Below are 83,591 nucleotides of genomic sequence, written 5' to 3' on the forward strand. Positions count from 1 at the left end.
GCGCGAAAGGGCCGAACCGCCGCGAAAGGGCCGGGTCAGGCCGACGCAGCCACCTGTGTCGGGCGCTTGACCTGCGGCTGCGAAGCGTTGGCCGCAGCGCCTTCCTCGATCGCCTGCTGAATCGCCTTGCGACGACGCTCTTCGCTGCGGCGGCTGAAGTACCAGACAAAGAAGGTCACCAGCGACACCGACAGCAGGATCAGGCTGGCCACGGCGTTGATCTCCGGCTTCACGCCCAGGCGCACTGCCGAGAACACCTCCATCGGCAAGGTGGTCGAGCCCGGGCCGGACACGAAGCTGGCCAGCACCAGGTCGTCCAGCGACAGCGCGAACGACATCATGCCGCCTGCTGCCAGCGATGGCGCGATCATCGGGATGGTGATCAGGAAGAACACCTTCCACGGCTTGGCACCCAGGTCCATCGCCGCTTCTTCGATCGACAGGTCCAGCTCACGCAGGCGTGCCGACACCACTACCGCCACATACGCTGCACAGAACGTGGTGTGGGCAATCCAGATGGTGACGATGCCGCGCTCCTGGGGCCAGCCGATCATCTGCGCCATGGCCACAAACAGCAGCAACAGCGACAGACCGGTGATCACTTCAGGCATTACCAGCGGCGCAGTGACCAGGCCACCGAACAGCGTGCGGCCCTTGAAGCGGGTGACCCGGGTCAGCACAAAGGCCGCCAGGGTACCCAGCGCCACCGCTGCCACCGCCGTGTAGCAGGCGATTTCCAGCGAGCGCATCACCGAACCCATCAGCTGGGTGTTGTCGAGCAGGCCGACGTACCACTTGATCGACCAGCCCCCCCACACCGTCACCAGCTTGGAGGCGTTGAACGAGTAGATCACCAGGATCAGCATCGGCAGGTAGATGAACAGCAAGCCAAGCACCAGCATCAGCTTGGAGAAACTGAAGCGTTTCATGCGCGGCCCTCCATTTCTTTGGCCTGGCTGCGGTTGAACAGCAGGATCGGCACGATCAGGATCGCCAGCATCACTACCGCCAGCGCAGAAGCTACCGGCCAGTCACGGTTGTTGAAGAACTCTTGCCACAGCACCTTGCCGATCATCAGGGTTTCCGGGCCGCCGAGCAGTTCTGGGATCACGAACTCGCCCACCACCGGGATGAACACCAGCATGCAGCCGGCGATGATGCCGTTCTTCGACAGCGGAACGGTAATCTTCCAGAAGCTGTTGAAAGTGCTCGAGCCCAGGTCGGATGCAGCCTCGAGCAGGCTCGGGTCATGCTTCACCAGGTTGGCGAACAGCGGCAGGATCATGAACGGCAGGTACGAATAGACCACGCCGATGTACACCGCCAGGTTGGTGTTGAGGATCTGCAGCGGCTGGTCGATCAACCCGGTCCACATCAGGAAGCCGTTGAGCAGGCCGTTGTTGCTCAGGATACCCATCCAGGCATAGACGCGGATCAGGATCGCGGTCCATGTCGGCATCATGATCAACAGCAGCAGGACGGTCTGGGTTTCCTTCTTGGCGTTGGCAATGGCGTAGGCCATCGGGAAGCCGATCAGCAGGCACAGCAGGGTGCTGAAGAAAGCCATCTTCAACGAGCCCAGGTAAGCCGAGAGGTACAGCTCATCCTCGGTCAACAAGCCATAGTTGGCCAGGTTGAGCACCAACTGGATCTTGTCTTCGACGTAGCTGTAGATCTCGGTATACGGCGGGATCGCCACATCGGCTTCGGCGAAGCTGATCTTCAGCACGATGAAGAACGGCAGCATGAAGAACAGGAACAGCCAGATGAACGGCACGCCGATCACCACGTGCCGCCCCCGCGGGGTGAGGCGCTGGAAGGCTCGCTTGAGCTTGCGCAGTTTCATGACCGCAGTACCACGCCGCTGTCGTCTTCCCACCACACGTACACTTCATCGCCCCAGGTCGGGCGGGTACCCTGGCGCTCGGCGTTGGCGACGAACGACTGCACAACCTTGCCGCTCGGCAACTCCACGTAGAACACCGAGTGGCCACCCAGGTAGGCGATGTCATGCACCTTGCCGCGCGACCAGTTGTGCTCGAAATCCGGCTGCTTGGTGGTTACCAGCAGCTTTTCCGGGCGCAGGGCGTAGGTGATGTGCTTGTCTTCCACCGAGGTGGTGATGCCATGGCCCACGTAGATCTTGCGCTCAAGCTCCGGGCTGGCAATGATCGCGTAGCCTTCGGCATCATCGACCACATCACCTTCGAAGAGGTTGACGTTACCGATGAACTCGCACACCAGGCGGCTGGTCGGCGTTTCGTAAATGTCCACGGGCGAGCCGATCTGGGCAATCCAGCCCAGGTGCATGATGGCAATGCGCTGGGCCATGGTCATGGCCTCTTCCTGGTCGTGGGTCACCATCACGCAGGTCACGCCCACCCGCTCGATGATCTCCACCAGTTCCAGCTGCATCTGCGAACGCAGTTTCTTGTCCAGCGCCCCCATCGGCTCGTCGAGCAGCAGCAGCTTGGGGCGCTTGGCCAGCGAGCGGGCCAGGGCCACACGCTGACGCTGGCCACCGGATAACTGGTGCGGCTTGCGCTTGGCGTACTGGGTCATGTGCACCAGCTTGAGCATCTCCTCCACGCGGGCATCGATCTCGGCCTTGGGCATCTTGTCCTGCTGCAGGCCAAAGGCGATGTTCTGCGCCACGGTCATGTGCGGGAACAGCGCATAAGACTGGAACATCATGTTGATCGGCCGCTCGTAGGGCGGCATGTCGGTGATGTCGACGCCATCGAGGAAGATTCGCCCTTCGGTCGGGCGCTCGAAGCCGGCCAGCATGCGCAGCAAGGTCGATTTGCCAGAACCGGAGCCACCCAGCAGGGCAAAGATCTCGCCTTTGCGGATTTCCAGCGACACATCGTCTACGGCGATGGTTTCGTCGAATTTTTTCGTGACCCGGTCGATCTTGACCAGCACCTGCTTGGGTTGCTGGCCACCCTCGAGGGCTTTCTTATAGGCACCGGAGGCAACTGCCATGAGTGAAACTCCCAACAAGATTTGTGTGCCCGCCCCTGCTTTGCGGCGGGCCTGGATTGTTACTTGCCCGACTTGACCTTGGTCCAGCTGCGGGTCATCAAACGTTGCACCTTGGGTGGCAACTCACTGTTGACGAACATCTTGTCCAGCACTTCCTGCGGTGGGTATACCGCGGCGTCAGTCCTCACGGCCTGGTCCATCAGGTCGCCAGCCTTGGGGTTCGGGTTGGCGTAACCGACGTAATCACTGACCTGGGCGATAACCTCAGGTTTCAGCAAATAGTTGATGAAGGCGTGGGCCTCTTTGACGTTCTTGGCATCCTTGGGGATCGCCAGCACGTCGAACCAGAGGTTGCCGCCTTCCTTGGGAATGGCATAGGCCAGGTTCACACCCTTCTTCGCTTCTTCAGCGCGGGCCTTGGCCTGGAACACATCTCCGGAGAAGCCTGCCGCGACGCAGATGTCGCCGTTGGCCAGGTCGGTGATGTACTTGGACGAGTGGAAGTAGGTCACGTACGGGCGCACGGCCAGCAGCTTCTGCTCCGCTTTTGCATAATCCTTGGGGTCGGTGCTGTTGGGGTTGAGCCCCATGTAGTTGAGTACCGCCGGCAGCATTTCGTCCGCCGAGTCGAGGAAGGCCACGCCGCACTTGGAGAGCTTCTTCATGTTCTCGGGTTCGAACAGCACGGCCCAGGAGTCGATGGTGTCCACGCCCAGCGCGGCCTTCACCTTGTCGACGTTGTAACCGATGCCGTTGGTGCCCCACAGGTAAGGCACGGCGTACTGGTTGCCCGGGTCGTTCTTTTCCAGGCGCTTCATCAACCCAGGGTCCAGGTTGGAATAATTGGGCAGCAGGTTCTTGTCGAGCTTCTGGAACGCGCCCGCCTTGATCTGCTTGCCGAGGAAATGGTTGGACGGCACCACCACGTCATAGCCGGTATTACCGGCCAGCAGCTTGCCTTCCAGGGTTTCGTTGGAATCGAACACGTCCTGCACGGGCTTGATGCCCGTTGCTTTCTCGAAATCCGCGAGTGTGGTCGGGCCGATATAGTCGGACCAGTTGTAGAAGTGCACCGTAGGCGCCGCTTGGACGCTGCATGCCAGCGTCAGGCCCGCACCAGCCATCAAGGCCTTGCGGTATACAGAAATAGACAAGTGGGTGCTCCTCACAATCAGTGCCTGGGTCGCGACAATGCTGCCGCACACGCAAAACCGGCGCGCAACTTACCTTCGCAGCTTCGATGCCGCAATCAACAATTGCCTTTCACTGGCTCTGGGCCGGTAAAGCCCGGCCCAGAGGTGTCGCATAGGGCTTATTTGCCCGATTTGATCTTGGTCCAGCTGCGGGTGATTACACGCTGCACAGAAGCGTCAGGCGCAGCGATCGCGTACAGCTGCTTCTTCACTTCGGCAGGCGGGTAGATGCTCGGGTCACCGCTGATGTCTTTGTTCACGAGCGCAGTGGCAGCCTGGTTGCCGTTCGGGAAGCGCACGGCGTTGGTGATCTCGGCCATGATTTCCGGCTGCATCAGGAAGTCCATGAACTGATAGGCGGCGTCTTTATGCTCGGCATCTTTGGGGATGGCGACCATGTCATAGAAGGTACCGGCGCCTTCTTTCGGAATGACGTAGTCCACTTTCACCTTGTCGCCAGCTTCGTGGGCGCGGGCCTTGGACTGCTCCAGGTCACCCGAGTAACCGACCGCCACGCAGATGTTGCCGTTGGCCATGTCGCCGATGTACTTGGACGAGTGGAAGTAGGTGATCGAAGGACGAATCTTGAGGAACAGGTCCTCGGCGGCCTTCAGGTCTTCTTTTTTGGTGCTGTTGCTCGGCAGGCCCAGGTAGTGCAGCGCGGCCGGGATCATTTCGGTCGGTGCATCGAGGAAGCTCACACCGCAGCTTTTGAGCTTGGCGATGTTCTCAGGCTTGAACACCACGTCCCACGAGTCGATCTTGTCCACGCCCAGCGCGGCCTTGACCTTCTCCGGGTTGTAGCCGATGCCGATCGAGCCCCACATGTACGGGAAGGCGTGCTTGTTGTCCTTGTCGCTGGCATCGCCAACGGCTTTGAGCAGGTCGGGGTCGAGGTTCTTCCAGTTCGGCAGCTTGGAACGGTCCAGCTCCTCGTAAACACCCGCCTTGATCTGCTTGGCCAGGAAGTTGTTGGACGGCACCACGATGTCGTAGCCCGACTTGCCTGCCAGCAGCTTGGCTTCGAGGGTTTCGTTGCTGTCGAAGACGTCGTACTTGACCTTGATACCGGTCTGCTTCTCGAACTTGGCGATGGTGTCCGGCGCGATGTAGTCCGACCAGTTGTAGACGTTCAACACCTTGTCTTCAGCCTGAACAGCGGAGGCCATGGCACCCATAAGGGCGGCGGCCAGCAACGTCTTGCCCATTTTCTTCATGCGTAATGCTCCAGAATTTTTGTTTAGCCTTCCGTTCAGCAGCCAGGACCCACGGTGCAGAGCGCGCGGCGACTGAAACAGTCGCTAGTCTGGCAAGTTACAAGGCCCTGTATCAAGGAAAGCAGGGCGTTGTAACGACTTAATGTCACATCGCTAGCCTAGCAGGTGCTCAGTTGATCGCCTGGAGCGTCAGGTCCAGGCATTTGCGCGCCTTTTCCACCAGCTCGTCGATCTCCGCATGGCTGATCACCAGCGGCGGCGCGATGATCATGGTGTCACCCACCGCGCGCATGATCAGGCCATTTTCGAAGCAGAAGTTACGGCAGATCATGCCCACACCCTTGCCCTCGTAACGGCTGCGGGTGGCCTTGTCCTTGACCAGCTCGATCGCGCCGAGCATGCCAAGGCCACGGACTTCACCCACCAGCGGGTGGTCCTGCAGCTCACGCAAACGCTTTTGCAAATACGGTGCCGCTTCAGTGCGCGCCTTCTCGACAATTTTCTCGTCGCGCAGGATGCGCAGGTTTTCCAGGCCCACCGCGGCCGCGACCGGATGACCCGAATAGGTGAAACCGTGGTTGAAGTCACCGCCTTCGCTGATGACCTTGGCCACTTTGTCACGCACGATCACACCGCCCATGGGGATGTAACCGGAGGTCAGGCCCTTGGCGATGGTCATAAGGTCGGGCTTGAGGTCGTAATAGTCAGAGCCGAACCATTCGCCGGTACGGCCGAAACCGCAGATGACTTCGTCGGCAACGAACAGGATGTCGTACTTGGCAAGAATCTCCTTCACCTTCGGCCAATAGGTTTCTGGCGGGATGATCACGCCGCCTGCGCCCTGGATAGGCTCGGCGATGAAGGCGGCGACGTTGTCTTCGCCCACTTCGAGGATTTTCTTCTCCAGCTGCTCGGCCGCCCAGACACCGAACGCATCCGGGGTCATGTCACCGCCTTCGCCGAACCAGTACGGCTGCGGGATGTGCACGATGCCCGGGATCGGCAGGCCGCCCTGCTCGTGCATGCCGCTCATGCCGCCCAGGCAAGCACCGGCGAAGGTGGAGCCGTGATAGCCGTTGATACGGCCGATGATGGTCTGCTTGTGCGGTTTGCCCTTCAGCGCCCAGTAGTGACGCACCATGCGCAGCACGGTGTCGTTGCCTTCTGAGCCGGAGCCGGTGAAGAACACATGGGTCATGCCTTCGGGCGCCACATCGGTGATCGCCTTGGCCAGTTCCAGCGCAGGCGGGTGAGCAGTCTGGAAGAACAGGTTGTAGTACGGCAGCTCGCGCATCTGCTTTTGTGCCGCCTGCACCAGCTCTTCACGGCCGTAACCGACCGCCACGCACCACAGGCCCGCCATGCCGTCGAGGATCTTGTGCCCCTCGCTGTCCCACAAATGCACGCCCTGGGCCTTGGTGATAATGCGCGGCCCCTTCTCCTTCAGCTGCTTGTAGTCACTGAAAGGTGCGAGATGGTGCTCCCCGCTCAGGGTTTGCCATTCACGGGTTTGCGGGTTGTTGACGCTCATGTGCTTCTCCGTTGTTCGACAGCCGCGCTCCAGCGGCCCCAGGGTTTATCAGACAGCGAACAGCAGGAACTCACGCTCCCAGGAACTGATGACGCGTTTGAAGTTCTCGTGCTCGGCGCGCTTGGTGGCGACGTAGCCGGTAATGAATTTCTTGCCCAGGTACTGCACCAACGCACGGCTGTTTTCCATGCGCTCCAGGGCATCTTCGATGGTCAGCGGCAGGCGCAGGTTGCGGCGTTCGTAGCCACGGCCCTGCACCGGCGCGCTGGCATCGATGCCTTCGACCATGCCGATGTAGCCACACAGCAGGCTGGCGGCAATGGCCAGGTAAGGGTTGGCGTCAGCGCCCGGCAGGCGGTTCTCGACCCGGCGGCTTTGCGGGCCGGCATCCGGTACGCGCAGGCCGACAGTGCGGTTTTCTTCGCCCCACTCCACGTTCACCGGCGCCGACGTGTCGGGCAGGAAGCGGCGGAACGAGTTGACGTTGGGGGCGAACAGCGGCAGCGCCTCGGGGATGAACTTCTGCAAGCCACCAATGTGGTTGAGGAACAGCTCGCTCATGCTGCCGTCTTCATTGCTGAAGATGTTCTTGCCAGTGGCCAGGTCGACCACGCTCTGGTGCAGGTGCATGGCACTGCCCGGCTCGCCGGTCATGGGCTTGGCCATGAAGGTGGCGGCCACGTTGTGCTTGAGTGCAGCCTCGCGCATGGTGCGCTTGAACACCAGGATCTGGTCGGCCAGGTGCAGGGCGTTGCCGTGACGGAAGTTGATTTCCATCTGCGCCGTGCCGTCTTCGTGAATCAGCGTGTCCAGGTCCAGCTGCTGCAGTTCGCACCAGTCGTACACGTCTTCGAACAGCGGGTCGAATTCGTTGGCGGCTTCGATCGAGAACGACTGGCGGCCGGTTTCCGGGCGGCCCGAACGGCCTACCGGGGGCTGCAACGGGAAGTCCGGGTCTTCGCTGCGCTTGGTCAGGTAGAACTCCATCTCGGGCGCGACAATCGGCTGCCAGCCCTTGTCGGCGTAGAGCTTGAGGACTTTCTTCAACACGTTGCGCGGCGACAGTTCGACCGGGTTGCCCTTCTTGTCGTAGGTGTCGTGGATCACCTGCGCTGTCGGCTCGATGGCCCACGGCACCAGGAACACGGCGTTCTCGTCGGGGCGGCAGATCATGTCGATGTCGGCCGGGTCGAGCAGTTCGTAATAGATGTCGTCGTCGACGTAGTCGCCAGTCACGGTCTGCAGCAGCACGCTCTCGGGCAGGCGCATGCCTTTTTCAGCGATGAATTTGTTGGTGGGCGAAATCTTGCCGCGCGTGATGCCGGTCAGGTCACTGATCATGCATTCGACTTCGGTGATCTTGTGCTCTTTCAACCAATCGGTGAGCTGGTCGAGGTTGTTACTCATAAATACCTCAGGAGGTAAGGTGGGCCGCACGTTGATTCTGGATGGAGTAGATTGCTAAAGCAAAAACCCCCGCGCAGCGCCGCAGTGGATACACTGAAAACAAGTGTGTCCATAATGAGTTGGAAGGGCAGGAAGACGAAGTGAAAGGCGGCAAGCCGCTTCGAGGCCAGGACCGTAGACGCCAAACGTCAATTATTGCGGCCAGGGCGACCACGCCATTGACGAAGCTTGCAAAAACGACAGAGGTACCCGTTGGCACTGCGCAGGCAGTGCTTTCAGGTCGCGGCAAGCGGACCATGTGACCCTCGTATTATTGTGTTCTGGGTTGTGACCGAGCTTAGCCTTGTTCATTTTTTTACACAACACCCGCGTAAAAAATAAAAGACGGCACGCTTGAGATACCCCTTTGCAGGTGAAATAGCGGATAATGGCACGCCCCGATTTGCAGCAAATCTGCCGTAGATGTGCCATTTCAGGGCATCATGGGGTTGGCTTGACATCAGTATGGCTTTTCGATTGACTGGTCCTGCAAGCCCCCCTTGATTGATATTTTTAACAACAAAGGTGTTGCATCATGTCGGTACCCCCGCGTGCCGTTCAGCTTAACGAAGCGAACGCGTTCCTTAAGGAACATCCTGAGGTTCTCTACGTTGACCTTCTGATTGCAGATATGAATGGTGTGGTGCGCGGCAAGCGCATTGAGCGCACCAGCCTCCACAAGGTTTACGAGAAAGGCATCAACCTGCCGGCCTCCCTCTTCGCCCTGGACATCAACGGTTCCACCGTCGAAAGTACCGGGCTTGGCCTGGACATTGGCGATGCTGACCGCATCTGCTACCCGATCCCCGACACGCTCTGTAACGAGCCGTGGCAAAAGCGCCCCACTGCCCAACTGCTGATGACCATGCACGAGATCGAAGGCGAGCCGTTCTTCGCCGACCCTCGTGAAGTGCTGCGTCAGGTGGTGAGCAAGTTCGACGAGATGGGCCTCACCATTTGCGCTGCATTCGAACTGGAGTTCTACCTGATCGACCAGGAGAACGTGAACGGCCGCCCGCAGCCGCCGCGCTCGCCAATTTCGGGCAAACGCCCGCAGTCGACCCAGGTGTACCTGATCGACGACCTCGACGAATATGCCGACTGCCTGCAGGACATCCTCGAAGGCGCGAAAGAACAAGGCATCCCGGCCGACGCCATCGTCAAGGAAAGCGCCCCGGCGCAGTTCGAAGTCAACCTGCACCACGTCCCCGACCCGCTCAAGGCCTGTGACTACGCAGTACTGCTCAAGCGGTTGATCAAGAACATTGCGTACGACCATGAAATGGATACCACCTTCATGGCCAAGCCCTACCCGGGCCAGGCAGGCAACGGCCTGCATGTACACATTTCCGTGCTGGACAAAGATGGCCACAACATCTTCACCAGCGAGGATCCCGAGCAGAACGCCGCGCTACGTCACGCTGTCGGCGGTGTGCTCGAGACCCTGCCCGCGTCCATGGCGTTCCTTTGCCCGAACGTCAACTCGTACCGCCGCTTTGGCGCGCAGTTCTATGTTCCGAACGCGCCAAGCTGGGGCCTGGACAACCGCACCGTAGCGCTGCGGGTGCCAACAGGCTCGGCAGATGCCGTGCGCCTCGAGCACCGGGTCGCCGGCGCCGACGCCAACCCGTACCTGATGATGGCGGCCGTGCTGGCAGGCGTGCACCACGGCCTGACCAACAAGATCGAGCCGGGCAAGCCAATCGAAGGCAACTCGTACGAGCAGCTGGAGCAGAGCCTGCCGAACAACCTGCGCGATGCCTTGCGCGAGCTGGACGACAGCGAGATCCTCAACAAGTACATCGATCCGAAGTACATCGACATCTTCGTCGCGTGCAAGGAAAGCGAGCTGGAGGAGTTCGAGCACTCGATCTCCGACCTCGAGTACAACTGGTACCTGCATACCGTGTAAACAAAAACGCCGCCCCTCAAGGGCGGCGTTCTTGTTTGAGACCGGTGTCGCCCGCTTCCGCAGGTAAGCCACAAGCTTCAGCACTGGAGATTACCCTGTGGGAGCGGGCTTGTCCCGCGAAGAGGCCGGTACAGGCTTAAAGCGGTTTCTCGAAAATCTTCGAATTGCGCTGGTAGTTGTACAGCGAAGCCCGCGCCGATGGCAGCCGCTCCACACCGCTGGGTGCAAAACCGCGCTCACGGAACCAGTGCGCCGTACGCGTCGTCAGCACAAACAGGGTATTCAACCCCATCTGCCGCGCCCGGCTCTCGATGCGCTCCAGCAACTCATCCCCGCGCCCGCCGTGGCGGTATTCCGGGTTCACCGCCAGGCACGCCAGCTCTCCTGCTTCGGATTCGGCAATCGGGTACAACGCCGCACAGGCGATGATCATGCCCTCGCGCTCGACCACGCTGAACTGCTCGATCTCCCGCTCCAGCACTTCACGCGAGCGGCGCACCAGAATGCCCTGCTCTTCCAGCGGGCTGATCAGTTCCAGCAAGCCGCCCACATCCTCGATGGTTGCCTCGCGCACCACTTCGAACTGCTCCTGCGACACGAGCGTACCGCCACCACCCCGGGTGAACAGTTCGGTCAGCAGTGCGCCGTCCTCGGCATAACTGACAATGTGGCTGCGCGCCACGCCGCCCTTGCAGGCCTCGGCGGCGGCGTCCAGCAGTTCGCCCTGGTAGTCGCTGCCCAGACGCTGCAGGTGCGGGGCAACCTGCTGCGGGCGCAGTTCCCGCACCAGCTTGCCGTCGGCGTCCAGCAGGCCCGGCTCGGCGCCGAACAGCAGCAACTTGTCGGCCCCCAGTTCGATGGCGGCACGGGTGGCCACATCTTCACAGGCCAGGTTGAAGATTTCGCCGGTGGGCGAGTAGCCCAGCGGCGACAACAGCACGATGGAGCGCTCGTCGAGCAGGCGGCTGATGCCCTTGCGGTCGACCCGGCGCACTTCACCGGTGTGGTGGTAGTCCACCCCTTCGAGCACGCCGATCGGCCGTGCGGTAACCAGGTTGCCAGACGCCACCCGCAGGCGCGAGCCTTGCATCGGCGACGCGGCGATGTCCATCGACAGGCGTGCCTCGATGGCCAGGCGCAGGGCGCCAACGGCATCGATCACGCAGTCCAGGGTGGCGGCATCGGTGATACGCAGGCCATGGTGGTAGTGCGGGGTCAGCCCGCGCTCGGCCAATCGGCTTTCGATCTGCGGGCGCGAGCCATGCACCAGCACCAGGCGCACGCCAAGGCTGTGCAGCAACACCAGGTCGTGGACGATGTTGCCGAAATTAGGGTGTTCCACCCCATCGCCGGGGAGCATGACCACGAAGGTGCAGTCGCGATGGGCATTGATGTACGGGGAGGCATGACGCAGCCAGTTGACGTAGTCGGGCATGACAGGGCCTGTGGATAAGTGGACGGAGAACGGCGATACAAGGGGCGTTCAAGATCATCGTCGGAACAGGCTTGCGGTCACGCGCGGTCTCCTCTAGGCAGGAACGAATCAACTCGATTGACGTTTAGTGCAGGCAATAGTGCCGGATCAGGTCACGCAATAGACGCACGGTAGGCTCGATTCGTGACATTTCAAGGTATTCGCCGGGCTGGTGGGCACAGGCGATGTCGCCAGGGCCCAGCACGATGGTCTGGCAGCCCAGCTGCTGAAGATAAGGCGCTTCGGTGCCAAACGCCACCGCTTCGGCGCGATGGCCCGTCAGGCGTTCCGCCACTTGCACCAGCTCGGCATCGGCAGCCTGCTCGAACGGCGGCACCTCCGGGAACAGCGGTGCATAGTCGATGCGCACATCATGGCGCTCGGCCACGGGCACCAGCTTCTCGCGTATGGCTGCGCGCAGTTGCTCCACATCCATGCCCGGCAGCGGCCGCAGGTCGAATTCGAGCGCACACTGGCCGCAGATGCGGTTGGGGTTGTCGCCGCCGTGGATGCAGCCGAAGTTCAGGGTCGGGGTCGGCACGGTGAACTGCGGGTTGCGGTAGGTTTGCTGCCATTGCTGGCGCAAGCCCATCAGCTCGGCCATCACCGCGTGCATGGCCTCCAGGGCGCTGCGGCCCAGGCTTGGGTCCGACGAATGGCCGCTGCGCCCGAGGATGTCGATGCGGTCCATGAGAATGCCCTTGTGCATGCGGATCGGCCGCAGCCCGGTAGGCTCGCCGATGACCGCAGCACGGCCCAGGGGCTGGCCGGCCTCAGCCAGGGCGCGGGCACCGGACATGGAGCTTTCTTCGTCGCAGGTGGCGAGGATCAGCAGTGGCTGCTTGAAGTCGTGCTCCAACAGCGGGATGACGGCTTCGATGACCAAGGCGAAAAAGCCCTTCATGTCACAGCTGCCCAGGCCGACCCAGCGGCCATCGACCTCGGTCAGCTTCAGCGGGTCGCTGGCCCACAGTTGTTCGTCATAGGGGACGGTATCGCTGTGCCCGGCCAGCACCAGGCCACCCGGGCCGCTGCCGCGGCTGGCCAGCAGGTTGAACTTGCCCGCAGTGACCTGCTGGATGTCGCATTTGAACCCCAGGTCGCCCAGCCACCCCGCCAGCAGGTCGATCACGTGGCGGTTGGACTGGTCCAGCGCAGGTTGGGTGCAACTGACCGAAGGCGCGGCGATCAAGGCGGCAAACTGGTCTTTCAGCGTCGGCAACGGCATGCACATACTCCTCGGAAGCGTTGCCCATCATAGGACTATCCGCTGTCTGGAATAAACCGTTGGTGGCTGACTGCTGTAGACTCTCCGCCAACCACGCCCCTCTTTCGAGTCTGTGATGCACAAAGAAACCGAACTGAAGCTCCGCGCCAGCCGCGAGACCCTTGCCGCCCTGCGCGAGCACCCTCTGCTGAAAAAGCGCAACAAGTCCGGCTGGCAGACCCGTGAACTGCTCAACCAGTACTTCGACACCCCCGAGCGTGAGCTGTCCGCCGCCCGTGTCGCCCTGCGCCTGCGCCGCGATGGCGATGCCGTCATCCAGACCCTCAAATGCCGCGGCACCAGCGTGGCCGGCCTGTCCGAGCGCAACGAGTACGAATGGAACCTGGACAAGGTCAAGCTCGACCTGAAGAAGCTGGACGCCACCTGCTGGCCCGAGCAACTGGCAGACCTGGACAAGAAAACCATCAAGCCGCTGTTCACTACCGACTTCAGCCGTGAATACGCCGAAATCGCCTGGGGCCGTGGCAAGAGCAAAGTGGTGATCGAAGCCGCGCTGGACCAGGGCTTCGTGATCGCCGGCAAGCGCAAGGAAGAGATCTGCGAGCTGGAGCTGGAACTGCGCGAAGGTGACCCGCAAGCACTGCTGGAGCTTGCCGCCGAGCTGGCCGCCAGCCTGCCGCTGATGCCCTGCGACATCAGCAAGGCCGAGCGTGGCTACCGCCTGCTGGAGCCGGACAGCTACGAGTTGGGCCTGCCGCACAGCGAGCTGGACGCCGAGATGGCCCTGGACGACGCTTACGCCGCATTGGCCTGGCAACTGCTGGGCAGCAGCCAGCGCCTGGCCGAGCAGTACCGCCACAACGGCCACTGGCGCCTGCTGCAGGACTGGGTCGAGTGCCTGAGCGAGCTGCGCGCCCTCACCGCCAGCCTTGGCCAGGCCGCGCCACGCGCGAGCACCCGTGACCTGCGCAGCAGCCTCGACGCCCTGCTGGAAGACTGGCGCCCGCTGGTGCAGGCCGGCAACGATGACGAAGACATCCGCCGCGCTGCCCCCGAGCAGTTCGCCGAAGAACTGGAAGACGTGCGCTGGGGCCAGTTCTCGCTGGAAACCTCGCGCTGGCTGCTGGCCCGTTCCTGGACCGTGGAGCGCAAAGGCCGTGGCGAACGCCAGGGCAAGGCGCAGCTGGCCAGCTGGCTGGCACACCTGCTGGGCGAAGAAGGCCGTGCGTTGAAGCTGCCGCTGTACACCCAGCGCCCAGAAGACCTGGCCGAGCAGCTGCCACGTATCGAGCAACTGCTGGCCTGGCTACACCATGCTCGCCAGGTGCTGGAAGCGCCGCAGATGGACCGCCTGTATGGCGACCTGAAGAAGCTGCACGAGCTGGCCGAACTGCCAATCAGTGATGAAGTGCTGGACGCACGTATCGAACAGGCTCGGGCAGTGGATCAGAGTCGCGGCTGGAAGCACCTGATCAAGGCTTGATACCGCGTCGCCATTTCGCGGCGGTTCGGCGCCGCGAATGGCCTCACCGCGACAGCGGCAGGCTGGTGGTGGACTTGATCTCGGACAGCGCCACAATAGAGTTCACTTCCTGGATACCCGGCACGTTCGACAGTTTTTCGAAGAAGAACCGTTCGTAGGCCTCGATATCCGACGTGACGATGCGCAGTAGAAAGTCCACTGCCCCCATCAGCACATAACACTCCAGCACCTCCGGAAACCCGCGGATCGCCTCGGTAAACTCGGTGAAGTTGGAGCGCCCGTGAGCATTGAGCTTCACCTCGGCGAAAATTTGCGTGTTCAGGCCGACTTTCTTGCGGTCCAGCAAGGTCACCTGCCCGCGAATCACCCCCTCTTCCTTCAAGCGCTGTATGCGCCGCCAGCACGGCGATTGCGACAGCCCCACGCGCTCGGCGATCTGCGCGCTGGACAGCGAAGCGTCCTCTTGCAGCAGTTCGAGAATGCGGCGGTCGTAGGCGTCCAGCTCACTATGCATTGTTCAATCTCCTGATTGGCATTATCTGAATTGATCAATTCATCAAATAGGCAAAATGATCAAATGATAGCGAAAAAATGCCGCGCCTGACGTGCAAGAATTTCTCCCACATTCGCGGAGACCAGCATGAACGCACAGCCCCGTACCGACGCCTGGGCCGCCAGCAACGCCCACAGCACCGTGCACTACCGCCTGCAAGCAGATGCCGAGCCCGACAGCCTGTGCCGCGTGCTCAACCTGTTTGCCCTGCAGTTCCTGACCCCGCACAGCGTGCACGTCAGCCAGCAGGATGACTGGCTGGACATCGAAGTCGGCATTGGCGGCCTGAGCTGGCACCGGGCCGAGGTTATTGCGCAGAAACTGCGTAACCTGGTGTGTGTGGGTGAAGTGAGCCTGACCAACATGCACCGGGTGGAGCTGGCGGTTGTATGAATATTTGCGGCGCTATCGCCGGCACAGAAATAGCAAATTCCTGAAACCCTTCACCTCCGATGCTCTTCCGCCGCCCGGCTAGCCTTGATCAGCACTTCCCCATCAGGCACGGACGCCAACCATGCACACCCCCGACAACCTGGAACTCGATCTGAAGCGCGTGCTTCAGGCCCTGCTCACCGATCAGTACCTACACGCCAACGACACCCTGCAAGTACTCGAACACGCCGCCGCACAGCCCGCCGGCCACCCGCTGGAACACATCGCCGCCTGCTGCCTGGAAGACCGCCGGCAACCAGGCCGGCTGCTGGACGTGGACTACCTCTGCCAATGGCTGGCCGGCAAGGTCGGTCAGCCCTACCTGCGTATCGACCCCCTGCAACTCGACCTGCCGCAAGTCGCCGGCCTGGTGTCCCCTGCTTTTGCCCAGCGCCACGGCATCCTCATCGTCGCCGACGACCCCTCCGGCATCACCGTCGCCAGCGCCCAGCCCTACCAGAACGACTGGCAGGCAGACCTGGCCCGCAGCCTGGGTCGGCCGATCCGCCGCGTGCTGGCCAGCCCCACACAAATCCGCCAGTCAGGGCAGTCGTTTCACCACTTGGCCCAGTCGGTAAAGGGCGCGCAGCACCAGCAATCGTCCAGCCTGGGCGACCTCGAACAGTGGCTGGAACTGGGCATGCGCCAGACCGAAGCCAGCGCAGACGACGCACACATCGTGCATATCGTCGACTGGCTGCTGCAATACGCCATTGAGCAGCGCGCCAGCGATATCCACCTGGAGCCACGACGCGACCAGGGCCAGTTGCGCTACCGCATCGATGGCCTGCTGCACACCGTGTATGCCTTCCCCGCCGGGGTCACCCTGGCGCTGGTCAGCCGCCTGAAACACCTTGGCCGCATGGACGTAGCAGAAAAGCGTCGGCCCCAGGACGGCCGCCTGCAAAGCCGGCTACCGGGTGGTGGTGAAGTGGAACTACGGCTGTCGACGCTGCCGACCCCGTTCGGCGAAAAGCTGGTACTGCGCGTGTTCGACCCACACCAACTGCACGAGGGCTTCGACCACCTCGGCCTGGAGGGGCCGCAGCTGGCTCAGTGGCAAAGCCTGCTGCGCCAGCGCCAGGGCATCATCCTGGTCACCGGCCCCACCGGTTCCGGCAAGACCAGCACGTTGTACACCAGCCTCACACTGCTGGCCACGCCGCAGGTAAACGTGTGCACCATCGAAGACCCGATCGAACGCCTGGAACCGGCCTTCAACCAGCTACAGGTGCAGCCCGCGCTGGACCTGGGTTTTGCCAGCGCCGTGCGGGCCATGCTGCGCCAGGACCCGGACATCATCATGATCGGCGAAATCCGCGACCGCGAAACGGCCCTGGTGGCGGTACAGGCGGCCCTGACCGGGCACCTGGTCCTGTCGACCCTGCATACCAACGATGCCTGCGCGGCAATCACGCGCCTGCAAGAGCTGGGTGTGGCCGACTACCTGATCAAGGCCACACTGGTCGGGGTCATGGCCCAGCGCCTGGTGCGTACGTTGTGCCCGGACTGTGGAGCGAATCCTTCAGACACCTGCCGGACCTGCCGAGGCACCGGTTTTCATGGGCGCACGGGGTTGTTCGAACTGCTGCAGCCCAGTGAGAGCCTGCGTGCTTTGATTGGCCCGAACACCGATCTGGCCCATTTACGGCGTCAGGCGCTGGCCGATGGCCTGGTTGACCTGCGCCGTTGCGGCGAGGCCAAAGTGGCTAGCGGGCAGACCCGTACCGAGGAAGTACTGCGTGTCTGCAACTGACGAAAAGTCCTTCGTATTCAAGGAACTTGCCCTGGCAGAAAAGATCCAATCGCGCATCTTTAACCCTCACCCTTCGAGGTGTTTCAACATGCGTCTCAAAACCGCCATCGCTGCCGCTGCCTTGCTTTCGCTGCCCATTGGCTCGGCCATGGCCGATACCTTCTGGCGTAACGTGATGACTTCCGGTGCAACCACTGGATCGAGCTACCTGACCTCGCGGGATCACAAACTGGTAGTAGCCGCGCAGGATGACGCCAGCAGCTTCGTCGCCAGCGAAGGCGCAATCCGCGGGCCGTTCCTGGAAGCGGCCATGCGCCAGGCACGGGCAGAGCACCCAGGGATGCAAGCTTCCGACATGGAGCTGGCCAATGCCATCCTGGCCAAGAATGCAGTAGCCGAGTAACCGCGTCGCCTGCTTCGCGGGCCTGCCCGCTCCCACAGGGACCGCACAAGGCTGAATCTGGTGCAATTCCTGTGGGAGCGGGCAAGCCCGCGAAAAACCCAGCACTAATCTCAGCGGTAAGCCTCCACCGGCACACACGCGCAGAACAGGTTTCTGTCCCCATACACGTTGTCCACCCGGTTCACCGCCGGCCAGTACTTGTGCTGGCGCACGTGCGCACTGGGTGCCACCGCCTGCTCCAGGCTATACGGCCTGTCCCACACCCCCAGTACATCAGCCAGGGTATGCGGCGCATGCTTGAGGGGGTTGTTCTCCGCCGGCCAGTTGCCGTCCTGCACCTCGCCAATCTCTGCACGAATCGCCAGCATCGCCTCGACAAACCGGTCCAGCTCGGCTTTGGACTCACTTTCGGTCGGCTCCACCATCAGCGTGCCCGGCACCGGGAATGACATGGTCGGGGCGTGGAAACCATAGTCCATCAAACGCTTGGCCACGTCCTCCTCGCTGATGCCCGTCTGTGCTTTCAACGGCCGCAAGTCGAAGATGCACTCATGCGCCACCCGCTGGTTGCGCCCGCGGTAGAGCACCGGGAAGGCGCCGCCCAACTGGCTGGCCAGGTAGTTGGCCGACAGGATTGCCACCTCGCTGGCATCGGCCAGCTGCGGCCCCATCATGGCAATGTACATCCAGCTGATCGGCAGGATGCTCGCGCTGCCCCAGGGTGCGGCGCTGACCGCGCTGTTGTTCGGGTCCAGGCCGGGCACAGGTCCCACCGGGTGGCTGGCAACGAACGGCGTGAGGTGCGCGCGGATGCCAATCGGCCCCATGCCCGGGCCACCACCGCCGTGAGGGATGCAGAAAGTCTTGTGCAGGTTCATGTGCGAAACATCGGCCCCCATGTCGGCCGGCCGCGCCAGGCCCACCTGGGCATTGAGGTTGGCGCCATCCATGTACACCTGGCCGCCGTGCTGATGGACCACTTCGCAGATTTCGCGGATGCCCTCTTCGTACACACCGTGGGTGGACGGATAGGTGACCATCAGGCACGACAAGCGCTCCCCGGCCGCGTGGGCTTTGGCCTTGAGATCGTTCAAGTCGACGTTGCCGTGGTCGTCGCAATCCACGATCACCACCTCCATGCCCGCCATTTGCGCCGACGCCGGGTTGGTGCCGTGGGCTGACGAGGGAATCAGGCACAGCGTGCGCTGGGGCTGGTGGCGGCTGCGATGGTAGCGGGTGATGGCCATCAGGCCTGCGTACTCGCCCTGGGCACCGGAGTTGGGCTGCATGCAGATGGCGTCGAAGCCGGTGATTGCGCACAGCCAGCTTTCCAGTTCGTCGATCATCGCCTTGTAACCCGTGGCCTGGGCCGCCGGCGCAAAGGGGTGCATGTGGGCAAAGCCGGGCCAGGTGATGGGGATCATTTCACTGGTGGCGTTGAGTTTCATGGTGCACGAGCCCAGCGGGATCATCGACTGGTTCAGGGCCAGGTCCTTGTTCTCCAGCTGCTTGAGGTAGCGCAGCATCTCGGTTTCGCTGTGGTGCAGGTTGAACACCGGGTGAGCGAGAAACGGCGTGCGCCGCACCAGCCCGGCCGGGATGCCTTGGGGCAGGGCCAGCTGGTCGAGGGCAGCGATCTCCAGGCCGTGGTCCACACCCAGGAAGATATCGAACAGGCGCAGCACCGTGTGCTCGTCACAGGTTTCGTCCAGGCTCACGCCCAGGTGCCCGCGCCCAAGAATGCGCACGTTGATGTGCGCGGCTTCGGCGCTTTCGATGATGGCCGCCTGGGTGCCGCCGACATCCAGGGTAAGGGTGTCGAAGAAATGCCGGTTGAGCCGCTGGATGCCTTTGGCTTCAAGGCCAGCAGCCAGGATGACGGTCAGCCGGTGCACACGCTGGGCGATGCGCTGCAGGCCTTCAGGGCCGTGATACACCGCGTAGAAGCCGGCAATGTTGGCCAATAGCACCTGGGCCGTGCAGATGTTGGAGTTGGCCTTCTCGCGGCGGATATGCTGCTCGCGGGTTTGCAGGGCCATGCGCAGCGCAGTGTTGCCACGGGCATCGCGCGACACGCCAATGATGCGCCCCGGCATGGCACGCTTGTAGTCGTCGCGGCAGGCGAAATAGGCCGCGTGGGGGCCGCCGTAGCCCATCGGCACACCAAAGCGCTGGGTCGAACCCAGTACCACATCGGCCCCCAGCTCGCCGGGGGGCGTCAGCACCACCAGGCTGAGCAGGTCGGCAGCCACGCAGGCCAGTGCCTGCTGGCTGTGCAACTGGTCGATCAGCGGGCGCAGGTCACGCACCTCGCCGTGGGTGTCGGGATACTGCAGCAAAGCGCCAAATACCGCGTGATTGCCAAGGTTATCCACAGCGTCGACGATCAATTCGAAGCCAAAGCCCTCGGCGCGGGTCTTGAGTACCGACAGCGTCTGCGGGTGGCAGTGCTCGTCAGCAAAGAAGGCATTGCTCTTGTTGCGCGCCATCCGCTTGGCCAGGGCCATGGCCTCGGCGGCGGCGGTGGCTTCATCGAGCAGCGAGGCATTGGCCAGCGCCAGCCCGGTGAGGTCGATGACCATTTGCTGGAAGTTCAGCAGCGCCTCCAGGCGGCCTTGGGCGATTTCGGGTTGATACGGCGTATAGGCGGTGTACCAGCCGGGGGTTTCCAGCACATTGCGCAGGATGACCGTGGGGGTGATGGTGCCGTGGTAGCCCATGCCGATCAGGCTGGTCCAGACCTGGTTCTGTGCGGCGTAGCCGGCGAGTTTGGCCAGCGCGGCCTGCTCATCCAGCGCCGCTGGCAGGTCAAGTGGGCGATTGAGGCGGATGCCTGGCGGTACGGTCTGCTCGATCAGCTCGCTGCGGCTGGCGACACCCAGCACGTTGAGCATGGCCTGCTGTTCTGCGCCATCGGGGCCCAGGTGGCGATGCAGGAAAGGGTTGAGCTCTTGCAGTTGATGCAGGGATGGCGACTGGGACATGACGACGCTCTCTTCCTAGACCAGGTCTCATGGAGACTTACAAGTCTAGGAAGGGATTGCCGATTCTGCGGGGAAACTTGCTTTGGCCTGGCGAAAGCCGGGGGCGCGTTGCGCCCCAAGATCTATCAGTTACTCGCCGATGGCAGCTGCATAGCCGGCAGCATCCAGCAGCTTTTCCAGCTCGGCCGGGTTGCTTGGCTTCAGTTTGAAGATCCACGCTGTGTAGGGTTCTTCGTTGAGCTGCTCCGGGCTATCGGCCAGTTCTTCGTTGACTGCGATCACTTCGCCGCCGATCGGGGCGTAAATGTCCGAAGCGGCCTTGACCGACTCGACCACACCGGCAGCGTCGCCAGCGGCGAATACCTTGCCGACTTCGGCCAGCTCGACGAATACCACGTCACCCAGGGCTTGCTGGGCGTGGTCACTGATACCCACGGTCACGCTGCCGTCGGCTTCCAGGCGCGCCCACTCGTGGCTTTCGGCAAAACGCAGGTCGGCGGGGATATTGCTCATGTCTTGAATTCCTCGATTGGCTCAGCGGTACGCCCGCCGGTTGATAAATGTTCAGATCAGGATCTTGCCGTGGCGCACGAAGGTCGGTTTGACCACTCGCACCGGGTACCATTTGCCGCGGATTTCCACCTCGGCGCGGTCACCGGTGGCCATGGGTACGCGCGCAAGGGCAATGGACTTGCTCAGCGTAGGAGAGAAACTACCACTGGTGATCTCCCCTTCGCCAATCCCGGCCACACGCACCACCTGGTGGGCACGCAGCACGCCGCGCTCTTCCAGCACCAGGCCGACCAGCTTTTCCTGCACACCCTGTTCGATTTCCGTCAGCAGGCCGGCGCGGCCGATGAAGTCACGCTCGGCTGGCTCCCAGGCGATGCTCCAGCCCAGGTTGGAGGTCAGCGGGGTATGGGCTTCGTCGATGTCCTGGCCGTACAGGTTCATGCCGGCTTCCAGGCGCAGTGTATCGCGGGCACCCAGGCCACTGGGGGCGATGCCGGCGCCGACTAAATCATTGAAGAATGCCACCGCCTGATCGCCCGGGAAGATGATCTCCAGGCCGTCCTCACCGGTATACCCGGTGCGGGCAATGAACCAGTCACCGTCGGCGACACCTTCGAACGGTCGCAGATCGCGAATCAGCGCCGCACGCGCCTGGCTGAGCAGTGCTGCGACCTTTTCGCGGGCACGTGGGCCCTGGATGGCGAGAATGGCCAGGTCGGGGCGGACCTGGAATTTCACAGTAAAACCGGCCCGCTGGCGTTCTAGCCAATCGAGCACTCTCGCCCGGGTAGCGGCGTTGGTGACCAGGCGGTAGCCGGTTTCCGTGCGGTAGACGATCAAGTCGTCGATCACCCCGCCCTGCTCCTGGAGCAGCGGGCTGTACAGCGCCTTGCCGGTAGCCTTGAGGCGGGCCACGTCGTTGGCCAGCAAACGTTGCAGCCAGGCAGTTGCGTCGCTGCCATCGACATCGATCACGGTCATGTGGGAAACATCAAAAACCCCGCAATCGCTGCGCACCTGGTGGTGCTCCTCGACCTGCGAGCCATAGTGCAGGGGCATGTCCCAGCCACCGAAATCGACCGTTTTGGCGCCAAGCGCCAGGTGCAGGTCATACAAAAGCGTGCGCTGTCCCATGGGTTTCTCCTTCCGGGCGTGGCGAAGCGGCGGCGGTCGATGACGTTTGGTCGTCAGCTCTTCTTGTAGGACCCACCGCGCGAATGCCGCGCATTGTAGCCGCAAGGACGCAGGCTGACACCCTCAGCGACTGTGACCGGGCCGATGTGCCGAACGGCGGATCAGGCCGATGACCGGCAGCAGGCCCACCAGTACCAGCGTCAATGCGGGCAGCGAGGCACGCGCCCATTCGCCCTCGCTGGTCATCTCGAACACTCGTACCGCCAAGGTGTCCCAGCCGAACGGTCGCATCAGCAAGGTGGCCGGCATCTCCTTGAGCACATCGACGAACACCAGCAGGGCGGCGCTGAGGGCACCGGGCACCAGCAGCGGCAGATACACCTTGAAAAACAATCTGGGCCCACCCACGCCCAGGCTACGGGAGGCCTCGGGCAGTGACGGGCGGATACGCTCCAGGCTGCTTTCCAGCGGCCCGTAGGCCACGGCGATGAAACGCACCAGGTAGGCCAGCAGCAGGGCGGCCAGGCTGCCCAGCAACAGCGGCTTGCCTGCCCCGCCCAGCCAGCTGGACAGCGGAATCACCAAGTGGTTGTCGAGGTAACTGAACGCCAGCATGATCGACACTGCCAGCACCGAGCCGGGCAAGGCATAGCCCAGATTGGCCAGGCCGACCCCGGCGCGGATACCCCCCGTCGGCGCCTGGCGCCGGGCAAAGGCCAGCACCAGCGCCACGCTCACCGTGACCAGTGCCGCCATGCTGCCCAGGTACAGGGTGTGCAACACCAGGCCGACATAGCGCTCGTCCAGGTCATGCCGGCCGCGTTGCCAGAACCACGCCAGCAGCTGCAGCAGCGGGATGACGAAGGCGCAGGCAAACACCAGCAGGCACCAGCCACTGGCCAGCAGCGCCTTGACCCCGCGCAGGTGGTACAGCGCCTGCGCCCGCGGCCGCTCGTTGCCGCTGCGGCTGGCCCCACGGGCACGGCGCTCGCCGTACAGCACCAGCATCACTGCCAGCAACAACAGGCTGGCCAGCTGGGCGGCGCTGGACAGGCTGAAGAAGCCGTACCAGGTCTTGTAGATGGCGGTGGTGAAGGTGTCGAAATTGAACACGGCCACCGCGCCGAAGTCGGCCAGGGTTTCCATCAAGGCCAGGGCAATGCCGGCACCGATGGCCGGCCGTGCCATCGGCAAGGCCACACGCCAGAAAGCCTGCAGGGGCGATAGCCCGAGTACGCGCGCCGCTTCCATCAGGCCTTTGCCCTGGGCCAGGAAGGCCGTGCGCGCCAGCAGATAGACATAGGGGTAGAACACCAGCACCAGCACGATGATCACCCCGCCGGTGGAGCGCACCCGCGGCAGGCGCATCGGCCCGAACACCTCACGCAGGGCGCTTTGCACCGGGCCGGCGAAGTCCAGCAGGCCGACGAAGACGAACGCCAGCACATAGGCCGGGATGGCGAACGGCAGCATCAGCGCCCAGTCCAGCCAGCGCCGGCCGGGGAACTCGCAGAGGCTGGTGAGCCAGGCGAGGCTGACGCCCAGTACAGTGACGCCGATACCCACGCCCACCACCAGCGTCAGGGTATTGCCCAACAGGCGGTTCATCTGGGTGTCGAGCAGGTGCGACCAGATCTGCATATCGATCGACTGCCAGGACAACAGCAGGACGCTCAAGGGCAGCAGCACGAGGGCGGCGATCAGGGAGACCGGGAGGTACCAGCGGCGTTGGGGGGTGTGGGGCAAGGCTTGATTCTCGGTTGCGATGGCGACCGCTGCGCGGTCGTTCGCGGGACAAGCCCGCTCCCACAGGGACTGCACAAGGCATCGGTCCTGTGAAGGTACTGTGGGAGCGGGCTTGTCCCGCGAAGGGGCCTCTGAAGGCCCCGGAAGGATACGGCCTGGCGCTTAGTTGTAGCCAGCGCGATCCATCAAACGAATGGCTTCGGCCTGACGCTTGCCGGCAATTTCCACCGGAATGCTGTCAGCCTTGAAGCTGCCCCATGCCGCCACTTCCTCGGAAGGCTTGACCTTCGGGTTGGCCGGGAACTCCTGGTTGATGTCGGCGAACAGCTTTTGCGCGTCTTCACCTGTCATCCACTCCACCAGCTTTTTCGCCGCTTCCGGGTGTGGCGCATGCTTGGTCAGGCCAATACCCGACAGGTTGACGTGCACGCCACGGTCACCCTGGTTGGGCCAGAAGATCTTCACCGGCAGGTTCGGGTTTTGCTTGTGCAGGCGGCCGTAGTAATAGGTGTTGACCACGCCCACGTCACACTGGCCGGCCTCGATGGCCTGGATTACCGCGTTGTCGTCGGAGAACACGTCGGTGGACAGGTTGTTGACCCAGCCTTTGACGATTTGCTCCGTTTTCGCCTCGCCATGTGTCTCGATCAGGGTGGCGGTGAGCGACTGGTTGTACACCTTCTTTGCCGTGCGCAGGCACAGGCGGCCTTCCCACTGTTTGTCGGCCAAGGCTTCGTAGGTGCTCAACTCCTCGGGCTTGACCCGCTCGGTGGAGTAGATGATGGTGCGGGCGCGCAGGCTCAGGCCCGTCCAGTCATGGGACGAGGCGCGGTACTGCGGCGGAATGTTCTGGTCGATGATGTCGGACTTGATCGGCTGCAGGATGCCCATCTGCTCGGCTTGCCACAGGTTGCCGGCATCGACGGTCAACAGCAGGTCGGCCACGCCGTTGTCGCCCTCGGCCTTGATGCGCTGCATCAGCGGGGCTTCCTTGTCGGTGATGAACTTGATCTTGACCCCGGTCTTGGCGGTGTAGGCATCGAACACCGGCTTGATCAGCTCGTCGATGCGCGAGGAGTACACCACCACTTCATCCGCCGCTTGGGCAGTGCCGCCGAACAGGGTCAGGGCCAGGGCGGCCAGTAGGGGCTTGCGTGGCAACATGGGAAGCACTCCTCGGATCGTTTGAGAGGTGCGAATGGTAGTGAATCCCATTTTCTGGCTCATCTACCTAGCAGTTACCGGATGTTGCAGAGCTTGCACCGCCCATTGCAGGAGCAACCCTCAGGCTTTGGCCAGATCCGGCAGATCACCACTCAAACCCAGCGCCTGGCGTACAAACAGCGCCTTGGCCTCCGGCATCTGCTCCACCAGTTTCAACCCGCTGTTACGCAACCAGCGCAACGGCAGCGGGTTGGCCTGGAACAAGCGCTCGAAGCCCTCCATTGCTGCCATCAGCGCCAGGTTGTGCGGCATGCGCCGCCGCTCGTAACGGCTCAACACCTTCACATCCGCCAGCCGCTCACCGCGCTCGCAAGCGTTGACCAGCACTTCGGCCAGTACTGCGGCATCGAGGAAGCCCAGGTTTACACCCTGCCCCGCCAGCGGGTGGATGGTGTGCGCAGCATCGCCGATCAAGGCCAGGCCTTCATCCACATAGCGCTTGGCGTGGCGCTGGCGCAGCGGCACGCATACCCGCGGGTCGGCCTGCAGCACCTCCCCCAGGCGCCCCTCGAAGGCCCGCTCCAGGGCCTGCAGGAAGGCAGCTTCATCCAGTGCCATCAGCTGCTCGGCATGCTCCGGGGTGGTCGACCATACAATCGAGCACCAGTCCTGCTGGCCATCACGGGTCAACGGCAGGAAAGCCAACGGCCCCTCATCGGTGAAACGCTGCCAGGCCGTGCCCTGGTGCCCGGCACTGCAACGCACACTGGTGACGATGGCATGGTGAAGGTAATCCCATTCGCGGGTTTCGCAGCCCGCCAGGCGCCGCACCGCTGATTGGGCACCGTCGGCGGCAACCACCAGCGGTGCACGCAGCTGCCGGCCATCGGCCAGGGTCAGCAACCACTCGTCTCCCGAGCGACGCAACTGCTCCATCCGCGCGTTGGGCAGCAGGCCGATGTCGCTGTCGTGCAGGCGCTCCAGCAGGCCATCCTGCACCACCCGGTTTTCGACGATATGGCCAAGCACGTGGGCGTGCACGCTGGCGGCCGAGAAATGAATCTGCCCAGTGCCGCTGCCGTCCCACACATGCATGTCGGAATAGGGCGTGGCACGCCGCTGGGCAATGCCGTCCCACGCGCCAAGGCGCTCGAGGATGCGCTGGCTGGCCGCCGACAGCGCGCTGACACGTGGTTCGAAGGGTGCCTGGGCGTCGAAGGGCTTGACCGTCAGCGGGCCGCCATCGAGCAAGAGGATTTGCAAGCCACTGTGGCGCAACGCCAGGGCCAGTGCGCTGCCGACCATACCGGCACCGACAATCAACAGATCTGCGCGCGTTTCCATGCCTTACGCCAGCCTCGCTTGCGGCTTGAGCCGCACGTATAGGGTTTTATCGACCCGCGCCACCAGTTCGCCGGCACCATCGCGGATATCGACCTGCAATCGCGGCAGGCACTTCTTGCCGGTGGCGGTCTGCTGGCGAATGTCGTCCAGCAGCGCGTCATCAACGTGAAATTCGGCATACACCGGGCCTTTGCCCGGCGAGATGAAATCGATGCTGGCGGCCTTGTCCCAGACGATGTAGTCGCGGCCCAGTTGCTCGATCAGCAGCAACATGTAGAAAGGGTCGACCATCGAATACAGGCTGCCACCGAACTGGGTACCGACATAGTTGCGGTTCCAGCGGGTCAGCTTCATCGCCACTTTGACGCTGCGCAGGTCCGGGCTGATGGACTGCACGCGGATACCAGCACCCAGGTACGGCGGGTAGAGGTTCAGCATCCAGCGCAACATGCGTGCACGGCGTGCCAGTTTACGCGGGTTGCTCATGCCTGCCCTCGCGGATCGGGGCGGGTGCCAAGGCCCATGGCCTGGCGGGCGAACCAGCTTTTGGCCGGCGGCAACAGGTCGAGCCCCAGCAGGCCGAGGTTACGACCGGCGGCCAGCAACGGCTGATTGCTGCCAAACAGGCGGGTGACCTGGTCGGAAAAGCCAATGGTCATGGCCTGGTCCAGACGCTGGCGCTGGGCATAAGCCTGCAGCGTGGCCAGGTCGCCAGGCTGCTGCGGGCCGGCCAGCAACGCGTCGGCCAGCGACTGCACATCGCGCAGCGACAGGTTGAAGCCCTGGCCAGCGATGGGGTGCAGGCTGTGCGCGGCATTGCCCAGTACCACCAGGTGCGGCCGCACCTGTTCCTGGGCCTCGATCAGTGACAGGGGGTAAAGGTGCCGTGCGCCGACCTGGCGCAGCGTGCCCAGACGATAGCCAAACACGCCTTGCAGCTCGCGCAGGAAGCTGCGCTCGTCGATGTCGGCCAGGCGCCGCGCATCCATGCCCTGGCGTGTCCACACCAGTGCACAGCGGTTTTCCGGCAGCGGCAGCAGGGCCATGGGGCCTTCTTCGGTGAAGCGTTCGAACGCCTGGCCGCCGTGGGCCTCACCCGGGGTGATGTTGGCGATCAATGCGCTCTGCTGGTACGGCGTATGACGCACGTGAATACCCAACTGCTCGCGCAGCCCGGAACGGCCGCCGTCAGCCAGTACCGCCAGGTCGCATTCCAGCTGGGTGTCGTCATTCAACCCCAGGCGGTAACCACCTTCGATAGCCTGCATCGAGGTCACTTCTGCCGGGCAGCGCCAGCTCACCACGTCGCTGTCCAGCCCTTGCCACAGGCATTGGCCAAGCCAGGCGTTTTCCACCACGTAGCCCAGCGCCGGCACTCCCTCTTCCTGGGCATCCAGGCGGGTGGCGCCGAAGCGGCCACGGTCAGACACGTGAATTTGCCGGATGGGCTCGGCACGCCGGCCAATGGCCTGCCAAAGGCCCTGCTGCTGGTAGATCTGCTGAGTACCGAACGACAACGCCGAAGAGCGCGCATCGTAGCTGGGCTGGAAGCTGTCGCCGGGTGCGAACGGCTCGATCAGGAGGATCTTCCAGCCGCGCGCCTTGGCCCCGGCCTGCAGGGTCAACGCCAGGCTTGCGCCCACCAGGCCACCGCCAATGATTGCCAGGTTCACGCGGCTCATGCGGCGTCCTTGCGGGCGGTCTGCATCAGCGCCTCGATCTCGGCAACCGTACGCGGCACGCCTGAAGTCAGGATTTCACAACCTTGCCTGGTCACCACGACGTCGTCCTCGATCCTTACACCAATGCCGCGCCATTTTTTGGCCACTGCCTGATTGTCGGCACCTATGTAGATGCCCGGCTCGACGGTCAGCGCCATGCCGGGTTCCAGCACACGCCATTCGCCGCCCACCTTGTACTCGCCAACATCGTGCACATCCATTCCCAGCCAATGGCCGGCACGGTGCATGTAGAAGGCGCGATAGGCCTCGCTGTCGATCAGCGCCTGCACCTCGCCGGTCAGTAGGCCCAGCTCCACCAGGCCTTCGGTAATGACCTTCACGGTCGCCTCGTGGGCGTGGTTCCAGTGCTTGCCCGGGGCGATTTCGGCAAACGCCGCGGCCTGTGCCTTGAGCACCAGCTCGTAAATGGCCTTCTGCTCGGGCGAAAAGCGCCCGCTGACCGGGAAGGTGCGGGTGATGTCGCTGGCGTAGCAGTCGATTTCGCAACCGGCGTCGATCAGCACCAGGTCGCCATCCTTGAGCAGGGCGTCATTCTGCTGATAGTGCAGGATGCAGCCATTGCGCCCGGCCGCGACAATCGAGCCGTAGGCAGGCATCTTCGCGCCGCCCTTGCGGAATTCGTAATCCAGTTCGGCTTCCAGGCTGTATTCGTGCAGCCCGGCCCGGCAGGCCTGCATGGCACGCACATGTGCCCGCGCCGAGATGGCTGCGGCAGCCCGCATCACCTTCACTTCCGCAGCCGATTTATACAGGCGCATGTCGTGCAGCAGATGATCCAGCGCAACGAACTCGTTCGGCGGCTGCGCGCCCAGGCGGGCCTTGGAGCGGATCACGTTGATCCAGTCCATCAGCCGCCGGTCGAACTCGGGGTTGCTGCCCATGGCGCTGTATACCCGCTCGCGGCCTTCGATCAGGCCCGGCAGGATCTCGTCGATGTCAGTGATGGGGAAGGCATCGTCGGCGCCGAAATCGCGCACTGCGCCTTCCTGACCGGCCCGAAGCCCGTCCCACAGCTCGCGCTCCGGGTTACGCTCACGGCAGAACAGCACGTACTCGCCATGCTCACGCCCCGGGATCAGCGCAATGACCGCCTCAGGCTCCGGAAAGCCGCTGAGGTACTGAAAGTCGCTGTCCTGGCGGTATACGTGCTCGACGTCGCGGTTGCGGATGGCAACTGCGGCGCCGGGCAGGATGGCGATGCTGTTGGGGACCATCTGCGCCATCAGCGCCTTGCGCCGGCGGGCATACTCGGCCTTGGGAATGTGGCTCATGGGCAGACTACCCCCGGTTGATCAGTGCAGCGATGGCTTGGGCGCGGGTGCGGCCGGCTTGGCCAGCTCCGAGAACAGCAGCAGAGGCGCCACGCGCAGGTATTCCATGACTTCCATGTAGTCGCTCTCGCCGTCTTCAGACTCTTCGAGGGCTTCCTGTACCTGGGAAATGGCCACCAGGTCCTGCAGCACATCCTTGGCTTCGTCGGACAGGTCCTTGCCCCCGGCATTCAGGCCGAAACCGGTAATGAACCCTTGGCACCACTGGCCCAGCGCGGTGGCGCGGTCGCTGAGGGCGGCGTCGTCGGAAGGCAGCAGCAGGACGATGGCCATATCGTCGCTGGTCAGCTCACCCTTGACCATTTCCTGCAGGCCGATCAGGGCGTTGCGCACGGTGTCACCGGGCTCGGTTTCCAGCAACTGGGCGGCATCGGCCAGCCAGGCATCGGCATCGAAACCGGCACCGGCGCAGCTGCGGCCGATCAGCAGGCCGTGCAGTTCGGCCGGGGTGACAGGATGACCATTGCTCGAGAGCAGCATGGCGAAGGCGATGTAAGGCGATTGGGTATTGGGCATGGGCAGCTAGGCGCCAGACGGCGCAATGACTAGAATGGAGGCCTTGTATCCTAGCACCGGCAGGCGCGCCAAGACCATCGGCACTGGCCGTCGCCGCCCAGGGAGAGGCATCATCGCCAGGTGACTCAACGACGGAGCGAATCGAGTGCAACCCACGCAAGAGAACGACCTTCAGGCACTGATGAGCCGATTCGAGTTGCTGATCGAACGCGTCGAGCAACTAAAACGGCAAAATGCACTCCTAGTAGCTCAGGAAAAATCCTGGCGCGAAGAGCGCGCCCACCTCATCGAAAAGAACGAGATCGCCAAGCGCAAGGTCGAGTCGATGATCTTACGCCTCAAGGCTCTGGAGCAAGACTCATGAGTTCAAGCAATAGCGTCACCGTGCAGATCCTCGACAAAGAATACTCGATCATCTGCCCGCCGGAAGAGCGCAACAACCTGGTCAGCGCCGCGCGCTACCTGGACGGCAAGATGCGCGAGATCCGCAGCAGCGGCAAGGTGATTGGCGCCGACCGCATCGCGGTCATGGCGGCATTGAACATTACCCACGAAATGCTGCACCGCCAGGAAGACCGCACCGAAGCCCCGGCCAGCAGCACCAATCGCGAACAGGTGCGCGACCTGCTGGATCGGGTAGATAAGGCATTGTCCGACGACACGGATACCAAAATCGGTTGAGATTGGTATACTGGCGCCACTCCCTGGTGGATGCGCCAGTCGGTTATGTCCCTGAGCCGATACGCACAACCACGGGGGTTGCACGCTGGGGCCGGTGTGCATGTCCGCCCGACGGAAAGCCTTAACGCCCCCTGCAATCTCCACCTTGAACTTTCGGGTTCAAGGGCTACACCGACAGCGGTCTGACCGGGGAGCCTGAATTCTGTTGCCCGCCCTCAAGGCGGGCGATTCGCTTTGGCCGACCTTGCAGTGTCGGCCAGCCCTCCTGGGATCGCTCGTGCCATGACCGACACCGCGCCGCTCACCCGCCCCCAGCTCCGTCGCCTGCTTCGCAATGCCCGCCGTGCCCTCACCCCTGCCCAGCAACGCCAGGCCACCCTCGGCCTGTATCGCCAGCTGGCACAGCATCCGTTGTTCCGCCGCGCCCGGCACATTGCCTTGTATCTGCCCAACGACGGCGAAATCGACCCTTGCCTGTTGATGCGCGAAGCCCAGCGTCGCGGCAAACGCACCTACCTGCCGGTGCTGCACGCCTGGCCGCGCACGCGCATGGTGTTCCAACGGTTCGAGCAGGGCGAAAAGCTCAAGCCCAATCGTTTCCGCATTCCCGAGCCGCTCACGGACCGCAGGCGCCAGCGGCCGGTCTGGGCGCTGGACCTGATCCTGCTACCGCTGGTCGGTTTTGACGAAGTGGGCGGGCGCCTGGGCATGGGGGGTGGGTTCTATGATCGCAGCCTGGCCTACCAGGCACGTCGGCAAACCTGGAAAAAACCATTGCTGCTGGGGCTGGCGCACGAATGCCAGAAGGTCGAGCGGCTGGCGCAAGCCAGTTGGGATGTACCGCTGCAAGGGACGGTCTCGGACCGTGACTGGTACCTGGCGCCGCGTTGAGCGGCGCCAGCGGAGGGCATCAACGTTGTGGCTGGCTGGCGTCAACCGGCATTTGATAGGCGCTGTCCAGCTTGCGCTCCCACAAACCCTGCGCATAACCGGTAGTGACCACACCCAGGCCAAAAATGAACACCAGAATCCACAGCAGATCCGGCTTTTTGCGTTGATTCATCGAAGATTGCCCCCCAGGCAAACTGTTCAGTGCTTGGCGATTTTCTGAGTATCGCCAGCGGATCGCGCTTTAAACGGGGCGCATTTTCCGACAACCTGCGTCCGCAAGCAAACCTTGACGCCAACCGGCTGTCGGTTTCGTGCAACAGGTTATTTCAAACCTTTTCAGGAGCAGTATCCATGGCCTACTGGCTGATGAAATCCGAGCCCGACGAACTGTCCATCGAAGGCTTGGGCCGCCTGGGCGAAGCGCGCTGGGACGGCGTGCGCAATTACCAGGCGCGGAATTTCCTGCGGGCCATGAACGTAGGTGACGAATTTTTCTTCTACCACTCCAGTTGCCCGCAACCGGGCATTGCCGGCATTGCCAGAATCATCCGCGCGGCTTATCCCGACCCCACCGCGCTGGACCCACAAAGCCACTACTACGACGCCAAGGCCACGGCCGACAAGAACCCATGGAGTGCAGTGGATGTGGCCCATGTGCAAACCCTGCCGCGGGTACTGGAACTGGGCAGGCTGAAGCAGCAGTCCGGTCTGGCCGAGTTGCCGCTAGTACAAAAGGGCAGCCGGCTGTCGGTCATGCCGGTAACCCCCGAACAATGGGCGGTAATTGTCGCGCTTCGTTGAATCAGTGGCTAAGGTCAAGGGTTTGACCGATATCAACACGCCACGCGTGGCCCCGCGCCATGATGTGGTGTGCATGAGCGCAAGGATGCAGAACGATGAACCGATACGCCCCCAGAATCTTCGCCACCGCGCTGATCGCCCTGCTCGCTGCAGCCGGAGGGCTGGGGTACTGGAAGTCGCTCCACGACCAGTTGCCCGAAGGACTGAGTATGGGCAACGGCCGCCTCGAAGCCACCGAAGTCCAGATTGCCAGTAAAGTCCCCGGTCGCCTGGCAGAAGTGCTGGTCGACGAAGGTGACAAGGTTACCCGCGGCCAGTTGCTGGCGCGCATCGACACCCGCACCATGCAAGCCCAGCGCAGCCAGGCCGAAGCCGAAGTGCTGCGCGCCCGGGAAAACTACGCCGCCGCCCAGGCCAGCGTGCAACTGCGTCAAAGCGAGCTGTTGCTGGCCAGCCAGGAGCTCAAGCGCGTGCGCGAAATTTTCCAGCGCAAATACGCGAGCCAGCAGTTACTCGACCAGCAACAGGCACGCTTTGACACTGCCAACGCCGCCGTGGTCGCCGCCCGCGCCCAACTGGCAGCGATCAAGGCTGCCATCGGTGCCGCCGAGGCACAGGTGGCGCAGCTCACCAGCGAAATCGACGACAGCAGCTTGCGTGCGCCCATCAACGGCATTATCCAGCTGCGCCTGGCCGAGCCCGGTGAAGTGCTGGGTGCCGGCGGCCGCGTGCTGATGCTGATCGACCCCAGCGACCAGTACATGAACCTGTACCTCCCAGCGTCCACCAGCGGCCAGCTGACCGTAGGTGACCAGGCGCGCATCGTGCTGGACGCCCTGCCCGAACGTGCCTTGCCGGCCAAGGTGGCCTTTGTCGCCGCCAAGGCCCAGTTCACCCCCAAACAGGTAGAAACCCGCGACGAGCGGCAAAAGCTGGTGTTCCGGGTCAAGCTTCGCCTGACCGACCCAGGCGCCGTGCCGCAGGCCAAACCGGGCATGCCCGGCGCTGGGTATGTGCGCAGGGCTGAGGTGGACTGGCCGGCCAACCTGCAATGAACGCCCCGGCACTGCTGGCCGAGGGCATCAGCCACCGCTACGGCGACCTGGTGGCCCTGCACACCCTCGATTTCAGCCTGCCTGCAGGCACCCGCTGCGCGCTTATCGGCCCTGATGGCGCCGGTAAATCAACCTTGCTGGGGTTGATTGCAGGCGTCAAACGCCTGCAACAGGGCGAACTGCAGGTGCTGGGTGGCTCGATCCGCCAGCGGCGTCATCGCGCGGCGCTGTACCCGAAAGTGGCGTTCATGCCACAGGGGCTGGGTAACAATTTGTACCCGGAGCTGTCGATCAGCGAGAACATTCGCTTTTTCGCCACCCTGTTCGGGCTGGGCCGCCGCGAGTGCGAACAGCGCATGGCCAACCTGCTGCAGGCCACCGACCTGCAACGCTTTGCCAAGCGGCCGGCCGGCAAGCTGTCGGGTGGCATGAAGCAGAAGCTGGGGCTGTGCTGCGCGCTGATCCACGAGCCGGACCTGCTGATCCTCGACGAACCCACCACCGGCGTGGACCCGCTGTCGCGTCGGCGCTTCTGGGAGCTGGTCGAACAGGTTCGCGCACAGCGCCCGCAGCTGACCCTGCTGGTGGCTACCGCCTACATGGAAGAGGCCGAACAGTTCGAGCATTGCCTGATGCTCGATGGCGGCCACCTGCTGGCCGCAGGCCCGAGCCACGAACTGGCTGCCGTCACCCCAAGCGGCAAGCTGGACGACGCCTTCACCCACTACCAGGGCGCGGGCAAGGCGCAGCATCAACCCTTGCGCATCCCACCGCGCCCGGCCACAGACAGCCCGGTCGCCATCGAGGCCCACGACCTGACCCTGCGCTTTGGCGATTTCACGGCGGTAGACAAGGTCAGTTTCGCCATTGGCCGTGGCGAGATCTTCGGCTTTCTCGGTTCCAACGGCTGCGGCAAGACCACCACCATGAAGGTGCTCACCGGCTTGATGCCGGCCAGCGAGGGCAGCGCCAGCCTGCTGGGGCGCCCGGTGGACGCCAGTGACCTGGCCACGCGTAAGCGGGTCGGTTTCATGTCGCAGAGTTTCTCGCTTTATGGCGAGCTCAGCACCCGACAGAACCTGGCCTTGCATGCCCGCCTGTTCGACTTGCCCAAAGCCGAGAGCACCCCGCGCATCGATGAGCTGATCGCGCGCTTCGACCTCGCTGCTATCGCTGATCAACCTTCCGGCGCCCTGCCCCTTGGCCTGCGCCAGCGCCTGTCGTTGGCGGTGGCGGTGCTGCACCGCCCGGAAGTGTTGATTCTCGACGAACCAACCTCCGGCGTCGATCCCGCCGCTCGGGACGACTTCTGGCGCCTGCTGGTTGAACTATCACGCGAACAGGGCGTAACCATTTTCCTCTCAACCCATTTCATGAACGAAGCCCAGCGCTGCGACCGCATCTCGTTGATGCATGCCGGCCGGGTACTGGCCTGCGACACGCCCGATGCCCTGCAGCGCCAGTACCAGGGCGACACCCTGGAGGATGCGTTCGTGCGCTGCCTGGAGCAGGCCCAGGAGCTCGCGCCGCAAGCCGCAGATAACGCCGTGCTGGAGCAGGCAGCCACGGCCGCCCCGCCACTGCGTCAGGGCTTCAGCCTGCGCCGCCTGCTGGCGGTGGCCAGCCGTGAGGGCAAGGAGCTGCTGCGTGACAAGGTGCGCCTGGCCTTCGCCCTGCTGGGCGCGCTGTTCATGATGGTGATCTTCGGCTACGGCATTTCGCTGGATGTGGAAAACCTTGCCTTCGCCGTGCACGATCAGGACCAGAGCCCACAAAGCCGGGCCTACCTCGAAGCCTTCCGTGGCTCACGCTATTTTGCCGAACAGGCGCCGATCCGTGACAGCCGCGAGATGCATCAACGCCTGCAACGTTCGGAAATCAAACTGGCGCTGGAGATCCCGCCCGGCTTTGGCCGCGACCTGTACGCCGGGCGCCAACCGGTGGTGGCGGCCTGGCTCGACGGCGGCATGCCGTTCCGTGCAGAAACCAGCCGCAACTACGTGGAAGCCGTGCACCAGGCCAACCTTGAGCAACTGGCAAAGGCCAACCCCCAGCCGCAGCCGCGCCAGGACCTGGTGCGCCTGGAAACGCGTTTTCGCTACAACCAGGACGTGGTCAGCGTAAATGCCATCGGCCCGGGCGTGATGGCGCTGATTTTGGCCTTTATTCCGGCCATGCTCACCGCGCTGGGCATTGTCCGCGAAAAAGAACTCGGCTCCATCACCAACTTCTACGCCACACCCCTCACCCGCCTGGAGTTCCTGCTTGGCAAGCAGGTGCCTTACCTGGCCGTGAGCCTGGTCAACCTGGCGCTGTTGGTGGCAATGAACCGCTGGCTGTTTGCCGTGCCGCTCAAAGGCAGTGTGCTGGCCCTGGCCTGTGGTGGCGTGGCCTACCTGCTGGCCACCACCAGCCTGGGCCTGCTGATCTCGGCCTTCACCCGCACCCAGATCGCAGCCATCCTGGGCACCATGATCATCACCAGCCTGCCGACCATCCAGTTTTCCGGGCTGATCGTGCCGCGCTCGTCACTGGACGGCGCAGCGGCGGTGATGGGTCAGCTGTTCCCGGCGGGCTACTTTCTCGATATCGCGGTCGGCACCTTCACCAAGGCGCTGGGGCTGCGCGAGCTATGGCCGCAGTGCCTGATCCTGCTGGGCTTCTTCGCGGTGTTTACCGGCCTGAGCCTGGCCATGCTGAAGAAGCAGGAGGCCTGACATGTCGCGCCTGAACCACACCCTGCGCCTGGGCCTGAAAGAACTGACCAGCCTGCGCCATGACAGCGTACTGCTGCTGTTCCTGCTGTATGCCTTTAGCGTGGCGATCTACATGCCGGCGGCCGGCTCGGTGATTGGCGTACACAACGCCAGCGTAGCGGTCGTCGACGAAGACCACAGCCAGCTGTCGCGCAAACTGGCCGAAGCCCTGCAACCGCCCGAGTTCCAGCCCGCCGTACCGCTGCCCGCAGAACGCCTGGACCAGGCCATGGACAGCGGCGAGTACACCTTCGTGATCAATGTGCCGGTGAACTTCCAGAGCGATCTGCTGGCCGGGCGCTCGCCGGAGCTGCAGATCAACGTCGACGCCACGGCCATGAGCCAGGCATTCATGGGCGCCGGCTACATCGGGCGCATCTTCGAGCGTGAACTGCTCGACTACACCCAGCGTGGCAACGTGCAAAGCCCGGTGCTGATCAACCCCAAGGCGCTGTTCAACCCCAACCTTGAGGGGGGCTGGTTCCTGGCGGTGATCCAGATCGTCAACAACATCACCATCCTGGCGATCATCCTCACTGGCACCGCACTGCTGCGCGAGCGTGAACATGGCACCCTCGACCACCTGCTGGTGCTGCCGCTCACCGCACTGGAAATCATGCTGGCGAAGATCGGCAGCAACGCGCTGGTGGTGGTGATCTGCACGTGGGTTTCGCTGGTGGTGGTGGTGAAAGGCGCACTGGGCGTGCCACTGTCCGGCTCGATGGGGCTGTTCCTGGCCGTGACTACGCTTTACCTGTTTGCCAGTACCGCGCTGGGCATCTTCCTGGCCACCCTGGCACGCTCGACGCCGCAGTTCGGCCTGCTGGCGATCCCGGTGATCATCCCGATGCTGTTGTTGTCTGGCGGCAGCACACCCCTGGACAGCATGCCGCAGTGGTTGCAATGGGTGATGCAGGGGTCGCCGTCGACGCACTTCGTCAGCCTGGGTACCGCGATCCTGTTCCGGGATGCCGGGTGGACAGTCGTGTGGCCGGATATCCTGGCGCTGGCGCTGATAGGCCTGGTGTTTTTCAGCGTCGCCCTGGCGCGGTTTCGCCGTAGCCTGGCCTCATGACACCTCAGGATCTATGGTCGGCAACTGTGGGAGCGGGCAAGCCCGCGAACACCGGCGAAGCCAGTGCCATTCACCGCGCCGCCTGCTTCGCGGGCTCGCCCGCTCCCACATTGATCACTGCACGATCAGGTTGTTGAACAGCAGGTCCTCGACGATCGGCTTGCCTTCTTCCGCTTCCAGCACCTGCTGCACCTGCTTCAGCGCCTCCTGGCGAAGGTGTTCCTTGGCCTCGACATTGCTCATGTTGTCCACGGTCTGCTGGGTGAACAGTGCCACCAGCTGGTTGCGGATCAGCGGTTCGTGGTGCTTTACCGCCTTGGCCGCTTCGTCGCCGGTCACGCGCAGGGCCACATCGGCCTTGTACACGCGCAGCCGTGGGCCGCCGTCGAGGGCATAGTTGCCCACAAAGGGTGGGCTCAGGCTGATGTAGGCAACCTTGGGCGCCCCTTCCTTGGCTTCTTCGGCCATGGCCGCAGCCGGCAACAGCAGCGCCAGCACCATCAAGATCCACGCTTTCACGAATTCGCTCCTCAATACAGTTGGCGCCAGCTTACCCAGCACGCCGCTCAAACCCAAGCCCGGGCTTATGCCGGCTCATCAGGGCGGGCCATGCTCGTTGACCCGGCAAGCGGCCCTCCTACACTTATCGGCCACTACCCGCAAAGGAATAGCCCCGATGAAAGCTGTGTTGTGCAAAACCCTGGGTCCGGCGCGCGATCTGGTACTGGAAGACGTGGCCAGCCCGCTGCCGAAGAAAACCGAGATCCTGCTGGATGTGCAGGCCGCCGGTGTCAACTTTCCCGACACCCTGATCATCGAGGGCAAATACCAATTTCAGCCACCGCTACCGTTTTCCCCCGGCGGTGAAGCTGCGGGCGTGGTGGCAGCAGTGGGCGAAAAAGCCGGCGCGTTCAAGGTCGGCGACCGGGTCATGGCACTCACCGGCTGGGGTTCGTTCGCCGAGCAGGTGGCAGTGCCGTTCTACAACGTGCTGCCGATCCCGGCGAGCATGGACTTCACCACCGCTGCGGCGTTTGGCATGACTTATGGCACCTCGATGCACGCCCTGCGCCAGCGCGGCCAACTGCAAGCAGGCGAGACGCTGCTGGTACTGGGCGCATCCGGCGGGGTCGGTCTGGCGGCGGTGGAAATCGGCAAGGCCATGGGTGCGCGGGTGATCGCGGCGGCCAGCAGTGCCGAAAAATTGGCCGTGGCCAAGGCTGCCGGGGCAGATGAACTGATCGATTACAGCCAGGCCAGCCTGCGCGAGGAAATCAAGCGCCTGACCGGCGGCCAGGGTGTGGACGTGATCTACGACCCGGTCGGCGGCGAGCTGTTCGAACAGGCAGTGCGCGGGCTGGCATGGAATGGCCGGCTGCTGGTGGTGGGGTTTGCCAGCGGCAGCATTCCACAACTGGCGACCAACCTGGTGCTGCTCAAAGGCGCGGCGGTGCTGGGGGTGTTCTGGGGCGCGTTCGCACAGCGCCAGCCCGAGGATAATGCGGCCAATTTCAAGCAGCTGTTTGCCTGGCATGCCGAAGGTAAGTTGAAGCCGCTGGTGTCGCAGACTTATCCACTGGCCGAGGCTGGGGCTGCCATCGAGAAACTGGGGCAGCGGCAGGCTGTGGGTAAGTTGGTGGTGCTGATGCATTGATTTTTTCTGGGGCCGCACAGCGGCCCCAAAAATTCAAACTTCACGCAGGTTATGGCAACGCCTGAACCGCGCCTCCAGGTTGCGATCAGGCATCTGGTGGCTGCGCAATGCGTTCAAGGTCTGCTCGACATAGTCGCGGGTGGTGCCATAACGCCCTTTGGCACTGGCCAGGATCTGGCTGAGCAAGGTGTCCGGCAGGTTGCCGGCATAGCACGGCAAATGCCGTTCCAGCACAAAGCCCAAGGCCTGCACCTTGCTGCCGTCGCCCAGCCGGCAATTGAGCCAGTGCGGCCGATAGGCCGGGTACGGCATCTCGCGTTGCCACAGGGCCATCAGCGAATCGTCCAGGTTGCTCTCATCCAGCCGGTAGGCAAAACCGCTGCAGGAACCACCGCGGTCCAGGCCAAACACCAGGCCGGGGGTTTCCGGTGTACCGCGATGTTCGTGCGACCACAGGTACAAGCCACGGTGATAGCCATGCACCCGTGCACGCTGGCGCTCCACTGAATTGCACTCCGGGCGCCAGATCAGCGAACCATAGGCAAACAGCCACACCGGCCCGCCCTGATGCCGAGACATGGTCGTCTTCATGGAGTTGAACAACTGGTCGCGAGTATGTTGCTGACCGAAGTCGAGTGCCGGAGGATACGAAACTTGCCAAGACATACTTTCAAGTGCCGACATAAGCTGCCGCCATTTATCCCTGTGAACTACGGATGTAGCGAGGTGCGATCAAGGTGCGGCCCCAAGCCTTGTGCCAAGGGCCTTGCACTAACCATAGGACAGAAATAGAGGAATACTCAAGCCCTTGAGCAAGACTTTAATGCGCGGTTCCGACGACTGGGGAAGTACTGTTTCAGCAACGGTGAAAGTTATTGGCCAAGGCGGTAACAATTACCGCCTTATACCCACTTGTTCCAACTTCGGTTATTAACCGCGTGGCGCGTAGGCAAACACATCCGCACGCATGCGATGTGCATCCATGCCGGCGTCGACCAGGGCGTCGAGGGTGGCGTAGATCATGTTCGGTGAGCCGCTCGCATACACATGCACGGTGTTGAGGTCGGCGATGTCCTCGCAGACCGCCTCATGCAACATGCCGCAGCGCCCCTCCCAACCGCACAGGTCACTGACGACCTGGTGCAGGAACAGGTTGGGCAAACGCTGCCATTCGTCCCAGTGCTCGATCTGGTAGAAGTCTTCGGGCCGGCGCACCCCCCAGTACAGGTGTACCGGGTGCTTGAAACCGTTGGCTCGGCAGTGCTCGAGCAGGCTGTGCATCTGGCCCATGCCGGTGCCGGCGGCAATCAAGACCAACGGGCCGTCGGGCAGCTCAGCCAGGTGGGTGTCGCCAAACGGCATTTCGATGCGCGCCAGCCCGTCACGCCTGAGCTGCTCGATCAGTTGCAATGCGCTGGGTTCCCGCGCCAGCACGTGCAGCTCCAGCTCACGGCCGGCGTGAGGTGCTGAGGCCAGCGAGAACGCGGCAGGCTTGCCGCCCTCGCGCTCGATCATCAGGTACTGCCCGGCGTGGTAACGCAAGGGCTTGCCAGCAGGCGCACGCAGGCGCACCCGCCAGACATCGCCACCCACCTCGACGCACTCAGTGACGCTGCACGCCAGCTTGCGCACCGGCAGCTCGCCCAAGGCGAGCACACCATCCCAGAGCAACACACAGTCCTCCAGCGGCTCGGCAATACAGGTAAACAGCTCGCCATGGTCACGGACTTCGCCGCCCTGGCGTACCCGCCCTTCGACCAACAACGCGGCGCAGACATGGCAATTGCCATTGCGGCAGCTATTCGGGCAGTCATAGCCCAACCGCCGCGCTCCATCCAGGATCCGTTCCCCGGGTTCCAGCGCCAGCACCGCCCCGGACGGCTGCAACGTTACCTGCATCAATCTATTCCCAACTGATCCCACAGCTCATCGATACGGCGGGTCACGGCTTCATCCTTGACGATGACCCGTCCCCATTCGCGTGTAGTCTCGCCCGGCCACTTGTGCGTGGCATCCAGGCCCATCTTCGACCCCAACCCCGATACCGGCGACGCGAAGTCCAGGTAGTCGATCGGCGTGTTGTCGATCATCACCGTATCACGCTTGGGGTCCATGCGCGTGGTGATGGCCCAGATCACATCGTTCCAGTCACGGGCGTTGATATCGTCATCGGTGACAATAACGAACTTGGTGTACATGAACTGTCGCAGGAACGACCATACACCCAGCATCACGCGCTTTGCGTGACCTGGGTACTGCTTCTTCATGGTCACCACCGCCATGCGGTACGAGCAGCCTTCAGGCGGCAGGTAGAAGTCGGTGATTTCCGGGAACTGCTTCTGCAAGATCGGCACGAACACTTCGTTCAGCGCCACACCGAGAATGGCAGGCTCATCAGGCGGGCGCCCGGTGTAGGTGCTGTGGTAGATCGGCTTCTGCCGGTGGGTGATGCGCTCGACGGTGAACACCGGGAAGCTGTCCACCTCGTTGTAGTAGCCCGTGTGGTCGCCGTACGGGCCTTCCGGTGCCATTTCGCCCGGGTGGATCACCCCTTCCAGGATGATCTCGGCGGTGGCCGGTACTTGCAGGTTGCTGCCACGGCATTTGACCAGCTCGGTGCGGTTGCCGCGCAGCAGGCCGGCGAAGGCATACTCGGAGAGGGTGTCCGGCACCGGGGTCACGGCACCCAGGATGGTCGCCGGGTCAGCCCCCAGGGCCACGGCAACCGGGAACGGCTGGCCGGGGTTTTTCTCGCACCACTCACGGTAATCGAGGGCACCACCACGGTGGCTGAGCCAGCGCATGATGACCTTGTTGCGGCCGATGACCTGCTGGCGGTAGATGCCCAGGTTCTGGCGGTCCTTGTTCGGGCCACGGGTAACGGTAAGGCCCCAGGTGATCAGCGGCGCCACGTCGCCTGGCCAGCAGTGCTGGATCGGCAGTGCGCCGAGGTCGACATCGTCACCCTCGACCACCACTTCCTGGCACACCGCGTCCTTGACCACTTTCGGCGCCATCGACACGACTTTCTTGAAGATCGGCAGCTTCGACCAGGCGTCCTTCAGGCCCTTGGGGGGCTCGGGCTCCTTGAGGAAGGCCAGCAGCTTGCCGATTTCGCGCAGTTCATCGACCGACTCGGCGCCCATGCCCATGGCCACGCGCTCAGGGGTGCCGAACAGGTTGCCCAGCACCGGGATGTCGAAGCCGGTGGGCTTTTCGAACAGCAATGCCGGGCCCTTCGCACGCAGGGTGCGGTCGCAGACCTCGGTCATTTCCAGGACGGGGGAGATCGGAACCTGGATGCGCTTGAGCTCGCCGCGCTGTTCCAGGCCACGGATGAAGTCGCGCAAGTCGCGATACTGCATGCAAAAGCCTCGTGTTGGCCGTATCGGTCGGGGTGCAGAGTGTAGCGCCGTTCGGGCATTGTTTGGGGGCAAAAATGCATTGGTGGCCGCTTCACGCCTTGGTCGGGACGCTTACCTTGCGCCTCACCGATTATGCGATACAACCTTTGACAACCCGATTCCAAGGGCCTGCAGCACCTTCAATACAGTCGATAATCTTGGGTCCCCATCAGCAGCCAAGGCTCGATAGAGGTTTGGACGCGCAAGCCCCGTGGCCTGGGACAGATTACCCATCCCACCACGCGCTTCCGCTACGCGTCGAACCGCCGTCAGAAAACCTGCGGCGCCACCAGGCTCATCTATTTCTTCAAGCGCAACGGCAAGATAATCGATGGCGAAAGACTCATCCTTGCGGAGCATTTCGAGAACACTTTCTTCATGCGAGCGTGTGCCGGTCATAGCGCTACCTTATGCCTCTGCCACAGAGATCTGGCTTGATCAATATCCGCCTGCTGCCGGTCTTTCGTGCCACCTCCGAGCAGGAAAATGATCTTCCGCCCGGAGATGGCGTAATAGACGCGCTAGCCTGGCCCGAAGTCCAGTTTCATCTCGAACACGCCATCACCCACTGGCTCGGTCACGCCAAAATGGCCCTGCGCCGCCCGGTCGACCCTTGTAGTGATTCGCGCCTTCACCCTTGTGTCACGAATGGTGTTCAGCCATGCCTGGTAAACATCCACATCATTAGCGGATATAACGTGATGAACTGCGTACATCCAAGTGTACCTTATAAGAGACATCCATGTGACGATTCATCAACCAGCCCGGCTTCGCTGGTCTTCGGGAGGCAGGAGGCAAATGCCTGGATCAGGCAGGCCCCCACGCCACAAGCAGCATGCTGGCCTTCGTTCGGCGTGCTGGCGAACGGTCTTTTGTGACAAACAGCAAAAAGCCGGGTTTCCCCGGCTTTTGCGTGATGCCTGCGAAGCTTACTTGCGCTTCATCGACAAGAAGAACTCGTCGTTGGTCTTGGTCTGCTTGAGCTTGTCGACCAGGAACTCGATGGCGGCGATTTCGTCCATCGGGTGCAGCAGCTTGCGCAAGATCCACATGCGCTGCAGTTCGTCGTCGGCGGTCAGCAGCTCTTCGCGGCGGGTACCGGAACGGTTGATGTTGATGGCCGGGAACACGCGCTTCTCAGCGATGCGGCGGTCCAGTGGCAGCTCCATGTTGCCGGTGCCCTTGAACTCTTCGTAGATCACTTCGTCCATCTTCGAGCCGGTTTCGACCAGCGCGGTGGCGATGATGGTCAGCGAACCGCCCTCTTCGATGTTACGCGCGGCGCCGAAGAAGCGCTTTGGCTTCTCCAGGGCATGGGCGTCAACACCACCGGTCAGCACCTTGCCGGAGCTCGGGATCACGGTGTTGTAGGCACGCGCCAGGCGGGTGATGGAGTCCAGCAGGATGACCACGTCCTTCTTGTGCTCGACCAGGCGCTTGGCCTTCTCGATCACCATTTCGGCAACCTGCACGTGGCGGGTTGGCGGCTCGTCGAAGGTGGAGGCAACCACTTCGCCGCGCACGGTGCGCTGCATTTCGGTTACTTCTTCCGGGCGCTCGTCGATCAGCAGGACGATCAGATGGCACTCGGGGTTGTTACGGGTGATGTTGGCCGCGATGTTCTGCAGCATGATGGTCTTGCCCGCTTTTGGCGGGGCGACGATCAGGCCACGCTGGCCTTTGCCGATCGGGGCGCACAGGTCGATGACGCGACCGGTCAAGTCCTCGGTGGAGCCGTTACCAGCTTCCATCTTCAGGCGCTTGTTCGGGAACAGCGGCGTCAGGTTTTCGAACAGGATCTTGTTCTTCGCGTTTTCCGGACGGTCGAAGTTGATGGTATCAACCTTCAGCAGAGCGAAGTAACGCTCCCCTTCCTTTGGCGGGCGGATCTTGCCGACGATGGTGTCGCCGGTACGCAGGTTGAAACGGCGGATCTGGCTGGGCGAGACGTAGATATCGTCCGGGCCGGCCAGGTAGGACGCATCAGCCGAGCGCAGGAAACCGAAACCATCCTGGAGAATCTCCAGCACGCCGTCACCCGAAATCTCTTCGCCGCTCTTCGCATGCTTCTTCAGCAGGGCGAAAATCACGTCCTGTTTGCGCGAACGGGCCATGTTCTCGATGCCCATCTGTTCGGCCATTTCCAAAAGATCGGTAATCGGCTTTTGCTTGAGTTCAGTCAGGTTCATAAGGGGAGTGACGTAATCATGTAAGAAGGGAGAATTAAGCTTCTGGCTTAATGAGGCCGCGCCGCTAGATGGCGACAGGATCGCGTACTGATTCGAATTAGGGATGCTTCGGCGACGGCATGTAGAGGGCACTGAAAAAGCAGTGCGAGGCCGAATGTAACACTTGCTTTTTTCTGCGTCTAGTGCTCTGAAAAAGAAAAACCCCGCAATTGCGGGGCTTTTTCACATCACAGGTGAGCGTCGAGGAACGCGGCCAGCTGCGACTTGGACAGAGCGCCCACCTTGGTGGCTTCGACGTTGCCGTTCTTGAACAGCATCAGCGTCGGGATACCACGCACGCCGTGCTTGGCCGGGGTTTCCTGGTTTTCGTCGATGTTCAGCTTGGCGACGGTCAGCTTGCCATCGTAGGTGGTAGCGATGTCGTCCAGGACTGGCGCGATCATCTTGCATGGGCCGCACCATTCAGCCCAGTAGTCGACCAGCACCGGGCCTTGGGCTTTCAGGACTTCGGCCTCGAAGGTGGCGTCGGTGACATGTTTGATCAGATCGCTGCTCATGGATATCTCCAGGGTCGTAAGCAAAAAAACGTTGCCCATCATAGCCGCACCCGCCGCCTACAGGAAGCCGCGGACGATTGAGTGTAACTATAGTTGTGCAAGACGCCGCGAATCGAAACTGTCATACAGCCGTCATAGAATCGAATGGCACATTGCCTTGCATCAAGGCCAGCACATCGGCTGCGTGTCACGCGTTGGCGACAGCCTGCTATCGTGGCACGATTGCCGGGTTAACGACCGAGAACAACCAGATCATGCCGCATACCATCGCGAAGAACCTGTCCCTGATCGCCGCCATCGACCTTGGCTCCAACAGTTTTCACATGGTCGTGGCCAAGGCCCACCATACAGAAATCCGCATTCTCGAGCGGCTCGGCGAGAAGGTTCAGCTTGCCGCCGGCATCGACGAAGAGCGCAAGCTCAGTGAAGAGGCAATGGAACGAGGCCTGGATTGCCTCAAGCGCTTTTCCCAGCTGATCAACGGCATGCCGGCAGGCTCCGTGCGTATCGTCGGTACCAACGCCTTGCGCGAAGCGCGCAACCGTAACGAGTTCATCCAGCGCGCCGAAGCCATCCTCGGCCACCCGGTGGAGGTCATCTCCGGCCGTGAAGAGGCGCGCCTCATTTACCTGGGCGTGTCGCACACCCTGGCCGACACACCCGGCAAGCGCCTGGTGGCGGACATCGGCGGCGGCAGTACCGAGTTCATCATCGGCCAGCGCTTCGAGCCGCTGCTGCGCGAAAGCCTGCAAATGGGCTGCGTCAGCTTCACCCAGCGCTACTTCCGTGACGGCAAGATCACCCCGGCCCGCTACGCCCAGGCCTACACCGCCGCGCGCCTGGAACTGATGAGCATCGAGCATGCCCTGCATCGCCTGACCTGGGACGAGGCCATTGGCTCGTCCGGCACCATCCGCGCCATCGGCGCCGCCATCAAGGCCGGCGGCTTGGGCAATGGCGAGGTCAACGCCGAGGGCCTGGCCTGGGTCAAGCGCAAGCTGTTCAAACTGGGCGAAGTCGACAAGATCGACTTCGACGGCATCAAGCCGGACCGGCGCACCATCTTCCCGGCGGGCATGGCCATTCTCGAAGCGATCTTCGACGCGCTGGAACTGCAGCGCATGGACCACTGTGACGGCGCCCTGCGTGAAGGCGTGCTGTTCGACCTGCTTGGCCGTCACCACCACGAAGACGTGCGTGAGCGCACCCTCAATTCGCTGATGGAGCGGTACCACGTGGACCAGGGCCAGGCTGCACGCGTGGAACGCAAGGCACTGCATGCCTTCGACCAAGTGGCCGACGCCTGGGAGCTGAAAGATGGAAACTGGCGCGATCTGCTGGGTTGGGCGGCGAAAGTGCACGAAGTCGGCCTCGATATCGCCCATTACCACTACCACAAGCACGGCGCCTACCTGATCGAGCACTCCGACCTGTCGGGCTTCTCTCGCGAAGACCAGCAGATGATGGCCCTGCTGGTGCGCGGCCATCGCCGCAACATCCCCAAGGACAAGTTCGCCGAGCTGGGTGAAGAGGGTATCAAGCTGCTGCGCCTGTGCGTGCTGCTGCGCTTCGCCATTCTGTTCCACCATATCCGGGGCAACCAGCAGATGCCGAAGGTGGTACTGAACGGTGGGGACAACAGCCTGGATGTCGCCTTCCCTGAGGGCTGGCTGGAGCAGAACCAGCTGACCCAGGCCGACTTCGCCAACGAGGCGGAGTGGCTGGCCCGGGTCGGCTTCGTCCTCAGCGTACGTTGAGGACCGGGTTGCTCAGGCGCTCCAGCAGGGTCGCCTGGGCACTGCGCGGGTTCTGGTTGCCGGTCGGGGTGCTGCGCACGTAGCGCCCGTCTGGCTGCAAGGTCCAGGCGTGGGTGTTGTCGGTCAGGTAGCTTTCCAGCTCCTTCTTCACCCGCAGCAACAACTTCTTGCCTTCCACCGGGAAGCAGGTCTCGACGCGCTTGTCGAGGTTGCGCTCCATCCAGTCGGCACTGGACAGATAAATCTGCTCCTCGCCGCCGTTGAGGAAGTAGAACACCCGCGTGTGCTCAAGGAAGCGGCCAATGATCGAGCGCACCTGGATATTGTGTGAAACCCCGGGAATACCTGGGCGCAGGCAGCACATGCCACGCACCACCAGGTCGATTTTCACACCCGATTGGCTGGCCTTGTACAGCGCCTTGATCACCTTGGCGTCGGTCAGCGAGTTGAACTTGGCAATGATGTGCGCCGGCTTGCCTTCGAGGGCGAACTGGGTTTCCCGCGCGATCATGTCGAGCATGCCCTTCTTCAGGGTGAACGGCGCGTGCAGCAGCTTTTTCATGCGCAGCGTCTTGCCCATCCCGATCAGCTGGCTGAACAGCTTGCCCACGTCCTCGGTAAGAGCGTCGTCAGAGGTCAGCAGGCTGTAGTCGGTGTACAGGCGGGCGTTGCCGGCGTGGTAGTTGCCAGTGCCCAGGTGGGCATAACGCACGATTTCGCCCTGCTCGCGGCGCAGGATCAACATCATCTTGGCGTGGGTCTTGAAGCCGACCACGCCGTAGATCACCACCGCACCGGCCGCTTGCAGGCGGCTGGCCATCTGCAGGTTGGACTCTTCGTCGAAGCGCGCGCGCAATTCGATCACCGCAGTGACCTCCTTGCCGTTACGCGCCGCGTCCACCAGGGCATCGACAATTTCCGAGTTGGCCCCGGAACGGTACAACGTCTGGCGCACGGCAAGCACATGCGGGTCCTTGGCGGCCTGGCGCAGCAGGTCGACCACCGGGGTGAAGGACTCGAACGGGTGCATCAGCAGGATGTCCTGCTTGCTGATCACGCTGAAAATGTTGTCGGCGTTCACCAGCAGCTTGGGGATCGCCGGGGTGAACGGCGTGTACTGAAGCTCCGGGTGGCTGTCCAGGCCGGTAATGCTGAACAGGCGGGTAAGGTTGACCGGGCCATTGACCTGGTACAGCTCGCTTTCGCTGAGGCTGAACTGTTTGAGCAGGTAGTCCGACAGGTGTTTCGGGCAGGTGTCGGCTACCTCCAGGCGTACGGCATCGCCGTAACGGCGCGAGAACAGCTCGCCGCGCAGGGCGCGGGCCAGGTCGTCGACTTCTTCGGAGTCCAGCGCCAGGTCAGCGTTACGGGTCAGGCGGAACTGGTAGCAGCCCTTGACCTTCATGCCCTGGAACAGGTCGTCGGCGTGCGCGTGAATCATTGACGACAGGAACACGTAGTTGGCACCCGGGCCGCCCACTTCTTCAGGCACCCGAATGACCCGCGGCAGCAGGCGTGGAGCCGGGATGATCGCCAAGCCCGAGTCGCGGCCGAAGGCATCGACCCCCTCCAGCTCGACGATGAAGTTGAGGCTCTTGTTCACCAGCAGCGGGAACGGGTGGGTCGGGTCCAGGCCGATCGGGGTGATGATCGGGGCGATTTCGTCGCGGAAATAGCGGCGCACCCAGGTCTTGAGTTTGGGCGTCCAGTAACGGCGGCGAATAAAGCGGATGTGGTGCTTTTCCAGCTCCGGCAGCAGCACGTCGTTGAGGATCGCGTACTGGCGCTCTACCTCGAAGTGCACCAGCTCGCTGATGCGCGCCAACGCCTGGTGCGGCTGCAGGCCGTCGGCACCGGCCTGTTCACGGGCGAAATTGATCTGCTTCTTCAGGCCGGCGACGCGGATCTCGAAGAACTCGTCGAGGTTGCTGGAGAAAATCAACAGGAACTTGAGGCGTTCGAGCAGTGGGTAGCTCTCGTCCAGGGCTTGTTCCAGCACCCGGATGTTGAACTGCAGCTGCGAGAGTTCACGATGAATGTACAGGCTGCTGTCGTCCAGGCCAGGGACGGCAATTGCCGGGGCCGGCACGGGCGCGGCTACCGCAGCCACAGGCTCGGCCACCTGCTCCTCTACGGGCTCGGGCTCGGGCTCGGCCGCCGGCGGCAGGTCTGGCGGGGTCTGCACCATCTCTTCTGGGAGCTCCTGGGCATCCTTCATCGCGACAGGGGTGAGCACTTCATTATTCATCTGGCGTTCCTGAGGACGTTAACGCCCTATCATCAATTGAGCGGCAAGATAAGCGCCCATTATGACGCCTGTGTGACACACCAGGGCAAGCCATGGCGCGTGGGCTCTGGCATTGTCTGTGTAGGAATTGTTCACGTCGAGACACATTTGGACACTTTCACGAATGCGCGCGAAGGGGTAGGCTGCGCGTTCATTTCGCCAGCACCTCAGAAAATGCTTCAACAATTCCTGCAGGATTTCGGCTATTTTGCCCTTTTTCTAGGCACCTTCTTCGAAGGCGAGACCATCTTGGTGCTTGCGGGTTTCCTTGCATTCCGTGGGTACATGGACATCAAGCTGGTGTGCCTGGTGGCGTTCCTGGGCAGCTATGCCGGCGATCAGCTGTGGTACTTCATGGGCCGTCGCCATGGGCGCAGGATCCTGGCACGCAAACCGCGCTGGGAAGCCATGGGTGCCCGGGCGCTGGACCACATCCGCCGTCACCCCGACATCTGGGTGCTGAGCTTCCGCTTCGTTTATGGCCTGCGCACGGTCATGCCGGTGGCCATTGGCCTGTCGGGCTACCCGCCGCGCCGCTACCTGCTGCTCAATGGTATTGGCGCGGCCGTCTGGGCAATTGCCTTGGGCGCGGCCGCGTACCACTTCGGTGCCATCCTCGAAGGCCTGCTGGGCAACGTGAAGCGTTACGAGCTATGGGTGCTCGGTGGCCTGCTGGGTCTGGGTGCCTTGTTGTGGTTGCGCCGGCGCTTCCGCGCTTTGCGCGCGGAGCGCAAGGCGGCAGACCAGGCCCAGGCCCCAGAGGCTGAACAGGCTGTAGACCACGAGCAACCACCAGAGCAGCGGCGCGACCACCGCTAGCCCCAGTGCGCCGGCCAGGTACAGCGCCGGCGCATTCGCCACCAGCCGCGCCAGCTCCAGGCGCGCAGCCCAGGGCCGGTTCTCCAGCAACGCGCCCAGCACGAACAGACCAAATGCCATCAGCGACCAGCCAAGCACCAGCGCCGCGACCGGCACGCGCTCGGCCACATCCATCAGGTAGCTGCCCAAGGCCACATAAACCGCGAACTGCATGGCCACGTAGGCTTGTTGCGGTCGAGCCAAGGTAATCTCAAACTTGCGAAACACCGTCAGGTCCTGTTTGGCCTGCGGGAAGCGTGCGGCCACATCGACCGGGCGCCAGCCAGTGGGCATGAACCAGATGCGCAGCTTGTCCCACAGGCTGGCGGTGTGCCGGGCGTCATGCCAGAGCTGGGCATAGAACTGCAGATTAGCCCACAGCGGGTTCCAGCTGGCCAGTGGCGTGGTTACCCCGAACACCACCGGCTCGGCCGGGTCTTCCTCTTTGAAGGTGCCAAACAGACGGTCCCAGAGAATGAACACGCCGCCATAATTGCGATCCAAGTAAACAGGATTTTGCGCATGGTGGACGCGATGGTTGGATGGCGTGATCAACACCCACTCAAGCCAGCCAAGCTTGGGAATGTGCCGGGTATGCACCCAGAACTGGTACAGCAGGTTGAGCGATGCCACGGTAATGAACACCAGTGGCGGCACGCCCAGCAGCGCCATCGGCAGGTAGAAGACCCACGAGAAGATGAACCCGCTACTGGTCTGGCGCAGCGCGGTGGTGAGGTTGTATTCCTCGCTCTGGTGATGCACCGAATGCGCAGCCCACAGCACGTTGCGTTCATGGCCCAGACGGTGCAACCAGTAGTAGCAGAAGTCGTACAGGACGAAGGCCAGCAGCCATACCCACCAGGCTTCGGCCGGCAGGCGCAACAGCGCCAAATGCTCGAACGCCAGGGCATAGGTCACCAGCCCTGCGCCTTTGGTCAGCAACCCGGTGCTGGTCGACAGCGCGCCGGTGCTCAGGCTGTTGATCGAGTCGGCCAGGGTAAAGTTGCGTTGTCCACGCACGCGGTCGACCACCAGCTCCACGGCGATCAGCACGAAGAAGAACGGCACGGCCAGCAGTATCAGGTCCATGGGTACGGCCTCAGGCGGTATCCATCAAGATTAGGCCGCGCCTGCGGCAACCCCTATGGCGACATCTGCCAAACTAGAGGACATTTAGCGCCTCGACACTGGAGTAATGAACATGACAAAAAAAGTAGCGGTGATTCTTTCCGGCTGTGGCGTGTATGACGGCGCCGAAATCCACGAAAGCGTGATCACCCTGCTGCGCCTCGACCAGCGCGGTGCGCAGGTGCAGTGCTTCGCGCCGAACATCGCGCAGATGCATGTCATCAACCACCTGACCGGCGAGGAAATGCCCGAGTCGCGCAATGTGCTGGTGGAGTCGGCGCGCATTGCCCGTGGTGAGGTCAAGGACATCCGCGAAGCCAAGGCCGAAGACTTCGATGCGCTGATCGTGCCGGGCGGTTTCGGGGCGGCGAAAAACCTGTCCAACTTCGCCGTGGAAGGCGCCAACTGCAGCGTCAACCCGGACGTGCTGGCCCTGGCCGAAGCCTTTGCCGACGCCTGCAAGCCAGTTGGCCTGATCTGCATTTCGCCAGCACTTGCGGCGAAGATCTACGGGCCGGGCGTGGTCTGCACCATCGGCAGCGACGCAGACACTGCGGCGGCTGTCGAGAAGATGGGCGGCACCCATGAGGCGTGCGATGTACACGACATTGTCGAAGACACCCAGCGCAAGCTGGTGACGACTCCGGCTTACATGGAGGCCAAGTCGATCAGCGAGGCAGCTGGCGGGATCTACAAGTTGGTGGACCGGGTGCTGGAACTGACGCACGAGGGTGACCAGTAAGTCCTTGGGGCTGCAAAGCAGCCCCGCATCAGGTTTTACTCAGCCGGGCAATGATCCGGTCCAGCGCATTGGCAAACGCCTGCTTTTCACGCTCGCCATAAGTCCCCTGCCCTCCTCCTGCCTGGCCCTGCTCGCGCAGCTCGGTGAACAGGTTGCGCGCCGCCAGGCGGTCGCCCATGTTGCGCTCGTCGAATTCGCGACCGCGCGGGTCCAGCACCGCCACGCCCTTTTTCACTAGGCGGTCAGCCAGGGGCACATCACTGCAGATCACCAGCTCGCCGGGCACGGCGTGTTCGACCAGGTAGTCGTCGGCTGCGTCCATGCCGCTGGGCACCACGATCAGGCGCACGATCGCAAACGCCGGCTTGGCCACGGCCTGGCCCGCCACCATCACCACCTCGAACTTGCGCTTGAGGGCGAACTTGACGATCAGATCCTTGGCCGCCTTGGGGCAGGCGTCGGCATCGATCCATACACGCATCGGAAACTCTCTACATGATCTCAATGCGTCCATCATGCCTGAAGCGCAGCGAAAGCTGGAGCAGGCGCGCGCTGGGAAAATGGCGCCAAAAACCCAATTGCCGCTTATCCGGCCCCGCTACTCAGGCTAAACTCGCCACAGCTTCACTGGCCTGCCCGAGCGCGCAATGAATCACCCTCACGAAATCCGCCCTGACCTGGACGAAGGCATCGACCGCAAGGTCCTGGCAACATTGCGTGCGCGTTTCCTGCAACTGAATCAAGGGCGCCTGCAGCGGGCTATGGAAGGCCTGTCGACACGCCAGCAACAGGTACTGACGCTACTGCCGCTGCTGTTTCACGTGAACCACCCATTATTGCCGGGCTACGTCTCGGGTAGCACGCCTGCGGGCGTATCGGGTTACGAGCCAGGTGCCGAGCTGGTGGTCGAGGCCCAGCGCCTGGCCCGCTCGTTCACCTACAAAGCCCGCCATGGCAACCCGCCGCGCCCTATCCACGGCCTGTTTCTGATGGGCAGCCTGGGCTCGCTGGCCCAGGCCGAGCATAGCGACATGGACCTGTGGGTGTGCCATGCGCCCGGCTTGCCCGAGCATTTGCTGGAAGAACTGCGCCGCAAGTGCCAATTGCTGGAGGACTGGGCAGCAAGCCTGGGTGCCGAGGCGCACTTCTTCCTGATCGACACGCAAGGCTTTGCCCAAGGCCAGCGCGACGGCCAGCTGGGCTCCGATGACTGCGGCACCACCCAGCACTACCTGCTGCTGGATGAGTTCTACCGCACCACCCTCTGGCTGGCAGGGCGGACACCACTGTGGTGGCTGGTGCCCGTCTACCAGGAACACAATTATCACGCCTACACCCAGACCCTGCTGACCAAACGCTTCATCCGCAGCCAGGACGCTCTCGATCTCGGCAACCTGGCACACGTTCCACCCGGCGAGTTCGTCGGTGCCGGCCTGTGGCAACTGTTCAAGGGCATCGATTCGCCCTACAAGTCGCTACTCAAGCTGCTGCTGACCGAGGCCTACGCCAGTGAACACCCCGCCGTGCGCTGTCTGAGCCTGGACTACAAGCAGGCAGTGTTCGCCAATCAGCTCGACCTCGACGCACTGGACCCCTACGTCATGGTCTATCGGCGTATCGAGCGCTACCTGCTGCAGCGCGGCGCGGTCGCACGCCTGGAACGGGTGCGGCGCAGCCTGTACCTGAAGGTGAACAAGAAGCTCAGCGACCAAGGCCGCGCCAATGGCTGGCAGCGCCGGCTGTTGCAGCGCCTGGCAGACGAGTGGGGCTGGGACCAGCGTCAGTTGGCGCTGCTGGATAGCCGTAGCCAATGGAAAGTGCAGCAAGTCGCTGTCGAGCGCCGCGAACTGGTGGCCGAGCTGAACCACAGCTACCGCTTCCTCAGCCAGTTCGCCAGCACCCAGAACGCCAGCAGCCGTGCCGAGCAGCGCGACCTCAATGTGCTGGGCCGGCGCCTGTACGCGGCCTTCGAGCGCCGCGCCGGCAAGGTCGAGGTGATCAACCCCGGCATCGCCCCGGACCTTGCCGAAGGGACCCTGACCCTGGTTCAGGCACCTAACCGCAAGGAGCCCGGCAGCCACCACTGGGAGCTGTACTGCGGCAACCTGAGCACCCACGAGGTGGAGCACTTCAGCCCGATAAAGCGCTGCCGCGAGCTGATCGAGTTGCTGGCCTGGGCCCATCGTAACGGCGTGATCGACAGCAGCACGCGCATGGCGCTGCACCCCGGCGCCAGCGACCTCAGTGAATTAGAGCTGTTCAACCTGATGGGTTGCCTGCAGCTAAGTATTCCCCTGCCCTTGCCGATCGTCAGCGAAGTGCGCCTGCTGCAGCCCAGCGTTGCCGACGAGGTTTTGTTGCTGGTCAACGTCGCCATCGACCCGCTGCGCCATCACCGCGATCTGAACATCCTGATGACCACCGAGCGTACCGACTCGTTGAGCTACGCAGGCGTGCGCGAGAACCTGGTACTGACCCTGGACCAAGTCACCCTGAACAGCTGGAACGAAGTGCTGGTCCAGCGCTACGAAGGCGAACATGCGCTGGTGCGCTGCCTGCGCGACTTCCTCAATAGCCCGGTGCTGCGGGGCCACCGGCCACGGGTGCGGATACGCTGCTTTTGCCCGAGCCGCGCACAGGCCATCAGCCAGCGCGTGGAGGAAATTTTTGACACGGTGCAGCTGCTGCTGGACCAGGGCGCCAACCACCGCTACCTGCTAGAGGTAGCCCAGCACACCCATGTGCTGGAGCTGTTGGCCGGGCATGTAGGCCTGGCCACCCTGGCCGAGCACGAGGGGCTGCTGGCCCACCTGGGCGAAGAACGCAGCGCCTACAGCCCGCTGTACCTGGATACCAACGCCCTGCTGGACCACGACCTGCGCCTGGTGCTGGAACAGGGCCGCCCGGCTTGCATCCAGGTGTTCTACCGCCTGCAAGGTGGCTGGGCCGAGTTGTATGTGCTGGATGAGTACAATGCCCTGTGGCAGCAACGCCTGCCCCTGCATGACGAAGCCCACCTGCTGCTGCCGCTGCAGCGGTTCCTGCGTTCGGTGGTGATGCGCCGTGATGCCCGGCTGCCGCTGGATACCCAGCGCGCTGCCTCACTGGATATCCACTATGCGCAACTGTTGCCTTCCGGCGTTGGCAAGGCGCGTAGCCTCGAGCCGCGCCAAGCCCCGGTCGAGGGCAGCGACCAGCCCTACTATGAGGTGCAAGCCATCATCCAGGCCGGTGTGGCGGGTGCGGCGCATGTGACGCTGTACTGCGACCAGCAAGAGTTTTCCGAGCTGGAGCATGGTGCGCAGCTGTATGCGGTGGTGGCCAGGCAGATCATCGGGCAACGGCGCGCTGCCGGACAGTACCGGTGCTACATCACCGATCTGGATTTGTCCGAGCTGCTGGATGACCGGCTGGGCGCGACGCAGGTGTACCTGAACTACAAGCGGGTGCTGGAGCAGGCGTTGAATGAGGGGCTGGAGCAGGTGCTGGGTGAATGACCGAGGGCTGCCTTGCAGCCCCCTTGAGCCTTACAGGTCGTAATCGCCCGCCGCTTCTGGTTGGTACTCCACTTCCAGCAGCTTCAGCTTGAGGGTCTTGCCCCCCGGTGCCGGCCAGTCGATCTGCTCGCCCACCGACAGCCCCAGCAAGGCGCAGCCAATCGGTGCCAGGACCGAGACATTACCTTCCGGCCCGGCATCCTTCGGATAGACCAACGTCAGGTGGTAGTCCTTGCCGCTGGCTTCCTCACGGCAGTGCACGCGCGAGTTCATGGTGACCACGCCCGCCGGCACTTCATCGTGACCGACCACCTGCTCGGCGCGGTCCAGCTCGTCCTGCAGGGCGAGCACACCCGGCGTACTTTCGTCGAGGCTGTCGATCAGACGCTCCAGACGCTGTACGTCCAATCGGGTGAGGATGAGGGAAGGCTTGGTGCTCATGATCCAGTCAGACTCCTTTGAACAGGCGATTTTCGTCGTGCAGATAAAGCAAAACCCCGCCCAAGGGCGGGGTTTGTGAAGGCTTTGGCGTCACCGACGCAGAAACCCGACACTACCACAGCCGGGCAAATACTCAAGCCCTTGCTATCAGTGTGCCTTAGCCTGGTCGCGCAGGGCCTGGGCCTCGCGGCAAATCTGCCGACGCCGTTCGTCATCGGCCGAGCGCCATTCGCGAATGTGCTCCACATGCCGCTGGCAGCCAGTGCACACCCGCTGTTCGTCCAGCCGGCAAACGCTGATGCACGGTGATGGCACAGCGGGGCTGACGTTGCTGTAGAGCGGCTTGGGGGGACGGGCCGGGGCGGTGCTCATGTCAGATCTCGTCGAAGTCCAGCTTCTCGCCGGCCCGCTCCCAGACGATGCGCTCGAGCATTTCGCCCAACAGCTCTTCGCTCTTCTCGCACACCCACTTGCCGCTTTCTTCGTCGTAATCGAAGTGGAAGCCACCTGAGCGGTCGGCGAGCCACAGCTGGCGCAGCGGTTCCTGGCGGCTGAAAATCAGCTGGGCGCCACCTTCGAACTTGACGGTGAGCACACCGGCGGAGTTCTCCATGTCCAGGTCCAGGCCGCTCTCGTCGAACAGGTCTTCCAACGCCTGTTGGGTCGCGTCGACCAGATCATGGAAACGCGCTTCACTCAAACTCATTGCAGGAACCTCGAAATTGGCTGCGTTACAGGCAAGCCGGGCAAGATACGGGCGCTTGGCGCCGAATGCAAAGATTAGCCATTGAAGGCGGTAAGAATAGCCCGCCCGGCGGACCGGCCCTTGCATAGGCAAGCCGCCGGTCGCTCGGTATACTCGGGCGCAATACTGCATTTTTCTAAGGATTTCACCCATGAAGCGCCTGATTTCCTCCTTCGCGGCGCTGGTCGCTGTTGCCTGCCTCGTTTCGGCCTGCGGCCAGAAAGGCCCGCTGTACCTGCCTGAAGACGGCGATAACGGCAAAGCGCACAAGTCGCACCAGCACCAGCCAAAAGCCCAGCCGGCGCCGGCGCAAGCGCAGCCCGAGCTGCAGTCCGAGCCCGAGCAGTCGCCTGCGCAGTAAGGAAACCAGATGAACGCTTTCAACTACCGCGACGGCCAGCTGTTCGCGGAAGGGGTGGCCCTGTCGGCCGTCGCCGAACGTTTCGGCACCCCCACCTACGTGTACTCGCGCGCCCACATCGAGGCCCAGTACCGTAACTACGCCGATGCCCTGCAAGGCACCGAGCACCTGGTGTGCTTCGCGGTCAAGGCCAACTCCAACCTTGGCGTGTTGAACGTACTGGCGCGCCTGGGCGCAGGTTTCGACATTGTCTCCGGCGGTGAGCTGGAGCGCGTGCTGGCCGCTGGCGGGCGCGCCGACCGCGTGGTGTTCTCTGGCGTCGGCAAAACCCGCGAAGACATGCGCCGCGCCCTGGAAGTGGGTGTGCACTGCTTCAACGTCGAATCCACCGACGAACTGGAGCGTCTGCAAGTCGTGGCAGCCGAGATGGGCAAGGTTGCCCCGGTGTCGCTGCGGGTCAACCCGGACGTTGACGCCGGTACCCACCCGTACATCTCCACCGGCCTTAAAGAAAACAAGTTCGGCATCGCCATTGCCGACGCCGAGGCCATCTACGTGCGTGCCGCGCAGTTGCCGAACCTGGAAGTGGTTGGCGTCGACTGCCACATCGGCTCCCAGTTGACCACCGTTGAGCCGTTCCTCGATGCCCTGGACCGCCTGCTGGACCTGGTCGACCGCCTTGCCGACTGCGGCATCCACCTGCGCCATCTGGACCTGGGTGGCGGCGTTGGCGTGCGCTACCGCGACGAAGAACCACCGCTGGTGGCCGACTACATCAAGGCTATTCGCGAACGCGTAGGCACGCGCGACCTGGCTTTGGTGTTCGAGCCGGGCCGCTACATCGTGGCCAACGCTGGCGTGCTGCTGACCCGCGTGGAATACCTCAAGCACACCGAACACAAAGACTTCGCCATCATCGATGCGGCGATGAACGACCTGATTCGCCCTGCGCTTTACCAGGCCTGGATGGGTGTAAGCCCGGTCGTGCCACGCGAGGGTGAAGGCCGTGCCTACGACCTGGTCGGCCCGATCTGCGAGACCGGCGACTTCCTCGGCAAGGACCGTGTGCTGAACCTGGCCGAAGGCGACCTGCTGGCCGTGCAGTCCGCGGGCGCCTATGGTTTTGTCATGAGCTCCAACTACAACACCCGTGGCCGTTGCGCTGAAATCCTGGTCGACGGCGACCAGGCGTTCGAAGTACGCCGCCGCGAAACCATCGCCGAACTGTACGCTGGCGAAAGCCTGCTGCCGGAGTAAGCCCATGCTGCTGCGTTTTACCAAGATGCATGGCCTGGGCAACGACTTCATGGTCCTCGACCTGGTCAGCCAGCACGCGCATATCCAGCCCAAGCACGCCAAGCAATGGGGTGACCGGCATACCGGCATCGGCTTCGACCAGTTGCTGATCGTCGAGGCCCCGAACAACCCGGAAGTGGACTTCCGCTACCGCATCTTCAACGCCGACGGCTCCGAAGTGGAGCAGTGCGGCAACGGTGCGCGCTGCTTCGCCCGCTTCGTGCTGGACAAGCGCCTGACCGCGAAAAAGCGCATCCGCGTGGAAACCAAAAGCGGCATCATCGTGCTGGACGTGCAGAACGACGGCCAGGTGAGTGTCGACATGGGCCCACCGCGCTTCATCCCTGCCGACATTCCCTTTGTCGCTGACGAGCAGGCGCTGAACTACCCACTGGAAGTCGACGGCCAGCTGCATTCGATTGCCGCCGTGTCCATGGGTAACCCGCATGCCGTGCTGCGCGTCGATGACGTGCATACTGCCCCCGTGCATGAGCTGGGCCCGAAGATCGAAAACCACCCACGCTTCCCGCAGCGGGTGAATGCCGGCTTCCTCCAGGTCATCGACCGCCACCACGCCAACCTGCGCGTGTGGGAACGCGGCGCGGGCGAAACCCAGGCCTGCGGCACCGGTGCTTGTGCCGCCGCCGTGGCAGCCATCAGCCAAGGCTGGATGGATTCCCCGGTATCCCTCGACCTGCCCGGTGGGCGCCTGCACATCGAATGGGCCGGCCCCGGCAAGCCCGTGGTGATGACCGGCCCGGCCGTACGCGTCTACGAAGGACAGGTTCGTCTCTAAGCGAGTAACCGCCATGACCGATCAGCCCCAGGTTGTACCCCAGCAGTCCGCCGAGCTCGATGCCGAAGCGGTGGTCGCCTACCTGCGCGCCCACCCCACCTTCTTTGCCGAGCACGACGAGCTGCTGATCGAACAGCGCATACCGCATCAGCGTGGCGACAGCGTGTCGCTGGTGGAACGTCAGCTCAAGCTGCTGCGTGACCGTAACATCGAGATGCGCCATCGCCTGTCGCAATTGATGGATGTGGCTCGCGACAACGACCGGCTGTTCGACAAGACCCGGCGGCTGATCCTCGACCTGCTCGATGCCGGCACCCTGGAAGAAGTGGTAATGGCGGTCGAAGACAGCCTGCGCCAGGAGTTCCAGGTGCCGTTCGTCAGCCTCATCCTGTTCGGCGACAACGGCGCGCCGGTCGGGCGCTGGGTCAGCAACACCGAGGCGCAACAGGCCATCGGTGCTCTGCTGGGCGGTGGCAAGACGGTCAGTGGCAACCTGCGTGAGCATGAGCTGGCCTTTCTGTTCGGTGAGGAACAGCGCCGGGAGGTGGGCTCCAGTGCCGTGGCCACCCTCGAATACCAAGGGCTGCACGGGGTGCTGGCGATCGGCAGCCGCGACCCGCAACACTACAAGAGCAGCGTCGGCACCCTGTTCCTTGGCTACATCGCCGAAGTGCTCGGCCGCGTTGTACCGCGCGTTACCCAGACCCTGCGCTCGGTACGCTGATGGAACGCCAACTGGAGGCTTATTGCGCACACCTGCGCAACGAGCGCCAGGTGTCGGAGCACACCTTGCTGGGCTACCGTCGCGACCTGGATAAGGTCACCGCCTACTGCAAGGAACACGGTATTGCCGGGTGGCAAGCGCTGCAAATCCAGCAACTGCGCCAACTGATCGCCCGCCTGCACCACCACGGCCAGTCCTCCCGCAGCCTGGCACGGCTGCTGTCGGCGGTGCGCGGCCTGTACCGCTACCTCAACCGCGAAGGCCTGTGCCAGCACGACCCGGCCACTGGCCTGAGCGCGCCCAAGGGTGAGCGCCGGTTGCCCAAGGTGCTGGACACCGACCGCGCCCTGCAGCTGCTTGATGGCGGCGTCGATGACGATTTTATTGCCCGTCGTGACCAGGCGATCCTTGAACTGTTCTACTCGTCGGGCCTGCGCCTGTCCGAGCTGACCAACCTCGACCTCGATCACATCGACCTTGCCGCCGGGCTGGTGCAGGTGCTGGGCAAGGGTGGCAAAGCCCGCGTGCTGCCCGTTGGCCGCAAAGCCCGCGAGGCGCTGCACGCCTGGTACCGCCTGCGCGGCATCGGCAACCCGCGTGACCGCGCGGTGTTCATCACCCGCCAGGGCAACCGCATCACTCCACGGGCTGTGCAGCAACGTGTGCAGAAGGCGGGTGAGCGCGAGCTGGGCCAGCACCTGCACCCACACATGCTTCGCCATTCCTTCGCCAGCCATGTGCTGGAATCGTCCCAGGACCTGCGGGCGGTGCAGGAAATGCTCGGCCATGCCGACATCAGCACCACGCAGATCTACACCCACCTGGACTTCCAGCACCTGGCCGCGGTGTACGACAGCGCCCACCCTCGGGCCAAACGCAGCAAAGGCACAGACTCATGAGCATCAAGCTGATCACGTTCGACCTCGACGACACCCTGTGGGACACCGCGCCGGTCATCGCCAGCGCAGAAGTCGTGCTGCGCGACTGGCTCGAAGCCAACGCCCCGATCCTGGGCGGGGTGCCGGTGGAGCACCTGTTTGCCATTCGCGAGCGGCTGGTACAGGCCGACCCCGGCCTCAAGCACCGCATCAGCGCCCTGCGCCGACGGGTGCTGTTCCATGCCCTGGAAGAGGTCGGCTACAGCGAGAAGCAAGCGCAGGCGCTGGCCAACGAAGGCTTTGAAGTGTTCCTGCATGCTCGCCACCAAGTGGAGATCTTCCCCGAGGTGCAGCCGGTACTGGAGGTCCTGCGTCACCATTACATCCTGGGCGTGGTCACCAACGGCAACGCCGACGTGAGCCGGTTGGGGCTGGCGGACTACTTCCGCTTTGCCCTGTGCGCCGAGGACCTCGGCATTGGCAAGCCGGACCCGGCACCGTTCCTGGAAGCCCTGCGCCGCGGCGAGGCGGATGCCAGCGCCGCCGTTCACATCGGCGACCACCCCGGCGATGACATCGCAGGCGCCCAGCGAGCAGGGCTACGGGCCGTCTGGTTCAACCCCCAGGGCAAGGCCTGGACGGGTGAGCAGGCACCGGATGCCGAAATCCAGCGCCTGTCGCAGCTGCCCGACGTCCTTTCCCGCTGGGGCTGACAAGAGACCGCCTCGAAATTTGCGTTGGTGCGTATATCGAGCGCCGCCCGCGCGGCGCATCGCGAGCTGCGCTCGATCTCACTGGCAATGAAAATATACCGGCAAACGCCCACAAAAAAGCCCGCAGCGACGGCGGGCTTTTTTTGCGGTCAGCCACTCAGATAGGGCGGCTGCCGTACTTGTTGTCCGGCTTTTTGGGCGGGTCGGCGACCACGTTGGCCTCGACTTCCTGCACCTTGCCACCGCGCGAAAGGAATTCTTCCATCGCCTTGGCCAGTGCATCACGCTCTTTCTGCTTGGCTTCCATGCTCGGCAGTTCGTCTACCGAAACAGCCGCCTTGGACTTGCCCTTGGCAGCGGGTGCCGGGCTGCTGTCGTCATCGCCCGCATCTTCGGCGACATCGTCAGCTGCCGCTTCGAGGCCTTCATCAACCTCGTCTTCATCGCCTACTTCGAGGTCGTCGTTTTCCAGATCGTCGTCGCTCATGTTCTACCTCATGACTTGCGAAAGCAGGTTAGTTATAGACCAGTGCAGCCGTAGACCGGCAGCCACCAGTGAAAATTCAACTGGCCGTGGGTTAGGCCACTGCCCTTGGGTCGGCGCTCCTGATGGGAGGCGGCACCCAGCAGGCCCTGCTCCTGGCAGGACCTGACAAATCCATCTAGCCCCTGCTGGCCACACGCTATTGGCAAGCCTAGCAAAGGCTGGCGAAGTGTGTGGACTACACGTCAAACACCCTTCGGCGCGCATTCTAGCGCGCCCGTGGAAAAAGCAAAGCTCCATAAACGCCCTGCGACTTGTAAGTTTTTTACCTACGTCGCGAACGTGCCGGATAAACCGTTTGCCAAGCGCGAAATGCTGAAAATCTGGCAAAAAAATGCCCGGCAAGCCGGGCAAGTTTTTACCGCGTCGCAGTTACAGGTTGTAGCCGCGTTCGTTGTGCTGAGCCAGGTCGAGGCCGACCGACTCTTCTTCTTCGTTGACCCGCAGGCCCATTACCAGATCCAGCACCTTGAGGATCACGTAAGTGACGATGGCGGTGTAGACCACGGTGAAGATCACGCCTTTGGCCTGGATCCAGACCTGCATGCCAATGTCGGTGACGGTGCCGAAGCCGCCCAGCGCCGGCGCTGCGAACACACCGGTAAGGATTGCCCCGATGATGCCGCCGACACCATGTACACCGAAGGCATCCAGCGAATCGTCATAGCCGAGCCTGCGCTTGAGGGTGGTGGCGCAGAAGTAGCAGATCACACCCGAAGCCAGGCCGATCACCAAGGCGCCCATCGGCCCCACGGTGCCTGCAGCCGGGGTGATGGCAACCAGGCCGGCAACCACACCCGAAGCGATGCCCAGGGCGCTGGGTTTACCGTGACCAATCCACTCGGCGAACATCCAGCCCAGCGCAGCAGCAGCGGTGGCGATCTGGGTGACCAGCATGGCCATGCCAGCGGTGCCGTTGGCGGCGGCGGCGGAGCCTGCGTTGAAGCCGAACCAGCCGATCCACAGCATGGCCGCGCCCATCAGGGTGTAGCCCAGGTTGTGCGGGGCCATCGGGGTGGTCGGGTAGCCCTTGCGCTTACCCAGCACCAGGCAGCAGACCAGGCCTGCGATACCGGCGTTGATGTGCACCACGGTGCCGCCAGCGAAGTCCAGTACGCCCCAGTCCCACATCAGTGCACCGTCACCGCTCCACACCATGTGGGCGATCGGCGCATACACCAGGGTGAACCAGATGCCCATGAACACCAGCATCGCAGAGAACTTCATGCGCTCGGCGAAAGCACCCACGATCAGTGCCGGGGTGATGATGGCGAAGGTCATCTGGAAGGTGATGAATACCGCCTCAGGGAAGAGTGCAGTGGCCGACGTCAGGTTCTCGGGCGTGACGCCGCTGAGGAAGGCCTTGGAGAAGCCGCCGACGAAGGAGTTGAAGTTGAGCACGCCCTTTTCCATACCGGTGGTATCGAAGGCCATGCTGTAGCCGTAAACGACCCAGAGAATGCTCATCAGGCCGGTGATTGCAAAGCATTGCATCATCACCGACAGCACGTTCTTGGAACGCACCATGCCGCCATAGAACAGGGCCAGGCCCGGGATAGTCATGAACAGCACCAGCGCCGTTGCGGTCAACATCCAGGCGGTGTCACCGGAGTTCAGCGCTGGGGCGGCTTCCTCGGCCAAGGCAAGCCCGGGCATTACGAGGGACAATAGGGCTCCTAGCCCTGCGATCTTACGCAGAGTCATGTTGTTTTCTCCTGGGGCGTTGGGTTTGGTGAGGCGTTGTTGCTGCTTAGATCGCGTCGGTATCGGTTTCGCCGGTACGGATGCGGATCGCCTGCTCCAGATTCACCACGAAAATCTTGCCGTCACCGATCTTGCCGGTGTTGGCTGCCTTGGTGATGGCTTCGATTACCCGATCAAGGTCCTTGTCATCGATGGCAACATCGATCTTCACCTTGGGCAGAAAATCGACCACATATTCAGCACCGCGATACAGCTCGGTGTGGCCCTTCTGCCGGCCGAAGCCTTTGACTTCAGTAACAGTGATGCCCTGCACGCCGATTTCCGACAGCGACTCGCGCACGTCGTCCAGCTTGAACGGCTTGATGATGGCTGTGACTAGCTTCATGAAACTCTCTCCCGATTTGGTGGACTTGCCCCAGGAAAACAAACCCGTCTCAAGTCTAAGCGCAGCGGTTGGCTTTGTAACGCGTCGTCGGCATCCGGCTCCGCGTGCGCACTGCTTGGTCACAAGGAACTGCATCAGTGCATGGCTCGTACAGGTCTTTGCAGAAACCTTGCCAGTTCCGGCAAATCACCGGAAAACAGCGAGTTATGCGAAAGGGTCGGGATTGGCCAGTCGCCAGCATGGGAAACATGCACAGTTTCGGTGCGCACCGGCAGGGCGCATTGCGCGAAAAACGTGCACCCAAACGTCCGGTTTGTGCGTGCTACACTGCCGGCCATTCTAAGTTTCAGTGGACTGCCCCATGCTTGCGCCCAAAGCCCTTCTCGATGCCCTGAGCGACCAGGCCTCGCGCCTGTTCAGCAGCGATACCGCCCAGCCCCGTGCAGAACTGGAAAGCCAGTTCAAGGTGCTGATGCAAGGTGCCTTCAGCAAGCTGGACCTGGTCAGCCGTGACGAATTCGACAGCCAGATGGTTGTGCTGGCGCGCACCCGTGCTCGCCTGGAGGCTTTGGAAAAACAAGTAGCCGAGCTGGAAGCACGGCTGAACCCGACCCCACAGGATCAGTGAATGCAGCCCTCCAGCGCATACCCGGTACTGCTGTTTTCCTACGGCACGCTGCAGGACAAGGCCGTGCAACGGGCCAACTTCGGCCGTGAGCTGAGCGGCCAGGCCGACCGCATGCCGGGCTACCGACAGGACTGGGTCGAGATCACCGACCCGGCTGTGCTGGCGGCTAGCGGCAAGTCCCATCACCCCATCGTTTCCCCCAGCAGCCAGGCCGACGACAGCGTGGCCGGCACGGTCTTCCAGATCAGCGAAGAAGAGCTGGCGGCGGCGGACCGCTATGAAGTTGCCGACTACAAGCGCGTCGCCGTCACGCTCGCATCGGGCCTGACTGCCTGGGTTTATGTGCGCGCCTGAATCCCTCTGGCGCGGGTTGTTACACGGAGCGTTCCCCATGAAAGTCAGCGCACGCAATGTTTTTGAAGGCAAAGTCACCAACGTTCAGCCCGGCGCGGTCAATGCCGAAGTCGAGCTGACCCTGGGTGGCGGCGAAAAGCTGGTAGCGGTGGTCACCATGGCCAGCCTGCATAACCTCAGCATCAACGTCGGCAAAGACGCCGTGGCGCTGGTCAAGGCGCCGTGGGTGGTACTGCTGACCGACGCCGCCGGCTACAAGCTATCGGCCCGTAACGCACTGGAAGGCGAAGTGGTGCGGGTGGGTGATGGTGCAGTGAATGCCGAAGTGGTGCTGAAGCTGGCCGGCGGCACCGAGGTGTTTGCCATCGTGACCCGCGAAGCCGTGCAGGAGCTGGGCCTGGCACCGGGTGTGAAGGCCACTGCGCTGATCAAGGCCTCGCACATCATCCTCGGCGCCAAGCCCTGAGGCTATCAGGCCGACGCCCGTAGCCGGCCCGGCTCGGATACTGCCTGTTTCGGCGGCAACTCGCTGGCGTGCAAGGTGCCGCGAAACAGGGTCGCACCACACTGGGTAACCAGGGTCTTCACCCGGTTGTGCGAGTTGAGGATCTCGGCCTGGATGTTTTCGATGGCTGAATCCCCAGGCTGCAAGGCAACCGCACGGTTGGCCCATTCGATGGCGGCAAAACGGCTCTGCTTGCGAGTGCCGCGCCCCTGCATCCAGGCCAGCCCCAGTTCGGCGCTGGCCCGTCCGGCAACCCACGGGTCCGGGTGCTCGACCAGGCTCGACAGGTAGGCGACGGCCTCGGCCCGTTCCTGGACTTCGCCAAACTGGCGCAACAGGATACCCAGGTGCAAGCGCGCACGCGCATTGGTGTGCGGATTACCCAGCGCATCGACCAGCAGGCGCCTGACAGCCAGCATGGCACTTCGCTCACTCAGGTCCTCATCACCCTCCATACGCAGGCAGGCGAGGTTGTACTTGGCCTGCCTGCTGCCCGCCTCTACCGCACGCTGCAGCCAATACTCAGCCGTCTCGTCGTCCAGATAGTGCGCCGGGGTGTTGCCCAGGCCGCCGCTGTGCAGCTCGTACAGGCCAAGGGCAGCACCCGGCAAGCTCAGCTCCGCAAAGCGCTCGTACAGGTAACAAGCCACCTCGTGCCGGTTGGCAGCCCACAGCAGCCGCGCCACAGCGAGCACATCGAAGCCTGGCGCATGGCCCGCGCGCTGGCGGGTCACCGCCACCTGTGACCAGAGCCTTGCCTGCTCGGCCGAACGCGACAGCCCCCACAGGCCGAAGCGATGCCCGGCAGCGCGCATTGCACAAGCGCCAGCATGCGAGCGGCCTTCACACAGGCGCTCGATGGCGGTGCGCAACAGCTGATGCTCATCTGCCATGCCATCACTCAGTATCAGCCCGACAAAACAGCGAAATGGCTCGCCCATCGCAGGGATGGCGCCATGACTGGCGTTGCATGCCAAGCTCGCGGCGAAATCACGCATACCGCCTGCATGGTCTTGCAAGGCACTGCTGCGCAGCGCGCCTCGCCAGGCCAGCACGACGGCGCTTTCCCTGGGCCTTAGCGGGCGTTGCAGCCAGCTATCGAACAGTTGCTGCCAATCCGCGACGGCCTGCAACTGCTCGGCATGTGGCAGCTTCAGCCGTTCTTCGACGGCCATCCAGCGCAACGCATTGCGCAGCGCTTCGTCCCACCCATCGCACAACGGCCCATTGGCCAACAGGTCCAGCGCATCAAAACTGGCACCCCAACGGGGCAACAGGTAAACGGCCAGCGCCTGGATCGCTTCGAAACAACCAGGGCGGGCCACCAGCGCATGGCGCAACCAGTAATAGCGTGGTGCTTCGTTTTCGTGATCGGCCCGCCTGCTCAGGCACGCCGGTAATGCTTGGGGCAGCTCGGCCAAGGGCAACAGCCCGTACTTCACGAGTAAGGGTGCTGCGGCTTCCTGCGCTTCCACATCGGCATGGGCACTGGGCCTGTACCGCGCAGGCTGCCCCTGAAACAGTTCGATCAACCAGCCAGGTTCGCGCAGTTGCGCACTGACACGCAGCATGCCAATGGCCGCTGCCACGGGTTGTGCAGAGCGGTCCATTGCACGCAACAGGTGCGCGGTCGCGGTTTCACAAATTTGCTCGACGGCCAGCAAGCGGGCAGCGTTGCGTTGGCCACCATCCTGCACCTGGCAGGCCCGGTGGAAACAGTGCATGCCCATTACCACTTGCGGGTGGTAAGCCTTGGGGCAGGCATCAATCCAGGCTTTGAGCACTTGGCTCAGGGCCCTGTCACCCTGGTTTTCCAGGTCCACCAGCATGTGCCCTTCGATGGCCGCCAGGTAGGCCGGGAACTCGCCGGGCGCGGCTTGGCGCCATTGCGCCTCAAGGCTGTCGAAACACCGGGTGAGTTCAATGAATGAATTGGCCTGCACCAGTTCGCGAATCACCTGGCGCGTTTGGGCGAGCGTTTGCACGGCGCAATACCTCAAGTCCATTTGAAAGAAGACGCTGTGCCATCCCATGGCAACGGCATTTGCCCAACAACACTAAGCCATACCACCCACCTGCGCAAAGATTATTGGATCCATTTTTTGCCGATTTTAAAGAAAACACAGGGAAAAAACCTGCTCTGCAAAACCACGACGCACACTTGTTGCGCCTGTCGTGGCCACCATCGCTATCCTTGACCCAGCCGCAGGAAGCGGCTTTTCAGCGACAACGGAGCGTCCATGTCACTAGCCCTCGTCCACAGCCGCGCCCAGGTGGGTGTGCAGGCACCCGCGGTCAGCGTCGAAACCCACCTGGCCAACGGCCTGCCCCATCTCACTCTGGTCGGCCTGCCAGAAACCACGGTCAAGGAAAGCAAGGACCGGGTACGCAGCGCCATCGTCAACTCCGGGCTTAGCTACCCGCAGCGGCGCATTACCCAGAACCTCGCCCCCGCCGACCTGCCCAAGGATGGCGGGCGCTATGACTTGGCCATTGCCCTGGGTATCCTCGCCGCAGATGGCCAGGTGCCGACTGCCACCCTGGCCGATATGGAATGCCTGGGCGAACTGGCGCTTTCGGGGAAATTGCGCCCTGTCCAGGGCGTGCTACCTGCGGCCCTGGCGGCACGCGAAGCAGGCCGGGCGCTGGTGGTGCCACGGGAAAATGCCGAGGAAGCCAGCCTGGCAGGCGGGCTGGTGGTGTATGCGGTGGGCCACCTGCTGGAGTTGGTCGCCCACCTGAACGGCCAGGTGCCATTGCCGCCGTACGCGGCCAATGGCTTGATCCTGAATCAACGTCCCTACCCTGACCTGAGCGAGGTGCAGGGCCAACTGGCGGCCAAGCGCGCGTTGATGCTGGCGGCGGCTGGGGCGCACAACCTGCTGTTCACCGGGCCACCCGGCACCGGCAAGACCTTGCTCGCCAGCCGCCTGCCGGGGCTGCTGCCACCGCTGGACGAGCACGAGGCGCTCGAGGTGGCTGCCATTCAGTCGGTCAGCGGGCATACACCGCTGAGCAGTTGGCCGCAGCGACCGTTTCGCCATCCCCACCACTCCGCATCCGGCCCGGCACTGGTTGGAGGCAGCAGCCGGCCGCAACCGGGCGAAATCACCCTCGCCCACCATGGCGTGCTGTTTCTCGATGAACTGCCAGAGTTCGAACGGCGTGTGCTGGAGGTGCTGCGCGAGCCGCTGGAGTCGGGCGAGATCGTGATTGCCCGGGCACGCGACAAAGTGCGCTTTCCGGCGCGCTTTCAGCTGGTGGCGGCGATGAACCCATGCCCTTGCGGCTACCTGGGCGACCCTACTGGCCGCTGCCGCTGCAGCACCGAGCAGATCGCGCGGTACCGCAACAAGCTATCAGGGCCGCTGCTGGACCGCATCGACCTGCACCTGACCGTGGCTCGCGAAAGCACCACGCTGAACAATCAGCCCTGTGGTGAAGCCAGTGCCGATGTGGCAGCCAGGGTAGCGAAGGCGCGGGAGGTACAGCAGCGCCGCCAAGGGTGCGTGAATGCGTTTCTCGACCTCGACGGGTTGCGTCGCCATTGCGGATTGACGGCGGCGGACCAAGCTTGGCTGGAAGGGGCCTGCGAACGGTTGACCTTGTCGTTGCGGGCAGCGCACCGGTTGTTGAAAGTGGCGCGGACACTGGCGGACCTCGATGGTTGTGAGGCAATCGGCCGGCCACATCTGGCCGAGGCCCTGCAGTACCGGCCGGGGAGCAGTTAAATTGCCGTGGCTGCAAAGCGGCCCTGGAAATTTCAGCCCCAGCAGCAGAACCTGCATTTGACAGCGCCCTGCGGCAACTGTCCTTCTTTACGGGACAATGTTTCTCCCGGACAGCTGATTGTCTGCCCCCCCTCCACCCCTCAAAATCGTCGGCCAAACTGTTCAAATGCTGCCCCGGCAGCTCATGGAGTAAGAGCCAATGCCACACGAAGGCAGCCTTCTGCAAACCGCGGTGATCTTTCTGCTCGCGGCCGTCGTCGCCGTCCCCCTGGCCAAGCGCCTGCAACTGGGTGCCGTGCTCGGCTACCTGCTGGCCGGTGTAGCCATCGGCCCGCAGGCACTTGGCCTGATCCGCGACACCGAAAGCGTGGCGCACATTTCCGAGCTGGGCGTGGTCCTGCTGCTGTTCATCATTGGCCTGGAGCTGTCGCCCAAGCGCCTGTGGCTGATGCGCAAGTCGGTGTTCGGCGTGGGTACCGCGCAGGTGCTGCTGACCGGCGCGCTGCTCGGTGCCATTGCCCTGTTCGGCTTCAGCCAGACGCTGCCGGCAGCCATCGTCCTCGGCCTGGGCCTGGCGCTGTCGTCCACCGCCCTTGGCCTGCAAAGCCTGGCCGAGAGCAAGCAGCTCAACGCCCCGCACGGCCGCCTGGCGTTCGCCATCCTGCTGTTTCAGGACATCGCTGCGATCCCGCTGATTGCCCTGGTACCGCTACTGGCCGCCAGTGGCCCGGACGCCAGCCACGGCGATAGCCTGCAACACGGCCTGAAGGTATTCGCCAGCATCGCCGTGGTGATCATCGGTGGTCGCTATCTGTTGCGCCCGGTGTTCCGCACCGTGGCCCGCACCGGCCTGCCGGAAGTGTCTACTGCCACCGCACTGCTGGTAGTGATCGGCACCGCCTGGCTGATGGAAGAAGCGGGTATATCCATGGCCCTGGGCGCCTTCCTCGCCGGCCTGCTGCTGGCCGACTCGGAATACCGCCACGAGCTGGAATCGCAGATCGAGCCGTTCAAGGGCCTGCTGCTGGGTTTGTTTTTCATCAGCGTGGGCATGGGCGCCAACCTTCGCCTGCTGCTGGATATGCCGCTGGTGGTGCTGGGCCTGACCCTGCTGCTGGTAGCAGTAAAGCTGGTGCTGCTGATCGGCGTCGGGCGCCTGGTCGGTGGCCTGAACAGCGCCAGCGCCCTGCGCCTGGGCATGGTACTGGCGGCCGGTGGCGAGTTCGCCTTCGTGGTCTTCAAGCTGGGCAAGGACCAAGGCCTGTTCGACACCCAGACCTACGACCTGCTGCTGATGACCATTACCCTGTCGATGGCCATCACCCCGCTGCTGATGCTGGGCTGCGCCCGCGCCCTCAAACGCCCGCAACCGGCGCGTGAAGTGCCCGAGCAGTACAAGCAGATCCAGACGGATACGCCGCGGGTGGTGATCGTCGGCATGGGCCGCATGGGCCAGATCGTCGCGCGCATCCTGCGGGCGCAGAAGATCCCGTTCATTGCCCTGGAAACCTCGGTGGACGCCATCGAGATGACCCGCATGTTCGAACAGGTGCCGGTGTTCTACGGCGACCCGCTGCGCCCCGAGGTGCTGCACGCCGCCAAGGTGGGTGAAGCGGAGTACTTCATCATCACCATCGATGACCCAGAAGCCGCCATTCATACCGCTGAACGGGTGAAACGCCTGTACCCGCACCTGAAGGTGCTGGCCCGGGCACGTAACCGCCAGCATGTGCACAAGTTGGTGGATGCAGGCGCCGAGCCGATTCGCGAGACGTTCTACTCCAGCCTGGAAATGACCCGCCGCGCGCTGGTGGGGTTGGGCTTGAGCGATGAACAGGCGGCGGACCGTATCGCACGGTTTACCCAGCATGACGAAGAAGTGCTGGTGGCCCAGGGGCAGGTACGCGATGACCGGGCCAAGGTGATGCAGACGGCCAAGGAGGCGCGGGTGGAGCTGGAGCGGTTGTTTGATTCGGATGCGGTTTGAGTAGTCAGGCGAACACCAACCGCTCTATTTGAGGATGCTCACGCTGAGCGGCTTGCCAAAGATCGTAAGCTGCCTGTTCGGCAAGGTATTGCCGGGCAGGCCCAAGGCCTGCCAGCTCAAGCCGATAAGCAAGATCGGCAGAAATGGCGGCGCGCCCATTGAGTACCGTGGACAACTGCCCCCGCGAATAGCCGAGGTGGCGAGCTAACTCAGAAACGTTCATGCCAATTGCGGGCAACACATCTTCTCGCAAAGACTCCCCAGGATGGGGAGGATCGAACATAGGCATGACTCAAGCCTCCTAGTGATAATCCAGATAGTCAACAAGCTCCACATCGGTACCCACGAAGCGGAACACCACTCGCCAGTTACCCGAGACATTTACTGCCCAATAGCTTTCCAGCTTTCCGTGCAGAGGATGAAGACGGTAACCCGGCCGGTTCATGTCTGCTGCGGTTTGTGCAACTTCAAGAGAAGCCAGTAAACGCCGCAAGCGATTCACATGATCTGCACGCACTCCAGACGTGTCACGATGCTGATGGAGCAGCCTCAGGCCTTTGTGCCTGAAACTTCTTATCACCGATGGTTGAGTGTAAGGTCATGCCTTACACTTTTCAAGCTAGCGTTGGCGCTGCGCATGGAGTCACTCCTTGAAAAATTTCCGGGTGCTCAGTTTGCTCTCGGCGTGCCCGTTTAGCGCCGTTATGCCTTCCGCTCTTTCATGTAGGAGATTTCCGAGAAAGGTTTATAGCGTGGGGCCACGTCGTGCCCACCCCCTCCTGCGTGAACAGATGACACAGGCAAAAGCCTGTTCCGGAGCAACCTGAATGCGCTCGAAACGGCAGAAGGTTGCTTGAGTCGTTGCGGAAAGGGATTGAGCCACAGTCCATGAATTGATGCTGCCTGTACCGCCCTCTTCGCGGGTGAACCCGCTCCCACAGGATCACCACTGGTTCTGAAACTGTGCAGTACCTGTGGGAGCGGGCGTGCCCGCGAAGAGGCCGGTACAGCAAACAAAAAAAGCCGGCTCCCTGCAGAGGGAGCCGGCCTTTGTGCGTACTGCTACTGGTTTGCTTACTTACCCGCAGTCAGCGCGTTATAGCTGGTCATCAAATTGCGATAATCCGGAATGTGGTTGGAGCACAGCGCAGCCAGCCCTTCGACATCGTTGCGCCAGTCGCGGTGCAGCTCGCAGGCCACGCCGAACCAAGTCATCAGCTGCGCACCGGCCTGAAGGGTTATGAATCTTTCAGCAATCCGGGGTGTTTCGCGTTGATGGGCACAGATTAAAATCATCACCTTTGCTGCACTAGACTGCGAAAACCGCCCTTAGCGTTCCGTTTGGAGAACGATCATTGGAAGACCTCAACTCCCTCTACTACTTCACCCAAGTCGTGGAGCACGGCGGCTTCGCCCCGGCCGGGCGGGCGCTGGACATGCCCAAGTCGAAACTCAGCCGGCGCATCGCCGACCTTGAAGACCGCCTGGGCGTGCGGCTGCTGCACCGCACCAGCCGGCACTGCTCGCTGACCGAGATCGGCCAGGCCTACTACAACCGTTGCCTGGCCATGCGCGTGGAGGCCGAGGGCGCGGCGGAAATCATCGAACGCAACCGCAGCGAGCCGCGCGGGCTGGTGCGCATCAGTTGCCCGACCACCCTGCTCAACTCCTGGGTCGGGCCGATGCTGACCCGCTACATGCTCAAGTACCCGCAGGTGGAGTTGTTCATCGAAAGTACCAACCGCCGTGTCGACCTGCTGCACGAGGGCTTCGATATCGCCCTGCGCGTGCGCTTTCCGCCGCTGGAGAACACCGACATGGTGATGAAGGTGCTGAGCAACAGCACCCAGTGCCTGGTCGGCCAGCCGCACTACCTGGCGCAACTGCCCAAAGGGTTTGACCCGCAGCTGCTGGGCACGCTACCCAGCGTGCATTGGGGCAGTGCCCAGCGCGAGTACCAGTGGGAACTGTTCCAGGGTGAGGACAACAGCCGCAGCATCGTCATCCCGCACACACCGCGCATGGTGACCGATGACCTGTTTGCACTGCGCCATTTCGTGGTGGCCGGGGTGGGGATCGCGCACTTGCCGAGGGTGGCGGTTCGCGAGGACCTGGCTTCGGGGCGCTTGGTGGAATTGCTGCCTGAGTGGCACCCGCGATGCGGCATCGTGCATGCGATCTTCCCGTCGCGGCGGGGGTTATTGCCGTCGGTGCGCGCGCTGATCGATCATCTGGCTGAGGAATTTGCGATCAGCGACATGGCGTGAGTCGGTGGCTGTCAGTCACGGCCCTTTCGCGGGACAAGCCCGCTCCCACAAGTTACCCCACTGCCCTCGGGATGGGTGGTGAACCTGTGGGAGCGGCCTAGTCCGGCGAAGCGGCCGTCATTTATCCAGGCAAAGCAGCTCAGAAAGCAAAGCAGGAACAACCCAGCGAACCCCAGAAGCCCTGGAAGTCACTCACCGGGACACTCGAATGCCGTGCCTTCTCATGGCTGTGCGCATGCACCCCGCATGGCCCGCTGCACTGGTGCACGGCGGCTACCAAAGATGGCGTACCCACGCGCCAGTGCCCCGGCACCTTGGCCACCGGCGACCACTCCGGCAGTACCGGCACCTGCGCAGGGCCAAGCTTGTCGAACTCGCCAGCGCCGTACACCACCTTGCCATCGACGATGGTCAGCACCGACTCGATGCCCTTGATCGCCTCTTCCTCAACACTGAAAAAGTCCAGCGACAGCGCCGCCAGGTCGGCCAGCTGGCCCACCTTGATCTGGCCCTTCTTGCCCTGCTCGCTGGAGAACCACGCGCTGCCTTGGGTGAACAGTTGCAGTGCGGTGTCGCGGTCCAGGCCTTCCGGGTACAACTCCATGCCGCCGACGGTCTTGCCGCTGACCAGCCAGTACAGCGAGGTCCACGGGTTGTAGCTGGACACGCGGGTGGCATCGGTGCCGGCCCCCACAGGCACGCCCATGTCGAGCATGCGCTTGATGGGCGGGGTCTGCTCGGCAGCCTTGGCGCCGTAGCGGTCGACGAAGTACTCACCCTGGAAGGCCATGCGGTCCTGGACGGCGATACCACCGCCCAAGGCGCGCACGCGCTCGATGTTCTGTGGGGTGATGGTTTCGGCGTGGTCGAAGAACCACGGCAGGCCGTTGAACGGGATGTCGCGGTTGACCTTCTCGAACACGTCGAGCATGCGCGTGATCGATTCGTTGTAGGTGGCGTGCAGGCGGAACGGCCAGCGCTGCTCGACCAAGTGCCGCACCACCGGTTCCAGCTCCTCTTCCATGGTCTGTGGCAGGTCCGGGCGTGGCTCGAGGAAGTCCTCGAAGTCGGCGGCGGAGAACACCAGCATTTCGCCGGCGCCGTTATGGCGCAGGAAGTCGGTGCCGCTGTGCAGCTTGACGCTGGAGGTCCACTTCTTGAAGTCGTCCAGCTCTTCCTTGGGCTTCTGGGTAAACAGGTTATAGGCGATGCGCACGGTCAGCTGGTTATTGTCGGCCAGCTCCTGGATAACCGAATAGTCGTCGGGGAAGTTCTGGTAGCCGCCGCCGGCGTCAATGGCACTGGTCAGGCCCAGGCGGTTCAGTTCACGCATGAACTGGCGGGTCGAATTGACCTGATACTCCAGTGGCAGCTTCGGCCCTTTGGCCAAGGTAGCGTAGAGAATCATCGCGTTCGGGCGGGCGATCAGCATGCCGGTCGGGTTGCCGAACTTGTCGCGCTGGATTTCGCCACCCGGCGGGTTCGGGGTGGCCTTGTCGTAGCCGACCGCCTTGAGCGCAGCGCGGTTGAGCAGCGCGCGGTCATACAGGTGCAACAGGAACACCGGGGTGTCGGGCGCAGCCTGGTTGATCTCCTCAAGGGTGGGCATGCGTTTTTCGGCAAACTGGAATTCGTTCCAGCCGCCCACCACGCGTACCCACTGCGGGGTGGGCGTGCGCGCAGCCTGGTCCTTGAGCATGCGCAGGGCATCGGCCACCGACGGCACGCCTTCCCAGCGCAGCTCCAGGTTGTAGTTCAGGCCACCGCGGATCAGGTGCAGGTGCGAGTCGTTCAGGCCGGGTATGACCGTGCGCTGCTTGAGGTCGATGATCTGCGTGGTAGTGCCCTTGTGGGCCATGGCCGCGGCATCGTTGCCCACGGCGATGAAGCGCCCATCCTTGATCGCGACAGCAGTCGCGGTAGGTTTTTCGCGGTCAACGGTGTGCAGTTTGCCATTGAACAGAATCAGGTCAGCGGTCATGGAACCTCCTTGGATGGATGCGTGAGCGGAACCGGCCTGGCCGGCGAAGGGCAATGCGGACCAGAGCGCGCCGGCCGCACCGAGCACGGTGCTGGTAGCGAGGAACTGGCGACGGGTCTTGTCGTTGCGGTCCTGGGACATAGGCTTCTCCGACTGGGGCCGGCAGGGCGACTGCGAAGCATGCCGGTTGACGCAAGGTCAGGGCTTGGCTGGATGTGCGGTGGGTTGAAGAAGGTTAGCCGTGTTCAAACCTTTTGCTGCCCGCGCAGCCAGTTGGCGCAGCGGCGGGTTACCCAAGGCATGATGTAGAACACCACGGGCAGGATGACGAACAGGTTGACGATCAGGTTGCCGGTGATCGGGCCGCCCAGCTGCGGGAAGCGTGCGAACAGCGGCGCTAGCAGCTGCGGAATGATCATGGTCATGGGGCAGATCACCAGGTAGGTCAGCAACGCCTGCTTCCAGCGTGGCGGTTGGGCCGGCGTGGAGTTCGTCGGGCTAGCGAGAACCTGGTGTTGCAGGCATACGGTCACCACTTCGCGGTTGTGTTGGAGTGCGGTGTTCATCGGCGTTCCTTGAGATGAGCGTGCCCGCATTCACTGTGCAACGGCGAACGGGCGGTGGATTGGATGGGTGTGCTGCCCTTGGCGGGCACCGACTGGCGGTGCCCGGGGCGGTCGGCTTACTTGCCGGCGTTGAAGGCGTTGTAGCTGGTCATCAGGTTGCGGTAGTCCGGGATGTGGTTGGAGCACAGCGCGGCCAGGCCTTCGACGTCGTTGCGCCAGTCGCGGTGCAGCTCACACGCCACGCCGAACCAGGTCATCAGTTGCGCACCGGCCTGGCTCATGCGGTTGTGGGCGGCGTCGCGGGTCATGGCGTTGAAGGTGCCGGAGGCGTCGGTCACCACGAACACATCGAACTCTTCTTCCAGGGCCGCCAGGGCCGGGAAAGCCACACACACTTCTGTCACGACGCCGGCGATGATCAGCTGCTTCTTACCGGTGGCCTTTACCGCCCTGACGAAATCTTCGTTGTCCCAGGCGTTGATCTGGCCTGGGCGGGCGATGTACGGGGCGTCCGGGAACAGGGCTTTCAGCTCTGGCACCAGCGGGCCGTTGGGGCCTTGCTCGAAGCTGGTGGTGAGGATGGTCGGCAGGTTGAAGAACTTGGCCAGGTCAGCCAGCGCCAGCACATTGTTCTTGAACGCGTCTGGTTCGATGTCACGGACCAGGGACAGCAGGCCAGCCTGGTGATCGACCAGCAGTACGGCGGCGTCGTCTTTGTTCAGGCGGTTGTATTTGAAGTTGGTCATGGTCGTTGCTCCTAAGGGTTTCTGTTTTCAGTAAGTTGGGTGTTTCGCGTTGATGGGAGAAGATTAAAACCATCACCTTTGGAGCGGTAGATAGTGTTTTTTGGCTTTAGCGTTCTGTTTTATGAACGATAGATTGGCGTTTTATTTGCTGGCCTCTTCGCGGGTAAACCCGCTCCCACAGGGATCGCGCATCCTGCAAGTCATGCGCAGTCCCTGTGGGAGCGGGTTTACCCGCGAAGAGGCCGGTGCAGGCCCCATTGCCTGCAGCAGCAACCTGCTCTATTACTACCCACAGCCCTACCCTCACCCCCGAGACCACCATGCTGGCGTTCATCCAGTCCTTCCCGTTGTTGCTCGGTACTGCCCTGATCTTGCTCGACCTCATGCTCTGGCAAGTCATCCCCATGCAGCGCCGTGCCTGGCGCATTGGCACGCGGCTGGTGATATTCCTGCTATTCAGCTCGGTGCTGGTGGCTGCCGGCATGAGCCCGCTGCAACCGCCACCCTGGCCCGACGATGTCTCGCGCAACCTCATGGCCACGGTACTGGCCATCGGCTGGTGGCTGTTTGGTGCGCGCACGGTCACGGTGGTGTTCGGCCAGCTGCTGGTCGCCCGTGGCAGCCATGGCGGCCGGTTGCTGCAGGATGTGCTGGGGGCTTTGATCTTTCTGGCCGCCGTCGTGGCTGCCGCGGGCTATGTGATGCAGCTGCCGGTGAAGGGCTTGCTGGCCACGTCCGGGGTGATGGCCATCGTCATCGGTCTGGCGCTGCAGAGCACCCTGGCCGACGTATTCAGCGGCATCGTGCTGAACACCACGCGGCCCTATCAGATTGGCGATTCAATCTCCATCGACGGTACCGAAGGCAAGGTGCTGGACATCGACTGGCGCGCCACGCGCTTGCTGACCGGCAGCGGCAGCCTGGCGGTGATCCCCAACTCGGTCGCGGCCAAGGCGCGGCTGCTCAACCACAGCCGCCCGGCCGATGTGCATGGGGTGTCGATCAGCGTGGTGGTGCCGGCCAAGGTGCGGCCCAAGCGGGTATTCGATGCGCTGGAAAAGGCCCTGCAGGGCGTCAGTGCCATTCTTGCGACCCCAAAGCCGAAGGTGACGGTGAAGGCCTCGACGCTGGAGTCCGTGGAGTACGAGGCCAGCGGCTTCGTGGCCGACGCGGGCACCAAGGGCGACGCACGCAATCAGCTGTTCGACCTTGCCCACCGGCACCTGGAGGCCAGCGGGGTGATGTGGAACGTGGACCTGGCCCTGCCGCCGCGCAGCCGCCAGCGCGAGGTGCTGGACGAAGTGCGGGTGTTCCGCTCGCTAAGCGATGAGGAGCGCGACGCGCTGAGCCAGCGCATGACGGCGGTGGAGTACCTGGCGGACCAGGTGATACTGGGGGTTGGCGAGCTTTCCGAGCATTTGCTGGTGATTGGCAGCGGTGTGGTTTCGGCGTCGGTGCGCGAGGGCGACAAGCGGATCGAAGCCGGGCGCATGGGGCCGGGAGAGGTGCTGGGAATCGAGGGCATCATTGATGAGGATGACTCGTTCGCCGAGTTCCGCACGCTGACCAGTTGCGTGCTGTACCGCATCGAAAAGGAACAGGTGAAGAGCTGTTTGCAGCAGCGTGGCGAAGTGCAGACGGCGTTGAGCAAGTTGCAGCGGTTCCGGCGGCAGAGCCGGGAATCGTTGTTGCTGCAGAAGCCGGCCCTGATCAAGAAAGGCGGCTTCCTCAGCTGGCTGCACAAGTAAGCCTGCGCCGGCCTCTTCGCGGGCATGCCCGCTCCCACAGTGCCCGCGCAATTCCGGAATGCTGCGCGGTCCCTGTGGGAGCGGGTTTACCCGCGAAGGGGCCAGTTGTTACAACACAACCCTCAGGCACTGCCCCGCGTGGTACAGCGAGAAGCCGGATTCGTAGAACGCAGTCCGCAGCGAAGGCGCACTCACGCCGCTCATCGGCGAGAACGGAATCGGCAGGCTGTCCGCGTCACCCTTGAGCAGAAACTCGGCAAAGGCACGGCCGATCACGGTACCTGTGGTGTTGCCCCGCCCGTTGTAACCCGTAACCGCCACCAACCCCGGCGCAGGCTCGAACAGGCGCATCAGGTGGTCGGGGGTAAAGTCGATACAGCCGGTCCAGTGCATTTCCCACTCGACCTTGCCCAGCTCCGGGTAGTAGTGGCTCTGGATACGGTCCGCCCAGCTGCGCACAAACCACGACGGCTTGTTGTCGACCCGGCCCAGGCTGCCGAGCAGCAGGCGGCCCTGATCGTCGCGGCGGATGCTGCTGAGCACGGTACGGGTGTCCCACGAGCCTTGGCCGTGTGGCAGCACTTTATCGGCTGCGGCGCCCTGCAGCGGCTTGGACGCCACCTGATAGTAGTAACCGCGGAAGAACTGCTTTTGCAGGTTGCTCCAGTCGCCTTCGGTGTAGGCGCCCGTGGAAATCACAACCTTGTCGGCGCGCACCGAGCCACGCGCAGTCTTCACCCGCCAGCCATCGCCATCACGCTCCAGGCCTTCAACCGAAGACTGCTGGAACAGCTTGCCACCCAGGCGCGCCACGGCAGCCGCCAGGCCCTGGGTGTAACCCATGGGGTTGATGGTGCCGGCGCGGCGGTCGAGCAGCGCGGCGGAAATCTTGTTGGTACCGCAGTATTCCTGGCATTGGGCGCCGGTCAGCAGCTCCACGTCGGCACCGCGGCGGCGCCATTGTTCGTGGCGGGCTTCGAGGTCGGCAATGCCGGTGGCGTTGTGCGCCATGTGCAGCGTGCCTTTGTGCTGGGCCTGACAGTCGATGCCCAGACGCTCGATCATGGCGAACACTTCGCCAGGGGCTTCGCCGAGCACCTTGTTCAGGCGGCTGCCCTGCTTCTGGCCGAGGGTGGCCTCGACGTCGTCGGGGCGGATCCAGGTGCCGGCGTTGACCAGGCCGACGTTGCGCCCGGAACCACCGTGGCCAATCTTCCAGGCCTCCAGCAGGATCACCGACTTGCCCTGTTCGAGCAGATGGATGGCCGCCGACAGGCCGGTAATGCCGCCGCCGATCACGCAGACATCAGCCTTGTGCTCACCGGCCAGGGCCTGGGCGGCAACGGTCGGTTTGCTGACGTGTTCCCACAAGCATTGTTGACGCAGTTCGGACATGGCCCGGCTCCAGCAGTGTTGTTCTTATAGCGTTGGGGCGGCGCTGCCGCCCATTCGCGGGACAAGCCCGCTCCCACAATGATCAGTGCCACCTGCACGATCCCTGTGGGAGCGGGCTTGCCCCGCGAACCGGGGGCTATGCCCCCGGCCTTGCAGCATGGATCAGTCGAACACGATACCCTGCGCCAGCGGCAGCTCGCGCGAGTAGTTCACGGTGTTGGTCTGGCGACGCATGTAGCCTTTCCACGCATCCGAACCCGACTCACGACCACCGCCGGTTTCCTTCTCGCCACCAAACGCACCGCCGATCTCGGCACCGCTGGTGCCGATGTTGACGTTGGCGATACCACAGTCGCTGCCCGAAGCACTCTGGAAGCGCTCCGCCTCACGGATGTCGGTCGTGAAGATGCACGACGACAGGCCTTGTGGCACTTCGTTGTTCAGGCGCAGGGCCTCTTCGAAGTCGTCGTAAGCCAGCACGTAAAGAATCGGGGCGAACGTTTCGTGGCGCACCACGTCGCTCTGCGCCGGCATTTCGGCGATGGCAGGCGATACGTAGTAGGCGTTCGGGTACTGGTCGGCCAGCTGACGCTCGCCACCAAACACCTGGCCACCTTCGTCGCGGGCCTTGGCCAGCGCACCCTGCATGGCGTCGAACGACAGCTTGTCGATCAGCGGGCCCACCAGGTTGTCTTTGCGTGGGTCGCCAATACGCACTTTGCCGTAGGCGGCTTTGACGCGGGCAACCACTTCGTCCTTGATCGAGCGGTGCACGATCAGGCGGCGCAGGGTGGTGCAACGCTGGCCGGCGGTGCCCACCGCCGAGAACAGGATGCCCCGCACGGCCAGGTCCAGGTCGGCGCTCGGCGCCAGGATCATGGCGTTGTTGCCACCCAGCTCGAGGATGCTACGGCCGAATCGGGCAGCTACACGTGGGCCGACTTCGCGCCCCATGCGGGTGCTGCCGGTGGCGCTGACCAGCGGTACGCGCGGGTCATCGACCATGGCTTCGCCAGCTTCACGGCCGCCGATCACCAGTTGTGCCAGGCCAGCCGGGGCATCGCCGAAGGCTTTCAGGGCTTTGTCGAACAGCGCCTGGCAAGCCAGAGCAGTCAGCGGGGTCTTTTCAGACGGTTTCCACACCACCGAGTTACCGGCCACCAAGGCCAGGGCGGTGTTCCAGGCCCATACGGCAACCGGGAAGTTGAAGGCGCTGATGACGCCAACCACGCCCAGCGGGTGCCAGGTTTCACGCATGTGGTGGCCCGGGCGCTCGGAGGCGATGGTCAGGCCGTACAGCTGGCGCGACAGGCCCACGGCGAAGTCGCAGATGTCGATCATTTCCTGCACTTCGCCCAGGCCTTCCTGGGTGATCTTGCCGGCTTCGATCGAGACCAGCTCGCCAAGGTCGGCCTTGTGCTCACGCAGCACTTCGCCAAACAGGCGCACCAGTTCACCACGGCGCGGGGCTGGCACAGTGCGCCAGGCCTCGAAGGCGCTCTGGGCCTGATCGATGCGGGCGATGGTCTCGGCCTTGCCAAGCAGTTTCACCGAGGCGATCTGGCTGCCGTCGATCGGCGTGTGAACAGGGTAGTCGCCCTGGGTGTAAGCCTCGGCGGCAACGCCAAGGCGCTCGAGCAATCCAGCAACCATTGTGTTTCTCCTACATCGGGTGATGGGGTGGAAAAATGATGTGGATCAGTATTAATCCGATCACATAGGTACAACAAACGACCTTTATTCCGCATATCATTCCGTCAGGTAATGATTTGAGCCGCAGAGACCACTATGTCCAAACGCCTGGTGCCTTCCATGACCGCCCTGCAGTGCTTTGAAGCTGCAGCCCGTCATTTGAGCTTTACCCGTGCCGCCGAAGAACTGCACCTGACCCAGAGCGCCGTCAGCAAGCAGGTAGCGCAACTTGAAGACATGCTGCGCCATCACCTGTTCCTGCGCATCCGCCGGCGCCTGCAACTGACCCCGGCCGGCAGCCTGTACCTGGCCGAGGTCAACAAGATCCTCACCCAGGTGGACATGTCCAGCCGCTACGTGCTCACTTACGGCGAGCAGACCGAGATATTGAAAGTAGCCACTCAACCGAGTTTTGGCGTGCGCTGGTTGATCCCGCACCTCAAGGGTTTTGGCAAACGCCACACCAACATCCACCTGGACATCCGCAACGAGATGGAGCCGTTCGCCCTGCTGCAGGGCTCGGCAGACGTGGTGTTCTTCTATGGCCAGGGCACCTGGCCTGGTGCCACCTGCGTGGAGCTGTTCCGCGAAGAGGTGGTGCCGGTGTGCGCGCCGGAGCTGCTGGCCGGGCGCACGCTGGGCGATGCTGCAGAACTGGCCGACCTGGTGCTGCTGCAAAGCACCTCACGGCCCGAGGCCTGGCATGAGTGGTTCCGGGAGCTGGGTTTGCAAAGCGTCAGCGCCTACCACGGGCCACGCTTCGATACGTTCTATATGGCCTTGAGCGCGGCGCAGGCGGGGTGCGGGGTGGCGTTGGTGCCGCGTTACCTGGCGGCGAAGGAGTTGGCCGAGGGTAGCCTGGTGGTGCCGTGGAACCATGCGATGCGCAGTGCCGGGGCGCATTACCTGGCGTATGCCGAGCATGCGGCGGAGGTGCCCAAGGTGCGGGCGCTGGTGGAATGGATTCAGGAGCAACTTCAGGCTTGAGATTGCCGGGGCAGCGTTGCGGCCCATTCGCGGCACAAGGCCACGCCTGCAAACAGCACGCGGTCCCCTGTAGGAGCGGCCTTGTGCCGCGAATGGGCTGCAAAGCAGCCCCAATGGCCCTGAAGGTCGATCAAAAAAGGAATGACACACTCACTTTTTTTCGCTTGTGAGCCAAGTGCATTCCCAGCTTTCATGTAAGCGTCCGAACCCAACCAGGAAGCTAGCGATGCCCGCCCACGATTTCGTCAGCCCAGACAGCATTCGCGCGCAGTTCTCTGCTGCCATGTCGCTCATGTACAAACAGGAAGTGCCGTTGTACGGCACGCTGCTGGAGCTGGTGAGCGAAATCAACCAGCAGGTCATGGCCCAGCAACCCGAGGTTGCCCAGGCCCTGCGCTGGACCGGCGAAATCGAGCGCCTGGACCACGAGCGCCACGGCGCCATCCGCGTCGGCACCGCCGAAGAACTGGCCACCATCGCCCGCCTGTTTGCCGTCATGGGCATGCAGCCGGTCGGCTACTACGACCTCAGCTCCGCCGGTGTGCCGGTGCACTCCACCGCCTTCCGCGCGGTACACGAGCAGTCGCTGCACGTCAGCCCGTTCCGTGTGTTCACCTCGCTGCTGCGCCTGGAGCTGATCGACAACCCGCAGCTGCGTGAGCTGGCACAGAGCATCTTGGCCAAGCGCCAGATCTTCACCCCCCGCGCCCTCGAACTGATCGCCAAGTGCGAGCGCGATGGCGGTCTGAACGCAGCCGATGCCGAAGCGTTCGTGCAAGAAGCGCTACACACCTTCCGCTGGCACCATGACGCCACCGTCACCGCCGAGCAGTACCAGCAACTGCACGACCAGCACCGCCTGATTGCCGATGTGGTGGCCTTCAAGGGCCCGCACATCAACCACTTGACCCCACGCACCCTGGACATCGATGCGATCCAGCTCGGCATGCCGGCCAAGGGCATCCCGCCGAAAGCCGTGGTCGAAGGCCCGCCCACCC

General features: G+C 63.1%; 76 protein-coding genes, 1 other RNA gene and 3 pseudogenes. 33 read left to right on the plus strand and 47 right to left on the minus strand.

Annotated features, from left to right (window positions below; all coding sequences use genetic code 11):
* Positions 1 to 35 precede the first annotated feature (35 nt).
* The 7 genes from AC07XM_RS10560 to AC07XM_RS10590 form a co-directional block, all read right to left on the minus strand.
* Positions 36 to 929 (minus strand): ABC transporter permease subunit, encoded by an 894-nt coding sequence (locus AC07XM_RS10560; RefSeq protein WP_016489721.1) that lies wholly within the window; start codon positions 927 to 929, stop codon positions 36 to 38.
* Positions 926 to 1,846 carry an ABC transporter permease subunit gene (locus AC07XM_RS10565; RefSeq protein ID WP_016489722.1) on the minus strand — a complete coding sequence of 307 codons (921 nt, stop codon included), beginning with the start codon at positions 1,844 to 1,846 and terminating at the stop codon, positions 926 to 928. The genes AC07XM_RS10560 and AC07XM_RS10565 overlap by 4 nt, the downstream gene beginning before the upstream one ends.
* Positions 1,843 to 2,985 carry a polyamine ABC transporter ATP-binding protein gene (gene potA, locus AC07XM_RS10570; RefSeq protein ID WP_016489723.1) on the minus strand — a complete coding sequence of 381 codons (1,143 nt, stop codon included), beginning with the start codon at positions 2,983 to 2,985 and terminating at the stop codon, positions 1,843 to 1,845. The genes AC07XM_RS10565 and potA overlap by 4 nt, the downstream gene beginning before the upstream one ends.
* 59 nt (positions 2,986 to 3,044) lie before the next feature.
* Positions 3,045 to 4,139, minus strand: a complete 1,095-nt coding sequence (locus tag AC07XM_RS10575; protein ID WP_016489724.1) for a polyamine ABC transporter substrate-binding protein — start codon at positions 4,137 to 4,139, stop codon at positions 3,045 to 3,047.
* A 158-nt stretch (positions 4,140 to 4,297) separates the two neighbouring features.
* Positions 4,298 to 5,395: a polyamine ABC transporter substrate-binding protein gene (locus AC07XM_RS10580; RefSeq protein ID WP_016489725.1), complete on the minus strand. Its 1,098-nt coding sequence runs from the start codon at positions 5,393 to 5,395 to the stop codon at positions 4,298 to 4,300.
* Between the two features lie 169 nt (positions 5,396 to 5,564).
* Positions 5,565 to 6,926, minus strand: a complete 1,362-nt coding sequence (locus AC07XM_RS10585) for an aspartate aminotransferase family protein (RefSeq protein ID WP_102689452.1) — start codon at positions 6,924 to 6,926, stop codon at positions 5,565 to 5,567.
* A gap of 48 nt (positions 6,927 to 6,974) precedes the next feature.
* On the minus strand, positions 6,975 to 8,333 hold the full coding sequence (locus AC07XM_RS10590) for a glutamine synthetase family protein (RefSeq protein ID WP_102689451.1): 1,359 nt from the start codon (positions 8,331 to 8,333) through the stop codon (positions 6,975 to 6,977).
* A 574-nt stretch (positions 8,334 to 8,907) separates the two neighbouring features.
* Here AC07XM_RS10590 and AC07XM_RS10595 point away from each other — a divergent pair.
* On the plus strand, positions 8,908 to 10,284 hold the full coding sequence (locus AC07XM_RS10595; protein ID WP_016489728.1) for a glutamine synthetase family protein: 1,377 nt from the start codon (positions 8,908 to 8,910) through the stop codon (positions 10,282 to 10,284).
* A gap of 136 nt (positions 10,285 to 10,420) precedes the next feature.
* On the opposite strand, the gene argA is transcribed toward AC07XM_RS10595, so the two are convergent.
* Together argA and argE are read right to left on the minus strand one after the other, a co-directional pair.
* Positions 10,421 to 11,719, minus strand: a complete 1,299-nt coding sequence (argA, locus tag AC07XM_RS10600; RefSeq protein WP_016489729.1) for an amino-acid N-acetyltransferase — start codon at positions 11,717 to 11,719, stop codon at positions 10,421 to 10,423.
* Positions 11,720 to 11,843: 124 nt separating this feature from the next.
* Complete coding sequence (gene argE / locus AC07XM_RS10605) at positions 11,844 to 12,986, minus strand: acetylornithine deacetylase (RefSeq protein ID WP_016489730.1); 1,143 nt, start codon at positions 12,984 to 12,986, stop codon at positions 11,844 to 11,846.
* Positions 12,987 to 13,101: 115 nt separating this feature from the next.
* On the opposite strand from argE, the gene AC07XM_RS10610 reads away from it, so the two are divergent.
* Positions 13,102 to 14,469, plus strand: coding sequence for a CYTH domain-containing protein (locus tag AC07XM_RS10610; RefSeq protein WP_024718089.1), 1,368 nt, complete (start codon positions 13,102 to 13,104; stop codon positions 14,467 to 14,469).
* 43 nt (positions 14,470 to 14,512) lie between these two features.
* Here AC07XM_RS10610 and AC07XM_RS10615 read toward each other — a convergent pair whose 3' ends face one another.
* The gene (locus tag AC07XM_RS10615; RefSeq protein ID WP_003253717.1) at positions 14,513 to 14,983 is read right to left on the minus strand and encodes an Lrp/AsnC family transcriptional regulator; all 471 of its coding nucleotides are present in this window, start codon (positions 14,981 to 14,983) and stop codon (positions 14,513 to 14,515) included.
* Between the two features lie 126 nt (positions 14,984 to 15,109).
* On the opposite strand from AC07XM_RS10615, the gene AC07XM_RS10620 reads away from it, so the two are divergent.
* The 3 genes from AC07XM_RS10620 (at position 15,110) to AC07XM_RS10630 (ending at position 17,613) form a co-directional block, all read left to right on the plus strand.
* Positions 15,110 to 15,415 (plus strand): ACT-like domain-containing protein, encoded by a 306-nt coding sequence (locus AC07XM_RS10620; protein ID WP_016489732.1) that lies wholly within the window; start codon positions 15,110 to 15,112, stop codon positions 15,413 to 15,415.
* Between the two features lie 121 nt (positions 15,416 to 15,536).
* On the plus strand, positions 15,537 to 17,210 hold the full coding sequence (locus AC07XM_RS10625; RefSeq protein ID WP_102689450.1) for a GspE/PulE family protein: 1,674 nt from the start codon (positions 15,537 to 15,539) through the stop codon (positions 17,208 to 17,210).
* A gap of 88 nt (positions 17,211 to 17,298) precedes the next feature.
* Positions 17,299 to 17,613: a DUF2388 domain-containing protein gene (locus tag AC07XM_RS10630; RefSeq protein ID WP_024718088.1), complete on the plus strand. Its 315-nt coding sequence runs from the start codon at positions 17,299 to 17,301 to the stop codon at positions 17,611 to 17,613.
* 110 nt (positions 17,614 to 17,723) lie between these two features.
* Here the strand turns inward: AC07XM_RS10630 and gcvP are convergent, their stop codons facing one another.
* The 10 genes from gcvP to AC07XM_RS10680 all read right to left on the minus strand — a co-directional run bounded on the left by gcvP (position 17,724) and on the right by AC07XM_RS10680 (position 30,087).
* A complete protein-coding gene (gene gcvP / locus AC07XM_RS10635; protein ID WP_102689449.1) occupies positions 17,724 to 20,597 on the minus strand; it encodes an aminomethyl-transferring glycine dehydrogenase in 2,874 nt (957 codons plus the stop codon).
* A 129-nt stretch (positions 20,598 to 20,726) separates the two neighbouring features.
* Positions 20,727 to 21,110, minus strand: coding sequence for a glycine cleavage system protein GcvH (gene gcvH / locus AC07XM_RS10640; RefSeq protein ID WP_016489736.1), 384 nt, complete (start codon positions 21,108 to 21,110; stop codon positions 20,727 to 20,729).
* A 51-nt stretch (positions 21,111 to 21,161) separates the two neighbouring features.
* Positions 21,162 to 22,244 carry a glycine cleavage system aminomethyltransferase GcvT gene (gcvT, locus tag AC07XM_RS10645; RefSeq protein WP_016489737.1) on the minus strand — a complete coding sequence of 361 codons (1,083 nt, stop codon included), beginning with the start codon at positions 22,242 to 22,244 and terminating at the stop codon, positions 21,162 to 21,164.
* 123 nt (positions 22,245 to 22,367) lie between these two features.
* A complete protein-coding gene (locus AC07XM_RS10650) occupies positions 22,368 to 23,990 on the minus strand; it encodes an ABC transporter permease (RefSeq protein WP_060516832.1) in 1,623 nt (540 codons plus the stop codon).
* Positions 23,991 to 24,152: 162 nt separating this feature from the next.
* Positions 24,153 to 25,154 carry an extracellular solute-binding protein gene (locus AC07XM_RS10655; protein WP_016489739.1) on the minus strand — a complete coding sequence of 334 codons (1,002 nt, stop codon included), beginning with the start codon at positions 25,152 to 25,154 and terminating at the stop codon, positions 24,153 to 24,155.
* 120 nt (positions 25,155 to 25,274) lie between these two features.
* On the minus strand, positions 25,275 to 26,498 hold the full coding sequence (locus AC07XM_RS10660; RefSeq protein ID WP_016489740.1) for a 2-octaprenyl-3-methyl-6-methoxy-1,4-benzoquinol hydroxylase: 1,224 nt from the start codon (positions 26,496 to 26,498) through the stop codon (positions 25,275 to 25,277).
* Positions 26,499 to 26,501: 3 nt separating this feature from the next.
* On the minus strand, positions 26,502 to 26,984 hold the full coding sequence (locus AC07XM_RS10665; RefSeq protein WP_016489741.1) for a DUF4442 domain-containing protein: 483 nt from the start codon (positions 26,982 to 26,984) through the stop codon (positions 26,502 to 26,504).
* Positions 26,981 to 28,180 (minus strand): 2-octaprenyl-6-methoxyphenyl hydroxylase, encoded by a 1,200-nt coding sequence (gene ubiH / locus AC07XM_RS10670; RefSeq protein ID WP_096426897.1) that lies wholly within the window; start codon positions 28,178 to 28,180, stop codon positions 26,981 to 26,983. The genes AC07XM_RS10665 and ubiH overlap by 4 nt, the downstream gene beginning before the upstream one ends.
* On the minus strand, positions 28,177 to 29,511 hold the full coding sequence (gene pepP / locus AC07XM_RS10675) for a Xaa-Pro aminopeptidase (protein WP_102689448.1): 1,335 nt from the start codon (positions 29,509 to 29,511) through the stop codon (positions 28,177 to 28,179). The genes ubiH and pepP overlap by 4 nt, the downstream gene beginning before the upstream one ends.
* Before the next feature lie 21 nt (positions 29,512 to 29,532).
* Complete coding sequence (locus tag AC07XM_RS10680) at positions 29,533 to 30,087, minus strand: YecA/YgfB family protein (RefSeq protein ID WP_016489744.1); 555 nt, start codon at positions 30,085 to 30,087, stop codon at positions 29,533 to 29,535.
* Positions 30,088 to 30,268: 181 nt separating this feature from the next.
* Here AC07XM_RS10680 and AC07XM_RS10685 point away from each other — a divergent pair, with 181 nt between their 5' ends.
* From AC07XM_RS10685 to AC07XM_RS10700, 4 genes are all read left to right on the plus strand, one after another.
* A complete protein-coding gene (locus AC07XM_RS10685) occupies positions 30,269 to 30,451 on the plus strand; it encodes a TIGR02449 family protein (RefSeq protein WP_029886233.1) in 183 nt (60 codons plus the stop codon).
* Positions 30,448 to 30,768 (plus strand): cell division protein ZapA, encoded by a 321-nt coding sequence (locus AC07XM_RS10690; RefSeq protein ID WP_016489745.1) that lies wholly within the window; start codon positions 30,448 to 30,450, stop codon positions 30,766 to 30,768. Before AC07XM_RS10685 ends, AC07XM_RS10690 begins: the two co-directional genes overlap by 4 nt.
* A gap of 17 nt (positions 30,769 to 30,785) precedes the next feature.
* Positions 30,786 to 30,965, plus strand: a non-coding RNA gene (gene ssrS, locus AC07XM_RS10695) — 6S RNA.
* Positions 30,966 to 31,050: 85 nt separating this feature from the next.
* Positions 31,051 to 31,659: a 5-formyltetrahydrofolate cyclo-ligase gene (locus AC07XM_RS10700; protein ID WP_024718086.1), complete on the plus strand. Its 609-nt coding sequence runs from the start codon at positions 31,051 to 31,053 to the stop codon at positions 31,657 to 31,659.
* Positions 31,660 to 31,678: 19 nt separating this feature from the next.
* Here the strand turns inward: AC07XM_RS10700 and AC07XM_RS10705 are convergent, their stop codons facing one another.
* The gene (locus AC07XM_RS10705) at positions 31,679 to 31,831 is read right to left on the minus strand and encodes a hypothetical protein (RefSeq protein ID WP_016489747.1); all 153 of its coding nucleotides are present in this window, start codon (positions 31,829 to 31,831) and stop codon (positions 31,679 to 31,681) included.
* A gap of 179 nt (positions 31,832 to 32,010) precedes the next feature.
* Between AC07XM_RS10705 and AC07XM_RS10710 the strand changes: the two genes are divergently transcribed.
* The 4 genes from AC07XM_RS10710 (at position 32,011) to AC07XM_RS10725 (ending at position 37,346) form a co-directional block, all read left to right on the plus strand.
* Positions 32,011 to 32,460, plus strand: a complete 450-nt coding sequence (locus tag AC07XM_RS10710) for an EVE domain-containing protein (protein ID WP_016489748.1) — start codon at positions 32,011 to 32,013, stop codon at positions 32,458 to 32,460.
* A gap of 95 nt (positions 32,461 to 32,555) precedes the next feature.
* Positions 32,556 to 33,515 carry an HlyD family secretion protein gene (locus tag AC07XM_RS10715; RefSeq protein WP_102689447.1) on the plus strand — a complete coding sequence of 320 codons (960 nt, stop codon included), beginning with the start codon at positions 32,556 to 32,558 and terminating at the stop codon, positions 33,513 to 33,515.
* Positions 33,512 to 36,232: a ribosome-associated ATPase/putative transporter RbbA gene (rbbA, locus tag AC07XM_RS10720; protein ID WP_102689446.1), complete on the plus strand. Its 2,721-nt coding sequence runs from the start codon at positions 33,512 to 33,514 to the stop codon at positions 36,230 to 36,232. Before AC07XM_RS10715 ends, rbbA begins: the two co-directional genes overlap by 4 nt.
* 1 nt (position 36,233) lies before the next feature.
* Entirely contained in the window at positions 36,234 to 37,346 is a 1,113-nt protein-coding gene (locus tag AC07XM_RS10725; protein WP_023048875.1) for an ABC transporter permease, read from the plus strand.
* A gap of 114 nt (positions 37,347 to 37,460) precedes the next feature.
* On the opposite strand, the gene AC07XM_RS10730 is transcribed toward AC07XM_RS10725, so the two are convergent.
* Positions 37,461 to 37,865 (minus strand): flagellar basal body-associated protein FliL, encoded by a 405-nt coding sequence (locus AC07XM_RS10730; protein ID WP_016489751.1) that lies wholly within the window; start codon positions 37,863 to 37,865, stop codon positions 37,461 to 37,463.
* A 157-nt stretch (positions 37,866 to 38,022) separates the two neighbouring features.
* On the opposite strand from AC07XM_RS10730, the gene AC07XM_RS10735 reads away from it, so the two are divergent.
* The gene (locus AC07XM_RS10735) at positions 38,023 to 39,000 is read left to right on the plus strand and encodes an NADPH:quinone oxidoreductase family protein (protein WP_023048874.1); all 978 of its coding nucleotides are present in this window, start codon (positions 38,023 to 38,025) and stop codon (positions 38,998 to 39,000) included.
* Positions 39,001 to 39,033: 33 nt separating this feature from the next.
* Here AC07XM_RS10735 and AC07XM_RS10740 read toward each other — a convergent pair whose 3' ends face one another.
* From AC07XM_RS10740 to trxA, 7 genes and pseudogenes are all read right to left on the minus strand, one after another.
* A complete protein-coding gene (locus AC07XM_RS10740) occupies positions 39,034 to 39,684 on the minus strand; it encodes a gamma-glutamylcyclotransferase (protein ID WP_016489753.1) in 651 nt (216 codons plus the stop codon).
* Between the two features lie 246 nt (positions 39,685 to 39,930).
* A complete protein-coding gene (locus tag AC07XM_RS10745) occupies positions 39,931 to 40,899 on the minus strand; it encodes a CDP-6-deoxy-delta-3,4-glucoseen reductase (protein WP_016489754.1) in 969 nt (322 codons plus the stop codon).
* On the minus strand, positions 40,899 to 42,365 hold the full coding sequence (gene ubiD / locus AC07XM_RS10750) for a 4-hydroxy-3-polyprenylbenzoate decarboxylase (protein ID WP_016489755.1): 1,467 nt from the start codon (positions 42,363 to 42,365) through the stop codon (positions 40,899 to 40,901). The genes AC07XM_RS10745 and ubiD overlap by 1 nt, the downstream gene beginning before the upstream one ends.
* Before the next feature lie 123 nt (positions 42,366 to 42,488).
* Positions 42,489 to 42,803, minus strand: a complete 315-nt coding sequence (locus AC07XM_RS10755; RefSeq protein WP_016489756.1) for an addiction module antidote protein — start codon at positions 42,801 to 42,803, stop codon at positions 42,489 to 42,491.
* Positions 42,800 to 43,120: pseudogene (locus tag AC07XM_RS10760) on the minus strand (type II toxin-antitoxin system RelE/ParE family toxin). The gene AC07XM_RS10755 and the pseudogene AC07XM_RS10760 overlap by 4 nt, the downstream one beginning before the upstream one ends.
* 213 nt (positions 43,121 to 43,333) lie before the next feature.
* Positions 43,334 to 44,593 carry a transcription termination factor Rho gene (rho, locus tag AC07XM_RS10765; RefSeq protein WP_003253661.1) on the minus strand — a complete coding sequence of 420 codons (1,260 nt, stop codon included), beginning with the start codon at positions 44,591 to 44,593 and terminating at the stop codon, positions 43,334 to 43,336.
* Positions 44,594 to 44,820: 227 nt separating this feature from the next.
* Entirely contained in the window at positions 44,821 to 45,150 is a 330-nt protein-coding gene (trxA, locus tag AC07XM_RS10770; RefSeq protein WP_016489757.1) for a thioredoxin TrxA, read from the minus strand.
* Positions 45,151 to 45,404: 254 nt separating this feature from the next.
* On the opposite strand from trxA, the gene ppx reads away from it, so the two are divergent.
* Entirely contained in the window at positions 45,405 to 46,907 is a 1,503-nt protein-coding gene (gene ppx / locus AC07XM_RS10775; RefSeq protein WP_016489758.1) for an exopolyphosphatase, read from the plus strand.
* Here the strand turns inward: ppx and ppk1 are convergent.
* Positions 46,894 to 49,155, minus strand: coding sequence for a polyphosphate kinase 1 (gene ppk1 / locus AC07XM_RS10780; RefSeq protein ID WP_016489759.1), 2,262 nt, complete (start codon positions 49,153 to 49,155; stop codon positions 46,894 to 46,896). The two genes, ppx and ppk1, sit on opposite strands and share 14 nt — an antisense overlap.
* A 213-nt stretch (positions 49,156 to 49,368) precedes the next feature.
* Between ppk1 and AC07XM_RS10785 the strand changes: the two genes are divergently transcribed.
* The gene (locus AC07XM_RS10785) at positions 49,369 to 50,013 is read left to right on the plus strand and encodes a DedA family protein (RefSeq protein ID WP_172455925.1); all 645 of its coding nucleotides are present in this window, start codon (positions 49,369 to 49,371) and stop codon (positions 50,011 to 50,013) included.
* Between the two features lie 501 nt (positions 50,014 to 50,514).
* On the opposite strand, the pseudogene AC07XM_RS10790 reads toward AC07XM_RS10785, so the two are convergent.
* A pseudogene (locus AC07XM_RS10790) lies at positions 50,515 to 51,141 on the minus strand (sterol desaturase family protein); the annotation flags it as partial.
* A gap of 112 nt (positions 51,142 to 51,253) precedes the next feature.
* Between AC07XM_RS10790 and elbB the strand changes: the two are divergent.
* Positions 51,254 to 51,922, plus strand: coding sequence for an isoprenoid biosynthesis glyoxalase ElbB (gene elbB, locus AC07XM_RS10795; RefSeq protein WP_016489762.1), 669 nt, complete (start codon positions 51,254 to 51,256; stop codon positions 51,920 to 51,922).
* A 28-nt stretch (positions 51,923 to 51,950) separates the two neighbouring features.
* Here the strand turns inward: elbB and AC07XM_RS10800 are convergent, their stop codons facing one another.
* The gene (locus tag AC07XM_RS10800) at positions 51,951 to 52,403 is read right to left on the minus strand and encodes a YaiI/YqxD family protein (RefSeq protein WP_016489763.1); all 453 of its coding nucleotides are present in this window, start codon (positions 52,401 to 52,403) and stop codon (positions 51,951 to 51,953) included.
* A 166-nt stretch (positions 52,404 to 52,569) separates the two neighbouring features.
* Here AC07XM_RS10800 and AC07XM_RS10805 point away from each other — a divergent pair, with 166 nt between their 5' ends.
* A complete protein-coding gene (locus AC07XM_RS10805; protein WP_102689445.1) occupies positions 52,570 to 55,419 on the plus strand; it encodes a class I adenylate cyclase in 2,850 nt (949 codons plus the stop codon).
* A 30-nt stretch (positions 55,420 to 55,449) separates the two neighbouring features.
* Here AC07XM_RS10805 and rnk read toward each other — a convergent pair whose 3' ends face one another.
* From rnk to cyaY, 3 genes are all read right to left on the minus strand, one after another.
* On the minus strand, positions 55,450 to 55,860 hold the full coding sequence (rnk, locus tag AC07XM_RS10810) for a nucleoside diphosphate kinase regulator (RefSeq protein WP_023047198.1): 411 nt from the start codon (positions 55,858 to 55,860) through the stop codon (positions 55,450 to 55,452).
* Between the two features lie 147 nt (positions 55,861 to 56,007).
* Positions 56,008 to 56,232, minus strand: coding sequence for a DUF1289 domain-containing protein (locus AC07XM_RS10815; protein WP_016489766.1), 225 nt, complete (start codon positions 56,230 to 56,232; stop codon positions 56,008 to 56,010).
* Between the two features lies 1 nt (position 56,233).
* Complete coding sequence (cyaY, locus tag AC07XM_RS10820; RefSeq protein WP_016489767.1) at positions 56,234 to 56,566, minus strand: iron donor protein CyaY; 333 nt, start codon at positions 56,564 to 56,566, stop codon at positions 56,234 to 56,236.
* A 190-nt stretch (positions 56,567 to 56,756) separates the two neighbouring features.
* Here cyaY and lptM point away from each other — a divergent pair, with 190 nt between their 5' ends.
* From lptM to AC07XM_RS10850, 6 genes are read left to right on the plus strand one after another with little or no spacing between them, the layout of a single operon-like run.
* Positions 56,757 to 56,966 carry an LPS translocon maturation chaperone LptM gene (gene lptM, locus AC07XM_RS10825; RefSeq protein ID WP_016489768.1) on the plus strand — a complete coding sequence of 70 codons (210 nt, stop codon included), beginning with the start codon at positions 56,757 to 56,759 and terminating at the stop codon, positions 56,964 to 56,966.
* Positions 56,967 to 56,975: 9 nt separating this feature from the next.
* Positions 56,976 to 58,223, plus strand: a complete 1,248-nt coding sequence (gene lysA, locus AC07XM_RS10830; protein WP_023047197.1) for a diaminopimelate decarboxylase — start codon at positions 56,976 to 56,978, stop codon at positions 58,221 to 58,223.
* Between the two features lie 4 nt (positions 58,224 to 58,227).
* Entirely contained in the window at positions 58,228 to 59,058 is an 831-nt protein-coding gene (dapF, locus tag AC07XM_RS10835) for a diaminopimelate epimerase (RefSeq protein WP_102689444.1), read from the plus strand.
* 13 nt (positions 59,059 to 59,071) lie between these two features.
* Positions 59,072 to 59,782 (plus strand): DUF484 family protein, encoded by a 711-nt coding sequence (locus AC07XM_RS10840; protein ID WP_060519688.1) that lies wholly within the window; start codon positions 59,072 to 59,074, stop codon positions 59,780 to 59,782.
* A complete protein-coding gene (xerC, locus tag AC07XM_RS10845) occupies positions 59,782 to 60,681 on the plus strand; it encodes a tyrosine recombinase XerC (protein ID WP_016489772.1) in 900 nt (299 codons plus the stop codon). Before AC07XM_RS10840 ends, xerC begins: the two co-directional genes overlap by 1 nt.
* Entirely contained in the window at positions 60,678 to 61,373 is a 696-nt protein-coding gene (locus tag AC07XM_RS10850; protein WP_016489773.1) for an HAD family hydrolase, read from the plus strand. Before xerC ends, AC07XM_RS10850 begins: the two co-directional genes overlap by 4 nt.
* A 157-nt stretch (positions 61,374 to 61,530) precedes the next feature.
* Here the strand turns inward: AC07XM_RS10850 and sutA are convergent, their stop codons facing one another.
* From sutA to glnK, 3 genes are all read right to left on the minus strand, one after another.
* Positions 61,531 to 61,860 carry a dormancy-specific transcriptional regulator SutA gene (gene sutA / locus AC07XM_RS10855; protein ID WP_016489774.1) on the minus strand — a complete coding sequence of 110 codons (330 nt, stop codon included), beginning with the start codon at positions 61,858 to 61,860 and terminating at the stop codon, positions 61,531 to 61,533.
* Between the two features lie 429 nt (positions 61,861 to 62,289).
* Positions 62,290 to 63,621, minus strand: a complete 1,332-nt coding sequence (locus AC07XM_RS10860; RefSeq protein ID WP_016489775.1) for an ammonium transporter — start codon at positions 63,619 to 63,621, stop codon at positions 62,290 to 62,292.
* Between the two features lie 46 nt (positions 63,622 to 63,667).
* Positions 63,668 to 64,006, minus strand: a complete 339-nt coding sequence (gene glnK, locus AC07XM_RS10865; protein WP_002555808.1) for a P-II family nitrogen regulator — start codon at positions 64,004 to 64,006, stop codon at positions 63,668 to 63,670.
* Positions 64,007 to 64,367: 361 nt separating this feature from the next.
* Between glnK and AC07XM_RS10870 the strand changes: the two genes are divergently transcribed.
* The 3 genes from AC07XM_RS10870 to AC07XM_RS10880 are packed head-to-tail and all read left to right on the plus strand — an operon-like array spanning position 64,368 to position 65,454.
* Positions 64,368 to 64,634, plus strand: a complete 267-nt coding sequence (locus AC07XM_RS10870; RefSeq protein WP_024717668.1) for an accessory factor UbiK family protein — start codon at positions 64,368 to 64,370, stop codon at positions 64,632 to 64,634.
* Positions 64,635 to 64,988 carry a gamma-glutamylcyclotransferase family protein gene (locus AC07XM_RS10875; protein ID WP_016489776.1) on the plus strand — a complete coding sequence of 118 codons (354 nt, stop codon included), beginning with the start codon at positions 64,635 to 64,637 and terminating at the stop codon, positions 64,986 to 64,988.
* A 37-nt stretch (positions 64,989 to 65,025) separates the two neighbouring features.
* A complete protein-coding gene (locus AC07XM_RS10880) occupies positions 65,026 to 65,454 on the plus strand; it encodes a TOBE domain-containing protein (RefSeq protein ID WP_016489777.1) in 429 nt (142 codons plus the stop codon).
* Between the two features lie 5 nt (positions 65,455 to 65,459).
* On the opposite strand, the gene AC07XM_RS10885 is transcribed toward AC07XM_RS10880, so the two are convergent.
* Positions 65,460 to 67,478 (minus strand): DUF4034 domain-containing protein, encoded by a 2,019-nt coding sequence (locus tag AC07XM_RS10885; protein ID WP_016489778.1) that lies wholly within the window; start codon positions 67,476 to 67,478, stop codon positions 65,460 to 65,462.
* Positions 67,479 to 67,733: 255 nt separating this feature from the next.
* Here AC07XM_RS10885 and AC07XM_RS10890 point away from each other — a divergent pair, with 255 nt between their 5' ends.
* Positions 67,734 to 69,224 carry a YifB family Mg chelatase-like AAA ATPase gene (locus AC07XM_RS10890; RefSeq protein ID WP_102689443.1) on the plus strand — a complete coding sequence of 497 codons (1,491 nt, stop codon included), beginning with the start codon at positions 67,734 to 67,736 and terminating at the stop codon, positions 69,222 to 69,224.
* 199 nt (positions 69,225 to 69,423) lie between these two features.
* On the plus strand, positions 69,424 to 71,211 hold the full coding sequence (locus AC07XM_RS10895; RefSeq protein ID WP_095116218.1) for a monovalent cation:proton antiporter-2 (CPA2) family protein: 1,788 nt from the start codon (positions 69,424 to 69,426) through the stop codon (positions 71,209 to 71,211).
* 4 nt (positions 71,212 to 71,215) lie between these two features.
* Here AC07XM_RS10895 and AC07XM_RS10900 read toward each other — a convergent pair whose 3' ends face one another.
* From AC07XM_RS10900 to AC07XM_RS10910, 3 genes and pseudogenes are all read right to left on the minus strand, one after another.
* On the minus strand, positions 71,216 to 71,500 hold the full coding sequence (locus AC07XM_RS10900) for a HigA family addiction module antitoxin (protein ID WP_024717670.1): 285 nt from the start codon (positions 71,498 to 71,500) through the stop codon (positions 71,216 to 71,218).
* Between the two features lie 12 nt (positions 71,501 to 71,512).
* Positions 71,513 to 71,791, minus strand: a complete 279-nt coding sequence (locus AC07XM_RS10905) for a type II toxin-antitoxin system RelE/ParE family toxin (RefSeq protein ID WP_080642829.1) — start codon at positions 71,789 to 71,791, stop codon at positions 71,513 to 71,515.
* Positions 71,792 to 72,285: 494 nt separating this feature from the next.
* Positions 72,286 to 72,444: pseudogene (locus AC07XM_RS10910) on the minus strand (hydrolase); the annotation flags it as partial.
* A gap of 122 nt (positions 72,445 to 72,566) precedes the next feature.
* Here AC07XM_RS10910 and AC07XM_RS10915 point away from each other — a divergent pair.
* Positions 72,567 to 73,478, plus strand: a complete 912-nt coding sequence (locus AC07XM_RS10915) for a LysR substrate-binding domain-containing protein (RefSeq protein WP_016489788.1) — start codon at positions 72,567 to 72,569, stop codon at positions 73,476 to 73,478.
* Between the two features lie 139 nt (positions 73,479 to 73,617).
* Here AC07XM_RS10915 and AC07XM_RS10920 read toward each other — a convergent pair whose 3' ends face one another.
* The 3 genes from AC07XM_RS10920 to ycaC all read right to left on the minus strand — a co-directional run bounded on the left by AC07XM_RS10920 (position 73,618) and on the right by ycaC (position 76,771).
* Complete coding sequence (locus tag AC07XM_RS10920; protein ID WP_172455926.1) at positions 73,618 to 75,459, minus strand: amidohydrolase; 1,842 nt, start codon at positions 75,457 to 75,459, stop codon at positions 73,618 to 73,620.
* Positions 75,460 to 75,704: 245 nt separating this feature from the next.
* On the minus strand, positions 75,705 to 76,025 hold the full coding sequence (locus tag AC07XM_RS10925; RefSeq protein WP_016489790.1) for a putative antibiotic biosynthesis monooxygenase: 321 nt from the start codon (positions 76,023 to 76,025) through the stop codon (positions 75,705 to 75,707).
* A 116-nt stretch (positions 76,026 to 76,141) separates the two neighbouring features.
* Positions 76,142 to 76,771 carry an isochorismate family cysteine hydrolase YcaC gene (gene ycaC / locus AC07XM_RS10930; protein ID WP_016489791.1) on the minus strand — a complete coding sequence of 210 codons (630 nt, stop codon included), beginning with the start codon at positions 76,769 to 76,771 and terminating at the stop codon, positions 76,142 to 76,144.
* 320 nt (positions 76,772 to 77,091) lie between these two features.
* On the opposite strand from ycaC, the gene AC07XM_RS10935 reads away from it, so the two are divergent.
* Positions 77,092 to 78,519 carry a mechanosensitive ion channel family protein gene (locus tag AC07XM_RS10935; protein ID WP_016489792.1) on the plus strand — a complete coding sequence of 476 codons (1,428 nt, stop codon included), beginning with the start codon at positions 77,092 to 77,094 and terminating at the stop codon, positions 78,517 to 78,519.
* 108 nt (positions 78,520 to 78,627) lie between these two features.
* Here the strand turns inward: AC07XM_RS10935 and amaA are convergent, their stop codons facing one another.
* Both amaA and amaB read right to left on the minus strand, forming a co-directional pair.
* Positions 78,628 to 79,914: an L-pipecolate oxidase gene (amaA, locus tag AC07XM_RS10940; protein WP_023047191.1), complete on the minus strand. Its 1,287-nt coding sequence runs from the start codon at positions 79,912 to 79,914 to the stop codon at positions 78,628 to 78,630.
* A 162-nt stretch (positions 79,915 to 80,076) separates the two neighbouring features.
* On the minus strand, positions 80,077 to 81,567 hold the full coding sequence (gene amaB / locus AC07XM_RS10945; protein ID WP_016489794.1) for an L-piperidine-6-carboxylate dehydrogenase: 1,491 nt from the start codon (positions 81,565 to 81,567) through the stop codon (positions 80,077 to 80,079).
* A 135-nt stretch (positions 81,568 to 81,702) separates the two neighbouring features.
* On the opposite strand from amaB, the gene AC07XM_RS10950 reads away from it, so the two are divergent.
* Both AC07XM_RS10950 and AC07XM_RS10955 read left to right on the plus strand, forming a co-directional pair.
* The gene (locus tag AC07XM_RS10950) at positions 81,703 to 82,593 is read left to right on the plus strand and encodes a LysR family transcriptional regulator (protein ID WP_102690205.1); all 891 of its coding nucleotides are present in this window, start codon (positions 81,703 to 81,705) and stop codon (positions 82,591 to 82,593) included.
* A gap of 226 nt (positions 82,594 to 82,819) precedes the next feature.
* Positions 82,820 to 83,591, plus strand: a 772-nt coding sequence (locus AC07XM_RS10955; protein WP_146026073.1) for a VOC family protein, incomplete at its 3' end; no start/stop codon positions are given.

It is taken from the genome of Pseudomonas sp. GW460-LB5 (assembly GCF_059423245.1).

What these genes read in the sequence shown, in the direction of transcription:
- AC07XM_RS10560 (WP_016489721.1), bottom strand. Translation starts at nt 929, where the DNA reads ATGAAACGCTTCAGTTTCTCCAAGCTGATGCTGGTGCTTGGCTTGCTG.
- AC07XM_RS10565 (WP_016489722.1), bottom strand. Translation starts at nt 1,846, where the DNA reads ATGAAACTGCGCAAGCTCAAGCGAGCCTTCCAGCGCCTCACCCCGCGG.
- potA (WP_016489723.1), bottom strand. Translation starts at nt 2,985, where the DNA reads ATGGCAGTTGCCTCCGGTGCCTATAAGAAAGCCCTCGAGGGTGGCCAG.
- AC07XM_RS10580 (WP_016489725.1), bottom strand. Translation starts at nt 5,395, where the DNA reads ATGAAGAAAATGGGCAAGACGTTGCTGGCCGCCGCCCTTATGGGTGCC.
- AC07XM_RS10585 (WP_102689452.1), bottom strand. Translation starts at nt 6,926, where the DNA reads ATGAGCGTCAACAACCCGCAAACCCGTGAATGGCAAACCCTGAGCGGG.
- AC07XM_RS10590 (WP_102689451.1), bottom strand. Translation starts at nt 8,333, where the DNA reads ATGAGTAACAACCTCGACCAGCTCACCGATTGGTTGAAAGAGCACAAG.
- AC07XM_RS10595 (WP_016489728.1), top strand. Translation starts at nt 8,908, where the DNA reads ATGTCGGTACCCCCGCGTGCCGTTCAGCTTAACGAAGCGAACGCGTTC.
- argA (WP_016489729.1), bottom strand. Translation starts at nt 11,719, where the DNA reads ATGCCCGACTACGTCAACTGGCTGCGTCATGCCTCCCCGTACATCAAT.
- argE (WP_016489730.1), bottom strand. Translation starts at nt 12,986, where the DNA reads ATGCCGTTGCCGACGCTGAAAGACCAGTTTGCCGCCTTGATCGCCGCG.
- AC07XM_RS10610 (WP_024718089.1), top strand. Translation starts at nt 13,102, where the DNA reads ATGCACAAAGAAACCGAACTGAAGCTCCGCGCCAGCCGCGAGACCCTT.
- AC07XM_RS10615 (WP_003253717.1), bottom strand. Translation starts at nt 14,983, where the DNA reads ATGCATAGTGAGCTGGACGCCTACGACCGCCGCATTCTCGAACTGCTG.
- AC07XM_RS10620 (WP_016489732.1), top strand. Translation starts at nt 15,110, where the DNA reads ATGAACGCACAGCCCCGTACCGACGCCTGGGCCGCCAGCAACGCCCAC.
- AC07XM_RS10625 (WP_102689450.1), top strand. Translation starts at nt 15,537, where the DNA reads ATGCACACCCCCGACAACCTGGAACTCGATCTGAAGCGCGTGCTTCAG.
- AC07XM_RS10630 (WP_024718088.1), top strand. Translation starts at nt 17,299, where the DNA reads ATGCGTCTCAAAACCGCCATCGCTGCCGCTGCCTTGCTTTCGCTGCCC.
- gcvP (WP_102689449.1), bottom strand. Translation starts at nt 20,597, where the DNA reads ATGTCCCAGTCGCCATCCCTGCATCAACTGCAAGAGCTCAACCCTTTC.
- gcvH (WP_016489736.1), bottom strand. Translation starts at nt 21,110, where the DNA reads ATGAGCAATATCCCCGCCGACCTGCGTTTTGCCGAAAGCCACGAGTGG.
- gcvT (WP_016489737.1), bottom strand. Translation starts at nt 22,244, where the DNA reads ATGGGACAGCGCACGCTTTTGTATGACCTGCACCTGGCGCTTGGCGCC.
- AC07XM_RS10655 (WP_016489739.1), bottom strand. Translation starts at nt 25,154, where the DNA reads ATGTTGCCACGCAAGCCCCTACTGGCCGCCCTGGCCCTGACCCTGTTC.
- AC07XM_RS10660 (WP_016489740.1), bottom strand. Translation starts at nt 26,498, where the DNA reads ATGGAAACGCGCGCAGATCTGTTGATTGTCGGTGCCGGTATGGTCGGC.
- AC07XM_RS10665 (WP_016489741.1), bottom strand. Translation starts at nt 26,984, where the DNA reads ATGAGCAACCCGCGTAAACTGGCACGCCGTGCACGCATGTTGCGCTGG.
- ubiH (WP_096426897.1), bottom strand. Translation starts at nt 28,180, where the DNA reads ATGAGCCGCGTGAACCTGGCAATCATTGGCGGTGGCCTGGTGGGCGCA.
- pepP (WP_102689448.1), bottom strand. Translation starts at nt 29,511, where the DNA reads ATGAGCCACATTCCCAAGGCCGAGTATGCCCGCCGGCGCAAGGCGCTG.
- AC07XM_RS10680 (WP_016489744.1), bottom strand. Translation starts at nt 30,087, where the DNA reads ATGCCCAATACCCAATCGCCTTACATCGCCTTCGCCATGCTGCTCTCG.
- AC07XM_RS10685 (WP_029886233.1), top strand. Translation starts at nt 30,269, where the DNA reads ATGAGCCGATTCGAGTTGCTGATCGAACGCGTCGAGCAACTAAAACGG.
- AC07XM_RS10690 (WP_016489745.1), top strand. Translation starts at nt 30,448, where the DNA reads ATGAGTTCAAGCAATAGCGTCACCGTGCAGATCCTCGACAAAGAATAC.
- AC07XM_RS10700 (WP_024718086.1), top strand. Translation starts at nt 31,051, where the DNA reads ATGACCGACACCGCGCCGCTCACCCGCCCCCAGCTCCGTCGCCTGCTT.
- AC07XM_RS10705 (WP_016489747.1), bottom strand. Translation starts at nt 31,831, where the DNA reads ATGAATCAACGCAAAAAGCCGGATCTGCTGTGGATTCTGGTGTTCATT.
- AC07XM_RS10710 (WP_016489748.1), top strand. Translation starts at nt 32,011, where the DNA reads ATGGCCTACTGGCTGATGAAATCCGAGCCCGACGAACTGTCCATCGAA.
- AC07XM_RS10715 (WP_102689447.1), top strand. Translation starts at nt 32,556, where the DNA reads ATGAACCGATACGCCCCCAGAATCTTCGCCACCGCGCTGATCGCCCTG.
- rbbA (WP_102689446.1), top strand. Translation starts at nt 33,512, where the DNA reads ATGAACGCCCCGGCACTGCTGGCCGAGGGCATCAGCCACCGCTACGGC.
- AC07XM_RS10725 (WP_023048875.1), top strand. Translation starts at nt 36,234, where the DNA reads ATGTCGCGCCTGAACCACACCCTGCGCCTGGGCCTGAAAGAACTGACC.
- AC07XM_RS10735 (WP_023048874.1), top strand. Translation starts at nt 38,023, where the DNA reads ATGAAAGCTGTGTTGTGCAAAACCCTGGGTCCGGCGCGCGATCTGGTA.
- AC07XM_RS10740 (WP_016489753.1), bottom strand. Translation starts at nt 39,684, where the DNA reads ATGTCGGCACTTGAAAGTATGTCTTGGCAAGTTTCGTATCCTCCGGCA.
- AC07XM_RS10745 (WP_016489754.1), bottom strand. Translation starts at nt 40,899, where the DNA reads ATGCAGGTAACGTTGCAGCCGTCCGGGGCGGTGCTGGCGCTGGAACCC.
- ubiD (WP_016489755.1), bottom strand. Translation starts at nt 42,365, where the DNA reads ATGCAGTATCGCGACTTGCGCGACTTCATCCGTGGCCTGGAACAGCGC.
- AC07XM_RS10755 (WP_016489756.1), bottom strand. Translation starts at nt 42,803, where the DNA reads ATGACCGGCACACGCTCGCATGAAGAAAGTGTTCTCGAAATGCTCCGC.
- rho (WP_003253661.1), bottom strand. Translation starts at nt 44,593, where the DNA reads ATGAACCTGACTGAACTCAAGCAAAAGCCGATTACCGATCTTTTGGAA.
- trxA (WP_016489757.1), bottom strand. Translation starts at nt 45,150, where the DNA reads ATGAGCAGCGATCTGATCAAACATGTCACCGACGCCACCTTCGAGGCC.
- ppx (WP_016489758.1), top strand. Translation starts at nt 45,405, where the DNA reads ATGCCGCATACCATCGCGAAGAACCTGTCCCTGATCGCCGCCATCGAC.
- ppk1 (WP_016489759.1), bottom strand. Translation starts at nt 49,155, where the DNA reads ATGAATAATGAAGTGCTCACCCCTGTCGCGATGAAGGATGCCCAGGAG.
- AC07XM_RS10785 (WP_172455925.1), top strand. Translation starts at nt 49,369, where the DNA reads ATGCTTCAACAATTCCTGCAGGATTTCGGCTATTTTGCCCTTTTTCTA.
- elbB (WP_016489762.1), top strand. Translation starts at nt 51,254, where the DNA reads ATGACAAAAAAAGTAGCGGTGATTCTTTCCGGCTGTGGCGTGTATGAC.
- AC07XM_RS10800 (WP_016489763.1), bottom strand. Translation starts at nt 52,403, where the DNA reads ATGCGTGTATGGATCGATGCCGACGCCTGCCCCAAGGCGGCCAAGGAT.
- AC07XM_RS10805 (WP_102689445.1), top strand. Translation starts at nt 52,570, where the DNA reads ATGAATCACCCTCACGAAATCCGCCCTGACCTGGACGAAGGCATCGAC.
- rnk (WP_023047198.1), bottom strand. Translation starts at nt 55,860, where the DNA reads ATGAGCACCAAGCCTTCCCTCATCCTCACCCGATTGGACGTACAGCGT.
- AC07XM_RS10815 (WP_016489766.1), bottom strand. Translation starts at nt 56,232, where the DNA reads ATGAGCACCGCCCCGGCCCGTCCCCCCAAGCCGCTCTACAGCAACGTC.
- cyaY (WP_016489767.1), bottom strand. Translation starts at nt 56,566, where the DNA reads ATGAGTTTGAGTGAAGCGCGTTTCCATGATCTGGTCGACGCGACCCAA.
- lptM (WP_016489768.1), top strand. Translation starts at nt 56,757, where the DNA reads ATGAAGCGCCTGATTTCCTCCTTCGCGGCGCTGGTCGCTGTTGCCTGC.
- lysA (WP_023047197.1), top strand. Translation starts at nt 56,976, where the DNA reads ATGAACGCTTTCAACTACCGCGACGGCCAGCTGTTCGCGGAAGGGGTG.
- dapF (WP_102689444.1), top strand. Translation starts at nt 58,228, where the DNA reads ATGCTGCTGCGTTTTACCAAGATGCATGGCCTGGGCAACGACTTCATG.
- AC07XM_RS10840 (WP_060519688.1), top strand. Translation starts at nt 59,072, where the DNA reads ATGACCGATCAGCCCCAGGTTGTACCCCAGCAGTCCGCCGAGCTCGAT.
- xerC (WP_016489772.1), top strand. Translation starts at nt 59,782, where the DNA reads ATGGAACGCCAACTGGAGGCTTATTGCGCACACCTGCGCAACGAGCGC.
- AC07XM_RS10850 (WP_016489773.1), top strand. Translation starts at nt 60,678, where the DNA reads ATGAGCATCAAGCTGATCACGTTCGACCTCGACGACACCCTGTGGGAC.
- sutA (WP_016489774.1), bottom strand. Translation starts at nt 61,860, where the DNA reads ATGAGCGACGACGATCTGGAAAACGACGACCTCGAAGTAGGCGATGAA.
- AC07XM_RS10860 (WP_016489775.1), bottom strand. Translation starts at nt 63,621, where the DNA reads ATGACTCTGCGTAAGATCGCAGGGCTAGGAGCCCTATTGTCCCTCGTA.
- glnK (WP_002555808.1), bottom strand. Translation starts at nt 64,006, where the DNA reads ATGAAGCTAGTCACAGCCATCATCAAGCCGTTCAAGCTGGACGACGTG.
- AC07XM_RS10870 (WP_024717668.1), top strand. Translation starts at nt 64,368, where the DNA reads ATGCTTGCGCCCAAAGCCCTTCTCGATGCCCTGAGCGACCAGGCCTCG.
- AC07XM_RS10875 (WP_016489776.1), top strand. Translation starts at nt 64,635, where the DNA reads ATGCAGCCCTCCAGCGCATACCCGGTACTGCTGTTTTCCTACGGCACG.
- AC07XM_RS10880 (WP_016489777.1), top strand. Translation starts at nt 65,026, where the DNA reads ATGAAAGTCAGCGCACGCAATGTTTTTGAAGGCAAAGTCACCAACGTT.
- AC07XM_RS10890 (WP_102689443.1), top strand. Translation starts at nt 67,734, where the DNA reads ATGTCACTAGCCCTCGTCCACAGCCGCGCCCAGGTGGGTGTGCAGGCA.
- AC07XM_RS10895 (WP_095116218.1), top strand. Translation starts at nt 69,424, where the DNA reads ATGCCACACGAAGGCAGCCTTCTGCAAACCGCGGTGATCTTTCTGCTC.
- AC07XM_RS10900 (WP_024717670.1), bottom strand. Translation starts at nt 71,500, where the DNA reads ATGCCTATGTTCGATCCTCCCCATCCTGGGGAGTCTTTGCGAGAAGAT.
- AC07XM_RS10920 (WP_172455926.1), bottom strand. Translation starts at nt 75,459, where the DNA reads ATGACCGCTGACCTGATTCTGTTCAATGGCAAACTGCACACCGTTGAC.
- AC07XM_RS10925 (WP_016489790.1), bottom strand. Translation starts at nt 76,025, where the DNA reads ATGAACACCGCACTCCAACACAACCGCGAAGTGGTGACCGTATGCCTG.
- ycaC (WP_016489791.1), bottom strand. Translation starts at nt 76,771, where the DNA reads ATGACCAACTTCAAATACAACCGCCTGAACAAAGACGACGCCGCCGTA.
- AC07XM_RS10935 (WP_016489792.1), top strand. Translation starts at nt 77,092, where the DNA reads ATGCTGGCGTTCATCCAGTCCTTCCCGTTGTTGCTCGGTACTGCCCTG.
- amaA (WP_023047191.1), bottom strand. Translation starts at nt 79,914, where the DNA reads ATGTCCGAACTGCGTCAACAATGCTTGTGGGAACACGTCAGCAAACCG.
- amaB (WP_016489794.1), bottom strand. Translation starts at nt 81,567, where the DNA reads ATGGTTGCTGGATTGCTCGAGCGCCTTGGCGTTGCCGCCGAGGCTTAC.
- AC07XM_RS10950 (WP_102690205.1), top strand. Translation starts at nt 81,703, where the DNA reads ATGTCCAAACGCCTGGTGCCTTCCATGACCGCCCTGCAGTGCTTTGAA.